This window comes from Nocardia sp. NPDC050408 (assembly GCF_044458905.1).
Classification (GTDB): domain Bacteria; phylum Actinomycetota; class Actinomycetes; order Mycobacteriales; family Mycobacteriaceae; genus Nocardia.
Map to the genome: position 1 here is coordinate 169,757 of NZ_JBITIL010000003.1, position 115,343 is coordinate 285,099.

104 protein-coding genes, 1 tRNA gene and 2 pseudogenes (1 of these 107 cut by a window edge) are annotated in these 115,343 nt (G+C 65.0%); 61 read left to right on the forward strand and 46 right to left on the reverse strand.

Annotated features, from left to right (window positions below; all coding sequences use genetic code 11):
- Positions 1–380: 380 nt before the first annotated feature.
- The gene (locus tag ACIBJI_RS10530) at positions 381–647 is read right to left on the reverse strand and encodes a hypothetical protein (RefSeq protein WP_364350214.1); all 267 of its coding nucleotides are present in this window, start codon (positions 645–647) and stop codon (positions 381–383) included.
- Positions 648–713: 66 nt separating this feature from the next.
- On the opposite strand from ACIBJI_RS10530, the gene ACIBJI_RS10535 reads away from it, so the two are divergent.
- The gene (locus ACIBJI_RS10535; RefSeq protein ID WP_397084232.1) at positions 714–839 is read left to right on the forward strand and encodes an Rv1535 domain-containing protein; all 126 of its coding nucleotides are present in this window, start codon (positions 714–716) and stop codon (positions 837–839) included.
- A gap of 23 nt (positions 840–862) precedes the next feature.
- Here the strand turns inward: ACIBJI_RS10535 and ACIBJI_RS10540 are convergent.
- From ACIBJI_RS10540 to ACIBJI_RS10550, 3 genes and pseudogenes are all read right to left on the reverse strand, one after another.
- Positions 863–5,140 (reverse strand): annotated as a pseudogene (locus tag ACIBJI_RS10540) (HAD-IC family P-type ATPase); the annotation flags it as partial.
- Positions 5,141–5,154: 14 nt separating this feature from the next.
- Positions 5,155–5,583: a hypothetical protein gene (locus tag ACIBJI_RS10545; protein ID WP_364350211.1), complete on the reverse strand. Its 429-nt coding sequence runs from the start codon at positions 5,581–5,583 to the stop codon at positions 5,155–5,157.
- Positions 5,584–5,918: 335 nt separating this feature from the next.
- Complete coding sequence (locus tag ACIBJI_RS10550; protein WP_364350666.1) at positions 5,919–6,782, reverse strand: DUF1206 domain-containing protein; 864 nt, start codon at positions 6,780–6,782, stop codon at positions 5,919–5,921.
- A gap of 172 nt (positions 6,783–6,954) precedes the next feature.
- On the opposite strand from ACIBJI_RS10550, the gene ACIBJI_RS10555 reads away from it, so the two are divergent.
- The 5 genes from ACIBJI_RS10555 (at position 6,955) to ACIBJI_RS10575 (ending at position 11,344) form a co-directional block, all read left to right on the forward strand.
- Positions 6,955–7,335: a hypothetical protein gene (locus tag ACIBJI_RS10555; protein ID WP_364350208.1), complete on the forward strand. Its 381-nt coding sequence runs from the start codon at positions 6,955–6,957 to the stop codon at positions 7,333–7,335.
- A 177-nt stretch (positions 7,336–7,512) separates the two neighbouring features.
- Positions 7,513–8,346, forward strand: coding sequence for an RNA polymerase sigma factor SigF (locus ACIBJI_RS10560; protein WP_397083839.1), 834 nt, complete (start codon positions 7,513–7,515; stop codon positions 8,344–8,346).
- Between the two features lie 287 nt (positions 8,347–8,633).
- Positions 8,634–8,837: a hypothetical protein gene (locus ACIBJI_RS10565; RefSeq protein WP_364350202.1), complete on the forward strand. Its 204-nt coding sequence runs from the start codon at positions 8,634–8,636 to the stop codon at positions 8,835–8,837.
- 16 nt (positions 8,838–8,853) lie between these two features.
- Entirely contained in the window at positions 8,854–10,062 is a 1,209-nt protein-coding gene (locus ACIBJI_RS10570; protein WP_364350199.1) for an AI-2E family transporter, read from the forward strand.
- A 145-nt stretch (positions 10,063–10,207) separates the two neighbouring features.
- Positions 10,208–11,344, forward strand: coding sequence for a Fic family protein (locus ACIBJI_RS10575; protein ID WP_397083842.1), 1,137 nt, complete (start codon positions 10,208–10,210; stop codon positions 11,342–11,344).
- Between the two features lie 278 nt (positions 11,345–11,622).
- Here ACIBJI_RS10575 and ACIBJI_RS10580 read toward each other — a convergent pair whose 3' ends face one another.
- Entirely contained in the window at positions 11,623–12,378 is a 756-nt protein-coding gene (locus ACIBJI_RS10580) for an alpha/beta hydrolase (RefSeq protein ID WP_364350192.1), read from the reverse strand.
- Positions 12,379–13,091: 713 nt separating this feature from the next.
- On the opposite strand from ACIBJI_RS10580, the gene ACIBJI_RS10585 reads away from it, so the two are divergent.
- The 6 genes from ACIBJI_RS10585 to ACIBJI_RS10610 all read left to right on the forward strand — a co-directional run bounded on the left by ACIBJI_RS10585 (position 13,092) and on the right by ACIBJI_RS10610 (position 18,360).
- Positions 13,092–14,018: an LppP/LprE family lipoprotein gene (locus tag ACIBJI_RS10585; protein WP_397083844.1), complete on the forward strand. Its 927-nt coding sequence runs from the start codon at positions 13,092–13,094 to the stop codon at positions 14,016–14,018.
- 731 nt (positions 14,019–14,749) lie between these two features.
- The gene (locus ACIBJI_RS10590; protein ID WP_364350186.1) at positions 14,750–14,905 is read left to right on the forward strand and encodes a hypothetical protein; all 156 of its coding nucleotides are present in this window, start codon (positions 14,750–14,752) and stop codon (positions 14,903–14,905) included.
- A gap of 234 nt (positions 14,906–15,139) precedes the next feature.
- On the forward strand, positions 15,140–15,454 hold the full coding sequence (locus ACIBJI_RS10595) for a hypothetical protein (RefSeq protein WP_364350183.1): 315 nt from the start codon (positions 15,140–15,142) through the stop codon (positions 15,452–15,454).
- The gene (locus tag ACIBJI_RS10600) at positions 15,451–16,719 is read left to right on the forward strand and encodes a hypothetical protein (RefSeq protein WP_397083847.1); all 1,269 of its coding nucleotides are present in this window, start codon (positions 15,451–15,453) and stop codon (positions 16,717–16,719) included. The genes ACIBJI_RS10595 and ACIBJI_RS10600 overlap by 4 nt, the downstream gene beginning before the upstream one ends.
- Entirely contained in the window at positions 16,712–17,353 is a 642-nt protein-coding gene (locus ACIBJI_RS10605; RefSeq protein ID WP_397083849.1) for a hypothetical protein, read from the forward strand. The genes ACIBJI_RS10600 and ACIBJI_RS10605 overlap by 8 nt, the downstream gene beginning before the upstream one ends.
- Positions 17,354–17,892: 539 nt before the next feature.
- A complete protein-coding gene (locus tag ACIBJI_RS10610) occupies positions 17,893–18,360 on the forward strand; it encodes an RDD family protein (protein ID WP_397083851.1) in 468 nt (155 codons plus the stop codon).
- Positions 18,361–18,551: 191 nt separating this feature from the next.
- Here ACIBJI_RS10610 and ACIBJI_RS10615 read toward each other — a convergent pair whose 3' ends face one another.
- The 3 genes from ACIBJI_RS10615 to ACIBJI_RS10625 form a co-directional block, all read right to left on the reverse strand.
- The gene (locus tag ACIBJI_RS10615) at positions 18,552–19,766 is read right to left on the reverse strand and encodes an FAD-dependent monooxygenase (RefSeq protein WP_364350171.1); all 1,215 of its coding nucleotides are present in this window, start codon (positions 19,764–19,766) and stop codon (positions 18,552–18,554) included.
- Between the two features lie 103 nt (positions 19,767–19,869).
- Entirely contained in the window at positions 19,870–20,196 is a 327-nt protein-coding gene (locus tag ACIBJI_RS10620) for a hypothetical protein (RefSeq protein WP_397083854.1), read from the reverse strand.
- 278 nt (positions 20,197–20,474) lie between these two features.
- Complete coding sequence (locus ACIBJI_RS10625) at positions 20,475–21,704, reverse strand: FAD-dependent oxidoreductase (protein WP_364350663.1); 1,230 nt, start codon at positions 21,702–21,704, stop codon at positions 20,475–20,477.
- Between the two features lie 358 nt (positions 21,705–22,062).
- Between ACIBJI_RS10625 and ACIBJI_RS10630 the strand changes: the two genes are divergently transcribed.
- The 3 genes from ACIBJI_RS10630 to ACIBJI_RS10640 all read left to right on the forward strand — a co-directional run bounded on the left by ACIBJI_RS10630 (position 22,063) and on the right by ACIBJI_RS10640 (position 25,396).
- The gene (locus tag ACIBJI_RS10630) at positions 22,063–23,403 is read left to right on the forward strand and encodes a lipase family protein (protein ID WP_364346553.1); all 1,341 of its coding nucleotides are present in this window, start codon (positions 22,063–22,065) and stop codon (positions 23,401–23,403) included.
- Positions 23,404–24,125: 722 nt separating this feature from the next.
- A complete protein-coding gene (locus ACIBJI_RS10635) occupies positions 24,126–24,767 on the forward strand; it encodes a transposase (protein ID WP_397083856.1) in 642 nt (213 codons plus the stop codon).
- Between the two features lie 257 nt (positions 24,768–25,024).
- Positions 25,025–25,396 carry a pyridoxamine 5'-phosphate oxidase family protein gene (locus ACIBJI_RS10640; RefSeq protein ID WP_364346557.1) on the forward strand — a complete coding sequence of 124 codons (372 nt, stop codon included), beginning with the start codon at positions 25,025–25,027 and terminating at the stop codon, positions 25,394–25,396.
- Here the strand turns inward: ACIBJI_RS10640 and ACIBJI_RS10645 are convergent.
- The 3 genes from ACIBJI_RS10645 to ACIBJI_RS10655 all read right to left on the reverse strand — a co-directional run bounded on the left by ACIBJI_RS10645 (position 25,388) and on the right by ACIBJI_RS10655 (position 27,640).
- On the reverse strand, positions 25,388–26,278 hold the full coding sequence (locus ACIBJI_RS10645; protein WP_397083858.1) for an alpha/beta fold hydrolase: 891 nt from the start codon (positions 26,276–26,278) through the stop codon (positions 25,388–25,390). The genes ACIBJI_RS10640 and ACIBJI_RS10645 overlap by 9 nt on opposite strands.
- Entirely contained in the window at positions 26,275–27,243 is a 969-nt protein-coding gene (locus ACIBJI_RS10650) for an alpha/beta fold hydrolase (protein ID WP_364346561.1), read from the reverse strand. Before ACIBJI_RS10650 ends, ACIBJI_RS10645 begins: the two co-directional genes overlap by 4 nt.
- Positions 27,244–27,400: 157 nt before the next feature.
- Entirely contained in the window at positions 27,401–27,640 is a 240-nt protein-coding gene (locus ACIBJI_RS10655; RefSeq protein ID WP_364346563.1) for a hypothetical protein, read from the reverse strand.
- Between the two features lie 475 nt (positions 27,641–28,115).
- Here ACIBJI_RS10655 and ACIBJI_RS10660 point away from each other — a divergent pair, with 475 nt between their 5' ends.
- From ACIBJI_RS10660 to ACIBJI_RS10680, 5 genes are all read left to right on the forward strand, one after another.
- A complete protein-coding gene (locus ACIBJI_RS10660) occupies positions 28,116–30,851 on the forward strand; it encodes a LuxR C-terminal-related transcriptional regulator (protein WP_397083860.1) in 2,736 nt (911 codons plus the stop codon).
- 216 nt (positions 30,852–31,067) lie between these two features.
- Positions 31,068–31,367: a hypothetical protein gene (locus ACIBJI_RS10665; protein WP_397083862.1), complete on the forward strand. Its 300-nt coding sequence runs from the start codon at positions 31,068–31,070 to the stop codon at positions 31,365–31,367.
- Positions 31,368–32,103: 736 nt separating this feature from the next.
- Positions 32,104–32,838 carry an SDR family oxidoreductase gene (locus ACIBJI_RS10670; protein ID WP_397083864.1) on the forward strand — a complete coding sequence of 245 codons (735 nt, stop codon included), beginning with the start codon at positions 32,104–32,106 and terminating at the stop codon, positions 32,836–32,838.
- A gap of 216 nt (positions 32,839–33,054) precedes the next feature.
- A complete protein-coding gene (locus ACIBJI_RS10675) occupies positions 33,055–33,771 on the forward strand; it encodes a class I SAM-dependent methyltransferase (protein ID WP_397083866.1) in 717 nt (238 codons plus the stop codon).
- A gap of 490 nt (positions 33,772–34,261) precedes the next feature.
- On the forward strand, positions 34,262–35,095 hold the full coding sequence (locus tag ACIBJI_RS10680) for an SDR family oxidoreductase (RefSeq protein ID WP_397083868.1): 834 nt from the start codon (positions 34,262–34,264) through the stop codon (positions 35,093–35,095).
- A 438-nt stretch (positions 35,096–35,533) separates the two neighbouring features.
- On the opposite strand, the gene ACIBJI_RS10685 is transcribed toward ACIBJI_RS10680, so the two are convergent.
- Positions 35,534–35,737 (reverse strand): hypothetical protein, encoded by a 204-nt coding sequence (locus ACIBJI_RS10685; protein ID WP_364346575.1) that lies wholly within the window; start codon positions 35,735–35,737, stop codon positions 35,534–35,536.
- Positions 35,738–35,943: 206 nt separating this feature from the next.
- On the opposite strand from ACIBJI_RS10685, the gene ACIBJI_RS10690 reads away from it, so the two are divergent.
- From ACIBJI_RS10690 to ACIBJI_RS10700, 3 genes are all read left to right on the forward strand, one after another.
- Positions 35,944–36,876: a haloalkane dehalogenase gene (locus ACIBJI_RS10690; protein WP_364346956.1), complete on the forward strand. Its 933-nt coding sequence runs from the start codon at positions 35,944–35,946 to the stop codon at positions 36,874–36,876.
- A 220-nt stretch (positions 36,877–37,096) separates the two neighbouring features.
- Positions 37,097–37,588 (forward strand): MarR family transcriptional regulator, encoded by a 492-nt coding sequence (locus tag ACIBJI_RS10695; protein ID WP_364346577.1) that lies wholly within the window; start codon positions 37,097–37,099, stop codon positions 37,586–37,588.
- 269 nt (positions 37,589–37,857) lie between these two features.
- Complete coding sequence (locus ACIBJI_RS10700; protein WP_364346579.1) at positions 37,858–38,139, forward strand: hypothetical protein; 282 nt, start codon at positions 37,858–37,860, stop codon at positions 38,137–38,139.
- 128 nt (positions 38,140–38,267) lie between these two features.
- Here ACIBJI_RS10700 and ACIBJI_RS10705 read toward each other — a convergent pair whose 3' ends face one another.
- Together ACIBJI_RS10705 and ACIBJI_RS10710 are read right to left on the reverse strand one after the other, a co-directional pair.
- Positions 38,268–39,794, reverse strand: coding sequence for an MFS transporter (locus ACIBJI_RS10705; RefSeq protein WP_364346581.1), 1,527 nt, complete (start codon positions 39,792–39,794; stop codon positions 38,268–38,270).
- Positions 39,791–40,672, reverse strand: coding sequence for an alpha/beta fold hydrolase (locus ACIBJI_RS10710; protein ID WP_364346583.1), 882 nt, complete (start codon positions 40,670–40,672; stop codon positions 39,791–39,793). Before ACIBJI_RS10710 ends, ACIBJI_RS10705 begins: the two co-directional genes overlap by 4 nt.
- A 68-nt stretch (positions 40,673–40,740) precedes the next feature.
- Here ACIBJI_RS10710 and ACIBJI_RS10715 point away from each other — a divergent pair, with 68 nt between their 5' ends.
- Positions 40,741–41,379 carry a helix-turn-helix domain-containing protein gene (locus ACIBJI_RS10715; protein WP_329408038.1) on the forward strand — a complete coding sequence of 213 codons (639 nt, stop codon included), beginning with the start codon at positions 40,741–40,743 and terminating at the stop codon, positions 41,377–41,379.
- A gap of 184 nt (positions 41,380–41,563) precedes the next feature.
- Here ACIBJI_RS10715 and ACIBJI_RS10720 read toward each other — a convergent pair whose 3' ends face one another.
- Genes ACIBJI_RS10720 through ACIBJI_RS10730 form a run of 3 tightly spaced genes read right to left on the reverse strand, consistent with a single transcriptional unit; the run spans position 41,564 to position 43,904 of the window.
- Positions 41,564–42,115 carry a TerD family protein gene (locus ACIBJI_RS10720; RefSeq protein WP_364346586.1) on the reverse strand — a complete coding sequence of 184 codons (552 nt, stop codon included), beginning with the start codon at positions 42,113–42,115 and terminating at the stop codon, positions 41,564–41,566.
- Positions 42,116–42,133: 18 nt separating this feature from the next.
- A complete protein-coding gene (locus ACIBJI_RS10725; RefSeq protein ID WP_397083873.1) occupies positions 42,134–43,423 on the reverse strand; it encodes an SLC13 family permease in 1,290 nt (429 codons plus the stop codon).
- A gap of 28 nt (positions 43,424–43,451) precedes the next feature.
- Positions 43,452–43,904, reverse strand: a complete 453-nt coding sequence (locus tag ACIBJI_RS10730) for a CBS domain-containing protein (protein WP_397083875.1) — start codon at positions 43,902–43,904, stop codon at positions 43,452–43,454.
- Between the two features lie 311 nt (positions 43,905–44,215).
- Between ACIBJI_RS10730 and ACIBJI_RS10735 the strand changes: the two genes are divergently transcribed.
- Together ACIBJI_RS10735 and ACIBJI_RS10740 are read left to right on the forward strand one after the other, a co-directional pair.
- Positions 44,216–45,430, forward strand: coding sequence for an FAD-dependent monooxygenase (locus tag ACIBJI_RS10735; RefSeq protein ID WP_397083877.1), 1,215 nt, complete (start codon positions 44,216–44,218; stop codon positions 45,428–45,430).
- A gap of 61 nt (positions 45,431–45,491) precedes the next feature.
- Positions 45,492–45,755, forward strand: a complete 264-nt coding sequence (locus ACIBJI_RS10740; protein WP_364346594.1) for a hypothetical protein — start codon at positions 45,492–45,494, stop codon at positions 45,753–45,755.
- Between the two features lie 139 nt (positions 45,756–45,894).
- On the opposite strand, the gene ACIBJI_RS10745 is transcribed toward ACIBJI_RS10740, so the two are convergent.
- A complete protein-coding gene (locus tag ACIBJI_RS10745) occupies positions 45,895–48,048 on the reverse strand; it encodes a hypothetical protein (protein ID WP_397084235.1) in 2,154 nt (717 codons plus the stop codon).
- Positions 48,049–48,301: 253 nt separating this feature from the next.
- Between ACIBJI_RS10745 and ACIBJI_RS10750 the strand changes: the two genes are divergently transcribed.
- Positions 48,302–48,418: a multicopper oxidase domain-containing protein gene (locus ACIBJI_RS10750; RefSeq protein ID WP_364346596.1), complete on the forward strand. Its 117-nt coding sequence runs from the start codon at positions 48,302–48,304 to the stop codon at positions 48,416–48,418.
- Here ACIBJI_RS10750 and ACIBJI_RS10755 read toward each other — a convergent pair whose 3' ends face one another.
- The 7 genes and pseudogenes from ACIBJI_RS10755 to ACIBJI_RS10785 all read right to left on the reverse strand — a co-directional run bounded on the left by ACIBJI_RS10755 (position 48,419) and on the right by ACIBJI_RS10785 (position 53,395).
- Entirely contained in the window at positions 48,419–48,895 is a 477-nt protein-coding gene (locus ACIBJI_RS10755; RefSeq protein ID WP_397083879.1) for a nitroreductase family deazaflavin-dependent oxidoreductase, read from the reverse strand.
- A 92-nt stretch (positions 48,896–48,987) separates the two neighbouring features.
- A complete protein-coding gene (locus ACIBJI_RS10760) occupies positions 48,988–49,644 on the reverse strand; it encodes an ABC transporter ATP-binding protein (protein ID WP_397083881.1) in 657 nt (218 codons plus the stop codon).
- Between the two features lie 44 nt (positions 49,645–49,688).
- Complete coding sequence (locus ACIBJI_RS10765) at positions 49,689–50,315, reverse strand: TetR/AcrR family transcriptional regulator (RefSeq protein ID WP_397083883.1); 627 nt, start codon at positions 50,313–50,315, stop codon at positions 49,689–49,691.
- Between the two features lie 108 nt (positions 50,316–50,423).
- Positions 50,424–50,870, reverse strand: coding sequence for a chloride channel protein (locus tag ACIBJI_RS10770; RefSeq protein WP_397083885.1), 447 nt, complete (start codon positions 50,868–50,870; stop codon positions 50,424–50,426).
- Between the two features lie 40 nt (positions 50,871–50,910).
- Positions 50,911–51,402 (reverse strand): annotated as a pseudogene (locus ACIBJI_RS10775) (chloride channel protein); the annotation flags it as partial.
- A 558-nt stretch (positions 51,403–51,960) separates the two neighbouring features.
- Positions 51,961–52,560 (reverse strand): nuclear transport factor 2 family protein, encoded by a 600-nt coding sequence (locus ACIBJI_RS10780; RefSeq protein ID WP_397083887.1) that lies wholly within the window; start codon positions 52,558–52,560, stop codon positions 51,961–51,963.
- A gap of 1 nt (position 52,561) precedes the next feature.
- Positions 52,562–53,395 (reverse strand): TauD/TfdA dioxygenase family protein, encoded by an 834-nt coding sequence (locus ACIBJI_RS10785; RefSeq protein WP_397083889.1) that lies wholly within the window; start codon positions 53,393–53,395, stop codon positions 52,562–52,564.
- A 94-nt stretch (positions 53,396–53,489) separates the two neighbouring features.
- Between ACIBJI_RS10785 and ACIBJI_RS10790 the strand changes: the two genes are divergently transcribed.
- Together ACIBJI_RS10790 and ACIBJI_RS10795 are read left to right on the forward strand one after the other, a co-directional pair.
- A complete protein-coding gene (locus ACIBJI_RS10790; RefSeq protein WP_397083891.1) occupies positions 53,490–55,025 on the forward strand; it encodes a zinc-binding dehydrogenase in 1,536 nt (511 codons plus the stop codon).
- Between the two features lie 170 nt (positions 55,026–55,195).
- Positions 55,196–55,531 (forward strand): pentapeptide repeat-containing protein, encoded by a 336-nt coding sequence (locus ACIBJI_RS10795; protein ID WP_397083893.1) that lies wholly within the window; start codon positions 55,196–55,198, stop codon positions 55,529–55,531.
- 305 nt (positions 55,532–55,836) lie between these two features.
- Here the strand turns inward: ACIBJI_RS10795 and ACIBJI_RS10800 are convergent, their stop codons facing one another.
- The gene (locus ACIBJI_RS10800; RefSeq protein ID WP_397083895.1) at positions 55,837–56,202 is read right to left on the reverse strand and encodes a hypothetical protein; all 366 of its coding nucleotides are present in this window, start codon (positions 56,200–56,202) and stop codon (positions 55,837–55,839) included.
- 886 nt (positions 56,203–57,088) lie between these two features.
- On the opposite strand from ACIBJI_RS10800, the gene ACIBJI_RS10805 reads away from it, so the two are divergent.
- Entirely contained in the window at positions 57,089–57,883 is a 795-nt protein-coding gene (locus tag ACIBJI_RS10805) for a hypothetical protein (protein WP_364346614.1), read from the forward strand.
- A gap of 17 nt (positions 57,884–57,900) precedes the next feature.
- Here ACIBJI_RS10805 and ACIBJI_RS10810 read toward each other — a convergent pair whose 3' ends face one another.
- Complete coding sequence (locus tag ACIBJI_RS10810) at positions 57,901–58,062, reverse strand: hypothetical protein (RefSeq protein WP_364346616.1); 162 nt, start codon at positions 58,060–58,062, stop codon at positions 57,901–57,903.
- Between the two features lie 475 nt (positions 58,063–58,537).
- Between ACIBJI_RS10810 and ACIBJI_RS10815 the strand changes: the two genes are divergently transcribed.
- The 4 genes from ACIBJI_RS10815 to ACIBJI_RS10830 all read left to right on the forward strand — a co-directional run bounded on the left by ACIBJI_RS10815 (position 58,538) and on the right by ACIBJI_RS10830 (position 61,082).
- Positions 58,538–58,717: a hypothetical protein gene (locus ACIBJI_RS10815; RefSeq protein ID WP_364346618.1), complete on the forward strand. Its 180-nt coding sequence runs from the start codon at positions 58,538–58,540 to the stop codon at positions 58,715–58,717.
- A gap of 254 nt (positions 58,718–58,971) precedes the next feature.
- Positions 58,972–59,400 (forward strand): DoxX family protein, encoded by a 429-nt coding sequence (locus ACIBJI_RS10820; protein WP_364346620.1) that lies wholly within the window; start codon positions 58,972–58,974, stop codon positions 59,398–59,400.
- 530 nt (positions 59,401–59,930) lie between these two features.
- Entirely contained in the window at positions 59,931–60,416 is a 486-nt protein-coding gene (locus ACIBJI_RS10825) for a hypothetical protein (RefSeq protein WP_364346622.1), read from the forward strand.
- A gap of 273 nt (positions 60,417–60,689) precedes the next feature.
- Complete coding sequence (locus tag ACIBJI_RS10830; RefSeq protein WP_364346624.1) at positions 60,690–61,082, forward strand: hypothetical protein; 393 nt, start codon at positions 60,690–60,692, stop codon at positions 61,080–61,082.
- Positions 61,083–61,220: 138 nt separating this feature from the next.
- Here the strand turns inward: ACIBJI_RS10830 and ACIBJI_RS10835 are convergent, their stop codons facing one another.
- Positions 61,221–61,427, reverse strand: coding sequence for a hypothetical protein (locus ACIBJI_RS10835; protein WP_364346626.1), 207 nt, complete (start codon positions 61,425–61,427; stop codon positions 61,221–61,223).
- Between the two features lie 542 nt (positions 61,428–61,969).
- Between ACIBJI_RS10835 and ACIBJI_RS10840 the strand changes: the two genes are divergently transcribed.
- The gene (locus tag ACIBJI_RS10840; RefSeq protein ID WP_397083900.1) at positions 61,970–63,214 is read left to right on the forward strand and encodes a pentapeptide repeat-containing protein; all 1,245 of its coding nucleotides are present in this window, start codon (positions 61,970–61,972) and stop codon (positions 63,212–63,214) included.
- Positions 63,215–63,469: 255 nt separating this feature from the next.
- On the opposite strand, the gene ACIBJI_RS10845 is transcribed toward ACIBJI_RS10840, so the two are convergent.
- The 3 genes from ACIBJI_RS10845 to ACIBJI_RS10855 all read right to left on the reverse strand — a co-directional run bounded on the left by ACIBJI_RS10845 (position 63,470) and on the right by ACIBJI_RS10855 (position 65,208).
- Complete coding sequence (locus ACIBJI_RS10845; RefSeq protein WP_397083902.1) at positions 63,470–64,525, reverse strand: tyrosine-type recombinase/integrase; 1,056 nt, start codon at positions 64,523–64,525, stop codon at positions 63,470–63,472.
- A 3-nt stretch (positions 64,526–64,528) separates the two neighbouring features.
- Positions 64,529–64,954 carry a hypothetical protein gene (locus tag ACIBJI_RS10850; RefSeq protein WP_397083904.1) on the reverse strand — a complete coding sequence of 142 codons (426 nt, stop codon included), beginning with the start codon at positions 64,952–64,954 and terminating at the stop codon, positions 64,529–64,531.
- A gap of 172 nt (positions 64,955–65,126) precedes the next feature.
- Positions 65,127–65,208 (reverse strand) — tRNA-Leu (locus tag ACIBJI_RS10855).
- A gap of 387 nt (positions 65,209–65,595) precedes the next feature.
- Between ACIBJI_RS10855 and ACIBJI_RS10860 the strand changes: the two genes are divergently transcribed.
- Positions 65,596–74,949, forward strand: a complete 9,354-nt coding sequence (locus ACIBJI_RS10860) for a fatty acid synthase subunit beta domain-containing protein (RefSeq protein ID WP_397083906.1) — start codon at positions 65,596–65,598, stop codon at positions 74,947–74,949.
- 93 nt (positions 74,950–75,042) lie between these two features.
- Complete coding sequence (locus tag ACIBJI_RS10865) at positions 75,043–75,477, forward strand: holo-ACP synthase (protein WP_040687506.1); 435 nt, start codon at positions 75,043–75,045, stop codon at positions 75,475–75,477.
- A gap of 60 nt (positions 75,478–75,537) precedes the next feature.
- Here the strand turns inward: ACIBJI_RS10865 and ACIBJI_RS10870 are convergent, their stop codons facing one another.
- The gene (locus tag ACIBJI_RS10870) at positions 75,538–76,158 is read right to left on the reverse strand and encodes a TetR/AcrR family transcriptional regulator (protein ID WP_245721387.1); all 621 of its coding nucleotides are present in this window, start codon (positions 76,156–76,158) and stop codon (positions 75,538–75,540) included.
- Positions 76,159–76,472: 314 nt separating this feature from the next.
- On the opposite strand from ACIBJI_RS10870, the gene ACIBJI_RS10875 reads away from it, so the two are divergent.
- Positions 76,473–77,732 (forward strand): hypothetical protein, encoded by a 1,260-nt coding sequence (locus ACIBJI_RS10875; protein WP_396955715.1) that lies wholly within the window; start codon positions 76,473–76,475, stop codon positions 77,730–77,732.
- A 163-nt stretch (positions 77,733–77,895) separates the two neighbouring features.
- Here ACIBJI_RS10875 and bcp read toward each other — a convergent pair whose 3' ends face one another.
- Positions 77,896–78,369 (reverse strand): thioredoxin-dependent thiol peroxidase, encoded by a 474-nt coding sequence (bcp, locus tag ACIBJI_RS10880; RefSeq protein ID WP_364338733.1) that lies wholly within the window; start codon positions 78,367–78,369, stop codon positions 77,896–77,898.
- Between the two features lie 190 nt (positions 78,370–78,559).
- On the opposite strand from bcp, the gene ACIBJI_RS10885 reads away from it, so the two are divergent.
- Entirely contained in the window at positions 78,560–78,781 is a 222-nt protein-coding gene (locus ACIBJI_RS10885) for a DUF3618 domain-containing protein (RefSeq protein WP_364338734.1), read from the forward strand.
- Between the two features lie 61 nt (positions 78,782–78,842).
- On the opposite strand, the gene ACIBJI_RS10890 is transcribed toward ACIBJI_RS10885, so the two are convergent.
- Together ACIBJI_RS10890 and ACIBJI_RS10895 are read right to left on the reverse strand one after the other, a co-directional pair.
- The gene (locus ACIBJI_RS10890) at positions 78,843–79,139 is read right to left on the reverse strand and encodes an excalibur calcium-binding domain-containing protein (protein WP_062993065.1); all 297 of its coding nucleotides are present in this window, start codon (positions 79,137–79,139) and stop codon (positions 78,843–78,845) included.
- Between the two features lie 136 nt (positions 79,140–79,275).
- Positions 79,276–80,253 carry a pirin family protein gene (locus tag ACIBJI_RS10895; RefSeq protein WP_396955716.1) on the reverse strand — a complete coding sequence of 326 codons (978 nt, stop codon included), beginning with the start codon at positions 80,251–80,253 and terminating at the stop codon, positions 79,276–79,278.
- A gap of 58 nt (positions 80,254–80,311) precedes the next feature.
- Between ACIBJI_RS10895 and ACIBJI_RS10900 the strand changes: the two genes are divergently transcribed.
- A complete protein-coding gene (locus tag ACIBJI_RS10900; RefSeq protein WP_364338739.1) occupies positions 80,312–80,776 on the forward strand; it encodes a MarR family transcriptional regulator in 465 nt (154 codons plus the stop codon).
- 1 nt (position 80,777) lies between these two features.
- Here the strand turns inward: ACIBJI_RS10900 and ACIBJI_RS10905 are convergent, their stop codons facing one another.
- From ACIBJI_RS10905 to ACIBJI_RS10915, 3 genes are all read right to left on the reverse strand, one after another.
- On the reverse strand, positions 80,778–81,089 hold the full coding sequence (locus tag ACIBJI_RS10905; RefSeq protein WP_396955717.1) for a hypothetical protein: 312 nt from the start codon (positions 81,087–81,089) through the stop codon (positions 80,778–80,780).
- Between the two features lie 94 nt (positions 81,090–81,183).
- On the reverse strand, positions 81,184–81,816 hold the full coding sequence (locus tag ACIBJI_RS10910) for a transglycosylase SLT domain-containing protein (protein ID WP_397083909.1): 633 nt from the start codon (positions 81,814–81,816) through the stop codon (positions 81,184–81,186).
- 537 nt (positions 81,817–82,353) lie between these two features.
- Positions 82,354–82,824 (reverse strand): MarR family winged helix-turn-helix transcriptional regulator, encoded by a 471-nt coding sequence (locus tag ACIBJI_RS10915; RefSeq protein ID WP_364338745.1) that lies wholly within the window; start codon positions 82,822–82,824, stop codon positions 82,354–82,356.
- A gap of 77 nt (positions 82,825–82,901) precedes the next feature.
- On the opposite strand from ACIBJI_RS10915, the gene ACIBJI_RS10920 reads away from it, so the two are divergent.
- Positions 82,902–83,276 (forward strand): cupin domain-containing protein, encoded by a 375-nt coding sequence (locus tag ACIBJI_RS10920; RefSeq protein WP_364338747.1) that lies wholly within the window; start codon positions 82,902–82,904, stop codon positions 83,274–83,276.
- A gap of 132 nt (positions 83,277–83,408) precedes the next feature.
- Here the strand turns inward: ACIBJI_RS10920 and ACIBJI_RS10925 are convergent, their stop codons facing one another.
- Positions 83,409–84,857, reverse strand: a complete 1,449-nt coding sequence (locus ACIBJI_RS10925; RefSeq protein ID WP_364339742.1) for an aldehyde dehydrogenase family protein — start codon at positions 84,855–84,857, stop codon at positions 83,409–83,411.
- A gap of 528 nt (positions 84,858–85,385) precedes the next feature.
- Here ACIBJI_RS10925 and ACIBJI_RS10930 point away from each other — a divergent pair.
- Positions 85,386–85,799 (forward strand): nuclear transport factor 2 family protein, encoded by a 414-nt coding sequence (locus ACIBJI_RS10930; RefSeq protein WP_364338749.1) that lies wholly within the window; start codon positions 85,386–85,388, stop codon positions 85,797–85,799.
- Positions 85,796–86,344 carry a nuclear transport factor 2 family protein gene (locus tag ACIBJI_RS10935; protein ID WP_397083911.1) on the forward strand — a complete coding sequence of 183 codons (549 nt, stop codon included), beginning with the start codon at positions 85,796–85,798 and terminating at the stop codon, positions 86,342–86,344. The genes ACIBJI_RS10930 and ACIBJI_RS10935 overlap by 4 nt, the downstream gene beginning before the upstream one ends.
- A 13-nt stretch (positions 86,345–86,357) precedes the next feature.
- Here the strand turns inward: ACIBJI_RS10935 and ACIBJI_RS10940 are convergent, their stop codons facing one another.
- Positions 86,358–87,224, reverse strand: a complete 867-nt coding sequence (locus tag ACIBJI_RS10940) for a helix-turn-helix domain-containing protein (RefSeq protein ID WP_397083913.1) — start codon at positions 87,222–87,224, stop codon at positions 86,358–86,360.
- 120 nt (positions 87,225–87,344) lie between these two features.
- Here ACIBJI_RS10940 and ACIBJI_RS10945 point away from each other — a divergent pair, with 120 nt between their 5' ends.
- The 17 genes from ACIBJI_RS10945 to ACIBJI_RS11025 all read left to right on the forward strand — a co-directional run bounded on the left by ACIBJI_RS10945 (position 87,345) and on the right by ACIBJI_RS11025 (position 107,510).
- Complete coding sequence (locus tag ACIBJI_RS10945) at positions 87,345–87,779, forward strand: nuclear transport factor 2 family protein (RefSeq protein WP_364338755.1); 435 nt, start codon at positions 87,345–87,347, stop codon at positions 87,777–87,779.
- Positions 87,780–87,787: 8 nt separating this feature from the next.
- Complete coding sequence (locus ACIBJI_RS10950; protein WP_396955721.1) at positions 87,788–88,663, forward strand: MlaE family ABC transporter permease; 876 nt, start codon at positions 87,788–87,790, stop codon at positions 88,661–88,663.
- Positions 88,663–89,517 (forward strand): ABC transporter permease, encoded by an 855-nt coding sequence (locus tag ACIBJI_RS10955; protein WP_364338757.1) that lies wholly within the window; start codon positions 88,663–88,665, stop codon positions 89,515–89,517. The genes ACIBJI_RS10950 and ACIBJI_RS10955 overlap by 1 nt, the downstream gene beginning before the upstream one ends.
- A 3-nt stretch (positions 89,518–89,520) precedes the next feature.
- Positions 89,521–90,831, forward strand: a complete 1,311-nt coding sequence (locus tag ACIBJI_RS10960) for an MlaD family protein (RefSeq protein WP_397083916.1) — start codon at positions 89,521–89,523, stop codon at positions 90,829–90,831.
- Complete coding sequence (locus ACIBJI_RS10965; RefSeq protein WP_364338762.1) at positions 90,828–91,865, forward strand: MCE family protein; 1,038 nt, start codon at positions 90,828–90,830, stop codon at positions 91,863–91,865. Before ACIBJI_RS10960 ends, ACIBJI_RS10965 begins: the two co-directional genes overlap by 4 nt.
- A gap of 7 nt (positions 91,866–91,872) precedes the next feature.
- Positions 91,873–92,925 (forward strand): MCE family protein, encoded by a 1,053-nt coding sequence (locus ACIBJI_RS10970; protein ID WP_364338764.1) that lies wholly within the window; start codon positions 91,873–91,875, stop codon positions 92,923–92,925.
- Positions 92,922–94,037, forward strand: coding sequence for an MCE family protein (locus tag ACIBJI_RS10975; RefSeq protein WP_364338766.1), 1,116 nt, complete (start codon positions 92,922–92,924; stop codon positions 94,035–94,037). Before ACIBJI_RS10970 ends, ACIBJI_RS10975 begins: the two co-directional genes overlap by 4 nt.
- A gap of 52 nt (positions 94,038–94,089) precedes the next feature.
- On the forward strand, positions 94,090–95,175 hold the full coding sequence (locus ACIBJI_RS10980) for an MlaD family protein (protein ID WP_396955722.1): 1,086 nt from the start codon (positions 94,090–94,092) through the stop codon (positions 95,173–95,175).
- Positions 95,172–96,434, forward strand: a complete 1,263-nt coding sequence (locus ACIBJI_RS10985; RefSeq protein WP_396955723.1) for an MlaD family protein — start codon at positions 95,172–95,174, stop codon at positions 96,432–96,434. Before ACIBJI_RS10980 ends, ACIBJI_RS10985 begins: the two co-directional genes overlap by 4 nt.
- Positions 96,435–96,472: 38 nt before the next feature.
- Entirely contained in the window at positions 96,473–97,213 is a 741-nt protein-coding gene (locus ACIBJI_RS10990; RefSeq protein WP_397083918.1) for a hypothetical protein, read from the forward strand.
- Between the two features lie 138 nt (positions 97,214–97,351).
- Positions 97,352–98,482 carry a cytochrome P450 gene (locus ACIBJI_RS10995; protein ID WP_396955984.1) on the forward strand — a complete coding sequence of 377 codons (1,131 nt, stop codon included), beginning with the start codon at positions 97,352–97,354 and terminating at the stop codon, positions 98,480–98,482.
- A gap of 32 nt (positions 98,483–98,514) precedes the next feature.
- Positions 98,515–99,351, forward strand: coding sequence for a mycofactocin-coupled SDR family oxidoreductase (locus ACIBJI_RS11000; RefSeq protein ID WP_327099472.1), 837 nt, complete (start codon positions 98,515–98,517; stop codon positions 99,349–99,351).
- A gap of 14 nt (positions 99,352–99,365) precedes the next feature.
- Positions 99,366–100,367 (forward strand): NAD-dependent epimerase/dehydratase family protein, encoded by a 1,002-nt coding sequence (locus ACIBJI_RS11005; RefSeq protein ID WP_364338775.1) that lies wholly within the window; start codon positions 99,366–99,368, stop codon positions 100,365–100,367.
- A 28-nt stretch (positions 100,368–100,395) separates the two neighbouring features.
- The gene (locus ACIBJI_RS11010; protein ID WP_396955725.1) at positions 100,396–101,400 is read left to right on the forward strand and encodes a LacI family DNA-binding transcriptional regulator; all 1,005 of its coding nucleotides are present in this window, start codon (positions 100,396–100,398) and stop codon (positions 101,398–101,400) included.
- A 428-nt stretch (positions 101,401–101,828) separates the two neighbouring features.
- Complete coding sequence (locus ACIBJI_RS11015) at positions 101,829–102,845, forward strand: dihydrodipicolinate reductase (RefSeq protein ID WP_396955726.1); 1,017 nt, start codon at positions 101,829–101,831, stop codon at positions 102,843–102,845.
- A gap of 134 nt (positions 102,846–102,979) precedes the next feature.
- Positions 102,980–106,288: a protein kinase gene (locus tag ACIBJI_RS11020; protein WP_397083920.1), complete on the forward strand. Its 3,309-nt coding sequence runs from the start codon at positions 102,980–102,982 to the stop codon at positions 106,286–106,288.
- A 652-nt stretch (positions 106,289–106,940) separates the two neighbouring features.
- Positions 106,941–107,510, forward strand: coding sequence for a nuclear transport factor 2 family protein (locus ACIBJI_RS11025; protein WP_396955728.1), 570 nt, complete (start codon positions 106,941–106,943; stop codon positions 107,508–107,510).
- A gap of 169 nt (positions 107,511–107,679) precedes the next feature.
- Here ACIBJI_RS11025 and ACIBJI_RS11030 read toward each other — a convergent pair whose 3' ends face one another.
- Positions 107,680–110,343 carry a discoidin domain-containing protein gene (locus ACIBJI_RS11030; protein ID WP_397083922.1) on the reverse strand — a complete coding sequence of 888 codons (2,664 nt, stop codon included), beginning with the start codon at positions 110,341–110,343 and terminating at the stop codon, positions 107,680–107,682.
- A 274-nt stretch (positions 110,344–110,617) separates the two neighbouring features.
- Here ACIBJI_RS11030 and ACIBJI_RS11035 point away from each other — a divergent pair, with 274 nt between their 5' ends.
- Positions 110,618–110,875, forward strand: a complete 258-nt coding sequence (locus ACIBJI_RS11035; RefSeq protein WP_397083924.1) for a hypothetical protein — start codon at positions 110,618–110,620, stop codon at positions 110,873–110,875.
- A gap of 617 nt (positions 110,876–111,492) precedes the next feature.
- On the opposite strand, the gene hemB is transcribed toward ACIBJI_RS11035, so the two are convergent.
- The 5 genes in view from hemB to ACIBJI_RS11060 are tightly spaced (at most 5 nt apart) and all read right to left on the reverse strand, a layout consistent with a single transcriptional unit that may run on beyond the window.
- Entirely contained in the window at positions 111,493–112,470 is a 978-nt protein-coding gene (gene hemB, locus ACIBJI_RS11040; RefSeq protein WP_397083926.1) for a porphobilinogen synthase, read from the reverse strand.
- On the reverse strand, positions 112,467–113,258 hold the full coding sequence (locus ACIBJI_RS11045; protein WP_364338791.1) for an aspartate/glutamate racemase family protein: 792 nt from the start codon (positions 113,256–113,258) through the stop codon (positions 112,467–112,469). The genes hemB and ACIBJI_RS11045 overlap by 4 nt, the downstream gene beginning before the upstream one ends.
- Position 113,259: 1 nt before the next feature.
- Positions 113,260–114,408: an FAD-dependent oxidoreductase gene (locus ACIBJI_RS11050; protein ID WP_397083928.1), complete on the reverse strand. Its 1,149-nt coding sequence runs from the start codon at positions 114,406–114,408 to the stop codon at positions 113,260–113,262.
- A complete protein-coding gene (locus ACIBJI_RS11055; protein ID WP_396955985.1) occupies positions 114,405–115,115 on the reverse strand; it encodes a hypothetical protein in 711 nt (236 codons plus the stop codon). The genes ACIBJI_RS11050 and ACIBJI_RS11055 overlap by 4 nt, the downstream gene beginning before the upstream one ends.
- 5 nt (positions 115,116–115,120) lie before the next feature.
- Positions 115,121–115,343, reverse strand: partial view of a hypothetical protein gene (locus tag ACIBJI_RS11060; protein WP_364338797.1) — the 3' portion only. 68 nt of this gene lie beyond the right edge of the window; the window shows 223 of its 291 coding nt (coding positions 69–291); its start codon lies beyond the right edge, outside the window; it ends in the stop codon at positions 115,121–115,123.

Sequence of the window (115,343 nt, forward strand, 5' to 3'; positions counted from 1 at the left end):
GCCTCGCCGCACCTTTTCGCGGCCACGGCCGGGCCTCGGGACTCGCACAGTCCCGGAGGCGGTCACGGCTACGGATCGGGGACACGCCCTAACAGCACTGACCACGGTCAGCTCAACAGCGGTTACGGTTCCGGAGTGCGCTCCAACAGCGGTGGCCACGATCAGTACCGGGGTCGCACCGAGAACCCCTGTCAGTACACGCCCACGGGGACGTGCGGAGCGCGCTGACAACGAAGTCGACGTACTCCTGGCGGGATCGAGCAATCCGCCGTTCGGTTCGACCGATCCCAGTTCGTCGCCGCGGTATTCGATGATTCGTGCACCGAGGTTGTCGTTGTCGCAGGCAGTGCGTGTGGGAGAGGTCTGACTGATGCGCTGGTCTACGCGTCTTCGAGCGCTTCGCCGATCTGGTGGGCGACGCGGTTGTGCTGATTCTGCACCAGCCAGTGCCCAGCCGCGAGGACAACTACGACGGGCCATTCGATGATCTCCGCGGCGGCCAGGGCGCCGAGAGCACCGTAGTACGCCAACTGCTCGGGTCGGGGGATGCGGACACGGCCAAGCATCGGCAGATCCACCGCGAAACCTTGTGCGGAAAGCACCCGGTCGACGGCGTCTCGGTGGCCGGTTGGTGATTTTTCGGCCATGTGTTGCCTCCCGGTCATGGTGTGTTCGAGTATTCGACTCCTGGTATCCGCATGGTGTCCAGTGTGATGAGTACTGGTGTGGGCGTTGGCTCAGATCCTTTGACAGGCGCGTTGACGCAGGTGCTGGCAGTGCCGGTGCGCGAGTTGTACGCGGTGCTGTGGCGTCTGGGGGTCATCGAGATCCTCGACTGATTATCCCCCCGGTGCCCGCCCGTGGTGAACAGTCGGGCAGCGATGGCCGCGATGACGGTGGCGACGGCGGCGGTGGACAGCGCCTGCCACCAGCCGATCGGCCCCAGGGGTGTGCTGCCGAGTAGTTGGCTGATTCCTGGGGTGCTGATCAGCGCGGCGAGGGCCAGCAGGGAGCCGGCTGCGGTGGCGACGACCAGCGGGCTGTGGGAGTCGATGAGCGTCTGTCCCAACTGTGTGGCGACCAACGCCACCAACGCGACCGTCGAGGCGCGCCGTCTTCGGCCGGTGAATTTCGCCCGCACCCAGGCGACCATGGCGGCGGAGGCGGTCGTCGCGCCCCGCACCGCTATCGTCCGCCACAATGCGGCTCGGTCGGGTCCGCGGCCGGTGTACCGCGATTCGGCGCTGGGCGGGCTGACCGCGAGTGCAGCGGCGGGCAGCGCGTCGGTGAGGATGTTGACCAGCAGCAATTGGCGGGTGTTCAGCGGTGCCCGGCCGGTGAGGGCAGTGCCGGCGATCGCGAAAGCCACCTCGCCGGCGTTGCCGCCGAGTAATACGGCCACCGCCGACTGCACGCGCCGCCACAGTTGTCGGCCTTCGTCGAGGGCGTCCAGCAGTGCACGGATTCGCCCGTCGAGCAGCATGACATCCGCCGCGGTGCGGGCGGGGTCACTGCCGCGTGCGGCCACGCCGATACCGACGGTTGCGGTGCGGATGGCGGCCGCGTCGTTGGAGCCGTCGCCGACCATGGCGCACACGTGACCCAGCCGCTGGATCGTCTCGACGATCTGCACCTTGTGCTCGGGTGACATCCGGGCGAACACTCGCCGACTCTGCACCGCCCGCTGTTGTTCGTGCCGGGACAGCGCCTCCCATTCGGGCCCACTGATCACCTGATCATCGTCGATGGGCATGCCCACTTCGGCCGCGATCGCGGTGGCCGTCACGGGGTGGTCGCCGGTGATCAGCCGCACCCCGATGCCGCGGTCGGCCAGCTCGGCCAGCACCTCGGTCGCGTCCGCGCGCGGTGTGTCCGATATGCCCAGTAACCCGGCGAACCGCAGTCCGTTGCCGCACAATTCGGCGAAGGCATCGGCGTCGTCACGAACCGAGCGGGCCTGCGTCGCCGAAAGCTCCCGGGTGGCGACGGCGATCACCCGCAGCCCCTCGGCGGCCATCTCGCGCACCTGCCGCTGTGCCGCCTCGTCGGTATCGACGCACGCGGCGAGCACCACCTCCGGCGCTCCCTTGATCGACAACTGCGTATCGTGCACGGACACCGAGAACGCGCGACCGGACCGGAACGGCAGATGCGCCGCCGGCTCGCCGTGGTTCAGGTGTCGCCCGGCGTCGGCGACCGCGCGGTCGGTGGCGTGTTCGTGCGGTTCACCGTTGGCGAGCGGGGTGGCCCGCAAGGCGTGGATGAGCACATCGTCGGCGGACAAACCGGAAGCGGCACACACCCTGGTCACCCGGAGTCGGTTCTCGCTGAGCGTCCCGGTCTTGTCGAAGCACACCATGTCGACACGGCCGAGGGCCTCGACCGATCGCGGACTTCGCACCAGCGCGCCCGCGTGGGTCAGTCGCCGCGCTGAGGCCTGCTGCGCCAGCGTCGCGACCAGCGGCAACCCCTCCGGGACCGCGGCCACGCCGACGGCGACACCGCTGCTGACCGCCTGGCGCAGACCCGTGCGCCGCAACAGCCCGAGCGCGGTGACCAATCCGCCGCCGACAAGGCTGAACGGCCACGCCTTGTTCGTCAGATCTTTCAATTGCGTCTGCAGGCCGACCGCGGGACTGTCTTCGTGTGCGGGGGCGGTGGCACGATGTGCTCGGGTCTGTTCGCCGACATCGGTGACGATCGCGACCGCGGTGCCCGCCACCACCGTCGTGGTGGCGTAGAGCATGCAGGCTCGTTCGGCGACGGGCGCGGCCGGTGTGGCGTCGATCTGCTTGGGCACCGGCAGCGATTCCCCGGTCAACGACGACTCGTCGACTTCTACGTCGAGCGCGTGGGTGAGCCGTGCGTCGGCAGGCACGACTTCACCGGGCCGTACCTCGATGACGTCACCGGGGCGCAAGTCGGTGGCGTCGACCATCGCGTAGCGGTCGGCGTCGACCAGCTTGCGAGCCGGTGGGGCTTGGGCGGCCAGCAGTCGCCGCAGCAACCGTTCGGCGCGAATCCGCTGAGTCGCGGCCAGGGCCGCGTTTCCGGCGAGCACCGACCCGACCAGGATCGCGTCGATGGGCGAACCCAGCACCGCGCTGGCCGCGGAACCCACCGCTAGCACCGGGACCAACGGGTCGGACAGCTCCGCGCGCATCGCGCTGGCGAAATCCCCGATCGCTCGGCGCACCGGCGCGATGACCGACTGCGCGGGATAGGTCGCAGCCGCCGACTCCGCCCGCTTGTCCGCTTCGGCTGCCTGCGGCGCCAGCACACGACGCACGTGTTCGACGGACATGGCGTGCCATTCGTGCACGCTCGCGGTAGGCGGCGGTGGGCTTTCGAGCGCTGCGCGGGCAAGCCGGTATCCCGTCCATGCGCCAGCGGCGGCGCCGGCGCTGACCGGGCCCGAGCCGCGGCCCCGGACCCCGGGAATCATCAGCAATGCACCCAGTAGGGAAGCGCCGGCGGCGATTTCGACGCCGCGCTCGCTGGCTTGACGGGCCACGGGCAGCGCGTGCAAGATCCGCCACACGTCCTGCAGGTTGTCGACGAGCACATCCGCGTGCCACGGCGGCGGCCCGCCCGCGGTGACACCGATCGCGACGTCGGCGTCGGCCAGTGCCTGGGCCGCGGCGCTCGACACCACTGCCACCGTGCGGCCCTCCCGCTGCAGCCGGTGCACTGCCTCGGCGAGCGCTTCATCGAGGGATCCGGGCACCGGATCGAGATCGTCGAACGACGACCGCAGGTCATCGAGCATATCGACGTCGACCGACACCGCCTCCGCACCGCTGCGGCGCGCTTCGCGCAGCACCGCCGAAGCCAGCGGATGATGCGCGAATCGCACGAGCACCGCGCCGCCTCCGCCATTGCCGGACAGCGGCCGCGGGACCGGGTGCCACCCGGGCTGCCATGTGCCACGGTCCAATCGATCCTGTGCCCACTGCCACGCCACCGCCCGCTCGTGTTCGGGCACATCGCGGATGCGGGCCACCCGCAGTTCCTCGCAGCACAACACGCGAGGATCGACCACCACCGCATCGACCCGGTCCAGGCGTCGGAACATCCGTGGCCGCAAGGACAGCACACCGTACCGGTCGGCCAGGCCGCGGGCGAGTGTCGCGGCGAACGACTCCCGGCTGGTGCGAGCCGCTTTCGGCGCGGCGACGGTGACGGCGCTGGCGGCGGCGTCGAGGTCGGCCGTGATAATGCCGATCGCTGGTGCGGCGGCCGCTTGCGCTGCCGCACTGCGGTCTGCGTGGCGCTCGACCGGTCCAGGCGGCAGCGGTGTCGGTCGGTCTCCGGAGCGGACACTGTCGACGCATCCCGCGTGCGCCGCGAGACGGGGCTCGCGGCGTTGCCAGAGCGTGGCCGCGGCGCGGGTCTCGGCGGCTCTCGCAATATGGATGAACACCTCGACGCCCAGTGACGCCGGTTGCTGGGTGACGGCGGCCGCGGCGGCCGCGGCGAGCGCGATCGCGCTATCAGCGGCGCTGGTGCCGAGGCGCTGTTCGACCGCGCGACGCAGCCGCGGCTGGTAATCGACGAGCGCGACAACGGCGTTGAGGCCTGCTGGCAACCGCCGCCAACCGCCCACTCGGCCGGCCAACGCTACACCCAGACTCACGGCGTTCACCGCCGCCGAAACCACGCTGTCGGCCAGCACGATACCGTCGGCGGGCAGGTCAACCGGCCGGAGACCCGAACCGGACTGATGCCGGCGTTCGGCAGCGGCCACCACTGCGCACAGCTCGTCGACGACAGTCGGGTCGTCCACCTCGGCGATGACCCGCGACAGCGGATAATTGAGCGCCACCGAGATCACGCCCCGATGCGAACGCACGGCGGCGAGCACCGCGGGACCCAGCTCGTCGCGCGGCTCGCGTCCGCCCAGGCCACGCACTTCGATCCAGCAGCGGCGCTTGCCGCACCAACGTCGCCGGGCCGGTCTACCACCGAGCAGTTCCGACGCAGCCTCGGTGACAGCCTCGACCAGCCGGCGATCGAGCATCGTGCGCACCGGCACGGTGACAAGCTCCACACTCGCGGCGGCGGCGCCCGCGGCCGCCCGCACACCCGAGCCGACGGCGCGCGGGGGCAGTGACGACGCGGTCCGTAACAGTAGGCCCAGGTCCACGTCGCGGACTAACGCTTGCTCGGCGAGCGTCGCGCCTGGGCCGCGTTCTTGGACGCGGGGGTCGCCTTCGTTGTAGTGGTGGGCTGTGTGTTCGCCTTCTGTGTGCGGCCCGAGGTCTGTTCGGCGCGATCGCCGTCGGCGGGCGCCTGCAGTCGACCCGATCGCTGCCCGAGATGATGGACCACCAGGGCAGCGCCGCCGACGCCCAGCAGCACCGGCCAGTCCACCAGCCCCGTGGCACCGATCGCCGCCAACGTCAACACTGCCGCTGGTGCCGAGTGGCTGCCGCTGCCCAACCCGTTCTTCACGCCGACCGCAGCACCTCGGATACCGCCGATCACGCCCTCGACAGCAGCGCCGCCCACGGCCCCGGCCGCCGCCGTCGTCGCATCGGCCGTCCGAGCGATCACGTCCACCACGCCGTCGGAAATGTTCATCATCACTCCGTCGTGTTCACGATATGGACACCAGCGAGCTAATGGGAGTTTATCCCAAGTGGAGGGGACAACATCAAGGTTAGGCCGATATGTCCACCGGCTACGCCTCCGTCAACAGCTTGCAAGTTACTAGACAGCAATCCGACGCGGTCGCGTCCACCGAACCTGCCGGAAGCGAACTTGACTGGGGCCGGAACTTGGCTGGGGCCGGAACTTGGCTGGGCCGGAACCTGGCTGGCGCCGGACTGCAACCGAGGTGAGACGGCGATGGGTAGAACTGATCGACAGCTGCCTCGAGATCGGACTGGCTGCGGTTGCTCGGGGGCTGTGCCCGACTACATCTTGGTTTGTCGGGCCATGACGAAGCTGTAGAGGCCGTAGGTGATGATGCCCAAGCCGGCCGCGATGAGCAGCGCTGCCCCGTAGGGTTGGGCCCCGAGAGTTTTGAGGGCGCCGTCGAGTCCGGTGGCTTTGTCGGGCTCGGATCGGTTGACGGCAAGTATCACCAGCAATCCGATGGCGGCGATGGCCAGCCCTTTCGCGATGTATCCGACGGTGCCCAGCCGGCGTACCAGGTCGCTGGTCGTGCCCTCGAGGTCTTCGAGGAAGTTCTGGCTCACTCCTTTGTAGATGTGGTAGCCGCCGATCGCGATGATGATCAGCGCGATCGCAATGAGGGCGATCGTGCCGGCGGTGGTTTGCATCAGGCGGGCGGTGAAGCCTGCACTCTGTGCGCTGCTGGACTTGCCGCTGCCGCGTGCGAATCCGAACGCGGACACCGCGAATGCGAAGTAGACGACTGCCAGGGAGAACGCCTTGACGCGATCGAACGTTTCGGATTTCTTGCTGTCGGGCTGGGGTTTGGACGCGCTGCCGAGTGCCGCTTCGGCGAGCCGCCACAGTGCCATCAGTGCAAACGCGACGACGCCCACCCACAGGGCGAGCAGGCCGCCTGGCTTGGCGGCCAGTTCCGCCATGGCCCCGGATTGGTCGGCGGAGCCAGCTGGGCCACCGAAAGCGATCCGGATGGCGATGTAGCCGATGATCAGGTGCACGATGCCACTCACGACGAAGCCGGTGCGGGCGAGGCGTTCGAAGATGCTGTTCTGGGCCAGCCGGCCTGTCCTGGAGGACACCTTGTCGTTCGACGCGGACGGCGGTGCGCTGGAAGACGTCGAGGACGGATTGTTGTCAGGCATGGCGCTCGCCCCCATATCCGTGGTGGTGAAAGGCGCTGCCAGCGTAACGCCGCCTTCCCTGCCGGCGGTAGGTCCGGGCCGGGTCGGCGGGGCGTCTGGTCGCTCATTTTCCCAGTTCGGGGGTGGTCGAGTGGCGTTAGGGTAGAGGGGGGAGGGTGCGAGGAGTCGAAAGATGAGCACCACCATTGTGATCGTGATCATCGTCGTCGCGGCTGTGGTCATTTTGCTTGTGGCTGTATGGGTGTTGATGCGCAAACGTCGCGAACACCATCGGGTCGAAGCCGCGGGCATCCGTGACCGGGCGGCGGAACAGGAATTCGAGGTCGGTCAACGGGAGGCGCTGGCGCAGGAGACTGCCGCCAAGGCCCGGGTGGTCAAGGCGGAGGGCGAGGCCAAGGCGGCGCAGGCCGAGCGGCTTGCCCAGCAGGCGCACGTGCATCGCAGCGCGGCGGAGGATTCGCGAACCGACCTGGATAAGGAGTGGGAGCGCGCGGACAAAATAGATCCGGACTCGAAGTCAGGTGGGACGCGTCAGGGGGCTGAGCCCGAATAACCCATCGCACAACCCTGATGTCGAGGTTTCGCCGACTGTTCGGGCTCGGGAAGATGAGCGCGAACAGGTGAGTGACTGCGTTGTGGGGCGGTTGACGCCCTTTGATCACGTTTCGATTACGACAAAGGTGGTACCCCACTGACATCGAACTTCATGTGAAGTGAGGGGAAATCTCGGATGAGTAGAACGACAGTTCGCAACGAAGGATCCCGACACGCCACCGGTGCCGGGGACAGCTACGACGACATCGAGCCATGGTTCGAGAAGCTGGCTGCCTTGGAGCCTGGCGACTCTCATCGGCAGGTCGTGCGTGAGGAGATCGTGCGTCGGTGTCTACCCTTGGCCGACCACATCGCTCGCAAGTTCGCCGGCCGCGGCACGGAATTCGACGATTTGCAGCAGATCGCTCGGCTAGGGCTGGTGCAGGCGGTGGACCGTTTCGAGATCACGCGAGGCTGTTCATTCCTGTCGTTCGCGGTGCCGACTGTCATGGGCGAGGTGCGGCGCCACTTCCGCGACCACACCTGGGCGCTGCGTGTTCCGCGCCGGGCAAAAGAACTGCAAGCGCTGATTCGGCCGACCGTGGAGAGCCTGGCGCAGCGGCTCAGTCGAATGCCGACCGCGCGGGAGATCGCCGCTGAACTCGACCTCGAACTCGGTGAGGTCACTCAGGCGCTGGTCGCGGCCAATGCCTACCAGACCAACTCGCTCGACATCGGGGTGGGCGATAACGACGAAGGCACTCGCCTCTCGGTCATCGACACCCTCGGCGCCGTAGAGCCGTGCTACCGATTGTTGGAAGACGCGATGTCGGTGCGTCCGTTGATCGCTGCGCTTCCCGACCTCCAACGTCGGGTGCTGATCATGCGTTTCTTCGAATCCAAGACCCAAAGCCAGATCGCCGCGCGTCTCGGCGTCTCCCAGATGCAGGTCTCCCGCATCCTCACCAAGACTCTGCACACGCTGCGGGAACAGGCAATCGGCGCGGATAGTCGCCGCGAAGTCGCCTGATCCAGGTCGCTGCCAGTCGTGCGAACGTGGTGATCGGTCGTAGCCGAGTAGCGTCGAGATCAAACCCGCCGAGATCCTTGCCGACTCGGTGCGGCCGACTTCGTATCGCCCGACCTGTTTCGACTGGTATCACCGGGGAAGTCACTGGTCGACCGCGCCGAAACGGCGTGGTCGTCAATCCGCGGAGGGCACTAGGTCGGGACGAACTCGATCCGCCAGAAGCGAATGCGAGACACCGTTCGGGTGAACCACGGTGGCTTGCGACCGGTGCCCGGAGGAGGTGGGTGATGGGTCGTTTAGTGCCATTGCTGGTACTCGTGTGGCTGATCATCGGGGTGGTCGCGGCGGGTCAACGTGGCTACTTCACCGATCGGGAGCAGAACTGTGCAAGCGTGGGAACGATCGCGGTCACGGTCATCGCCGGGCCCTTGAACTATGCGGGGGTCAACCCCAAGGTCACCAACTGCAACGTCCCTCAACCCAGCCCGTAAGTCGTCCGATCACACGATGAACGAGGACGACGAACAAGGCCGAACTGAGGAGCGCCGCACTCCCGGCGAGGCGGAGCAGGGCCACAGGGACCTGGTCGGGCAACCCCACACTGCGGACGAAGGCGGACCGATCGTCGCCGCGGAAGCGGCGGCGCAGCAGGCTCGGACGACGCGCAACCCGCTGGGCGAGCCCGGGCGACGATTCGATCCGCGGTCGCCGTTCATGGTCGGCATGACAGGCGCGGCGGGAGTGGCGGTGACCTACGGCGCGATTCAAGCGATGATCGCCGCGAGTCAGGTGCTGGTCTTGATCACCATCGCGCTGTTCCTGGCAATAGGCCTCGAACCTGTTGTGTCGTGGCTGGTTCGGCCCTGGTTTCCGCGATGGGCCGCAGTGACCGCGGTATTCGTGGTCGCGATCGGCTTGCTGGCAGGGTTTCTTGCGGCCGCCATACCTCCGCTGGTCACCCAAGGCAGCGCGCTGGTCCACAACGCTCCGGACTACGTCGACCATCTAGCTAACCGATATCCACTCATCGACACGCTCAACACTCGGTTCCATCTCCAGGACCGAGTCCAGCAAGGGCTCGGTTCCGATCCTTCGAAGCTGGCCGGGGGTGTCCTCGGCGCGGGCCGCCTCGTATTCAGCATCGTCAGCGGCACGGTGATCGTCGCGGTGCTGACCGGTTATTTCCTGGCCAATTTCGCGCAGGTTCGCGCTTCGATCTATCGACTGTTTCCACGCTCGCGCCGACCGCGGGCGATTCTGATCGGCGATGAGATCTTCGTGAAGGTCGGCGGCTACATCCTCGGGAATCTGGTCATTTCGGTGATAACCGCGGTATTGACCTTCATTTGGCTGCTGATCTTCGACGTGCCCTACCCGCTATTGCTGGCCGTCCTGGTCGCTGTCCTCGACTTGATCCCCGTAGTGGGCTCCACCATCGCCGGGATCATCGTGGCCCTCGTCGCGCTCACCGTATCCCTGCCCGTCACAGTGGCTACCATCAGCTTCTTCATCATCCTGCGGATGTTCGAGGACTACGTACTGGTCCCCAGAATCATCGGCAGAACGGTCCGGGTTCCCGCCATCGTTACGGTGGTGTCGGTTCTGCTCGGCGGCGCATTGCTCGGGATCGTGGGTGCGCTACTCGCCATCCCGGTCGCTGCCGCGGTGCTGCTGATCATCAGTGAAACGATGTTGCCGTCTTTGGACGAGCGCTAGCTATCAGCGTTCGTCTGAATGCGCGGAGAGGCGACTTGAACACGAACCTGTACTGACCATGGACGTTGCTGACCCGGTCGTCCAGTTCCATCCCACCTGCGCGCCGCACGTTGACGTAATGATTACGTCATTATATTGTAGCGTCGTGCTGTTCCCGACGCCCGCTCTGACCGCATCCGATGTTCGCGTCCTCGCCGACGTGGACCGGATGCGCGACGAACTGCGTCATGAAATCCAGGCCAAACCCGGAAAATGGGCGGGTGCCCTGCGTAAGTTCCTCACCGCGGATGCCGTCGCCGCATCGAATTCCATCGAAGGGTTCAAAGTCGCCACCGTCGACGTGGAGGATCTGATCGCAGGCGAGCGAGATGTTGAGGTCTCCGAGGAGAACAGGGCCGAGACGCTCGCCTACGAGCGGATGATGACCTACATACAGACGCTCCACGACGAAGGCGATTTCGCCTACAGCAAAGGCTTCCTGAACGCTCTGCACTGGATGCTGCAAGGGCATCGGCATACCGAACGCCGCCCGGCCGGGCGGTGGCGCCGCGGCCCCGTATACGTGACCGACGCCCGCGATCCCAGTATCGCCGCCTATACCGGCCCCGACGTCGAGCACCTGCCGACCTTGATGGAGGAACTCGTCGATTGGCTCAACGGCGACAACGGCACCCACCCGCTGGTGCGCGCGGCGATGGCGCACCTACATCTGGTCTCCATCCATCCGTGGGCCGACGGCAACGGACGCATGTCACGATCACTGCAAACACTGATGATCGCGCGGGAAGGTGTTCTCGCACCGGAATTTTCGTCCATCGAGGCATGGCTCGGCAGACCTGGTAACACATGGGAGTACTACCAGGTTCTCGGCCGACGAGGCAGCACCTATCAGCCGGATCAGGATGTGTCCGAATGGATTCGGTTCAATCTCACCGCCTACCACCAGCAGGCGCAAACGGTACACGCCCGCTGGGGCCGGTCCGGTACGGTATGGACGCTGCTCGAGGAGTACGTCGCGGGTATCCACCTGGACGAAAGAGTTGTCAGCGCATTGCATGATGTCGCGATGTCGGGCCGGGTTCGCCGGACCCGCTACGAACAAGCCGAAGGCCTGAGTCTGCAACAGGCGCAACGCGATCTGCGCGATCTCGTTGCACTCGGGGTGCTCGAGCCCGTCGGTCGCACCCGAGCACGCTTCTACACGGCCGGACCGGACTACCCGGGACACGTATCAGAAGTCGCCGGCACCCCGACCATCCTCGACAATCCTTACCGGCGCTAGCGCGGACCGCCGCCGTCGGGTCAGTTCCAGAGGTCGTGTGCCGCCAGCATGGTTACCGCGGCGACGGCAGTCGGGCCGCCCACGTTGTGTGCCAGGCCGATTCGCGCGCCGCCGACTTGGCGGTGTTCTCGCGCCGTCAGATGGCGCTGATGAGGCCGAGCGCAGGCACGTGGGTGGGTACCCGAACAGATAAGCGTGTGTATCGCCTCGAACGAAAGATGGGACGTGACAGCCGGTATCGGCGTCCAGCCCAAAGCCGGGCGCCGGTACCTGTCACATCAGACCGGCGTGCTGACCCGGTTTAGATGATTGGCGAAGAACCTGGCTCGGCTGTCCGCCTCGAATCCGCGCATGCGGTTGTGCGGACCTGGATAGATGTGCATCGCCTTTTCCCGGGAAGCGCAGGCATCGAACAACGCCAAGCCGGGTTCGCGGTCGATTCCCTCGTCGTCCCACGCGAGCACGAACTCGACAGGGATGGTGATCTTCCTGGCTGCCTCGGTCAGAGCCTCGTACACGAAGACCGGGCCGAATGACGCTGCGCTGATGCGGGGTTCGACCGCGGTGAGCATCAGTCCGATCGAGACGCCCAGTGTCATGCCGCCGTAGCCGATCGGTGCCGCGGTGCCGATCTCGGGCAGTGCCTGCAGAGCATCGATAGTTGCCTGCCATTCCGGCACGGCGCGTTTCGCCAGAGAAGTGTTGTAGTCGACAATGATCGGGCCCATCGGCTCTCCTGTTTCCCGAGCCCGCGCGAATGCGGCGCGGGCGGCGTCGTCCTCAGCGTCGCGCGGTCGGTCGCCGTGTCCGGGCGCATCGATGGCGGCGACGGTGAACCCGCACGTGGTCACGAGGTGGTGGGCGTTGGCCACGAGCCCTGGTGCTCGCTTGTGCAGGCCACCGGTGTGACCGCTCAGGATCAGGGGTGCGCCATCGGGGCCGGAGGCGGGCGAGAAGAGCACGCCGGTGACGCCATCCAGAGTGAAGTTGCGTTCGATGACACCGTTCGCCGATGTCTCCGAGGTGAAATGCATGGTGTGTTGTCCTTCGGGATTGCCATGTGGTTCAGGCGCTCCCGGCGACACCTATGTCAATCGCCCGACCGTGACGGCGAGTGGGAGCACCCACGTTGCTGCTGTGTTCATGGGTCTCACCTCCTCGCAGTGTGTCACGGTGTTCGGCACGCTATCAGTCCGCGCGTCGTTGCGCCCAACAATTTTCGGCGGACCCAACGCGCAAGGCCTGGAGCACCGCAGGGTGCCATGCTGGTCGCCGCCGGGCGCGTACGAAGGGTTTGCTCCACCTCCGACCTGAACCAAGATCGGCCGCACATCGGCATAGATGTTCGCGACCGCGTGCATCCTGGCATGGGAGGCGAAACTGGATCTCGGTTGCGGCCCAGGCCACGAACCTGCACCGGGTCTCATCGGTGCCACCCGAGAAAGCGAAGTCACCGCCACTATCACTGCGAGTCACACCATGGCCGGTTGGATCAGCGGTATCTCGGCATTGCAGGATGCACTGAGCTACAACGGATCTCGCGTCGCGATTCGCCCTCCGTGGCTGACTCGGTCGACGCGGTTTTGCTCGATCCGATCCTGTACGTCCTGGGTTCGGCGTCCTCGGTGATGCCGTCGGCCAGTTGACGAATGCGGGACGCAGGCAGGCGTGCCCATGAAAGCGGGGGCGCAACGATCTTCATTCGGGACACGAAATGCTCGGTAGTACAGAGGGGAAAGGACTCTCGATGAAAAGGATCATCGGCATTATCGTTGCGGCCGCGGCGGTGACCTTGGCGGCGGCCTGTCAGGACGGCGTGACGACGCAGACGTCCGGGGGGTCGTCGGTGTCGAATTCCGCTACCGTTGCCGTGCCGGGATCCGCTCAGCCTCCCGTCACTCAGCCCTCACCAGGTGCCACGCAGCCTGCTGGTGACAATGCTCCTGCCACTGCCGGAAAGGGCAGATGTGTCGATCTGGAGTCGGCGGTGGTCACAGCCGCGCTCGGCACACTCGGTACCGGGGTCGGTGGCGACGGGTTCTACGCAGACAGCGGCACTGATGCCTCCGTCGGCGCCTGTCCCGCCATACTTTGGGTGCTCGCTGGGACTCCGCGCGGCACCGCTAGCTCACCCTGGCACGTGATGCTGTTCAACCACGCGGGTTATCTGGGCACCGCGACCAAGAAGTCGACTGCTTATACACAGGTGGTCGGCTCGTCCGATCGCAGTGTCGGGGTCCAGTACCGTTGGCTGACGGGTAAGGACGCCAGTTGCTGTCCCTCGGGTGGGCCGGCCATCGTCACTCTCACCTTGGGCGCCGACGATCGCACCGTGACCCCGGACCGTGATTTCCCGACGGAGGTGATCGATCCTAGTTCAGCGAGTTCGCCGCCGGTGTGTCCGGTTACCAAGGCCGCTTTGCTCGAAGCGTTGCGAGGCACCGACATCGAGTCGCGGCTGGCGACGCCGATCGAACTCGAGGATCGAATCGACTGTGCGGGTGAGTGGGCGATGGCCCATACGGGAACCCACAACAATACTGTCAACCGAGCCCAAGTCTTGTTCCACTACATAGCGGCCGACGGAGGCTGGAAGCCTGTGGACCTCGGCAGTGCGCTGCACTGCACCGAAATCGGCGTGCCCGCCGATGTCGCAGACAAGATCTGCCGCTGAGCGTCGGTGAGCTGCTCCCCAAGACCGTTCAGCACATCGAGTAACCACGAAGACAGCGGATTCACCGTTAGTGGGAGTGGAACGCAGTTGTCTATCCGCACCACAAGGTGAGTGCAGGGGCGGTGATCGAGTCGAGTCCGAGTAGCGTGCGCTGCTCGGACTCGACGAAAAGGGATGTGCCCTAGGGGATCAAGGCAGCATCTGAGGGATGACGTCCGGGTTGATCGAGCCGACGATCCCGCCGATCACGGCGCCGATAAGGGTGGGCACGGGATCGATGAAGGAGCCGGTGGCGGAGCCGATCGCAGCGCCCGCAGCCGCGCGAACCTCGGGCCGGGTAACGCTTCGACATGATGGGGACGGTTCAGCATCCGCAAGTTCCGTTTCAACCGCCGAGCTTGACCGCGCGGTGTCACGTGGACCTGGCCGGTGGCTATCGGGTCCGCTGGCGGCTGGGGTCGGGTTGGATTACCGGGTCCGTTGGTGGGTGTCCGGTCCGCTGGCTCGTGCGGTCCGGAATCGAGACATGATGTGCTGCTGGTGGTCTCACGCACCGGAAGTATTGCCGCCGCCCGCTCCGGGTGTCCGTGCCGCTGGATGAATGAGGGGTTTTCGGTGGGGCGCTGTGGGGGTGATGTCGCGAACGGTCGGGTCCGGCTCTCTGATCGGGGTGCGCCCCTGGACGCTCGCGGATTGTCATGGCGGGCGGCCGAAGTGGAAGTCGGGCCAGGGTGTCCTGGCCGCCCGTCGTGGTCGCGGCGACCGCACACGTCAACAGACTCACCCCATCCGTTGACCACCGTCCACCCGAGCTGACCTCACATTTCACCACCTGGATCAACCACGTCGCCCAACGCATCCGCGAGGCGGAGGAAGACCACTCGTAGCCCGGCGTTACGGGGGCCGCGTACCAAACCCGGATTGAGCACTGGCACAAAATGTTCACTCGATGGAACCGTTTCGGAAGGCGGTGCGTCCAGTACTGATACAAGTGCCTAACCCGACTGGAACTCGGTTCCCCAACCGTGAACCGCCCGCAAGGACCGGCGAGCGAGATCTTTGGGCCGGCATGGAGATGACTTTGCGTGAAGGAGAGTGTTGACTTGGCCGGGTTTCTGCAGGTGGACATCGATGTGTTGAGCAAGACAGTTCAGTCTCTACGCGGCGCCGAGCAGGTTCTCAACGATGCGATGAACGCGATGAAGGACGGCAGCCACGGCGACATCGGGACCAAGACTCTCAACGATGCCGCCGACAGCTTCCAACGACGATGGAGATTCGGCATCGAGCGGATCGGCGAGTCCGCCAAGGCAACCGCGGACGGCGTCGCGCAGTGCCTCGATGCGTATCAACAGACCGATCAGGCATTCGCCAAGGTGGTCGAGCAAGCCACGAGCGCCGTTGACGGACAGCCGAGCCCCTCGGCCACAGCATGAGCCAGAACCCGTATCCCTACATCGGTTTCAACCCGGTTCCGGGCGCGCCTGACGACGTCGCAGGGCTGCACGGGCAGATCAGCACAGCCGCGGACGCGGTCAAGGAAACCAACCAGCTGTTGAACAGTCTGCGCAACAGCAACGAGAACGTCTGGCAGGGTGAGGGCGGCGACGCTTTCCGTGCCAACTTCGATGCCACGCTTGCCCAAGACCTCGGCTACGCACAGAACTCGCTCGAAAAGGCCGTCGGCCTGCTCGCCGAATGGCACACGGACCTGGTGGGCTTCCAGGACACCGCCAAGGCATTGGAAGCCGAAGCCGCCGAGGCCAAAGGGCAGTACAACAGTGCACTGCAAACGTTGCAACAAGCTCGGTCGAACACAGACCTGGGTCTGGGCAGCATGACCTTCACCGATCCGGTTGAGTTGCAGGCCGCCCAGACCCGCCTCAACGCCGCCACCGCGCAGGTCAATGCCGCCGTCGCAGCAGTTGACACCTGGGAAGGGAACGTCGATTCGATCATCCGCCGTGCGCGAGATCTCGAAAGCGCACACGACAGCACAGCCCGGCGGATCGCCGGTGAACTGGATGCGGCCGCAAAGGATTTCGCGCCCAGCCCACCGGACAAGAGCATCTGGGATCGCATCACCGATGCGATAAAAGGTGTCGGCCAGTGGATCAGCGATCACCGACAGCAGATCCACGATGTCTTGGCAGGAATAACTGCGGTTACCGGCCTGCTCGCGCTGGTGACACCACCGCCCGCCGACGCGATCTTCGCAGGCATCGCGCTCGTCGCCGGTCTAGGTGTCCTCGCAACGGATGCTCTCGACCCCGAAGTCCGTGACGCGTTCAAGGATGTCTTTTCTAGGGATTTCAATGGTGATGCACTGAAGAAGATAGGGATGACGGTGGGTCTTGACAGCCTAGGTGTGATACCTGGAGTTGGAGGCGCGGTAAAGGGTGTGAAAGCATTTACCGAACTCGGAGAACTCGCGCCTGCAGTACGGGCATTCACAGAGGGAGCGCAGGCGCCGGGAATAGCAACGAAAATTATCGATGGTGTTCCGAATGTTGTCGACAAGGTTCCGCTGATGCCGTCGGCGGTGACCCGATCCATGAGTGACTTCACTAGCTTCTTCGAGGACTTCGGCCAAGCCGGCAAGTTCGAGGCGGGAACCTCGGCGGCTGGCATCGAACTGTTCTCACGCGCAGGGAAGGCAGGGCTCGGCCTCTTCAATATTGGGAACAGTGGAAATGGCTGAGACAATGGTAGACATCTGGATTCCGCATGGCTTCATGGAAATGCCTCTGACCGATATCGAGAGTCGGATCGGCGTTGCTCGGGAGATCGTTGGAGAAATGCAGGCGTCGACCATGAAATCCATGGCTCAGGCTATCTTACCCACTGTGGCAACGCTCTTCGCCGAGCTGGCACACAGGGATGCGAGGTACTGCGGCATAGGTCGGCACCTGACATCAGACGGAAACCTGATCACGTCATGCATCACCGTCTGCGTTTATGAAACCGGCGGAGAGACGATCAACCCACGGTTGGCTTTGACGAATCTGGTCGAGTCCAGGGCCGAATCCGGGGAAACATATGATATCGAAATGGTAGATGTAGGGGGTCGGCCAATGATGTTCGCTGAACGAGTCACAGAGCTCCCAACGCCGGAACTTCCCGGGAGACCGTACGTGAGTAACACAACGGCCACCTACCAACTCGAAGCGGTAGTGCCGTCGAATGACGGGTCAGCACTTGCTGCTGTCGAATTATCGACCGCATCAGTCGACTATGGTCCGGAATTCCGAAAGATGATGGTCGATATGGCGCAGTCGATCGAATTCCGGGCGCATAGTCGGTCGACGCCCCGCCCCTCGTCGCTGGACTTGTGAGGTCTTTCATCGTGGAAACATCATCGTCGGCCGCATCTTGGCCAGCGACACGCGCCGAATTGCGAAAGGGCGCGCTGTTGCCGTGGATGGCTCTGGCCGCGGGGGTCGCCAGCATTCCAGCATCGGTAATCTTCATCAGTTTGGGCGATCCTGGCCACAGCCATTTGGCCCACCGCCTGTCCGCTCTCGGGAGCATATTGTCGATAATCCTGTTCTGCACAGGGGTTATCGGCGGATGCATGGTATGGATCAGGAGACGGACAAGGCAGATATTGCTGCGGCACCCTTGGCTGGAGTATCGAGTCGGCCACGTCACCAACGGCCGGTACGAGTGGGTCGAGTTGAAAGATGTCAACGACACTCGGATCTCACAATTGATCGTCAGCAGTTGGGTTCATCAAATAGGAGAGGTAGTCGATAACGGGTCTTCGATAGTGTGGTTCGCAGGCGATCCGCGCAAACGTGGAGTCCTCTCGACACCGGGGGGAGCAAATCTGCGATACGCTTATTATAGAGGTGATATATCGGAACCCAAGCGTATGGATGTCAGGGAAGCCGGCCTGGCACGATTCGGCGGTAAAGATGATCGCCGTTACCCATCACCTCGTACATTGCGTCGAGTCTGTGCATTCGCGTTCGACTGGTTATTGCATTTCGGAACTGCCGCTGCAGTCGTCATTTTCGGTAAAGGTGTGATACCGCTTGCCGGAGCCGTTGCGCTTGGCGCGTGGTTGACAACTTCCTTTGTTAATCGAGTCATACTGCAAGGAGCATTTCACACGACGGTCGGGAAAGCGCTGTTCGGTCTCTGCGTGATTCAGCCCGGCGATGGTTCGTTTCCGTCATATGGCAGACTGACAAAAGTCTGGTTTATGACTTTGTATTTTTCTGTGATGCTACCCCTGGCGTTATTTGGAGGGGATGGCCCGGGCCCCGACAATCTCAGCGACTACTTCCTGCCCGCAGTGCGTCGTCGCGACCTTCGCGTGCAGACGGAATTCCTATAGCTTATAAGCACGGATCCACGCCTCTGCCGCTATGCCGGGCAGTCGGCGCCGCCGGCGGCCAAGAGGCAGCGATCGCGCTGGTCCGAGCACCTGCGAAAAACGCGAGACATGGCGCCCTGGTCGCCGCCTGGAGGGCATGGTGGTGCTGCACCGGCACAGCCCGGCAGCCTGGTGAAGTTGGCCGAACACCTTTACCAGCGCACCGGCGGTGCCATCGCGAGTTCCCCCCGTCGGGCAGCCCGCCACCACCGATGTCCGGAGTCGATGGCACGCCGGATCTTGCGCACGGTGGGTACCTGTGTGAGCAGGTGTTGCTGATATCGCCACGGCATTTGTAGCCCGTGCCGAGCCGCCATCGCATAGGCGAACTGCACGGCGCTGCGGTCGAGATACCGGTCGGCGTGTTCGAACCAGATCATGCTGGTACGGGCGGCGGCCTGTATCGGGCGCAGCGCAGCGCGCCGCTGCGCATCGTAGTTCTCCAGCGCATCGGCGACCTCGGCATGCTCGTACAGGTTCTGTGCGAGCACGACGGCGTCGACGATTGCCAACCGGGTGCCCGAACCGATGGTGAAGTGCGTCGTGTGCGCTGCATCGCCGAGCAGCACCACGTTGTCGTGATACCAGGTCTTGTTGGTTACCTCGGGAAAGCGGCTCCACCTTGCGAACTCGCCCCGTGTCTTGCTGATCAACGAGTGACCGTCGAGATGGCGCGTGAATATGTTCTCCAGAACGCTCGAGTTCTCCAGGTTGTCCAGGGAATCGAATCCCAGTCCATGCCAAGTCCGCGGTTGGCACTCAACGATGCAGGTGCTGATTTTCTCGGCAACCGACGGGTAGGCATGGAACCAGATCCAACCGGCCGAGGTGTGTTCGAAGGCGAAGGTAAATCGGGTGAAGACCTTGTCCGTACCGAGCCAGATATATCGATTCTCACCGAATGTGACGGAGGTGCCGAAGCGATGATTACCCAGCTGCCGTACCTGGCTGTTCGCGCCGTCGGAGGCGACGATGAGATCGGTGCCGTCGAAGCCGGACAGATCGCGGACCTCTTGCCCGTGCTGGACATCGACGCCCAGTTCGCTCGCCCGTCGGGAAAGTACGTCGAGCAATGCCGCGCGCCCCATGCTGAACCCGTAGCCCCCGAAATGTGCGGTCTGGTCGTCGCGCACATGGATTGCCTGTTCACGCCATAGGACCGACCCGGCACGTACCGCCTGGGCGCTGTCGAGGTCATTTCGATACAGAATGTCGAGCAGGTCGTCCCAATACACAACGCCCCAGCCATAGGTGGACCCGGGCGGCTCGCGGTCGATCACCGTGATGTCATGGGCCGGGTCGCGCCGCTTCATCGAAATAGCGAAGTACAAACCGGCCGGCCCGCCACCGATACACACAATCTTCATCTCGTCACCAGTCCAGCCCGGTGGTCGATCCTGGCTTCACATGATCGGTACTCGATGCGACCGAGCCCGGCACGCTGTGCGTGTCCGGGCTCGGTTACCGGCGCTAGAAGCTACCCCAGCCACCCCAGCCGAATGGGTTCCACCAGCCGGGATTCCATCCCCAACCGCCGCCTCCCCAACCGCCGCCGTGACCCCAACCGCCCCCATTACCCCAACCGCCCCCGTGACCCCAACCGCCGCCGCCCCAACCGCCGCCGCCGTGACCCCAACCGGGGTTGTCGACGAGTTGGGTTGCAGACGTGGGCGTCGTTGCGCGTGCGGAAGGCGCTTGCGCCGCGGCTGCGACGACCGGAATCGCGGCAGCTGCGGCTATACCGGCGGCGGCCGCCAGCCGGGCGAACTTTGTGTGTGAATTCTTTCTCTCGGTCATGATAGGGCTCCAGATGCTGTCCCGACCTGCTCGAATTCTACGCGGTTTCGCCGAACTCTAGAAGTCGCCGCGTTGCCCCATCTATAATCCCGCCACATTCCCATCGGCTACCCCCGATATACCCTGGTCCTAATACCAGCCGGACTTCGTGATCATGGTGTGAGCCGGGATCGGTGCTGGTGGTGGCTGCGTCGGGCGCGAGATACGTGCTGCGCGTAAGGCATCCGTCATCACCGAGGTCGTCGCTTTCTGTCGGATTCCATCAGCGCGACCGGTATTCAATGGGTGGACTCGGGTCCGTGCTCGGGCGCGGCCTGCAGTTCGGGCGCCGCGGCGGCCAGCAGTGCGTCGCGGTCGCGGCTCAACGGAGGATAGATACGCCGGGTGTTGATGGCGCGCTTGGTGTCTTTAGCTACCTCGCCGCACGCGACCACGTGGCGGTCCCAGCCCTCGGTATACACCGCGCCTGCCGGTCCCAGATCGAGAACCGTTACATACCAAGGGATCCGCAACGGTTTCATGGGTTTGCCCAGAAGATCGCCGATGACGTTGTATCCCGCCCACCGGCCCATGGGGCGGCTGTGCTGGCAGGACATCACAGACATATGCTCGTCGTCCATTTTTGCGGCGGCGACGTCACCGGCGGCGAATACCCCGGCCACACCGCGGACCCGCAGATAATCGTCGACAGGGAGTCGACCCAGCCGGTCACGTTCGATCCCGAAGTCTGCGGTCAGCGGGTTGGCTCGCATGCCGGCACACCATACGACGGTGGCGGCGGCCACCACTTCACCCGAGGACAGCGTCACGCCGCGCTCGTCGATGGCGACGACCCCGACGCCCAACTTGGTCTCGATCCCGATGTAGGCCAGCGCCGCCTCGATGACCGGTCGCGCCGATGCGCCCATGTCCGAGCCGACGAACGGGTTGCGGTCGATCAGGATGACCCGCGGTGTGACCGCCCGCGTGGCAAAGGCGTCGGCGAGCATCGCGGGCAGCTCAGTCGCCTCTTCGATCCCCGTCAAACCTGCCCCGACGACGACTACTGTCGCAGCCGCCGGGTCAGCGGGGCCCTCGGCAAGCCGGCGCAGGTGGGCTTGCAGTCTGGTCGCTGCGTCATGCGTGTCGATATCGAAACCGAACTCACGCAAGCCGGGGATATCGGGCTTGACCACCTGGCTGCCCAACGCGAGCACCAGCCGGTCGTATCCGTGAGCGCCAGCGGTGGATTCCACGACGCGCGCCAGAGCATTGATCGCCGTCACTTCGCCGATGATGTGCTTGATTCCGACCGGATCGAGAAGAGCGCTCAGCGGGATGCGGGAGGTGCTCAGATCGGTCTCATAGTCGCGCACGCGGATGTCGTGGTACGGCGTGGAACTGATCATGGTGACATCGACGGTTCCGACCGCTACTCCGAGCTCGTCAAGCCGCCGGGCCGCCGCGAGCGCCGCCCACAGACCCGCAAACCCGGACCCGAGAACCACCACAGGCGAAGGATCGGTCACCGCAGCGCGCTGCACATCGTCATTTTAATACTCCAGCCGGACTCCGTGATCGTTGATGCTGCTGGTCAGGGCGCTGAAAGTCGGGCGGCCACGGCGTGATCATGTTGTGCCGTTGGCGGTCGAAACGCATCGACGCCGAGGAGTTCTACCGGCTGCTCGACGGCGTCGTCATCGACGATGTCATCGCGCGGACACACGAGTGAGAGTCGCTGACACTGATCCGGCGTGCTGTGGAGCGATCAGTAACTATGTTACTGTCCCGTAGCGCGCAGCTGTGGCGGGTCTCATTCCGTCGAGTGTTATGCGGCCTAGGGCACTCTGGCGACGGCGCCAGGGTGGGAGTTGAAGAGGGTTATTGATGCAGCAGCAGGGTTGGCGGCGTCCCGCGCCGGGATTGTCGACATACACCGGACGGCTGGCTCTGGTGGCGGCCGTGGCCTGCGGGACCGTGGTGGCCGGGGTCGGAACCAGCGCGCCGCAGGCGGCGGCCGCGCCGGTGAGCGCGTTCTACACCCCGCCCGAGCAGTTCTCGTCGCAGCCGGGCGCGGTGATCAAGACCGAGCCGATGACCGTGTTCGCGGCCCCGCCCAGTGTTACCGGGTGGCCGGTTCGAGCCGAGCGCATCATGTATACGACGCGATACCAGGACGGTTCCCCGGCCGCGGTGACCGGCACCTATGTGGAGCCGACCAACCCGTGGCGAGGCTCGGGTCCGCGCCCGACCGTGGTGATCGGTCCCGGGACCGCCGGTCAGGCCGACCACTGCGCGATGTCGGTGGCGTTCTCGACCGGCGTGACCATCACCGCCGACCCGTCGGTGTCGCTGTCGGCAAATCAGGAAGCGCCGTCGGCCGCGGTGTGGAGTGCTCTCGGCGCCCGTGTCCTGGTGACCGACTACATCGGACTCGGGACACCGGGTATGCACACTTTCGCCAACCGGATCGAAGGCGCCCACGCCATCCTCGACGGTGCTCGCGCGGCGCAGCACCTGGGCGGTGTCGGACCGGAAACCCCCGTGGTGTTTTGGGGTTACTCCCAGGGCGGGGGCGCGACAGCGGGGGCGGCGGAGATGCAACCGGACTATGCGCCGGAGTTGAACCTCAAAGGCACCTGGGCAGGTGGGCCGGTCGCCGACCTTGCCGCGATCCTGCAGCGCATCGACGGCGCACTTATCGGTGGCGCCATCGGTTTCGCGATCAACGGACTGCTCGCTCGCTATCCCGACCTGCACAAAGCGGTCGACCGAGTGACCAGCCCCGCTGGACGCGCCATGCTCGATACGCTGAGCACCGAATGCATCGGGGATGTCATCACCCGTCAGCCCTTCCTGAAAACGAGCACGCTGACAATCGATGGCCGTTCGCTGACAGAGCATCTCGACGCGATTCCGGAAGCGGCGCCCGCCTTGGCCGACATGCATGTCGGCAGTCTGACCCCGAGGACGCCGGTTCTGATCACCAGCGGCCTCAATGACGACACGGTGCCGTACGGGCAGGCTCGTCGGCTGGCCGAGGAATGGTGCGCGAAGGGGGCGGCGGTCACCTTCCGCACCAACGATCTGCCGCCGATCTTCTCCGGCGCAACAATCCCCAACCATTTCGGACCCGAGATCATCGACGGATTCGGACCCGATAACGCGATCACGTACCTACTCGATCGGCTCGCCGACAAACCGGTCGCCGGCTGCACTATCGACTGACCGGTGTGTGCGTGTGCTCCGACTCGCCGGAGTCGGCGGATCAGAGCACACGCCTTCCGGCACAGCGGACATGGCCGGATGCCTCGACACCAGCCCGACTTGGATGCGGCGCACCCCCAGCCAACCCCCGATCGCTCTCGTGACCTCTTGCGGAAAAGCGATCGGGGTGGGGTTTGGACCGCGTCCACGATCGAACCCTTCGCCGGGCGCTCATAATTCGGATGCCACGTAGGGGCCATTAGAAGGAGCGTCGACAAACCGAGGCAAAGCTTCGGCAACGCGACCGAGACTTGCAAGAGCACCTCGACCTCGCGGTCACCGCGATCCAACGCCTGAGGTTGGAAAACCACCGACTGCGGCAAGAACTCGAGGCAGCCCACGCAATCACGCCACTTCGCCCTGGGCACGGGCTCAGCTCTGACCGCCATCGGTGACTGCTGTCGCCGCAGTGGCCCCGCGAATGACCGTCGGCAATGGCGACTATCGTGCGTCGCCACGCGGGGTGGCTGGACAAGAATCGATCAAAGCAGTTTGTCGGACGCAACTGGGTCGCGCCAGATTTGTCGACACCGCCTAGGGGCGGCCTGGGGACATCGCAAGATCGCCGCCATGATGCGCGCGACGGATACGAGGTATCCACCTCGACGGTGGAGCGGGCACTGAGGCGTCGCGGTTTGCTGCTGCCACGCGAGTATCGCGCCGACCGGAAATCATGGGCAGTGTTGCGACGCAAGGTATTCCGCGATCCACCCACGCAACGCAATCGGGTATGGCAGACCGATTTCAGCGAGTTCGAGACAACCGGTGGCGGTATCTGGCGGATCTGCGCGGTGATCGACTACGCCACCAAGTACTGCCTAGCGGTCGCCGTGACACCGACCGCCCGCGGCGCCGACGCACTCGCCTGCCTGACGCTCGCGGTCACCGAGGCCGAGAGAGTTCTCGGGCTGGGTGACCTGCGGGCTGACCGAGGGCTGACCGAGGTAATCGGTCCGGCCGGCGAAGTGCTCGGCATGGTGCCCGCCCCGATCGCGGTGGTGTCGGATAACGGTCCCTGTTTTCGCGGGGAGGTGTTCAAGACCGCTTTCGCTGGGCCGGACCCGTTGCTCCGGCATGTTCGCACGCGGGTGCGTTCACCGCAGACAAACGGTGTGATCGAGCGGCTCTTCGGCACCTTGAAGTACGAGCACCTGTTCCGCGGAGTGATCACCGACGGTGACGCTCTGGACATGGAAGTCCACCGATTCCGGATTATCTACAACTGGATCAGACCGCACCAGGCGCTCGGCGATCGAACACCGATTACGGCCTTCTCAGCCACCGCCAGTGAGGAGGCAGCGGACGCGGGTCCCTGCTCTGGCTGAATGATTGCGTCGGGTAACCCTTCGGTCTGACGTCGTGCCTCGGCGTCAATGTCTTCCCGCAGTGGGGTCGGCGACGATCTACCGCATCACTTGGGTTACGCCGGAACGGCTTGCCGATACCTGCGCTAACCGATGAGTTTCCCGGCGCGTTCACGTCTTTTATCAGTAGCCACGCAAAACCTGTTGGAGAGCGTGGAGGTCGGCTTGCTGCCGCTGTTTCACTGGTGTCGCATGCCTCGGTGACCGAAGGAGGTGACATGTCAGACTGTGAACCGGATGTTGTGCTGGGGCCGTTCTCGTCTCCGGACGCGCAGGCGACGCCGTGGGCGTCGGCGTTGGCGGTCGTCGGTGCGGCGGAGGTGTTCTGGCTTTCCACAGTGCGCCCGGACGGGCGACCGCACGTGACGCCGTTGCTGGCGGCGTGGAGTCTGGGTGGGTTGTGCTTCACCACGGGCGACAGGGAACGCAAGGCGCTTCTCGTGCCGACAACGGTTGGCGATCAAGTAAGCAGATCGCCAGGTGTCACATCGATCCGTTGTGCCCCAACGAGATCGGGATACCCACGTCGGACGAGTGAATCCCCAAAACCTATCCACTTTGTCCCGACGTACATGGGCGAGTCACGCTGACCGGGATGTTCCGCGCGGCGGCTCGGTTGTACGTGATGGGCTAGCGAACTGCCGGATGACCCGGGCGAGTCTGGCTGGTTGGTCGAGTGGGATGAGAGTGTAACTATCTGCTATCTCGATCAACTGTGCGTGGGGGAGCAATTCGACCAGGCGTCTGCCGTGTTCGGGTGGCATCACCCGGTCGTCGGCCGCCCAAACCACGAGGACGGGGCGGTCGAAGCTCGGCAGATACTCGGCTGAGGCGAGCAAGAAGCTCGTATCTGCCGCCGCGGCTCGCAGCATTCGCACTGTGTCGCGACGGATCTCCGGCTGAGTCAGGGTCGGCTCCATCCAACCGGCGACCGTTGCGTCTCCGCGTTTGGTAAGCCACCCGAACGCGAGCGAGCTGTGCCGGAGCATCCGGAACCGCATTTGCTGCATGAACAGACCGAACAGTGCTGGCGAGAGCTTGCCGGTGAGCATGAGCAGCTTGCCGGTCAGCCCGGGAGGGAAGTTGTCGAACGCCTCGCACGAGACGAGTACGACCCGCCCCACGCGTTGTCGCGCGAGTACAGCGCCATCGCCCATGAGTAGTTGGACAAGCGCGCCGCCGGTGTCATTGCCGACGAGGGTCACGTCGTACAGGTCGAGGCGGTCGAGGAATTCCGCGACCAGCTGGGCTATCGCGGGCAAAGAAAGGTCAGCCTCGGCGTGCATCCCGTGCCGATGCGCGCCGAGCGGCAATGTCGGCGCCACGCATCGGTGGTCGAGGGATAGTTCGGCAATTGGTCCGTCCCACAGTGAAGCGTCCATCATCAATCCGTGCAGTAGCACAATCGGGGGGCCGTCACCGCCGGTGTCTTGGTAGTCGATAGTTCCCGCGGACAGCTCGATCTGCTTCATACCTTTTGCTTCCGCGAGGTATGGGGGATGCCGGAGTGATTCGCTGCCGGATGATCGAATAGGTGCCGGTGCAGGAAGGATAACTGCGCCTCGACGGCTTGCTCGTGCTTATCCAAGAACGGGGCGTAGTGGGGACCGGATATTTCGACGAGCTCCCCGCGTGGAGCGCGGCTCGCCGCCTTCACGGATGGCTTGACGAGCGACGTCTGATCGCGGTCACAGACCATGACAAGTAGCGGCGACTGCACCTGGGACGCGGCGCGGCCGGGCCGATAGAGAGTGAAGCGAAGCGCGGTACGGGCAGCGACCGTCTGCTGCCAGTCCGGGTACATGTGCGAACGCAGTGCGAGTCCGGTATCGAGTCCGTCCGGCGTCGTGAGCATCGCGACGGTCCCGGGCTCTCCGACGAGCGGCACCAATCGCGGTGGACGCCCCACGAGACTACCGAGGGCATCGACAACGCCCCGGCCGGTGAAACGTAGCATCGCCAGTGGCTTCTGGTGGCGCATGGCGTTGCGGCTGAGGGCCGGACCGTCGGGGTTCGGTGTCTGTGCGATCGCCGCGCCGAGCTGCGGGTTGCGTGCCGCGACCCGGAAGATGTGACCGCCGGAGGCGGAGAACCCCCAGACCGCGAGTTTGGTCGGATCGACTCCCGGCAGAGTCCGGGCGAAGTCGATCGCGGCCTGCCAATCGTTGAGCTGGTTTCTGGCCGAAAAGGCGAGGCGTGGCTGCCCGTCGCTCTCACCGACGCGGCGGTAGTCGAAGGCGAGGACCGCAAACCCCGCATCGTTGAATCGCTTCGCGAACTGGTCGGTGGCCGGCTCCTTGGGTACCGCGAACCCGCCTGCCATGATCACGCAGGCGCCGTTGGTTCCCCGATAATGCCAGGCGGCACATACGGTGTCGCCGCTGACGAATCGAACCTTCTCCCGATCGACGGACTCGGGTGTGTCTTGTTCGGTCATTTGGAGCTTTCCTCTTCTGATAGTTGGGCGCTGATCGGTATGGCTGCTAGCTCCGGTATCCGCGTCGCTGGTGGTGACGGGCTCCTTATCTCGGGTGCCCGCGGGATGTGGTGAAAGAATCGGGCCCCGGCGTCCGAGTGCCGGTTGCGTCTCATTGCTACGTTCCATCCCTGGCTTCGTCGGGGCTCAGTCGACGCACCGAGACCAGACATAGCCCGAGGTCGCGGACTTTGGTCAGAACACCGTGCAATGCGGGTTGATCAGCAATCAGGCCAAAGATGGCGGTCTGACTGGCCTCGCCGTTGACCTGCAGTCCGCCGAACCAGTCGGCCCACCGATCGTCGAGGAGGCCATCGACGCGGATCTCGTAATGCGCCGGCCATCCCGAGCCCTTCACACCCGCTCACGGTCCTGGCACAGAACCAATGCCCGGCCGCATTGGCGCTGCCGCTCGAGGAGCCAGAGGGCGGCGGCCATGGCATGGGGCAACGCGTTACGCGTAGGGAGCGCCTCCCCGGCGCCTGAGGGACAGGTCGTGTATTGGTCGAGACTGAGCGCATCCATTCCCGATTCCTCCCGCTGATGGCCATTTCCGTAACCGATACGCTACGAACGCCCCCAGACCGGCGCGTCACCCAAAGGTGGATATACAGGTGGAATCTCCGAAGACGCGTCCGGCCCAAAAGTGGTACTAGGGCAGGCCCAGGATTCTCTCGTTGCCGCCCATGCCGGGCGGTCCGCAGCGGGAGTGCCTGGTTGGCCGCCATTACAATCGGCCCAGCCAGCAACCGAGCTAACCATCGCTGGACGTGCTGAGCGGTGGGTTACCGACGGCTGAGCCCGCCCGCGGCTTACCCGTTACGAGGTGTGCCATGTCCGAGCAGGATGCGCTGCTAGCCACCAAATTGCGTGTGCCCGGGCTGCGCCTGGGCTTCGTGCCCCGCCCGCGGCTCGTGGGTCGGCTCGACGCAGATCTGAAGCCGGGGCTGGTCCTGGTCTGCGCTCCGGCAGGGTTCGGCAAGACGGGCTTGCTGGCCGAATGGGCTCGAAGTGGCCGACGGCCGGTTGCCTGGCTATCGCTTGATGCGGCGGACAATGACCCGGCGCGGTTTTGGCGGCACGTGGTTGCGGCGCTCGATCGGGTGCGCCCGGGAATCGGCGAGCAGGTCGGCCCGCTGCTGGGCCCGCCTGCCCCAACCTCGTTCGAAGGACTGGTGACGGCGCTGATCAACGAACTCGACGCCTGGTCTGGTGAGGATGAGGTACTGCTGGTCCTCGACGACTACCACCTGATTGATGCACAGGCGGTTCACGCCGCGCTGACGCTTCTGCTGGAGCACCCGCCGACAGGTCTGCGGCTTATGCTGGCCAGCCGGTCCGACCCGCCGCTGCCGCTAGCGCGGTTGCGGGCCCGGGGTCAGCTGGCTGAACTGCGCGCCGACGAGCTCCGCTTCGCACCGGACGAAGCGGCGGCGCTGCTGCGTGGAGCGACTGGCGGCGGCTTGCCCGACGCGGTAGTAACGATGCTTGCCGCCCGCACCGAGGGATGGGCAGCCGGCCTGCAGTTGGCCGGCCTCTCGCTGCGAAGCCAGGCGAATCCCGCCCAGTTCGCAGCAGCGTTCAGCGGCAGCCACCGCTACATCCTGGACTACCTGGCAGGGGAGGTTCTCGAGCAACTGAGCGAGCAGGTGCGCGGGTTCCTGCTGGAGACCTCAGTGCTCGAGCGCCTCAGCGGGGAGCTCTGCGACGCCGTCACCGGCCGGGCGGATGGTCAGGAGATGCTGGAAGGGATCGAGCTGGCCGGCCTGTTCCTCGTACCGCTGGATGAGGTACGCGGCTGGTGGCGCTATCACCATCTGTTTGCCGAGCTGCTCCGCGCCCAATTGCAGCACGAACAGCCCGGACGGGCCTCAGCACTGCACCGGAACGCGGCAGCCTGGTGCGAGGCGCATGGGCTCGCCGACGAGGCCGTACACCACGCATTACGTGCGGACGACACAGCGTGGGCTGCGCGGATGATCGAACGGTACTTTGACGGGATCTTCCGTCAGGGCGAGCAGGCGACGGTGCATCGTTGGCTTTCCGAACTGCCCGCCGAGCTCATCCAGTCACGGCCCCGCCTGTGCCTGGCACAGGCGTGGATGGCGCTCGTGGGTAGCAACATGGATGCGGCTGGGCCGCGGCTCGACGCTGCTCAGCGGACGTCTGCAGACGCTGGTGAAGAGCCGTTCGAGCCGTCGGTCGGCAGACCCGCGAGCTGGCTGGCGAACGTCCCCGCAGCGATCGCACTCGGTCGTGCCTGGCTCGCCTATTTGCACCGCGATGCCGAGGGAACGGCCGCGTTCGCCGCACGGGCACTGGCCGAACTCGGCGAGGACGAGTGGATGCTGGAGTCCGTAACGTGGTGGCAACTGGGCTTGGCCGAATGGCTGCGTGGCAGGCTCGAAGAAGCCGAGCAGGCTTTCACCTCGAGCATCGCCCAGTGGCAGGCGGCGGACGAGTGTTCCCTGGCTGTTCGAGGTTACTACCACCTCGGCCAGGTGCAGCGCGCCCAAGGCCGCCTGGACGCAGCACTCGGCGCATACCAGCAGGCACTCGAGATCACCGCACGACCCGGTGTGTCCACTCTGTCGACTGCTGGCATGGGGTACGTCGGCATGGCGGAGGTGGCCTACCAGCGAGGCGAGCTTGATGCGGCCCTCCGGGACGTAACAGAGGGCATCCCACACTGCCGGCAGCTAACCTACACTCAGCCGCTGGCCGCGGGGCTGGCAACGCTGGCCTGGATTCGGCAGGCCAAGGGTGATCCGGCCGGGGCCATGGAAGCGATCGGCGAGGCCGAGCAGCTCACGTTGGGCACAGCCATGGATGACCTGTTCAACCCCATTCCAGTGCAATGGGCGCGGTTGCACCTCGCACAGGGCGACGTTGTCGCGGCGGCCCATTGGACGAAGGAACGCGCCCTGAGCGCGGAGGGCGAGCCGGATTATTCCCGGGAGCCCGAGTATCTGGTGCTGGCCCGGTTGCTGCTCGCACAAGACTTGCCCGACCCGGCACTTGCACTGTTGGAAAAAATGCTCGCGGCGGCGGCCATCCAAGGCCGGGTGGGGAGCATCATCGAGATCCAGGCGCTACAGGCGCTGGCCCTCGCCGCTGGCGGTGCGGAGAAAAGCGCTGTCGACGCACTGGCCAATGCGCTCACACTCGCCTGCCCGCAAGGCTATGTTCGGGTTTTCGCCGACGAGGGTGCCCCGATGGGCGTCCTACTCCGCCGACTGATCGCGGCCCAGCAGGCGGACCACGCAGCCCGCGTGCCCCTCGGATATGTGGCCCGTGTGTTGCAAGCGCTCAGCCACAAGCACGTCGTCCAAGGTTCCGGGTCGAGTGCCGCGGCATTGGTGCCGGGCTTGGTCGAGCAACTGACCGCCCGTGAGCGCGACGTTCTGGGCCTGCTGGTCGCAGGCAGATCGAACAGGCGGATCGCCGATGAGTTGGTGGTCAGTGTCGACACCGTCAAGAAACACCTCACCCATATCTTCGGCAAGCTCGGCGCCGTCAACCGCACCGAGGCTGTCGCCCGGGCGCGGCAACTGGGTTTGATTCGCTAGAGCAGCGCTTCACCGAGGCAGCTCAACGGAGGTGCGGGCCTGCGATTTTCGCGTCCAACGCAACGTCTGGTTCACATCCTGCACGAGCCATCAATCGGCCCGAGCACGAAATCAGCTTCGACAACCAGCTGGGTCACCGAGAAGGCGCTGGCGTCCAGAGCATCTACACGAAATTTCCTCTCCTCCAACACTATTGACTAGCCGATCGTACGGAGCATGGGTGTCCCCTGGGCGTCACAGTCCGAGCCGGCCTCGGTGACGAGGGCGGCCGAGGTGTGTCCGGTGGAGTTGCGTGACGAGCAGCTGCGTGAGGCCTTGTTGGTGCGCTACCGGGCCGAGCGGATCGAACTGACGACGCCGGGGCGGATCGACCGTCTGATCAGTTCGGCGCGGGCGACTTTCGAGGATCAGTTCTGTGAGCGCACCGTGTCACGGCTGAGTGAGCTGTCGGGCGACCGGTTGAACAACCCTGGTCGCGGTCGGTGTGATCGGCTGCGCGAACGTGCTGACGGGTGAGCGGAAGTCGGTGCTGGCCAAGGGGTTCAGGATCAGTCGGGAGACCGTCTACAGCTACCTGCGTGTGGAGGTTGTCACAGGCTGAGCCGGGACCCGCAGCTGCCCGAGATCGTCTTCGCTGATGAGCTCGGGCTCGCTGTCGTCCTAGTCGTCGAAGCAGCGACGTAGCTGGATCTCGTCGAGATATTCGCGGATACCTATCCCGGATCACGAGATCAGCGGCACGTTCGGCGATTGCGAGCACGCTCGCGTTCGGGCTCGCGTCGGTGAGTTCGGGCATGACGGCTGATCAATCAGAGAATGCTCGAATTCGGCTATCGCGCGGAGGATTTGGAAGAACATGTGGATGCCGCCCCCTTCGCAGACCGAATCCTGACGGGTGTCGACGCCCGCGAGGTCGCCGTCTGCCCAGAAGCGCATCGTCAACCAAACCAGCAGACCACTGCTGGTAGAGGCGCTAATCGCCGCTAAAAGGTGGGCTTAGCGCGAGACTGGCTCAGACCGAGAAGGTCGGGCTCAGCATGGTTGCGACGACCGCGATATTTCGATAAGATGATATCGAAAGCATATAATATCAATTCGACAAGATATGATTCGGGTAGCGCCTCGAAGGATCATCGAGGCTCCGGCCGAACGCCAGGCGCCACGACCGCGACTCCAGGTGTGCGTTCCCTGCCGTGCCGACCGCTGATTACGCAGATTGCTGAGCTTCATCCACCTATCAATGGAGAATTTCATGTCGAATACCGATCGTGTCGCCGTTGTCACCGGCAGTGGGCGCAGCATCGGCCGGGCGATCGCGCTGCGTCTGGCTGCAGACGGGGCGAAGGTCGTCGTCAACTACAAGAGCAATGCCAAGGCTGCCGAGGAGGTCGCCTCTACGATCGAAGTAGCCGGTGGGCGGGCCACCGTCGTGCAGGCGGATGTGACCGATCCGGCTCAGCTGACGTCGCTGTTCGATGCTGCGGAACGCCGGTACGGCGGGCTGGATGTGTTCGTGCACAATGCCTACGGGTTCGCTGCCGGGCCGATCGCCCGGGCGTCCGACGAGGACTACGCGCGGTCGTTCGCCGCCAACTCCCGGGCCACGTTCGTCGCGTTCCGGGAGGCTGCCGAGCGAGTACGCGACGGCGGCCGGATCGTGTACATTTCGTCGTCGGCCACCCGGGCGAGCGACCCGTCCATGTCGTTGTATTCCGCGAGCAAGGCGGCGGGTGAACAGTTGGTCCGGGCCTTCGCCCGCGAGGTGGGGCCACGGGGAATCACCGTGAACAGCGTACTGCCGGGGCCGACGAATACCGATGCGATGCAGCCCATGAAGGAGATGTTGACGGAGCGGGCCGCCCGGACACCACTGGGCCGCTTCGGTGAGCCGGAGGACATCGCCGATGTCGTCGGTTTCCTGGCCTCTCATGATGCTCGATGGGTGACCGGTCAGAGCATCGCCGCCGACGGGGGCCTCACAGCGTGACAGGCCGGCCATGCACCGCGACATCTCACGGGCTTGGCCGTTGACAGCGCGGGATACAGGTCACCGTCGCCGGCGTCGCGACAGTAGCCGGCGTGCCCCCTGCGCCGCCCCGTTGGTTCAGGCAAAAAAGCGTGTCCAACCGGATCCGCCACCGGAACCCGCGCAGTCGCATAGTCGCCCGAACGTCGACCGTTTTGTTAGAAAGGACCAGGCCAGATGGCCGACAGCAGTGCAGTATCGAACAACGAATCAGGCGCAGTCGACTTCGACCTGGTGTACCGCGGCGAAACAGCCGCCCAGGGCTTGAGCTTCGAGCGGGTGCCCTGGGACATCGGTAGGCCGCAGCCGCTGCTCGTGGAGTTCGAGAAGGGGGGCAGTATCACCGGCGAGGTACTCGACGCCGGTTGCGGACCGGGCGATACCGCCATCTACCTGGCCGGTCTCGGGTACCAGGTAACCGGGCTAGACATCGCGGCCACGGCGATCGACCAGGCAAGCCGCCGGGCGGCGGAGCAAGGGGTGTCGATGGTGTTCGAGGTCGCCGACGCAACCGTCCTCGACGGATATGACGGCCGGTTCGACACGGTCGTCAGCAGTCAGCTCATTCACTGCCTGAATCCCGAGCAGCGCCGCGCGCATGTGGCCGCGCTGACCCGGGTGCTCAAACCTGGCGGCCGGTTGATCCAATTCAGCGCCAACTTCGCCGACGGTGTCGAAACCTTCGGGCTGTATTCCATCTCGGAGGACGAATTGCGTACCACGTTCACGGCGCCGGACTGGTCGATCGTCGGTCTGCGAGCCGGCCGTATGGAGGGCACCAGGCCGCCTGAGTCGTTGTTGAATCAGTTCGCACAGTACAACTTCCATCCTGAATTCACTGATGACGGACTGATGCTGATGCCCGTCTTGGCACTGGAAGCGCAGCGGCTCTGACGAACTCGCCAGCGCGGGTGGCTCGTACAGCACTGACCCAGCGCGGTGTCGGCTGAGCCCGATCGGACGTTTACGCTGCGCGGGCGCGGCGCATACGTCCCAGTGGTCGAGCTCAACCGAGCCGTCGCGATCGTCCGAGCCGGCGACCCCCGCTGCGGCGTTGCGCGCCGTCAACCGCCTCGACTTTGACGGCTACCTCTACTTTCACTCGACCCGCAGAGTTGTTGCGGCTTCTCGGCCGTGATGCCGAGGCCCGAGCGGCGTGCGGCCGGGCGCTCGAGCCACCTCGACCCGAGCGGAGGATTCCTGACCCGGCGGGTCGAACAGACCGTTCGATGAGACCGACAAGGCGACTCACCCCTTGTTCGACACCGACCATGCCGGAACCGCGGCGATTACGCCTCACATATTATATGAAATCAATATTTTATGAGATAAAATGGTTCATGTCGGCCGGATTGATCCGGGACCAACTCGAGAAGGAGCTGCTATGTATCTCGTCACCGGCGCAACAGGGGTGATCGGTCGACCGCTTATGGACACGCTCCTTGCGAGCGGAGCGCAGGTCAGGGCGGTGACCCGACAGTCCAACGTGAGCCTGCCCCAAGGGGCCCACGCAGTGACAACCGACGATCTCGACTCCGCCCTGCAGGGCGTCGACTCCCTTTTTGTTCATCCGCGAGCGACTAAGGACGACATCGCGAGCCTGCTCGCTCACGCCGCCGAACACCGTGTCGGACGTGTGGTGGTGATGTCGGCGATCAACGCCGACGACGACGTGTCGTTGCAGCCTTCGTGGTTCAACGGTGACCGCAATACCGAGGTCGAACGCGCGGTTGTGAACAGCGGATTGCCGTGGGTGAGCGTGCGGCCGAGTTCGTTTGCGATGAATACGCTTACGATGTGGTCCGGTCAGGTTGCCAACGGCGACATGGTGTTCGGTCCGTTCGCCGAATTCGCTGAGCCACTGATCCATGAGTGGGACGTCGCCGACGTGATCGCACGTGCCATGGTCGATGATGCGCTGCTCGGCCGAACGATCCCGATTACCGGCCCCGAGGCGCTGCGTATGGACCAGCTTGTCGCCATCATCGGAGAAACGCTCGACCGGCCATTGGGTTTTCAAGAGGTTCCCTCCGAGATGGCCGCCAAGGGCATGATCGCGCACGGGCTCGACAAGCAGTTCGTGGACGCCCTGATGGCTCGATACGCCCGCGAGATCAAACAGCCGCTCACGGTGACCAGCAATGTCGAGGACATCCTCGGCCGTCCAGCTCTCCCATTCGCCACCTGGGTAGCCGATCACAAGGATGACTGGTCATAACCCGCAGTATTCAGCTCCCGACGCACGGCGTAGGGGTGTGCGGCCGAGCACGACAGCGCGCTGTCGATACGGTCATGTGCTTTACGTGGCTTCTCGGTGGGTGAGAACGACTTCGTCGAGCCAGTTTCCGTAGGTCAACGGGTGTGGTCGGCGCGTGTGTTCCCCCAGGGCGCGGACGTTCTGCAGGCGGATGGTTGTGGAGCAGTTTCGGCCACGACCACCGTTTTCGTGGTTGTAGGCCCTGGCCGCCAGCACTCGATACATACCGCCAGCGCGGTCTCGTTCCGTCGTGAATGTGGCCGGACCCACCTCATTGGGAAGCCGGACCACTTGTGCCGCAGGAGATTCCAGGGGTTAGCCGGTGCCGCAATGTCGCCGCCGACCACTGCTGCTCTGAGGTAGCGGTGTAGGGAGGTCTTCGGGACACTGGAGGCATTGTCACGCGTCCCACCTGGAAGCCCTCGCCATCATCACCAGCAGTCGATGCAGGACCTTCGCGGGACCGGGGGCAGCCTCACCGTTCAACTCGACGGCGGCGAACGCCTCCGCCAGCGCTGGCGCCGGCGCGAACACGCCGTGACGGAAGCAGTTGTGGCTCAGGTCGCTACGCCACCGTTTGTAGTCGCTGACCACCCGCGCCAACGTGTCGCCTTTCGCGCCACTGACCCGGGGATATTCGTGATCAGCACACGTTGGCCCCGGTACGGGACCGCTGCAAGCCTCATTTGAGGCTATATGAAGTTCATATAATATGATAAAAATATTGTAGTTCGTAGGGTATCGGCCGTGCGAGAGTGAGGAGCCTGACGATGGCCAACGCAAGAGTTCGCGTGGGTGCTGCGCAGACGATGTCGGTGTTGCGCACGCCGGAAGAGCGGTTCGAAGGCTTGCCCGGCTATCCGTTTGCACCGCACTACACCGATATCGACGCTGGTGATGGCGCTGGCACGCAGCTGCGGGTGCACTATCTCGACGAACGTCCTGTCGACCCGGCGCGAGCGTCGGGGCAGACCATCCTGCTGCTACATGGAGAGCCGTCGTGGAGCTTCCTGTACCGGCACGTGATACCACCGTTGGTCAGCGCCGGGCATCGCTGTGTAGCGCCTGATCTCGTCGGGTTCGGCAAGTCGGACAAGCCCATCGACCGTTTCGTGTACACGTATCAGAGCCACGTCGACTGGCTGGCGCGAACGGTATTCGATCGCCTCGACCTTCACGACATCACGATGGTGTGTCAGGACTGGGGAGGTCTGCTGGGGCTGCGGTTGCTGGCGGAGCATCGAGAGCGGTTTCGTCGCGTGATCGCGACGAACACCTCGTTCCCGACCGGCGACCAGGACCTCGGAGGTTCCTTTGCGCTGTGGCTTCAGCTCAGTCAGCGTTCGAATCCCTTCGACATCGGCCAGGTCGTCGACCGTGGCACCGTGACCGATCTCGATCCGGCGGTCCTGGCGGCGTACAACGCACCGTTTCCCGATGAGTCGTATCTGGCGGGCGCTCGCCAATTTCCCCTACTGGTGCCCATCGCGCCGTTCGACGACGCTGCAGCGGCGAACCGCAAGGCGTGGGCCGCGCTCGGGATGATGCGGATCCCGTTCTTGTGCGCGTTCAGCGACAAGGATTACGGGGTCGGCGGTGGGGACCGGGTGTTTCGTGAGCACGTTCCAGGCGCCGCTGGGCAACCGCACGTCACGATCGCCAACGCTGGTCACTTTGTGCAGGAAGATCAGGGGGCCGCTCTGGCCGCCATCGTCGACGAATTCATCCGATCGACTCGCTGAACCGGTCGCGGGGTGTGCCGTCCCGGCCGTGGCGGAAACCGCCCGTCGAACGAGTTGTTTGGTGCCGACATGGCGGCGGGGGCGCATCGAATTGCGGTCTTCAACGTCATTCCGGTCTGATGATGCGCGTTCGCTCGTGGTTCGCGGCGCGCCATTTCTATGCTTGCGCGGTTCTGCGTATGATATGTAAGCCGTATAAACGTGGGCGAGGTGGCGCAGGATGAGTTCAGTAGCAGGCCGTGCTCCGACGCGAAGCCGGCGGAGGTTGACGGCTGACGTGCGGGAAGCATTGCGTGACTTGAATATTCAGTTGTCGCTGCTCAATCGGAGGTTTGGTGGCCGCGTTGAGGTCAAGGATGTCGATTGGACGTGCCTGGATCTGATCAACCGATATGGCCCGCTGTCACCTACGGCGCTGGCACGTCGTGCCGGGTTGCATCCTGCGACGATGACGGGGATTTTGGATCGGTTGCAGAAGGGGGGATGGATCGTGCGCGAGCGTGATCCAGAGTCCTCGGATCGTCGTGCGGTCATGTTGCGTGCTGTGCGCGAACGGAATTCCGAATTGTTCGAGTTGTTCTCCGGGATGAACAACCGCATGGATAAGTTATGTGCTCGATATTCGGTGGCCGAGCTCGAAGTGATCGCAGACTTCCTGCAGCGGACCGGCGAGGTGGGGCACGAGGCAGCGGAGGAGTTGGCGGAAGGCTGAGGGGTAGCAGCCCATTGGTGTTGCTGGGTTTTCTGGCCGTCGGTAGTACGCTCGTGCGCGGCTTCGTCCTCGGTGAATTAGCTCGCCCTTTGGCCGTCCCGGCGCTATCGGCAGTCATCTGCGATGAAAGCGTAAAGCTAGCGATGGGGCTTCCAAGCTTCTCGCGTAGGTGGCGTGTCGGCGCTATTTGCTGCCGATTCCGTGCCGCGCTGCGGTCCGGAGTGCCTTGGATCAGTGAGCAGCATGAGCGGATCGCGTACCACTGTGGAGTGAAGCCGTCTTCTCGGGCGCGTCCTGACGACGGCGACGCCATCCGGCTCGCGGGTCTGTCGGGGCTGCGAGTTGCGCGCCGCCAGGTGCGGTGGAGTCGTGTGGTCTCGCTCGACTTGCACCTTTCCAACATCACCAGTCGCTCGGCGTTCCTTGTCCTTGCCGAGGAGGACAAGCGTGCCTTTCTCTTCGAGGAGCGCAGGCGACTACGGGAGATGTTCCCCGGCGAGGCGGTGGAAGAGACCTACGTGGTTGATTTGCTGATGACCACTCGTCCGTGACGTGCTCCGGTGTCCGGGAATTCGCAAGGACGGTCAGCCGACTCCGGCGACAGGGGGATGCATCGAATCTCGGATGTCTTTCTCACTGCGCGTGCGGCAGCGTTCACGCCATTGGGCGGCGCCGGGGCTCAGGCCAGGGTCGTCGAGTTGGATTCGTTCACCTGGGCGGGAAGGACGTGCGGGAACCGTCGGCCTGGCAGCGCGACCAGACCTGCAACGGCCGCCGCGTAGCAGAGTGCGGCGACCACGGCGCAGCTTACGGAGAGGCCGGACAGGAACGAGTCCTGCGCGGCCGTGAGCAAACTCGGATTGCGTGCGGCGATCCCGAATGCGACCGGCACCGAGTCAGCGGCTTCAGCAGCCTGCCCGGTCGTAGCGAACGCGCTGTCGAGCAGGCGGGAACCGAAGATCGATGAGAACACAGAGCCGACCACGGCGACTCCGAGCGTCGAGCCCAACTCGCGAGTGGCATCGTTGACCGCCGAGCCGACACCCGCCCGAGACGCGGGTAGCACGAGCATGATCGACTCCGTCGCCGGGGTCGAGATCAGACCCATGCCGAGGCCCATGAACATCATCTGCGGGACGATCACGGTCCAGTAGGGCGTGCCGACGTCCGCGGTTCCGGCAATCCACGCCATGGCGGTGCCGAACGACAGGAGCCCGGTGACCACCACAGCGCGTGTACCCAAGCGCGGAGCGAGCAGCCCGCCGACTACCGAGGCAACCGCGATCGATAGCGCGACCGGGAGAATGCGGGCGCCGGTGGAAAGTGGGCCGAACTCGCGGACTACCTGGAAGTACTGGGTGATGAGGAAGATGAAGCCCGATAGCGCGAAGAAGGTGACCGCGACCGCTGCGCTGGCGGCGCTGAAGCGTCGATCCGTGAACAGTCGGACGTCGAGCATGGGGTGCTCGGCCGCGCGTTCGGCCACCACGAAGGCGACGGTCAGTCCGGCAGCGATCGCGAACCCGATCACCGTGGCGCTGCTACGCCAACCGCGCTCGGGGGCCTCGATCACCGTGTATACGAGCACTCCGAGCAAGGCGATCGAGCTGGTCAGGCCCCGGAAGTCCAGGGCAGGCACGGAACGGTCGCGGGATTCGGGCACCAGCAGGAATCCGAGAACGGCGGCCACGAGCGCGAGTGGCACCAGTGCCCAGAACACGCTGCCCCAGTAGAAGTGCTCGAGCAGCAATCCGCCGGTAACTGGGCCGGAGGCGACGCCGACCCCGACGATCGCACCCCACCCGCCGAGCGCGGCGGCGCGCTGTCGGCGGTCGGGGAAGGTGTTGGTGATGATCGAGAGCGTTGTGGGGAAGATCAGCGCGGCGAATGCTCCCATGCCGAAGCGTGCCGCGATCAGCGCGACCGTGCCGTCGACCATGGCTCCTACCGCGCTGGCGGCGGCGAATCCGAGGAGCCCAGCCAGGAGTGCTGGTCGTCGTCCGTGGCGATCCGAAAGGCTGCCCGCCGCCAGCACCAACGTGGTGAACGCCAGGTTGTAGCCGTCGACGACCCACTGCAGTCCACGGGTGCCCACATCGGACTCGGTCGCGATGCTGGGCAGCGCGACATTGACGATCGTGATGTCGAGGTTGATGGCGAGCACCGCGACGTAGACCGAAACAAGGATTCCGGCCTTGCGACTCACGAGGGTTCCTTCAACCACCAGTCGCGGATCGCGGCCGCGAACCGGTCGGGTGCGTCGGACTGCACGAAATGCCCTGCGCCTTCGACGATCACGGTGTGGTGGTTGGGGAAGAGCTGCTCCCATTGCCGTCGCTCCTTGTCCCCGAACACGACGTCGGCGTTGCCCCAGATGATGAGCGTCGGGAGTGACGCGAGGCCGGGAAGGCCGGCTTCGACATCGGCGAGAAGGGCATGACTGGCGGTAATAGACCGGGGCAGTACGGCTGACGCTTGGCGCCGATCGGAGGTGGCGAGCGCCTTGCGGTAGTGGCCTATCTCCTCGACGGTCGGCTTCCGCAGTCGGTGCCCGATGGGGATCGTCGCCTCGACGAACAGGTTGAACTGCCTGATCAGCAGACGCCCCAGGGGGCCGCCCATCACGTGAGAGGCGATGTGCGCCTTCGGATCACCATTCATCGGCCAGCCCCAGGTGTTGGTCAGCACCAGACGCTCGAAGGCGGCGGGCCGCTGCTCGACGGTGGCGAGACCGATGGGGCCACCCCAGTCGTGGGCCACGAGGGTGATCTCGCTCAAAGCCAGAGCGTCGACGAAGGAGGTGACGATGTGGATGTGTTCCTCGGGTAGATGCCGATAGTCCGGGCGGGCCGTTGACAGGCCGAAGCCGGGGTAGTCGAGTGCGATGCAGCGGAACTCGTCTCGCAGGGCACCGATCACCTCGCGATACACAAACGACCAGGTCGGGTTTCCGTGCAGGAACAGCAGTATGGGCCCCGAACCTTCATCGACGTAGTGGATCGTGTGCCCGTCGATGGCCACGAACCTGCTCTCGAACGGGAACAGTTCGTCGTCAACCCATGCAGGTCTTTCCATCTCGGTCATGACTCCACCTCACTTCGCGACTACACTTGATATAGTCACGTGAACTTTAGAATGTCAAGCAGGTGGAGATGAGTCGAAGTTACGGCCAGTACTGCGGTCTTGCCCGGTCGCTCGATGTCGTGGGCGACCGGTGGAATCTGCTCATCGTCCGCCAGCTCCTGGTGGCTCCCGCCCGCTACCGCGAACTGCTCGATGGGCTCCCCGGCGTGGCCACCAATCTGCTCTCCGACCGGCTCCGCGACCTCGAGGCCGCAGGCGTCGTCGAGCGCCGGCTTGCCGAACATGGCAACGCGGTAATGTACGCACTCACCGCGTGGGGTGCCGGGTTGCGCGAGCCCATCGAAGGGCTCATCCGGTGGTCCACACCGCTGATGGTGCGTGGCCCCGCCAACGACCGCTTCCGTCCCGAATGGCTGGCTGTGGCTCTCCCGGCCTTGCTCCGCGGCAAGGTGGATGCAGATCGATCATCGACGGTCGGGGTTGGGATCGACGGTCAGATGTTTCAGGTGCGGTCGACCCGCTCGGGCCTGGATGTCAGTCCGCACGATGGTCGAGCCCTTGATGCCGTCGTGCGCGCAGAGGCCGCGATCGTTCTCGGCCTGGCGGCAGGCATGCTCGACCTCGACGCAATCCGTACACTCGTCGACATCGAAGGTGACGAGACAGCCCTGCGAGCCATCTTCGGTGCGCGACAAGCCCCCCAATGACGCGGCTCCGTGCGTCGATGACCACCCCCAAGCTGGCTTGCCGATTCCTCTGGACACTCGCCGCTGGTACGTCTGCCAGCGAGGCACTGGTTCGCCGAGCAAGCTGAGAGAAGGCTCGCCGACAACCATCTTTCCGGTATCGGCGCCGACGCGGTCACGACATCAACGTTCTGTCCCACAACAGCTAGATCAAGAATGCCCGCAGTTGGGGGATCGCCTCGACCGGGTGTTGTGCGCGGATGGCTTCGCCGATCGCGTCGAACCGCCACACCCCGTTCATGCGGGACAGTTTGCCCATGACCAGGCCGGTGTGGGTTCCACCGCCGGTCAGGTCGTAGCGGGCGATTTCGGTACCGGACACGCCGTCGACCAGGCGGCAGAACGCGTTCTCGATCTGGTCGAAGGTTTGGCCGGAGTAGGAGGTGACGATGAAGACGACGGTGGTGACCTCAGGGGGTAGTCGGGTCAGGTCGACGGTGATTATTTCGTTGTCGCCCTTGCCTTCTCCGGTTGTGCTGTCGCCGAGGTGTCGTACCGAGCCGTCGCGGGAGCTGAGTTGTTCGTGGTAGACGACATCGACGATCTGGTCGGCGGCGAACAGCAGCGCCGCCGCGTTCAGGTCGATGTCGACCGACCGCGAGCGCAACCAGCGGCGGGCGCGGACCGGATCCCAACCCAGCGCCATGGTGACATGGTTGAGGGCCGCTCCGCTTTGGTCGCGCAGCGTTACGAACAATGGTTTCTCCCTTTGTTGTCAGGCGAATATGAAGTAGCGCAACCACAGATACGGTGCGGCGACCGCGATGGTGATGGCGGTGACGACCGCGCCCTTGCGAGTGAATTCCCAGAACGAGATGGGTGCTCCGGCGCGGGCGGCGATGCCGAGCATCACGACGTTCGCGCTGGCGCCGACCGCGGTCAGGTTGCCGCCGAAGTCCGAGCCCAGGGTCAGCGACCACCACAGGGCGTCGGTGTGCCCGGGGTTGTCGATTCCGGCCGCGAGGTCGGCGACCAATGGGCTCATCGTCGCGACGTATGGGATGTTGTCGATGATCCCGGACAGCAGCGCCGACACCACGAGAATCAACATGACGGCCACCAGCGCGTTACCGCCGGTGGCGTCGGTGGCCCAGCCTGCCATCGTCTCCACTACACCGGTCTTCACCAGTGCGCCGACCATCACGAATAGTCCGGCGAAGAACAGCAACGTTTCCCATTCGACTCCGGACAGGTAGTCGGTCGGTTCGGTGCCGGAGATCAGGACCAGGACCCCGGCCCCGAGCAGCGCGACCACCGACGGATCGACATGTAGTACCGAATGGCCCACGAATCCGGTGAACACCGCGAGTAACACGACACCGCATTCGATCAGAAGTCGCCGGTCGCGGATGGCTTCACGTTCGTCCAGTGCCATCACATCGGCGATCCGATCGGGCTCGGCGTCGAAGGAGCCACGGAACAGCCTCGGCAGGATCAGGGTGAACACCGCAAGTTCGAGTACCACGATTGGTGTCATGTGGACCAGGAAGTCGTTGAACGGCAATCCGCTTCGGCTGGCGATGATGATGTTGGGTGGGTCGCCGATCAGGGTCGCGGCGCCGCCGATGTTGGAGGCGAATACTTCGGCGATCAGGAATGGTGCGGCGCGGATGCCGAGTCGGTCGCACACGAGCAGGGTGACCGGTGCGATCAATAGCACGGTGGTGACGTTGTCCAGGAACGCCGAAGCGACGGCGGTGATCAGAGTGAGCAGGATCATCACCCGCACTGGGGATCCCTTGGCGCGCTTGGCCGCCCAGATCGCGGTGTATTCGAAGACGCCCGTTTGACGCAGTACCCCGACGATGATCATCATCCCGAACAGCAGCAGGATGACATCCCAGTCGACGCCGGTGTCGTGGGAGAAGAACGCCTCCCCGGAATCGAGCACTCCCAGTGCGAGGATCACCGCCGCGCCACCGAGCGCGGCTTTGGTTTTGTGGATGCGTTCGGTGGCGATGAGTAGATACGCCACTACGAATGCGGTGACCGCGACGGCGGTCACCGTGGTCCACCCATGCGCGGGCAGCCGTTTACATCGCGGCGAGTGCCACCTGCAGTAACCGTGATGCGGTGATCACGCCGATCATCCGGGTTCCGTCGACCACCGCGATCAACGGGCATCGGCAGCGGGCCATCAGGGCGGCGACTTCGATCACGGTGTCGTCGGCGCGGGCTACCGGCAGGACGGTTTTGGGTTTCGATTCCGGGAGTAGATCGCCGACGGTCTTGCCGCGCAATGCTTCCGCGACCCGATCGGCCACCGATTCCGACAACACCCCGGCCAGCGCCGGATCGTCCTGGACATATCCCGGCACCAGGAACCGCACCACCTGCGACGCCGGTAGCACCGCAAGGGGCACCCGGTCGGCGTCGGTCACCACGATGCCCGGCAGCCGATGCTCGGCCAGCAGCCTCGCCGCCGCCGACGCCTCGGAATCCTTGGTCACCGACGGATAGTCCTCGGCCATTTGACTTGCGTGCACACCAGCACGATACGACCGCCCGACCCCACACCGACACATATCGACCATCGACATCGTCACGATCAACCGTCGCCGTAGCGCCTGCCACCATGAGCCACCCCTTCGCCGGACCGCCCGACCCGCCGACCGGATCGGGTTGCCGACCAGACTTCCCGGCGCACCACCCGTAAAGATGCCGTAAAAACGCCAGTTGAGCAAACCGTGGGCGCGGAGGGTAGCGCTCGATTCGATCCGTGAAGAAGTCGGGAGGTGCAGGATCGAATATGGGTCCCCGCTGCGGGCCGATGAGTTCGATAACCCGAGGTGCACCGATGCGCATTCTGATTTCCGGGGCCAGCGTCGCCGGACCCGCGCTCGCCTACTGGCTCAGCCGGTACGGATTCGACGTCACCGTTGTCGAACGCGCACCAGCGCCGCGCAAGACGGGCGGCCACGCGGTGGATCTGTTCCGACCGGCCATGGCGATCGTGGAGCGGATGGGAGTAGCCGAGGAGATCCGAGCGAAGGCCACCGGGACCGATACGCTCGTGATACACCGGCCTGCCGCGCGTCCGGTAACACTCGATCTGCGCAAGATGTTCACAGCTGTCTCCGACAACCACGTCGAGATCATGCGCGACGATCTCAGCGAAATCCTCTACAACACAACATGTTCCGACGTCGACTACATCTACGCCGACTCTATCTCCGCGATCAGCGACGACGGTCATGTCACCTTCGAACGCAGCCCGGCACAGCGCTTCGACGTGATCATCGGAGCCGACGGGCTGCACTCGAATGTGCGGGCACTGGTCTTCGGCCCGGAGTCCCGATTTTCCACCTGGCTCGGCGCCTATCTGGCGATTTTCTCCGTCCCCAACTACTCGAATCTGGACGGGGTGATGGAGATGATTGTGGACGTCGGTCGGGTCGCTGGCGTCTACGGTGCCGCCCACATCGATGATGGGCGCGCGGGGTTCTTTCTGCGCCCGCCGCAACCGTTGGACTACCACTATCGTGACATCGAGCGGCAGAAACAGTTGCTGCGTGAGCACTTCGGCGATATGGGATGGCAGGTGCCTCGGCTGCTGGCCGAGCTGGAGAACACCCCGTCGTTCTACTTCGACTCCATCACGCAACTGCGGTTGGACACTTGGTCGCGTGGCCGGGTCAGCTTGGTCGGTGATGCCGCGTACTGCCCAGGCCCGGCGGTCGGTGGCAGCACCAGCATGGCTGTGGTCGGTGCCTATGTTCTCGCGGGTGAACTCGCTGCCCACTCCGGCGACTACGCCGCCGCGTTCGCCGCATATGAACACGAGATCGGCGACTATGTCCGCCGCAGCCGTCGTTTCGCCGTTGCCGCCGCGAAGACTATCGTTCCCGCCCAACGCTACCAGCTGTGGGCAATGGTCCAGGCGGTGCGCCTGATCGACATCTTGCCCGCACCGCTCGCCCGTGCCGCCGCCGAACTCAACGCCAAGGGGGTGCGCCTGCACGACTCGATCACCGTCAAGGACTACGCGGGATTCGACAAAACTCGCGGGTAGTTCGCAACCGATTCTCGACGTCGCGCACGGTGATGCGACGGTCTCGCGGCAGGTGTCCCAGGTGTCGCGCACCATAGCGGCTAGCGCGGACCCCGATCTGAAAAAGCAGATCGGCACGATTCTCGCGGGTAAAGGCAGCATCCGCGATCTCACGTGCGTCGAATCATTCAATCGGACGATACCCATTGTAGTGCAGCGCTATTCACAGATGACCGACGCCCAGCGCAACCAGTTGGCAGAGCAAGCGCAGGCCGGAACTGGCAAGGCTGCGCAGCCAACCACCGGCACCCGCTCCTGGGCTCGAGCCTCAGACGCCAGATCCTGAACCGGCTCCCGCATCTGCATGACCAATCCAGGAGCACCAGCCGTGACAGCTGTCCGAGGACATCATCGAGGGCCGACGACGAGTATTTCCGCGAACGATGGCATGATCAGCGTCGGAGTTCGGGAAGTAGCCCCAGCTGCTATGAGACGCTCGCCAATACCCGCTCTGGCTCGTCCGGTACGTGGTCCTGCGGCGATGGCAGGTCTTCGTCACGCCGTCGCGGTCGGAGGTGTCCCCACTGCAATGCGCAGATGCCCGCGATCGCGGCCAGCGCGGTCGCGATGCCGATTTTCCAGCCTGGTGGTCGCCAGGTGAGGATCAGTTCGCTGTTGTTCGTGCCAGCTGGAATATCGAGGGCGACAAAAGTTTTCGCCACCATATGGTATGGGATGTCGCGGCCGTCGAGGGTGGCTCGGTAGCCGGGCCAGGCTAGCCGTGCGAAGACGACCCGGCCGCCGTTGGCCGAGGTCACCCGGATCCTGCTGGTGAGGCTGGTGCGCTCGGCCGAGGTGGCGGTGACGCCGGTGGTGTCGGCGATGAGGCCGTTCTTGGTCGAGATCGGGCCGCCGTCTCGTTCGAGGACCCAGATGTAGCGCTCGTGACCTGGATAGTCGACCCATTTCCAGCCGGGCGGCGCGGGATGGTTGCCCGCCTCCGGATACTGCGCCCGTTGCAGCACAACCCTGTCGACCTTCATCAGGTCGACAATCGTTCGGCCCGTGGATGATTCGGTATCGAAGGCGCGTCGGTAGGCGTCCGGGCAGGTGCTGCCGTCCCAGCCCATGCACAGAATGGCGCTGAACGCCGCATAGCCGATCGGGGTGTAGGCGTTGACGTAGTCCAGTCCCATGTTCTTCGCGTAGTTGCCGAAGGACAGGGATCCGTAGGCACCGGCCAGGCTCATGTCGTCACCCCGCAACAGCGCGCGATCGGCGAGTTGCAGTGTGACACCGTCGAAATGGGGGAACGTGGCCGTCATTTCCGAACGCCGCTCCGGGAAGCCGTAGGACATCGGCGTCGGTGGCGCACTGTGCACCTGCCAGTAGGCGATCGGGAACATGGACACGATGGTCAGCACGCATCCGATGGCGACGCCTCGGGTGCGGACGAGCCAGACCGCGGCGGCCCCGAGCGCCGCGACCGCCGCGGCGGCGGCGAGATGCCGCAGCACATCGTGCGGGTCCGCGGAAAACGAACGCACGAATAGCAATCCGATCAGCACGCCAGCGGCGATCCCGCGTTGGCGCCAGTGCGCGAAGCTGCCGTAGCGGCTGAGCAATACGCACACCAGCACCAGTAGTGCGAGAGCGACCATCGGCAGCACGCGTGCCGGCCACCGTAGTGGCCCGATGCGGCCCGGCCCGGCGCACCACATCAGTACCGCTGTCGCGAAGAGAGTGACCCCGCTGAGCTCGCGTGCCGAGGCTCGAGTTGCCCGCCAGTCGATGAACGCCAGCGCCGGAATAACGAACCAGGCGATATAGACCATCGGCAGCGGCTGGACATATCCCCACCAGCCGGTGAACGCGGGCACGGTACTGGGCAGGCTCGCGTTCAGCGATTCCGACCACGGCACGGTCAGAAAGGGGTCGTTGAGAATTCGTTCGTTTCCCCGCCAGGTCACCGGCGAGGACAGCATTCCGGGCAGGTAGGTTTCCAGGCCCGCCAAGCCCGCGCATCCGGCGGCGAGCAGCAGCCGCAGCGATGGTGCCCACCGCCGCTGGTAGATCGCCTCACCCACCGCGACCGCGACGATCATCAACGCGGATTCGACTGCGGGAAACACATATTGGACCGAGATCGCCAGATACAGGAAGACAAAGACCGGAATCGGTCCACTACGACCCCGCGCGTAGCGGACCGCCGACGCCCAGGCGTGCACCATCCACGCGGTACCGGTGAGCGAGGTTGCCCAACTGGCCTCGTCGAAGAACAGGAACCATCCGCTCAACGGGAAGGCCACACCCGCGACCGCGGCCCATTGCGGGCGGGCGCTGTAGACCAGGCAGATCCGGTAGGCCCCGAGCGCGGCGATGATCGAGAAGATCAGCTTCACCACGGTGACGTAGAGGGCGAGATTGTCGACCGAGGGCGCGATCAGATCGACCAGCAGTTGCGGCGGGTTGTAGAGGCCCGCCTCTTCCATCGAGTAGTTGCCCGACATCCATTCCCATGGCACGAGCGCGGGGAAGTGGCCCCCGCGCAGCTGCCTGCCGAGCATCACCCACATCGGGCCGTACTGGGATTCGGTGTCGTCGGTGTAGAAGTGGCGGGCGTTGGCGAGTAGCACCATCGCATAGCCCGTGACCACACCCAGTGCGGTAATCGCCGCCCATCTACCCACGTCTTTCCGCGATTCGATTGCCGCGCCAGCCACCACGAGCTCCAGACCCTACCGGAAAGAGGCACTCTGCAACAGTTGCCATATGCATATTTCTCGGGCGGTCGGCGGCGCAGCGAGACCGACCGCGCACCCTGCACCGGCATGGCAGCACCGTCGTGATCCCGGGCCATCGCACCGACGTCGCCGTGCTACTGCCGCCGGCATGATTACCGCGGACATGCGCCCCGATAACCCGGTATCCGGGAAATTCCGCTGCCATGTCGACGACCACATGATGGAAGGTATGACCACTCGCCGCGAGGTCCGTGCTCGATCGTGATCAGGACGCGGCCCTCGATACGTTCAGCCGTACCATCGGCAGCGTGTCGACCGGTCTGCCGGTTGCGTGTTCGATGGTCTCGCGCAGCTTGTCCCAGGCGCCGGGGTGGTGGTGGATGTAATGTTCGAGCGCGGTGGACGATTCGTCGTTGGTCATCGGAGTCGCGGTCGCGGCGAGGTTGCGTCGGATGCCGGTGGAGATCCGGACGTGTGGATGTGCCTGGATATTGCGGTACCACTGGGCTTTCGTGCCGAATCCGGAGACGATGACGAACTCGTCGGGCGCGGGCCGGTCGACGACCTCGAGTACGACGAATCGGCGTTCGCCGGATGTGCGCCCGATGTGTTGCAGCATGAGCATCCGTGTGCCGAACAGGAATCCGAGCCCGGCTCGGTAGAGCCAGATGGGCGCTCGCACCAGCCATCGGGTCTGCAGGGCTCGGGCACCGAGCTGGGTGGCGAGGTTCGGTGAGGCCATTTCCGTTCTCCTCCAGTAGGTTTCAGCAGCGGGGCTTACTGGGCTCAGCATCTTCTTGGGCAGCACGCGATTCGATGCCAGGAGCACACCGATCACCACCTGATGGTCGCGGCGTCGACGGGGGCGGCGTTGGTGTCGGCAGAGACGATGCGGCCGTCGCGCATACGGACCACGCGGTCGGCGATCTCGGCGGCAACCTCGTTGTGGGTAACCATCACCACACCGCGGCCCGCGCGGCTGGTGCGCTGCAGCAACTCGAGTACACCGCGTCCGGTGGCGACATCCAGCGCACCGGTGGGTTCATCGGCCAGTACCAGGTCCGGGTCGGTCGCCAGCGCACGCGCGATCGACACCCGCTGCTGCTGACCGCCCGACATCTGGGCCGGGAAGTGATCCGCGCGGTCGCTCAGCCCGACCGCCGCCAGCAGATCCGGAACCTGGCAGCACTCGCCGCAGCCGGTCAGCTCGACGATGACCTCGACGTTCTCCCGCGCGGTGAGACTCGCGATCAGATTGAAGAACTGGAACACGAAGCCGACGTGATCGCGCCGGAACGCCCCGAGAGCCGCCGGGTGTTTTCCCGAAATATCTTGGCCCGCAACGATTACCGATCCACTGTCGGCTGATTCGATGCCGCCGATGATATTGAGCAGCGTGGTCTTGCCCGAGCCGCTGGCACCCAGTATCGCCCGGTGCGACGTCGAGGTCGATATCGGTGAGGGCGTGCACGGCGGCCTCGCCCTTGCCATAGGTCTTGCACACTGCGTGCAGGTGGAATCCACCGCGCGGTCGGTCAGTCGTCGGTGCGCTCGTATTCATCTGTTCGGTCACCGGAAATTCCTTCGCTATCTGGGATTTCGGTCAATCCCGCCGCCCGGAGCAGCGGGCCGGTCACGTTCACCGCGCGCAAGGTGGGGTCTATGATGCGGTGCAGGATCAGGCCGTCGACAAGTGCTAATACCACCGCTGCGGTGGCTTCCGGGTCCACGGTCGATCCCTGCTCACGCAGCCATGCGGTCATCGCAGCGCGCGCTTCGGCGACGAAGCGCCCCAACTCGATTCGCAGCCGCTCATGGCGGGTGGCGGCCAGCATCATCTCGCTCATCGCCACCGTTGCCGTGTCCGTCCCGGTGTAGGAACCGATCGCGATGAGCATCTGCGTCATCGCGGCAGGTCCGGATGCCGCGAGCACCCCGGCCATCACGGCGTCGTATTCCGTGCGTGCCAACTGCAACGACGCATCGACCAGCAGGTCGGTCACCGATGGGAAGTGGTAGTGCACCAATCCTGGGCGCACACCCGCGCGTTCGGCGACCATCCGAGTGGTCACCGCACCCCATCCCTGCTCCGCGATCAGCTCAACAGCCGCCGCCATCAGCTTGGCGCGCGTTTCCTGTCCCTGCTCAGCCGCCGTAACCACGGATTTCCTCCCGTCGGACCCCGTATTGGGCAATCGCCTTGGGCGGTTACCCAATCAACAGTAGCACTATGCAACAATTGCTATAGGCAATTTCGGGTGATCGGCCTTTCAATGCGCGCGTTCGACATCGGTGTCGTCTCGCGACACAGTCCGCGTGCAGATCGTGTCCTTCGACAACAGTCGTGCCGTGAGAGTGGCCATCGTGACCGCGGCCAGCAGTGGCAGGATCCTCGGGTATTCGCCGGTGAGCTCGAACACGATGGTCACCGCTGTGATCGGGGCGCGGGTGGCGGCGCCGAGCGCGGCGCCCATGCCGATCAAGCCGTAAGAGCCTGCGGATGCGGTGGCATCGGGCAATAGATGATGGGCGATATCCCCGAACGCGACTCCGGCCATTGCGCCGATGAACAGCGTCGGTGCGAATACGCCACCGGAACCGCCGATGCCGAGGGTCAGGCTGGTCGCGAGCATCTTTGCCACCAGCAACACCAGCACCAGCCCGATCGCGTAGCGGCCTCGGATCGCGGCCTCGAGCGCTGGATAGCCCAACCCCATACAGCTGTGGCAGTGCCAGCAGCATTGCCCCCAACGCCAGCCCGCCCACGGCGGGACGTGCCCACTCCGGTCCTCGCCACACCCGATCGCACAGGCGTCGCACCAGAAACAGCACTTTCGAAAAGCACACGCCGACGACTCCGGCGGTAATGCCGAGCATCGGATACAGGACGTATTCGACCGGATCGTGAACAGCGAACTGTGGCAGCGACAGCAACGGCTCATCGCTGCGCATCACCTGCCCGATGACGCTGGCCGCCGCACTCGACAACGCGACCGCGACAACCGATTCAACGGTGTAACTGCGCAGAATCAACTCCAACGCCAGGAACGCCCCGGCCAAGGGAGCGTTGACCGCGGCCGCGACACCCCCAGCGGCCCCACAGGGAACCAACAGCCGCATCCGCGACGCGTCGAGCCGAAAGGTCTGCGCCACAGCCGATCCGGTCGCCGATCCGATCTGTACGACCGGCCCGATCAGACCCGCCGACCCACCGCCGCCGATGCACACCGCCGACGCCAGCGCTCGCACTCAGCGGGGTGTGCGAGGGATCGCTCGTGCACATGTCCGTCTCAGTTGTGCGGTTGCCGTGTGTAAGAGGGCGAGCGAACCTGTACTCGCGCACGCGAAGGCGTCACCGGTGACGGAACTGTGTGCTGCGAGCGGCTTCGCTGTCGCGGGCCACGTCTGACTGCCCGAGAGCCGGCGGGGAAGGTGCATGAGGAGGTGATCGAGCACGTATTTGCGTCAGATTTGACGCAAATACGTGCTCGAGTAATGCGCGAGAGGGGACTTGAACCCCTCAGTGCGGCAGATTTGCCTGAACCATGTGTTCGATGACATCTAATATAGGTAATTGCTGTGGTGGTTTCAATGTTGGCGGTGGCGTGTTCTGCCGTAATCGGCTGCGGCTGAGCGTCTTTCATACCGGCCGCGGTCCCGGCCAGTGGGCGCTCCATCGGGGGCGGGTTGGTGAAGTGCGGTCAGGAAGGCGGCCAAGATAGTGGCCGCCTCGGTAGCGTGCGTGACGGGGGGCGGCGGCAGGCGTACCCGGCACCCCAGGTGTGCTCCTTGTTGTCGAAGCGGGGGTCAGCGGCCTTCGGGCCGGGCAGATTCGGCGGCCGGACTCCAGCGTGCCGGGGCCGGTGTCTGCAGGAGCAGCGGACGCCGGTACGACAGGTCGTCGGTGTTCCTGGTGCCCTTCTGATAGCCCTGGTCGGTGAAGAAATTCGAGTTCAGAACCGAGGCGTCGGCGGTGAACATGACCTCGACCGTGGAGCGGCGCAGGGCGATTCGCCAGTGGCCGTCGCGGCGTTCGAGGCGGTCGAGGTAGCGGCCGCTGATGAATTGCGCTGTGCGACGGTCGGTTCCGAGTAGCACCACGATCGAATAGCTCTCGCAGTGCGCGGTGTCGCCGTCGATGTCGCACGTGTGGGTGGTGATGTTGTGGGTGTGCACCCGGGAGGACGCAGCGTGGGCGGTGTTGGCCCACTGCGCGTAGTCGGCTCCGGTGTTGGTGGCGTTGCCGTGCTCGTCGACCGCGTCGGGGTGGTAGGCGCTGGTGATCAACTCGTTGTCGTGGCGGTCGCAGCCGCGGGCGTGGCGCGCGATGCAGTCCAGGATTTCCGCGCGGTCCTCGAGGTAGCGCACGCGCCGCCCCAGCGCGGCCAGGTCGGATTCGCTCGACATCTCAGGCGACCGCCTCGACACCGACCACAGTTGTGCGGTGCATGAGCCGCCGCGAGGTCGGCTCGAAGGCGACGGCACGGTGCAACATTCCGGTGTTGTCCCAGACGACCAGGTCACCGCGACGCCACCGATGCCGGTAGGTGAACTCCGGCCGAGTCGCCCACTCCAGCAGCCGGTTCAGCATCGCACGCCCGTCTTCGATCGGGCGGCCGACGATATGGTCGGCGGTCGCGCCAATCAACAGCGACTTGCGACCGCTACGCCGGGTCCACACCAACGGGTGAATCCGGGTGGGGACCCGCACCCACGCAGCCCGCTCGGCATCGGTGGGATCGGGATTCGCGAGCAGTTGCGCGGCGGTGAAGCTGTGCTGCACCCGTAGACCGTCCAGCTCCGCCTTCTCCTCGGCGGACAGCGCCTGGTAGGCGAGGAAGGTATCGGCGAAGTCGGTGTCGCCGCCGGTGTCGTCGACCTCCCGCGCGGCGAGCAGAGTAGCCCGCTGCCGGACCTCGAGGGTGGCGCCGTCGATGTGCCAGTGAAAATTGCCCTTGCGATAGGAGGCCAGCACGGCACCGGTTTTCGCCGGGTCGAGAGTGATCGTCTCGATCTCGGCGAGTCGATGCTCGCCGGTGCGCGAGGCCACCGGCTCGCCCAGGAGACGGGTGAACGCGACCAGATCGTCGTCGGCGATGTGCAGTTCGCGGTAGATCACCACCCCGTATTCGTCCAGGGCCGCCCGGCAGTCGTCGGCGGCCGCGCGGCCGACCAGATCACGACCCGCGACGCCGTGGAATTCCACGCCGAACGGGTCCAGGGTATTGACGGTGACCGTCATCGCGATCCCTCCTTACTGGTGGTCCGTACAAAATGACTGTAAGCCATATTCGAGAATGCTATTCTCGTTTCGGGCAAACATATGGTGTCCGTGGATGGCCGGCAATCCGAGTGCCGGTGGTATCGGAGGACAGGCGATGGGGTTGCAGCGGGGCGTCGGCTCGCGGGGGTCGCAGGCCCGCAAGCAGATCGTGCGGGCGGCAGGCACACTCATGCGTGAGCAGGGGTACGCGGCGGTCACCTTCCGCAGTACAGCGACCGAGTCCGGCGTGACGCCGGGGTTGGTCCAGTACTACTTTCCATCACTCGACGAGTTGTTCATCGCGGTGCTGACGAGGTGGACCGACCGGGCCGTGACGCGTCTGGCCCGGGCCGCCGAGACCGACCGGCCGTTGCGCGCGGTGTGGGCATACGCCAATGACCCGACCGGAACGAAGCTGCTCCTGGAGTTCATGGCGCTGGCCAACCACCGCAAGGCCATCGGACCGGTGATCGGCGAGGGCGGCGAGCGGGTGCGGCAAACCCTGCGCGCGACGCTCGATCACGCTGTGCGCCGATATCACGTTGCGGGCCACGATATTCCGCCCGCCGCGGCCGCCTTCCTGATGTCGGCCATACCCCGGATGCTGCATCTCGAGGAAATGTTCGGCACCCATACCGGCCACGCCGAAACGGTCGAGCTGATCGAGAACCTGCTCGAAGAGCTCGAACCGCGCGCCACGACCATGAAAGCCATCCGCCAGAACAGTTTCGGTGGTCCCGAGGTGCTGGAGACCGTCGATCTGCCGCGGCCGGTGCCACGCACCGGCGAGCTGCTGCTGCACATGGCGGCGACCGCGATCAACCCCGTGGACTGGAAACTGCGGACCGGCGCCGTGACACACCTCGGGCCGCCGCCGTTCACCCTCGGGTTCGATATCAGCGGCACCGTGATCGAAGCAGGTCCGGAAGTCATCGAATTCGAGCCGGGTGATGAGGTTTTCGGCATGATCTTCGGCCGCACAGGAACCTATAGCGAGTATGTGGTCGCCCGGGCCGATTCCCTCGCGACCAAGCCACCCCGCCTGGATCACCCGCATGCGGCAGCTTTGCCGACCGCCGGACTGACCGCGTGGCAGGCGCTGGAACTGGCGCAACTGCGCGGTGGGGAACGGATTCTGGTCCACGCCGCGGCCGGTGGGGTCGGTCACCTCGCCGTGCAGCTCGCGGCGCTGCGCGGCGCGCAGGTGCTCGGCACCGCCCGTGCCGTCAACCATGATTTCCTGTACTCACTCGGCGCATACACGCTGATCGACTACACGACAACCGATTTCACTACGGCCATCGATCCGGTCGACGTCGTGCTCGACCTGGTCGGTGGCGGCTATGGCACCCGCTCGCTGAGCGTGCTGCGCCACGGCGGCCGCTACATCACCGCCCAGGACTCCGACGCGGCCGACGACCCGCGCTGCCGCCGCGTGACCGGACGGCCGTCCGCCACCGACCTGGCGATGATCGCCGAGCTGGCCGATGACGGCCGACTGCGCGTGCACATCGACCGGATCATGTCGCTCACCGATGTCCGCGCCGCCCACCACCTCGCCGAATCCGGCCGCACCCGAGGCAAACTGGTCCTTACGCCCTGGTCCTGACGCCGCAGATGGACTGGTGAAGTAGCGGTGTTGCATCCGTGCAGTGTTCGCCTGTCCGGGGGCGTTATTGTCCGCTTTGGCGTATTCCGAAGGGCGATGACTACTCGTCGAATTTCATGGGTTCGTGTGAGGTGCGGTCGCGGCCGAAGTAGGTTTCGTGTTCGTCATCGGTGAGCCTGTTCTCGTTCGGCATCGTCCATTTCGACGGTGCCACTTTCAGCAGCGACGCCTGGTTCGGCGGAGCAACCTTCAGCGGCACCGCCCGGTTCCAGGGCGCGACCTTTTCCGGCAGCGCCGGGTTCGTCCAGGCGACTTTCAGCCGCGCCGCTTCGTTCGGCAGGGCGACCTTCAGTGCCGGCGCCATGTTCAGCGGAGCAGCCTTCAGCGCCAACGCGGCGTTCAGCGGAGCGGCTTTGCTCAGGGGTGTGCCTCTACGGCACGAGCCCGGAACGTTTCGCGCGATCGGTGAACGCCCAGGAGGTGAACGCCGTGATCGGAGTGGATGATGGTGGCGCCCGGTCGGGTGCCCCGGTTGGCGATCGCCATGCCCAAAGCGTTGGTCACCCGCGCCGCGGTCTGGCTGGAATCAATCGACCAACCCACCACCCGCCGGGAGAAGCGTCGAGCACGACCGCGCAATACACCTTGCCTTCGCCGTCACCTGCTCGGGGGTCGAGGAACATGTTTGAGAAATCCGGCGCTTAGCGCTTACCGCATATAGCCGCACACTATGTGCGGTTGCTCTTATGCCGACCTGGGGAAACGACCCTTCCCGGGGTGTGACGACTCCGGAAACTATGTGCGGTAGGGCTTACCGCCAGATCTGACGGACTTGGACCCCACAGGCCTCCTCGCGCTGTACGGCGGCGACCTGCTGTACGGCCGCGAAAGTAGCTACCGGTCCCGACCGAACAGAAGCAGCTGGGCCTCGCGGTAGGTGCCGCCCAGGATCCGCCGGCACCGCGCGCAGCTGACCTCCGCGCGAGTCGCGACGAGCGCGCCCGGATCCCACCCCCGCCACACCGGTCCGGCACACCAACTCGGGCACCTCCTCCCCACCGACCCACTGCCCGAGCCGCACCGCGTGCACGGTGCGGCCGGATCGGACGAAGGCGTGGATCCCGGGGGCACCGAATTTCGCCCGCGCGGCGTTGGCGAGCGGGCTGATGTCGGTCATGGCCGAGAAGATACCGAGCCACCCCGACATACCGGACCGTCACGTGTGCCACACACAGAGACATCCCCTTCCGCGCGCTCTGCCAGTCCTGTCCATTCCGCTTCAACCTTGCGGACAGCGCCGCGCTGATCTGCAGGCCGCAAGGTACATTCGAACAGTTCGGCGGGCGGTTGTTCGGACCTACCTTGCGGATTCGACGGATCGTGAACGCTCGGAGCGAGTTACATGTGAGTCCGGGTATCCGTAGCCGGGTCCCGGTACGTAAGAGCGGACGCCGTCAAACCCCGCGATAGCCAGCCCGGCCGACGGGCAGCGATCAGCTCAGCAGCCCGGTCGAGGTCGAGATTGCTGAGGTCGACGCGGCGTTCCACAAGGGCATTCGTAACCTCCATCGACACCCTGGCCGGATACCGCAGCAGCCACTGGCCGGTCCAGCCACGAGCAAAGCCCTGATCCACTGAGGCCATTTTCACCGTTCACGAATGCGCCCGATCATCCCGGACCGACGTCGGAAATCACCGCACCACAAGCGCGCGGACCATCCAGAAACCAAATCGGTGGAATCAGGCTGAAATCAGAACCCGAACTTACTGACTCCAAGTAGAGTAAGCCGACCGAATTAGAGATAGTCCCGGCCAGCATGATCACACTTGGCTAGGCTGCATTGCAGCAGGACCTCTCCATCTGCCGTGGCTACGGCGCACTCGACCTCAACAACTGTTTCCCAACGCCAGCACGATGCTCGCGTAGGGTCCCCAGGGCGCGAATGCCCGGGTCGGCAGCACGGACAGCTACATCGTTTCGCCACCTTGCCTGGAACAGCTGAGTCCTTCAAACGTCGTCTCATCTCGCTGTGTAGCACCTCACCCGCAGACAAGGAGCAGTCATGACCGAGATCAGTCAATCCCAGCTGCGCCGAGAGGCCGTGGAGATCACGCTGTGGCAGATGCCTTCCCACAAGCCGGACGCCGCCACGATGTCCGAGCTTTCGCAGTTCGACTCTGAGAGCGCCGAACTGGCGGTGGGCAACATAGCGGTGGAAGACGGCAGCTCGCTGCCCGATCTGGGGCCTTTGAGTAAATTCAGCACGTGGGAGTCGGTCGCCGCCACCCTCATGCGCAAGGCCGCGAGCCTCAGCGGCTTCAACCCGGAGAGCACGGCCTTCGACCCGGTCGCTTGGAACAACTACATCTATAAGTTTTCCGCGATGCCGGCTTTCTCAGGCTACCGAAATGACACCCGCTCTACGTTCATCTCCCCGCTGTCCCTGGGGAAGGTCGTCGACGCGGTGGAGGACTTGGCCCAGAGCTTCATGACTCCGGAGAACTTCAACGCCGTCATGGAGACCATCAAGAAAATAGGCCAGCTGGCGCTCGAGAACCAAGGGGAGGCAGAGAAACAAAGCTTCCAGCAGGTCGGGCTCCTGTCGCGCAATCGCGGCAATCTCTACCTCGGCGTCGTCCGGACCGAGGTGACGATGATGTACAAGGCAGGCAAAGGGTACGAGCAACTGCAGCAGGACCTCTCCATCTGCTGTCGCTATGGCGTGCTCGACTTCGACAATTGCATTCGCAACGCCAGCACGCTGCTCCAGTGGGATCCCGTGGACATGACTGAGTGGGAGGGCGGGACGGCCAGCGCCTCGTACTCCCCCAACCAATGCCCCGCCTGGAACCAGTAGTCGGTTCAAGACCCTTTCTACAATCCACCGGACTCCCAGGACGAGCAGATGGTGTACGCCACCACCCGGGTAGCGTCGTCCGGATGCCGTTGCACGCTGTCGACGGTGCCGGTGTACGTCCCGTGCCTCGGGATCGACGGGGCGGCCGTCGATGTCGCTGCACCACTCGATGCGGTCACCCACCGCGATCTCCTCGCCCATGGCCGTGGCTATCGCCCGCGTCGCGGATCTTTCCGGCCCGTGGGGTCCAAGTCCGTCAGATCTGGCGGTAAGCCCTACCGCACATAGTTTCCGGAGTCGTCATACCCCGGGAAGGGTCGTTTCCCCAGGTCGGCATAAGAGCAACCGCACATAGTCGGAACCTATGCGCGGTAACCGCTTAGCGCCGGTTTTCGCAGAAATGGGCTGGCCACCGGGAAACCTGCTGTTCAGGACGTTGCTGATCACGCTAGCGCCGAATCCGGCGGACTTGGACCCCACGGGCCTGCTCGCCGCCGGGTTCAGGTTTGGCGACCAAGATTGAGCCGCTCATCACCAACCCAGCTAGCGACGAACTAACGACTCAGGACACTAGCGATCAGCTGGCGTGGTTCGTCCTCGGCTTCGCCGCAGTAGCAGCCGTCGCACGTCGCGCATGAGCCGCAACCATCGCAAGTGCGGGAGCAGTCGGGTGCCACAGTTCGCGTGCACGTCGTCGTGGTGCGCCCGCGCGATGCGCCAGCAACGGGGGTAGGCCCGCAAGGCGTGCAGATCCCTGCGGCCGGGATCGTGCGCACCGCTACCGACACTTACCGCTTGTCCACACTGTGGCTGATCGCCCTATCTGTCACCTGATCAGTCAATCTGTCACCGAGCGTTTGCTGGAGTATCACTGTGGCTCGGAGTTGCCCCGCTCGGCGGCATTTCAGTGCGCGATCGGGATCAGTTCGAATCCGAGGACCAGCTCCGGCCAGAAACACAGCCCACATTCAGTCCCGACGGCGCGGTGAAGATTCTTTCGACCGCGGCGATGAATTTTCCGAACCACCCCCGTCCTTACCGGTGAACGCGCCACCAACCCGGCGCTACCGACCCAGAAGGATGACCAAATGACCGCCGTCACCGCCACCCAGACCACCGCCTCCGTCCGCCCCGGCAAGATCCGCAACCGTGTCCTGTGGACTCTGCAGATCGTGCTCGGTCTGTTCTTCATCATTGCCTCCGGCGGCCCGAAGCTCCTCATCCCGCAGACCCTGATGGAAAACAACGCCACCGCTTTCTCGATCCCGTTGGCGCTGCTGGTCTTCATCGGTCTCGCCGAGGTCGCGGGCGGCATCGGACTCGTGGTGCCCCGACTGACCGCGGCCGCCGCGATCGGCCTGGCGATTGTCACCTTCCTTGCCGCCGGCTTCAACGCCTTCGTGGCCGGAACCCCGGAATTGGCGCCGTTCCCGCTGGCGCTCACCGCGATCTTCGCCTGGATCGCCTACGAACGCCGGGCCTCGATCACCGCTCTGCGCGCGCTGATCCAGCGATGACCCGCGCATAACGCCCGGCTACCGGCGGCACCCCAGCCGCCGGTAGCCGCGTTGTGCGTGACAGGGGACGGTCCGGTCGGGTTGGTCGGGCTGTCCCATCGCAGTCGCGCGGCGGGCGTCACCGGGTCGGGCCGCCCACCCCGCGACCCTCCGGGTCATGTGATGACAGTTTTGTTTCGCTGCGGGCGGTTTGGTGCCCCAGTCCGACGCGCGAGCCTGTGCCGTACGCGGGCGAGTCCTCTTATCGCTGGTCCACGCGCGTCACCGGAGCCGATGCAGGATGTTCAACGCGGCAATCGATCTCGCGCACTGCTCGACCGATATGCGGCATGAGTGGACGCTACTGCCAGCCAAAGCTTGTGCCGGCAAGGGCTGGCAGGTACCGAAATAAACCGTGATCGGCGCGGCGGCAGAGCTGGGCAATCGGAATCGGTCACCGAACCGGCAACCTTCTGACAGACATGGGATTTTGTGACGGCCTCGATTAGCATCGCCCGGCATTCGCACTCAACGACAGGGGGTACCACCTCGTGACCAAACCCGCCTACCTCGCCCTCGGCCTACTCGCGGTCGCGCTCACCGGCTGCTCGACGCATCCCAGCACCTCACCGATAGCAGCCCCGATATCCACGACGACGACCGCGGCCAAGTTTGGCGCACCAACCACCACCGCGACCACCCCAGCCGACGACAGCCACGCCGGACCCTCCCACATCCCCACGTACGTATGCGATGAGGCCATCGTCGTGCCACCGCTGGGGTACAAGGATGGAGACACCGTCGTGATCACCGGCCGAGGCGACTGCCAACCCACTGAAGGCACTGTCGGACAAGACAACACGATGAGAGGTCCCTGGCAGATCACCCAACGCAGCCCGACACCGATCACCTACAACTGCGGAAAACAACCTCCAGCGCCCATCGGCCTCGACGGCAAACCCATCGAGTTCGTCACCATCTCCGGCAACATCGCGAATGCTCCGGCCTACGTCAACGGCTACGACTGCATCCCGTAGCGATCACACGCCGACCGGTTCGGTCAGCGCGATCAGCGGCATTACCGTGCGTTGGCGCCGCGGGCCAGTCGGTTGAATCGAACCGGTAGACACCTGATGCACCCGACCGGAATCCGAGCCGCCCATACAGCCGGTCAACCGCCGACTTCAACGCACCGCCTGACAGGTCTTGACTGCCGCAGGATTGCCCACCGCGGGATTGATCGCCGGGGCGGCAGTATTCGTGATCGGTTAGCATCCCCGGGATCCAGACGAACTCGATCGGGGGACACTGTGGCCGCTCGTGCCGCCGTCATCGCTATCGCCGTGCTCGCGCCTGTCGTCCTGACAGCATGCGGTTCGTCGAGCACCACTCCGGCCGCACCGAGCGCGCCGGCCTCAGCACCAGCGAGCGAGTCGTCGGTTCCGGACGCTACGGTGCCGGGCCCGGCTACTTTCATTCCCGGCGGCGCAGGCTTGCGACGGGAGACCTGTCTGGGTTGGCTCGACTTCTTCACCGAGGCCAAAAGGCTCGCCGACGCGGAACCCGGATGGACTGCCGAAGAGGCCGCTGAGGGAGTCATCGAGGATGCCTCGAAGTCGCCGAGGTGGAGCGACACGTCCGAGGACGACCGCGCCGCGATGAAGGCCGGAATCCGCGATGCCGCCGACGGGGCCTGCGTATAAGCCCAATCCGTCACACCACATCAGCCCCCAGAGCGCCGTGCAATCGGCAGATCAGTGCGTTCGGCTGGCCGCGGCTTGGCCGGTTCTCTCAGCGCGCAACGCGGCATTACCGCGCGTTTCGTATCGCTGAACTCTTAGCTAAGCGGTGTCGGCGGGCTGGCGAGACTCGTCGACGGGCACGAGTCGCCTGATATCGGTCGGCCACTGATAGACGCCAGGCTTCGGTTCGTCGACGGCTTCGACGATCGCGCGGTTCAGGTCACCGTCGACGCCGATCTCGATCACGCGGAACACGCTGACGCCGCCTTCGCCTAAGCGGACCTTGGAGCCTTCTTCGATAGCCACAGGGGCAGGCTAACGGCGCAGACCGACAGGTTCGGTTTGCTGGGCTCACGTCCCTGGACGTCCGCACACGCCGGATACCGCGCATCGCAGTCCGGTCGGAGCATTGTCCAACCACTCTCCTGGTGAACGACCTTGGTACGTAGGCGACGAGGAGGTGAGCTACGTCAGAACATGAGATCAAGTTTCCGCCAACCACAGAGGGTGACAAAGCGGCCGCCGCTGAGTTTGATCGACTTTCCGCCGTTCCCGGCGTATACGACCTGGCCAAGAAGTCCGGGAAAGCCGGTGCGGTGATCAGCTATAAGACTCGTGACTAGCGTGCATGGTTCAACCAGCCGTCACGACCCACAGGTCTTGTCTGCCGGATTGTCCTGACGCTGAAACCACCTGCGCTGTACCGTCTTCCCATGTCCGAGGGGGAGAAGGCTGTCACCGGAGCCGCTGCCGGGAATCTGATCCGCAGGTGGAGCGCGACGCACCGCCGATCGATCTGGACCGGGCTCGCACTAGCCGGTGCTGGCGGAGCGGGCTTCGGTGCCGCTGTGTTGTCCGGGGTCTCGCCCGCCTTCGGCCAACCGCTCGCGACGCTGCTCGCCGGAGCCGGAGCGCTTTCCGCTGGCATCCTGGCGTACCTCCACGGTGAACGCACCCGCGATCTCACCAAGCGGCAACATGAAGCTGATACGACGCGCGAGCGAGAGCGCCACCGGACCGAGATGGACCGTGAGCGCGAACGGCACGCGGAAGACTCTAGCCGAGCACAGGTATCGACCCTGCGTGATCGCTACACCGCCATCGCGGCCCAGATCGCCCATGAGTCGGCTGCGATCAGGCAAGCGGGTGTCTATGCGCTGACCGCGCTCGCCGATGATTGGCATGCCTTCGGTGAAGACGACGAACGCCAGGTCTGCATCAATTTGCTCCAGTGGTACCTGCGTGTCCCATTTCCCGAGAGCGACGACCCCAAGAAACCGGATCTGTCCGAACGCGAGATCCGTCAGACCATCATCACGATCCTGGCCGAGCGTCGCCACCGTCCCGCCGAGCACCCGAAATCCTGGACTGCCACCGATATCAGCCTGCATCAGGTATCGCTCCCGGGTTGCATCCTGCGCAGGAACAATCTCTCTGATCTCTTTCTGGTCAGCGCAGACCTGGAGAACGCGGACCTCGTCGACGCAAACTTGAACGGCGCGAACCTGTTCTTCGCGAATCTGACTGGTGCGATGCTGATCAACGCGGAACTAACCAGCGCGAAGTTGGCCAACGCCGCCTTGAACGGCGCGAAACTGAACGGCGCGAACTTCAACGGCGCGGGCCTGAACGGCGCGGACCTGGTCGATGCAAACCTGGAATACGCGAACCTGACCAACGCGAAACTTACTGGCGCGAAACTGACCAGCGCGAACATGACGGGCGCGAAATTGATCGGCGCTGACCTACACAAAGCGGACCTGGCTGAGGCCGAACTGAATCGTGTGGATCTGACCAACGCGAACCTGACCGAAGCGCACATGTACAACGCGGGCCTAGACAACGCGGACCTGACCAACGCGAAACTTACTGGCGCGGATCTTTCTGGCTCGGACCTCACCAACGCGAACCTCACCGGCGCGGACCTAGCCGGCGCGGACCTGACCCACGCGGGCCTGACCGGCGCGAATCTGACCTTGGCGAACCTAACCGGCGTAGACCTGACCGGCGCGATGCTGGACGACGCGACCTTTATATTCAACGCGACATACGACGAGACCACACAGTGGCCGGAGGGGTTTACTCCACCATAATCCGACCCTGACCACCGATAACGATCGTTTGCTCGCGGCCAGTGCACGCTCATCGGCATGAGCGAATGTTTGCTAAGCATGCGCTAGTCCGGTCAGCTCGTGGGGAACGAGCAAGATCGGTGATACATGCGATGGAAAAACGGTGACAGATACCGTGATCAGAACCTCGGCTCGTCCCAGCTCACCAACGCCGCTGGTGACAGATGTGGTGGTCAGTCACACACACCCCGCCCGGCACCTACGGCTCACCGAATGTCAGTGAACTGTTGTCGTGCTCGTCGGTCGGGTGGCGGTGTGAGTTGCCAGTGGGTGTGGTTCGGCTGTCAGGATAGACAGTGCTGCGGCGACCTCATGGAGGTTGGCTTTGACGTAGGTGGCGGTGGTGCCGCCGGTTTTGCCTGAATGCCCTGCGTATTCGCGGGCGACGGCGTAACTAAAGGTGCGTTCGACCCAGGTCAGTGTGGTGTGGCGTAGCCAGTGTGTGGTGATGCCCTGAGTGGCGACCCAGGGGAGTTCTTGGCCGATGCGGTGCCAGAGGTGGTCGTGGCGTCGGTGGGTGATGGGCTTGCCGTTGCTGTATCGCAGGAGTTGTCCGGATTGGGGGCTGTGGCGTTCGTGGGCGTGGGTGGTGAGGTGGCTCATCAGGGTGGGGGAGACCGGTTGCCAGCGGTCGGTTCCGTCTTTCTCGCGGAGGTAGAGCAGGCATTGTGTGGTGTCGAGGTCGTGGGGGCGTAGTGCGAGGGCTCCGCTTCGGCGGCAGGCTGTTTCGAGGTGCAGGCGCAGGAGCAGGGAGTCTAGGTCGGGGTCGTTGCCGGTGGTAGCGGCGACCTGGCAGATTTCGGCGAGTTGGTCGGATGGGATGGCGTAGCGGTGCGATTTGCGGCGTGTCGGGAATGTGAGCTGGCGGGCGGGGTTGTCGCTGGGGCGGATCCACCCTCTGTCTTCTGCGTATCGGTAGATGCAGCGGACGGTGGAGATGAAGTGTTCGACGGCGCTGATGCCTCCGCGGGAGGCTCGGTTGGTGCGTGCGGTCGAGCGGATGGTGTGTGCCATGGCATCGAGCTCGGGTTTGGTGACGTGGTCCAATCTGCGGTCGCCCCATTGCTTTTCGAGGCGGTTGAGATGGGTGCCGTAGGTGCCTCGCGTACCGGCTTCGAGGGTCGCTCGGACCGCCGGGATGATCTCAGCGAATGTCGGCACGGCTGCGGTGGGGGCTACGAGGTCTGCGGGTGACAGGCCCATCTGCGTGAGTAGCAGGCGTGCCGCGGCGATGGTGTCACTCGTAGCGACTGCCGGATTCGGAACGACCACAGGTCACCGGTCCAGCAATGTCAGGCGGGCGGCCAGGAGCCTGCCCAGCGCGGAGGGCGGATGGACCAGGAGCTGTTCGCGGCTGCGGCGGCCGGTCAGCAGGACGCGCTGGCCGATGAGGAGGCTGACTCGGCGTCGTTGCCGGAACGGGATGCGGAAATAGCCGTCGCCGCTGACGCGTACCTGACCGTCGGGAGACGGGCCGACAAGTAGAACGTCGTCGACAGGCTGTATCTGCAGCTTCGTTCCCGGCGACCAATCGAGCGCTGCCATGACATACCGGTCGAGGACTCTGCCGGCCTCGCCGAGCGTTGATATGCCGCACAGGATGTCGTCGTCGGGGATGGACGCCGGTTCCGGCGGGCCCGGCAGCGGACCGCGGATCAGCTGTTCCAGTGGTGCCTGCGGGAGAACGAGCGGGGGAATCATCGGCGGCCCCGATCGTTTCCCGTGTCCGGCCCGGCAGGGTCATCGATGGTCGATCCTGGCGGATCTGTCAGAAGTTGTCGCAGGTGGGTGCGCATTTTCCCTGGTCACCTCCGTGTGTTCGAGTGCGCTCGAACACACGGCACGCAAATCCGGCAAATCTGCCGGGAATCTGTGCGCGAGAGGGGACTTGAACCCCTACGTCCGTGGACACCAGAACCTAAATCTGGCGCGTCTGCCAATTTCGCCACTCGCGCTTGATGGTACGACCGTCCAAACTCTACCGGGCTTGACCGACATCGCGAAGCGCAGCCCCGGCATGTCGTACTCGCCAGTAACCCCACCTGGTATTATAACGATTCGATAACGCTCAACATGAGGAGTGCTCATGTTTCGTACGCGTTAGTAACCGGGTGGACCAGCGGGTTTGAACATGAGGGAGAGTCATGTTTCTGGGCATTCTGGTACGTCGGTACGGAAATACTCGACGGTAAGACACGCGTCGCGACACAAACGTGAGGATTTCCTCATGATTTTCTGGAATCCTTGCAGTCATCAGGGCTCATTGGTGAGGAACACCTGCGCACCGGAGGGAGCGGCGTGTCTTGAACGGCATGTCGCCAGGAGAAGGAAGTCGAAGCGTCTTGACGATCAATGAGAGCACTGCGGCCGGAACCGGACAGAGCCCGAAAGTGGTTGGGGCGCCACAGCAGGGGGGTTCGCGGTCCCCGCTGCTGGATCGACTGCTGGGCGGAACGCCCTACGCGCTGGCCTTCGGTGGGCAAGGTGCGCGTTGGCTCGGTGAGTTGGAGGAGATCGGGCGCGACGCCGCACTGGAGCCCGAACTGACCGCATTGGTCAACGAAGCGGCGACACTGCTGGAACCTGTTGCGGCACAACTACTTGTCGTACGACCGGTCGGTTTCGACCCGATCGGCTGGATGCTCGAGAACGAGCTCGCCGAGGGTGATGAGGCCGAGGTTTCCGGTGCGCCTTCGGAGCAGGTGCTCCGGTCGGCCGTGGTTTCGATGCCGGGCGTATTCCTGACGCAGGTGGCCGCCGTGCGCGCGCTGCGGCTGCAGGGGCTGGATGCCAACGAGCACGCGCCGGTCGCGGTTGTCGGGCACTCGCAGGGGCGCCTCGCCGCAACCTCGGTACAGGCCGGTGGACAGCGCGACGCCGAACTGCTCGCCATCGCCCAAATGATCGGTGCCGCAGCGGGTTTGGTTGCGCGGCGGCGCGGTCTGATGCCGGTGGGCGAGCGTTCGTCGATGGTCGCGGTGTCGAATGTCGATCCCGAACATCTGCGCACGGTGGTGGCCGAGGTGTCCGCGGGCGTGGATCCCGCCGCGGCCGCGGTGGTTTCGATTCGCAACGGTCGTCGTCGCGTGGTCCTTTCCGGCACGCCGACCCAGCTGGAGCGGGTGCGTCAGCGTTGCTCCCAGATCCATGACGAGCAGACCCGCGAGCGCGATGCGAAGACGCGCGGTGGCGCGGTCTTCGCGCCGGTCTTCGAGGATCTGGCCGTCGATGTCGCCTTCCATCACCCCGCGCTCGCCGACACGGTCGACATCGTGAGCGGCTGGGCTTCCCAGTGTGGTCTGGATGCGGAACTCGCGGGTTCGCTGGCCAAGGAGATCCTCGTCGACCCGATCGACTGGGTCGAGGAGGTAGACGGCGTCGTCGCCGCCGGTGCGCAGTGGATTCTCGATCTGGGCCCCGGAGACCTGCTGAGTCGACTCACCAGCGGTTCGCTGAAGGGTACCGGCGTCGGCATCGTCGCGGCCGCGACCCGCGCGGGCCAGCGCAGCCTGCTGACTCCTGGCGCCGCACCCGAGGTGGCTCAGCCGTGGTCGGCCTTCGCTCCGCGCCCGGTGCGCCTGCCAAGCGGACGCATCGTGGTCGAGACCTCGTTCACCAAGCTGACCGGTCGCTCGCCGATCCTGTTGGCGGGCATGACCCCGACCACGGTGGACGCGAAAATCGTTGCGGCGGCCGCGAATGCGGGCCACTGGGCGGAGCTGGCCGGTGGCGGTCAGGTCACCGAGCAGATCTTCGCCGACCGGGTTGCCGAGCTGAAGACGCTGCTGCATCCGGGCCGCGCGGTGCAATTCAACTCGCTGTTCCTCGACCCGTACCTGTGGAAACTGCAGCTCGGCGGCAAGCGCCTGGTGCAGAAGGCCCGTGCGGCGGGTGCGCCGTTCGACGGTGTCGTCGTCACGGCGGGCATTCCGGAGCTGGAAGAAGCCGTCGCGCTCATCGCCGAACTGACCGAGGTCGGCATTACACATGTGGCGTTCAAGCCGGGCACCGTCGCTCAGATCCGCGCGGTGTTGCGCATCGCCGACGAGGTGCCGGACTACCCGGTGATCATGCACATCGAGGGCGGCCGGGCCGGTGGACACCACTCCTGGGAGGACCTGGACGACCTGCTGCTGGAGACCTACGCCGAGCTGCGCAACCGCGAGAATGTGGTGGTCTGCGTCGGCGGCGGCATCGGTACCCCTGAGCGCGCCACCGAATACCTGACCGGCGAATGGGCTGTGCCGTACGGCTATCCGGTGATGCCGCTCGATGGCGTGCTGGTCGGCACCGCCGCCATGGCGACGCTCGAGGCCACCACCGCACCTGAGGTCAAGCAGCTGCTCGTCGATACCCCCGGCACCCCGGACTGGGTCGGCGCGGGCACCGCGACCGGCGGAATGGCTTCCGGCCGTAGCCAATTGGGTGCCGATATCCACGAGATCGACAATGCGGCCTCGCGCACCGGCCGCCTGCTCGACGAGGTCGCCGGTGACGCCGATGCGGTCGCCGAGCGCCGCGACGAGATCATCGCCGCGCTGAATGCCACCGCCAAGCCGTATTTCGGCGATGTCACGACCATGACCTACCTCGGGTGGCTGGAACGCTACGTCGAGCTGGCCGTCGGCCTGGACCGCCGCAAGGACTTCGACTGCGGCAGCGACCTCGGCGACGCCATCCTGGACGCCACCCGTTCGGTCTGGCTCGATATCACCTGGCGGGACCGGTTCGCGGAGATGATGCGCCGCACCGAATCCCGGCTGCACCCGGCCGACCGCGGTGAGATCCCGACGTTGTTCGAATCCGACGAGGTCTTCGAGAACCCGGTCGACGCGCTGTGCACGCTGAAGCAGCAGTACCCGGCCGCCGAGCAGACCCTGCTGCACCCGGCGGATGTGCCGTTCTTCGTCAGTCTGTGCAAGACCCCGGGTAAGCCGGTGAACTTCGTGCCGGTGGTCGACGGCGATGTGCGCCGCTGGTGGCGTTCGGATTCGCTGTGGCAGGCTCATGATCCGCGTTACTCGGCCGATCAGGTCTGCGTCATTCCGGGCACGGTCGCGGTCGCCGGTATTACCCGCGTCGACGAGCCGGTCGGCGAATTGCTCGATCGTTTCGAGCAGGACACGGCGTATGCGCTGGTTCGTGCCGGTGTGTCGCCGGTCGTGGTGCACGCGCGCCGCTCCGCTGGTGTCACCGAGGGACCGATCGACGCGGTGTTGGCCGCGCCGGATGTCGAATGGTCCGGCCGCACCACGGTCAACCCGATCCACCGCCTCGGCGACGTCGCCGAATGGACCGTCGATGACAAAGGGGCGGTACATCCGCCGACCGGTGCGACGGTCACCGAAACCACCGGCCCGGATGCCGATCACGCCTATGTCGAGCTCACGGTGCCGCTGTTCGGTGGTGACGCCGTGCGCATCCGCCTGCGCATCACCGTGCCGACCTCCCTCTACAACGGCGGCGCGCCGGTGATCACCGAAACCGATGCCGACACCGCCATGTCCGCACTGCTCGCGGTCGCCGCCGGCCAGGCACTGCCGGAGGTGAAGGGCAAGGTCGCACACCTCAATGTGGCCTGGACCCCGGACCTCATCGCCGACCACGCGGGTGTCACCGGTTCGGGCCTGCCCGGCGCACTGAGCACGCTCGGGCGCAGCGCGCCCGATGTGCTCGTCGGTGCGTGCTGGCCCGCCGTCTTCGCAGTGCTCGGCGCCGCACGCAGCGCCGACGGCGACAGTGTCATCGAGGGCATGCTGGATCTGGTCCACCTCGATCACCAGATCGCACTCGAGCGCGACCTGCCGCACGACACCAGCATCCTCGTTGTCCGCGCCGAATCGGGTGACGTTGTCGACACCGATCTGGGACGCGTCGTCGAGGTGCGGGTGTCCGTCGGTGAGATGCGGGATCAGGGCCTCGATGTGGTGCCGCTGGCGACGCTGACCGAACGCTTCGCCATCCGCGGCCGCAATGGCGCGGGCGAGTTGACCGATCCGCCGCGCGCGGCCGGTGTGGTCTCCGATGCGGCCACCGACACCCCGCGTCGCCGCCGCCGTGACGTCACCATCCTGGCGCCGCGCACCATGCGTGCCTTCGCCGCGGTCTCCGGTGACTACAACCCCATCCACACCAGCGATTCCGCCGCCAAACTGGCCGGACTCGGCAGCCCGATCGTGCACGGCATGTGGCTTTCGGCCGCCGCGCAGCACGTGGTGTCCGCGGTGGATCCCGAAAGCTCCACTCCGGCACGGACTTTGACCGCCTGGACCACTCGCTTCCTCGGTATGGTCCGCCCGGGCGCGGAGATCGACGTGCGCGTCGAGCGAATCGCGGTCGACAGGGGCAGCGAGATCGTCGAGGTCTCCTGCCGCGCCGACGGCGATCTGGTGATGACCGCGACCGGTCGCACCGCCGCCCCGAAGACCGTCTACGCCTTTCCGGGCCAGGGCATTCAGCGCAAGGGCATGGGCCTGGACGCCCGCGCCCGCTCCAAGGCCGCCAAGGAGATCTGGGAGCGCGCCGATAAGCACACCCGTGCGGCACTGGGCTTTTCGATCCTGGCCGTGGTGCGGGACAACCCGACCTACCTCAAGGCGCGTGGTGTCGAACACCGGCACCCGGACGGCGTGCTGCACCTGACCCAGTTCACCCAGGTCGCGATGGCGGTGCTCGGTGTGGCTCAGGTCGCCGAGCTGCGTGAGGCCGGTGCCTACGTCGAGGGCGCCATGCTGGCCGGACATTCGGTCGGTGAATACAACGCGCTCGCGGCCGTTGCCGGTGTGCTGCCGCTGGAGGCGGTGCTGGAGGTCGTCTTCCAGCGCGGCTCCGCCATGCACGAGCTGGTGCCCCGGGATGCGCAGGGCCGCAGCGACTATCGGATGGCCGCCATCCGGCCGTCGCAGATCGGGCTGCCCGATGATGAGGTCATCGACTTCGTCAAGGGTGTGGGCGAGAGCGTCGGGGAGTTCCTCGAGGTCGTCAACCTGAACCTGCGCGGTTCGCAGTACGCGATCGCGGGCACGGTCAAGGGCCTCGAGGCGTTGGAGACCGAAATCGACCGCCGCCGTGCCGAATTCGGCGGTAAGCGGGCGTTCATCCTGGTTCCCGGCATCGATGTGCCGTTCCACTCCACCGTGCTGCGCGAGGGTGTGCCGGAGTTCCGGCAGAAGCTCGAGCAGCTGCTGCCCGCGGATCTGCATCCGGAAATCCTGCTCGGCCGCTATATTCCGAACCTGGTGCCCAAGCCGTTCTCGCTGGAGCGCGCATTCATCCAGGAGATCGCCGATCTGGTGCCCTCGGAGCCGCTGGCCGCCGTGCTCGCCGACTTCGACAACTGGGCCGCACGCCCGACCGAACTGTGCCGCGTGGTGCTTATCGAGCTGCTGGCCTGGCAGTTCGCCAGCCCGGTGCGCTGGATCGAGACCCAGGATCTGCTGTTCACCGATGCCGACCACGGCGGTCTCGGGGTGCAGCGTTTCGTCGAAATCGGTTTGGGCGCAACGCCGACCGTGGCGAACCTGGCCAGCCAGACGCTGAAGCTGCCCGCCTTCGGCACGGTCACCGTCGAGGTGCTGAATATCGAGCGCGAGGCCGCGATCGTGTACTCGACCGATACCGATCCCGCGCCGGTCGACGAGCCCGCTGACGACCCGGTCGAGACCGCTTCGGCCGCAGCGCCGGCCGCGGCGGCCCCGGTGGCCGCACCCGTCGCGAGCTCGGGTGGTCCGCGTCCGGATGACATCGCGTTCACCGCCGCCGACGCCACCCGCGTACTCATCGCGCTGTGGACCAAGCTGCGGCTGGATCAGATCGGCCCGGTCGACACCATCGAGGGTCTCTGCGACGGTGTTTCGTCGCGGCGCAATCAGCTGCTCGTCGACCTCGGCTCCGAGCTGTCGCTCGGTGCGATCGACGGTGCCGCCGATGCCGATATGGGTGCGCTCTCGGCCACGGTCGAGCGACTTGCGCGCACTTACAAGCCTTTTGGTTCGGTGCTGTCGGATGCCATCGGCGATCACCTGCGCAAGGTGTTCGGTCCGTCCGGTAAGCGGCCCGCCGCGATCGCCGAGCGCGTCAAGAAGGTCTGGGAGCTGGGCGACGGCTGGGCCCACCATGTCACCGCCGAGGTTTCGCTCGGTACCCGCGAGGGTGTCAGCGTGCGTGGTGGCGATCTCGGCGGACTGGTCGCGAGTGTCAGCGACGCCGCGTCGGTCGATGCCGCCATCGACGCGGCCGTGCAGGCCGTCGCGGCCCGTCGCGGTGTCGCGGTATCGCTGCCGAGCGCGGGCGGCGGTGGCGGCGCCACTGTGGACGCCGCGGCGCTGGGTGAGTTCACCGAGCAGATCACCGGTCGTGACGGCGTGCTCGCCACGGCCGCGCGCGTGGTGCTCGAACAGCTCGGCCTGGCCGAGCAGGTCTCCGCGCCGGAGGCCAGCGACGACACCCTGGTGGATCTGGTCTCGGCCGAATTGGGTTCGGACTGGCCGCGTTTGGTCGCGCCCGCCTTCGATGCCCGCAAGGCCGTGCTGATCGACGACCGCTGGGCGACCGCGCGCGAGGATCTGGCCAAGCTCTGGCTGCTCGATGACATCGGTTCCGGTGCGGAGTCGGTAGAGGGTTTCTCCGGTGCCGGTGAAGCCGTTGCGGCACAGGCGAACTGGTGGCGTGAGAAGGCCAAGCACGAGGCCCGCTCGGTGCTGGCCGGACTGTACGAGCGCATCGCCGAGGCGGCGCTGAGCACCGAAGAGTCCGGCCTGTGGTCCTCGGATATCGCCGTGATCACCGGTGCCAGTAAGGGTTCCATCGCGGCGGCGGCCGCCGGTCGACTGCTCGGCGGCGGCGCCACGGTCGTGGTCACCACCTCGAGCCTCAACGACGCGCGGCTGGCCTTCTACCGCAAGCTCTACCGGGAGAACGCGCGCCACGGCGCCGCGCTCTGGGTCGTGCCCGCGAATATGGCTTCCTACCAGGACGTCGACGCGTTGATCGACTGGGTCGGCAGCGAGCAGGTCGACAATGCTGGTGGTGCGAAGGTCAAGATCAAGGACGCGATGACACCGACCCTGCTGCTGCCGTTCGCGGCGCCGCGGGTCGCCGGTGATCTCGCCGACGCCGGTGCCCGTGCCGAAATGGAGATGCGGGTGCTGCTCTGGTCGGTCGAGCGGCTGATCGGTGGGCTGTCCAAGATCGGCGCCGATCACGATGTCGACGCGAAACTGCATGTGGTGCTTCCGGGTTCGCCCAACCGCGGCATGTTCGGCGGCGACGGCGCCTACGGTGAGTCGAAGGCCGCACTCGACGCGGTGGTCGCCAAGTGGCGCGCGGAGAAGTCGTGGTCGAGCCGGGTCACCCTGGTACACGCCCTGATCGGCTGGGTGCGCGGCACCGGGCTGATGGGCCACAACGATCCGATGGTGACCGCGGTCGAAAAGGCCGGTGTGCACACCTGGTCCACCACCGAGATGGCCGATGAGCTGCTCAAGTGGTGCACCTCGCGGGCCCGTCAGGTGACCGCAACCGGACCGCAGCAGATCGACCTCACCGGAGGACTTGCCAGGGTCAAGCTCGATCTGCCCGCGCTGGCCAAGCAGGCCCAGGAGGACGCACCGGCCGAGAACGAGGAAACCGTTGCGGCGGCGACGATTTCGGCGCTGCCCGCACCGCCGACCATGAGCTCGGCGCTGCCGGTGCCCGAATGGGGTTCGGTGACCGCCGATCTCGCCGATATGGTCGTCATCGTCGGCGCCGGCGAGCTCGGCCCGTACGGTTCGGCGCGCACCCGGTTCGAGATGGAGGTCTCCGACGAGCTCTCCGCCGCCGGCGTGCTCGAACTCGCCTGGACCACCGGTCTGGTCGCTTGGGAGAACGATCCCAAGCCCGGCTGGTACGACACCGAATCCGGTGACTACGTCCCTGAACACGAGGTCGCCGAGAAGTACCACGATGCGGTCGTCGCGCGCTGCGGTGTGCGCCGCTACGCCGACGACGGCGCCATGATCGACAATGCCGCACCGCTGATGACCTCGGTCTTCCTGGACCAGGATCTGACCTTCACGGTCGGCGGCGAGGCCGAGGCGCGCGCCTTCTACGCCGCGGATCCGGAGCACACGGTGATCACCCCGGTCGCCGACTCCGGTGACTGGCAGGTGATCCGCAAGGCGGGCACCGAGATCCGGGTGCCGCGCAAGGCCAAGCTGTCGCGCACTGTCGGCGGTCAGATCCCGACCGGCTGGGATCCCACCATCTGGGGCATCTCCGCCGATATGGCGGCCTCGGTGGACCGGGTGGCGCTGTGGAATATCGTCTGCACCGTCGATGCGTTCATCAGCTCCGGGTTCAGCCCGGCCGAGCTGATGAGCTGGGTGCACCCGAGCCTGGTCGCCAACACCCAGGGCACCGGTATGGGCGGCATGTCCTCGATGCGCTCGCTCTACATCGACAACCTGCTCGGTGAGTCGCGCCCGAACGACATCCTGCAGGAGGCACTGCCCAACGTCGCGCTCGCGCATGTGGTGCAGTCCTACGTCGGCAGCTACGGTGCGATGGTGCATCCGGTGGCGGCCTGCGCGACGGCCGCGGTGTCGGTCGAGGAGGGCGTCGACAAGATCCGTTTGGGCAAGGCCGAATTGGTGGTCGCCGGTGGCTTCGACGATCTCGGTATCGAGGGCATCGTCGGCTTCGGTGATATGTCGGCGACCGCGGACTCGGCGGCCATGAGCGCCAAGGGCATCAGCGACCGGTACTTCTCCCGGGCCAACGACCGCCGTCGCGGCGGCTTCGTGGAATCGCAGGGTGGTGGCACCGTCCTGCTGGCGCGCGGTGACGTGGCGGTGGAAATGGGCCTGCCGGTGCTCGGTGTGGTCGCCTTCGCACAGTCCTTCGCCGATGGTGTGCACACCTCTATCCCGGCGCCCGGCCTGGGCGCACTCGGTGCCGGGCGTGGCGGTCGCGAATCCAAGTTCGCCGCCGAACTGCGCAAACTCGGTGTGGCGCCGGACGATATCGCGGTCATCTCCAAGCACGACACCTCGACCGCGGCCAACGATCCGAACGAGTCCGAACTGCACGAGCGGTTGGCCACGGCCATCGGACGTTCCGAAGGCGCACCGCTGTTCGTGGTTTCGCAGAAGAGCCTGACCGGACACGCCAAGGGCGGCGCGGCCGCCTTCCAGCTCATCGGCCTGTGCCAGGTGCTGGAAAACGCTGTGGTGCCGCCGAATCGGAGCCTGGACTGCGTCGACGACAAGATGCAGGCCTACCCGCATCTGGTCTGGGCACGCGAACCGCTGCGCTTCGGTGAGCGCTTCCCGCTCAAGGCCGGTCTGCTGACCTCGCTCGGCTTCGGCCACGTATCGGGTCTGCTCGCGGTGGTGCATCCGGAGGCGTTCATCCAGGCGATCGAGCCGGGACGGCGCGAGGAGTACCAGCGCCGGGCGCAGGAGCGTCAGCTCGCCGGACGGCAGCGGTTCACCGAGGCCATGTGCGGCGGCGCACCGCTCTACGAGCGGCCCGCGGATCGGCGTCTCGGTGCCGATGGCACGCCGTCGGAGCAGAAGCGGCAGCTGGAGGCCGACGTGCTGCTCTCGCCGGAGGCACGACTGTCCGGTAACGGCACCTACCGGGCCGACGGCGCGGGTTGCGGCACCGGCGCAGTGATTCTCGGTCAGCTCGATGCCGGTGGCTCTATGGCATAGCGGCTTCGGCCATTACCGTGCAGAGTGCGGTCGCTACGGCGGCCGCACTCTGAGTTTTTCATTTGGGCTCGAAGGCTGAGGAGCGGCGACGCATTGACCATCCTGGGTATCGGCTTGGACTTGGTGACCATCTCCGAGTTCGCCGAACAGTTGCAAAGGTCCGGAACCACCATGCTCCGGGAGAGTTTCACCGCCGGTGAGCGGCGCTACTGCCAGAGCAAGGGCACCGACCCGGCACGCAGTTACGCGGCGCGCTGGGCGGCCAAAGAGGCGGTGTTGAAGGCATGGGCGTCTTCGCGTTTCGCGCGCCGCCCGCAGATCGGCGATAATCCGTACCCCCTCATCGAGGTGGTCAACGACGCCTGGGGCCGCCCGAGCATCAAACTGCACGGCCTTGCCGCCGAATTCCTACCCCGCGCAAGGGTTCACCTGTCGCTGACGCACGACGGCGACACCGCAGCCGCCATGGTCGTCCTGGAGGATCCGGGTGAACTCGCCGACCTGATCGAAGGTCGCGAAGCGCAGTAGCCGACCGATGTTCGAGCCGAGCACCCCGGGGTGCTCGGCTCGAACGCGGATTGCCAAAGATCAGCGCTGGCCGCCGGTTCGGGATTCCTTTTCGGCGACCATGAGGTATGCCACCATCAGCCGTTTGAGTTCGGAGACTGCTTCGGTGTTGCTCTGGTCGTCTTGGACGGAGAAGTTCAGCATCGAGTAGACGACATGCACCAGGACTTCGGCCATCATGGTGCGGCGTGCGCGGGGGGTGCGCGGGGTCAACGGGCGCAGCATTTGCGAGACGACCTCGGCGAATTCCTTTTCGTGGATCGCGCCGGTGGCTCGGGTGGACGGGGTCGACTGCATGGCCAGCCATACTTCGCGCCGGGACGGGTCGGTCATCCACAGATTCGCCAGATGGTCGACGAACTGGTTCATATGCCGCAACCAGTCCAATGACGGGATTTCACCGTGGAAGTCGGCGAGTTCCTGCGAAACCGCAACCAGGTCTTGGCGATTCAGCTCGCAGACGATTACGTATTTATTGGCGAAGAACTGATACAGCGTGCCGATCGGCACTTCGGCCCGCGCGGCCACCTCTTCACAGGTGAACGATTCGAACCCGACCTCGACGAGCAATTCCCGGGATGCCTGCAAGAGGGCATCGAACTTGCGTTTACTGCGCTCCTGAGTCGGCCTGCGCCGCGGCATGAGCTCCTGCGGGTCGTCCTGCAGGTCCAACGCAGGATCCAGACGTCGCTGCTTCGACCTGGCCTCCGTGCGTACATCCACGTATCAAGGCTAGCGGTATAGACACGCGTGCGACACGCGCACCGTATCTGCGTGTTAAGGACTGTCACATTTCATCACCCATCCAAGCCTGAGATGGCGCCGAACACATAACCGAGCGTGCGTGCATCTCAACGCACGTTTCGTGCCGGGGAATCCAAGGGGCTCAGGGGTTTCGGCAAGCTCGTGAGCTCTGCAATTGCACTGGGAAGGCGTGATCAGTGGGAGCTCGATCCGTGGTAACACTAGGCGTTTCCACCGAACGCGGCGCCGTTCACGCGGTAGCCCTCGCCGACGGCGGCGAGAAGCTATCCGAGCGGGTGCTGCTTCAGCGGGTGGTAAAAACTCGTGGCGATTCGAAGGCGGACCTGGCGGTCGCGGTCCAGACGGCGCTGGACACCCTAGCTGCAGAGTTGGAGTCGGAGCGGGAGATCGTGGGCGCGGCAGTCGCCTACCGCGATGCCGTCGAGCGGCGCGCCATCGTCACCAAATTGGCGTCCGGCCCGTGGCATACTGCCTCGCTGGTATCGGCCAAGTCGGCACATCTGAGTGTGGCCGGGGTCATGACCTGGCTCGATGAATTCGACGATCTACTCATCTGCGAGGTCGTCCCGGGGCATCAGGCGTTCACACTGATCGACCGCAAGCGCAGCCGGGTGCTGGCCGCGACGAGCCAGTCCGGCAGTGCGACCGCCGAAACGCTCGACGTCGCGGTATCGGATGCCTGGGATCAGTTCGAGGCGGCGATGGTCCGGCCGGATGCGGTGGTGCCGATCGGTTCGGCCGCGGATGGACCGTTGGTTGCCGCGGCGATGGACGGCTTCGGTGCGCCGGTGCTGCCGTGCAAGATCGCGACCTCCGCCTCGGCGGTCGGTGCCGCGCTGTTCGCGATGGGCGATGCTGTGGGTGTGAGCGAGCCGGTCGAGCCGGTGCGCAGTACGCGCGCTTACCCTGCGCTGTTCGCCGCGGCCAGTGTGCTGGTGGGCGGGCTGGTCGCGGGCGGCTTGTACGTGACAACGCGTACGGGCACAGTCGTCGCTGACGCTCGGGTCACCGCGGATGCCCGCGTGGTCGACGGTGATACCGGATCGCCGAGCGGCTCTACCGCGGGCTCCTCGGTGCAGCCGAATATCAACCCGTTCGATCGTCCGGAGGCCCGCCAACCCGCGGCCGCCGGAAACACCGCCGACTCGACGGTGGCTGCCTTCGATCTGGACAACCTTCCGCAGTACAACGAACACTGGGGCGTTCAGCCACCCGTATTGGTCTCTCCGGACGCACACGAACACGGAAACGAGGCGGCCGGATCGCCTCAGCAGCTTCCAGGCACCGGAACCCCGGGGCCGACTGTCAAAGTCGGTGCTCCGAACGACGCCATGCTCTTCCCGGGTGAGGCTCCGCCGCCGGCGGCCTTCACCCCCGAGTTCTACCGCTGGTGGGACAACCACGTCCGCATGCTCATGCAATGGGCGGCCCAGCAGTTGCAGCCCATCTAGGTGAAAGCTCTCGAGAGGTCCGGTGCCCCAGTGGCTCCGGACCTTTCGCTCAATGCACCTTCGACATGGACGAAACCCGTTGGGCGCAAGCCGATCTGCGGTTCGGTCCTGATCAGTTGCTCGACAGCTACAAACGGTTCCTGCGCTCGTTCGACAAGTAGGTCTACACCGACAGGTCGCGACGGAGTTTGGCTACATGGCCGGTGGCACGGACGTTGTACTGCGCCACTTCGATTTCGCCTTTTTCGTCGACCAGGAATGTGGAGCGGATAACGCCGGTGACGGTCTTGCCGTACATGGTCTTCTCCCCGAACGCACCCCATGCGGTAAGGACGGATTTGTCCGGATCCGAGAGCAATGGGAAGGTGAGCTTTTCGTTGTCGCGAAACTTGGCCAATTTGGTGGGCTTATCGGGCGAGATTCCGATGACATCGATGCCCGCACCCCCGAGGTCGGCGAGGTTGTCGCGGAAATCGCAGGCCTGTTTGGTGCAGCCGGGGGTGCTCGCGGCGGGGTAGAAGTAGACGATCACCTTGCGGCCGCGGTAGTCGGACAGCGAAACGTCCTTGCCATCGGCGTCGGGCAGGGTGAAATCGGGGGCGGGATCGCCGGGGGAGAGGCGTTGGTTGTCGGTCACCTCTTGCACGGTAATCGAACGTCCCGACAACGCGGCCGCACCCACGCAGCCTGGCTGGCTAGACTCGTCGGCGAGCGCGGTTCGCGGCACATTTGAACACGCGGTGTGAGCGACGGGCTCGCCAGGCGGCAGCCTGCGTAACCACGGAGAGACCCCGCGAGCACCGCAAATTGAACACAGGAGGATATACGTGGCTAGGGATACCGAGCGGATCGAGCGGGAGATCGAGACCGCACGGACACGGCTCGCGAGCACGCTCGACGAAATCGCCGTACGGGCCGATCCACAGCGCATTGCCGATGACACCAAGCATATGGTGCTGGCGAAGCTGAACCAGCCGAAGGTGAAGTACAGCCTGATCGGCACGGCCGTGGTGGTTGTCGGGTTGGTGCTTGTCAAGATTTTCCGCTGAGCCGAAAACGCAGAACACCCGGTGTGGCTGAGCACACCGGGTGTTCTGCGTTTCAGGGCTATCAGACCGTCGGGCAGGCGAAGCCGTCGCCGTCTGGATCCAAATGCGGGCCGTAGCCCGGTTCCCCGCGGAAAAGCGGTGCCCGACCGGCCGCGCGGGCCTCGTCGCAGTTGGCGAATGCGCCACCGGCCGAGCCGGTCTGGGACATGCCTGCCGAACCGGTCGCGGCCGATCCGGTATCGATGGCGGATGAGCCCGTTCCTGCGGAACCGGTGGGGACGTCGGCCAGGGCTGCGGGCGCCGCTAGAAAGGCGAGTGCTGCCGCGGCAACGCTGACGGTGAGCCGGCGAACGTTCATATATTCCTCTGTTTGTGTGCTGCGGTGGAGTAGCGTCCAGGGGGAGACGCCGCATCCACTGTTGTGACGGGCCGCGTACTTGTCAACTGCGCAGCAAAACAATTAGGGGCATTAGGGGACAACGCCCCTACTTCCGTTATTCGCCCAAACGCCTGCCTACCAGATGTTCGGCCGGGATATTGCCCATGCGTCCGGCCTGGTAATCCTCCATTGCCTGGATGATTTCGGCGCGGGTGTTCATGACGAACGGACCGTATTGCACCACAGGCTCTTTGATCGGCAGGCCGCCGAGCAGCAGTACCTCCAGGTTGCCGGTTCGGTTGTGTTGCAGGGCATCCGCAGCGACGGTGATCGAGTCGCCGGGACCGAATACCGCGAGTTGACCTTCGCTGATCGGCCGGCGCTCGGCGCCCACTGTTCCGCTGCCGGAAAGTACGTACGCCATCGCGGTAAACCGTTGCGGCCATGGGGTTTCCAGCTGGCCGCCCGGGGTGATGGAGGCGTGGGCGTAGGCGATCGGGGTATAGGTCGAACCCGGCCCCGCGAAGCCGCCCATCTCGCCCGCGATAATGCGCACCAGTGCCCCACCGTCGTGCGAACTGACCAGCGTCAATTCACTGCCGCGCAGATCCTGGTAGCGCGGTGTGGCCATCTTCTGCGCGCGCGGCAGATTGACCCACAGTTGGATGCCGTGGAACCAGCCGCCCGCGATGACCAATTCCTCGGCGGGCAGTTCATCGTGCAGGATGCCGGAACCGGCCGTCATCCACTGGGTATCGCCCTCGCTGATGACGCCACCGCCGCCATTGGAATCGTGATGCACCATGGTGCCGTCCATGACGTAGGTGACGGTCTCGAAGCCGCGATGCGGATGCCACGGCGCGCCCTTGGCTTCGTAGGGCTCATAGGCGACCGGACCCATCTGGTCGAGCAGGATGAACGGATCTGCCGAGCGCAGATCCATGCTCGGGAACGGCCTGCGCACCTCGAAGCCGGCGCCTTCGCGCTGCTGATGTGCGGTGCTGATGCTGCTCACCTGCCGTTCCCGCGTCGAATCCGTGGGTCGGGGCAGGCGCGGCAGCACCACGATGTCGGGGACGGTGATGGCTGGCATGGGCACCTCCTGAATAGTTGGTGTCCATGTCAACCAAACATTGGCTAGGATCATTCCCGTGGTGCGTTGGTTGAACGATGACGAGCAGCAGACCTGGCAGGCCTTCATCCGGCTGCGCCAGCGCCTGGATGCGACGCTATCGGCCGGGCTGGCCCGGGACGGACTGTCTACCGCCGACTACGAACTCCTGGTGCCGCTGTCGGCCGCGCCCGGCGGCTGTCTGCGCGCCAAGGAATTGGCCGCCGAGGTCTGCTGGGAGAAGAGCAGGCTCTCGAAACACTTGGCGCGCATGGCCGCTCGCGGACTCGTCGACCGTCGCCCAGCTGAGGACGACGCCAGGGGGATTCTGGTCGAACTCACACCCGAGGGACGCAAGGTGCTCGAGAAGGCGGCCCCGAACCATGTCGAATTGGTGCGTCGGATGTTCGTCGATCCGATGACACCCGCCGAGGCGCGTGCGCTGCGATCGCTGGCCGACAAGGTGGTCGTCGAGGCCGAGAGCGAGTCCGAACTCGGTTACTGAATCACCACGGTGCGATCGGCGGCTTCACCCACAGCAGCTTCTCGTCGCTACTATTGCGCTGTGCCGCAGGATGATTCGGATTCCGGGCGGCCCAGGTGTCCTTCTCCTCGAGCAGCTTCGCCACGGTCGTCCAGGTCTCGTCGGTGCTCGGCGGATTCGTCTCGGCCGCACGCGCCAGCTTCCGGCGGACCGCCGCCGGCATATCCAGCAGTTCCGTTCCGGTGATGCCGCGATCCCAGATATAGGTGGCGAGGCGGCGCGCCTTCTCGGCGCGGCTCTTCGACGCGTGGTCGGAGTGGGCGTAATCGGTCATGGCGGAATCCGCATCGGTGGTGGTCGGTCCTGGTCGACCCTACGACAATGCCTCCCCGCCGTCGGGCGGGGAGGCATTGTTCAGCAGTTGCGGATCAGTACGCCGAGTTGACGTTATCCATCGAGCCGTAACGGTGGGCCGCGTAGTTGCAGGCGGCAGTGATGTTGGCGACCGGGTCCCAGATGTCCCAGGCGGTACCCTCGACGTGGTAGGCGTTGAAGGTCGGGTCGATCACCTGGAGCAGGCCCTTGGACGGAATGCCCTTGGCGGCGTTGGAGTCCCAGAGGTTGATGGCCTGCGGGTTGCCGCCCGATTCGCGCATGACGTTGCGGTAGATGCCGTTGTAGCTACCCGGGATGCCCTGTCCTGCCATGATGTCGAGGGCGTGGTGGATCCAGCCGTCGAGGTTGTCCTCGTAGACCGGGGCCGGGGGCGGCGGCAGGGGCAGCCCCGGAATCTGCGGCAGCTCGGGCAGCGCGGGCAGACCCGGGAGGATCGGGGCGTCGACCGGCGTGACCGCGGGAGCCGGAGCGGCCGCGTCGACCGGCGCGGCCACGGGGCCCGGCTGCTGCTCGGAGACCATGGCAATGCGCGACGGAACGCTGTCGTCGGCCAGCGCGACTACGGAGGAGGTGCCGACGGCGATGACACCGGCCGCGGCCACTGCCAGGGTGACACCGTCACGCAGTGAAAGGCGGCGGAAAGAAGGGAGGCGTTTGTCGAGCATTTCGAAATCAGTTCCTTGTCGTGTCCAGAGAGGCGATCCGGCCCGGTTGAGGCAGTGCGGATCTCCGACGGGGCACCCGGTGGGAAGGCCCGCCTGAATCGGTTCGTATGCTGTTTTCGGGTTTTGTTGTGAAGGCCAGGCGAGCCCTGGCGCACGACGCGGTGCGAGTCACCCGTGGTCGGTTCCCGGCGGGTGCCGCTGTCGAGCGAGGAGAATGCGGTCACGGGCTGTTGTGCCGCTGGTATCTCCAGCAACCGCGGCGGATGAAACCCATCTGCCGTTGCGGTCGTTTTCCGACTGTGTGTGGATTGCTCCACAGTGTTACCAAACTGCAGGTCTGTTTCTGACCTGGTCTCAGCTTGGTCACGGCCGGTTAACGCAACATGAACGAATAGTGAATGGCGGGGGTTGCCGATCTTGGAAAGCCCTGGTCGGGCTCCTTGAAACCCCCTCTATGCGGGGAGTTTGCTGCTAAACCTGATGTGACGCAGGTCACGGAAATTTCAGGGTAACGCAGGCCACTTTGTCTCGATTTGGTCACCAAGAGGCCGGGCGGACCCGTCCGGGGGCTACCACGCGGGTCAAAATGTTACGCAATTCGGCCACCTTGGAATCGCCCAAAACGGATGCCCACCGGTCGGCGAATTCAGCCGCGGCAGCATCGGCCGCGCGCGTGCAGGCCCACCCCTTCGCGGTGAGTGTGATCAACCGTGCGCGCGCATCGTCGGGATGTGCGTTGCGCTCGACGTAACCCTTGCGCACGAGTTCGTCCACCAGCTGACTGGCCGCCTGCTTGGTCACTTCGAGATGTTCGGCCAACTCGCCAACCGTCGCCCCGTTCGGCGCCAGTCGCACGAAGGCGAACCCGTGCGTCGGCCGCACATCGGTGAACCCGGCCGCGACCACTCCTGCATGAATGGCATCCGTGGCGGCGGCTCCTGCGGCCAGCAACAGCAGGGCGAGGTCCTGGCCGGGCCGCAGGGTCGAAGCGGGTTTCGGATTCGACATGGCTGACATCTTGACACAGATAGGCAAGTTGGTTGACTATATAGTCAACCAACTTGACCAAATGAAGGAGTTCAGACATGCCAGTGACCCGTGCCGCCGACGCCGAGGTCCACGAAATGCACGGCACTCGATTCACCTCTTACATCCGTCCTGGCACCGGCAGCGCCGAACTCTGCGTCTGGCAGATCCAGGTGTCGGCCCACACCGAAGGCGTGCCGCACAAGGTGCTGCGCGAAGAGGCGTTCGTGGTCATCCAGGGTGCGGTGACGATCACAATCGACGGGCAGGCGGAGGCCCTGGTGGCCGGTGACGCCGCAGTGGCGCCCGCGAATTCGATGATCGCCCTGACGAATTCGGCCGCCGAGCCGGCCGTAATCGTCGTGACGGTCCCGGTCGGATTCCGCGGTCAGCTGCCCGACGGAACCGTCATCAACCCGCCCTGGGTCGCCTGATGGTGTAGGTGGAAAGCCGAGGGTTCCCACCACACGCAATCGCCGCAACCCACCCGGACTCCTCGAATCACAATCCGAGATCCTCGACCGAAAGGGTGTTGGGTGTCCGGATTCTCCCGGGGGCGACCGCTCTCAGTGGCCGATGTAGACCGACTTGATGTTGTAGTAGGACTCGATGCCCTTCTTGCCACGCTCGCCGCCCCAACCCGACTGCTTATGGCCGCAGATCGGCATCGAGGGATCCGCCGCGAGTGCGGAGTTCACCCAGATCTGGCCGGCGCGTAGCTCGTTCACGACGCGATGTGCGCGGCCGAGGTTTTCGGTCCAGATGGAGCCGGCGAGCCCGTACTCCGTGTCGTTCGCGGCGGCAATGACCTCGTCCTCGTCGTCGAACGGGATCACCGAGCCGACCGGCCCGAAAATCTCCTCGCGGATGAGACGCATGTCGGGCGTGGTGCCGGTGACAATCGTCGCCTCATAGAAGTAGCCGCGGCGGTCCATCACCTGGCCGCCGGTCACCACCTGCGCGCCGGCGGCCACGCCGTCGTTCACGATGCCTTCCACGCGCTGGCGCTGCTTCTCGCTGATCAGCGGCCCGAGGACCGAGTTGGGATCATCGCTTCCGCCCATCGGCAGCATCTTGGCGAAGGCGGCGAGACCGTCCACGACCTGTTCGTAGATGCCGCGCTGAACGTAGATGCGCGAGGTGCAGGAGCAGTTCTGGCCCGAGCCGGCGAGCAGGCCCATGCCGGCCCCCATGATCGCCTTGTCCAGATTGGCGTCGTCGAACATGATCAGCGGTGACTTGCCACCGAGCTCGAGCGTCAGGCGCTTGAGGTTGCCGGCGGCCGCCTTGACGATCAACCGTCCGACCTCCGTCGACCCGGTGAACGCGATCTTGTCGACGTCCGGGTGCGCAGTGAGCGCCGCACCTGTGGTCTCGCCGTAGCCGGTGATGACATTCAGGACGCCGTCGGGCAGACCGGCCTCGCGAAAGATCTCCTCCAGCTTCAGCGCGGTGAGCGGCGTCTCCTCGGCGGGCTTGAGGACAGCGCTGCAGCCCGCCGCGAGGGCGGGCGCGACCTTGAGCATCGCGACGAAGAACGGCCCGTTCCAGGGGATGATGAGGCCGACGACGCCGACCGGCTCGAGCTGAGTGAAAGTGTGGTAGTTCTCGAAGTGGCCGAGTAGTCCGTCGGACACGAGATTGCTCGACTCGCCGTGGATCTTGCCGACCCAGCCTGCGTAGTACACCAGCATCTCGAGCGACACCTTGATGATCTGACGCGCGGCCATCGCGTTCATGCCGTTGTCACGGGCCTCGATCGCAGCGAGCTCGTCGGTGCGGGCCCTGATGATGTCCGCAGCGCGGAAGAGCACCTCCGCGCGGTGCGCGGCGGGCAGCTTGCGCCAGACGCCCGACTCGAATGTTTCGCGTGCCCGGGCCACCGCAGCGTCGACGGTCGCCTGGTCGGAATCGACGACCTCCGCGATCAGCTCCTCGGTGGACGGGTCGAATACCGGGATGATCCCCGAGCTAGGGCTTTCGACCGCAGGATCGACGTCGATCGTGCTACTCAATGTTCCGCATCCTTTCGCCGAGCCGCTCCTACACGGAGAAGCGCCGGTGCCTCCAGTTGTTGAGAACCCTTTGCTGTGCAAGCACAGGAAGAATCTGGCCGCGTGCCGCCGCCGGCAGGACTTGGGCCGGCGCCGACCGTTAGTTCGAGATGGGCCCTGCGTCTCGAGGTCAGGGTCTCGTGGTCGTCGTACGCGACGTAGGTTACGCGCTTAACTAGAAGGCGTCCAGCACCGTAGGTGCTGACCGGCGCCAGCGTGGGCGCAGCCCACCGCACGGTGCTCGTCGAGCACGAGCCGTCGGCAGGGGAGTCGTGGCGTGGGCTTCCGTGACTTATCGGCGCCCTGTTTCGGGATCGGGCGAGCATGCAGTTCGGCTTGACGCGTTTTCGCCGCGAGCATATGGTTCTGCCAACTATTCGATGAATATTATCGAGTATTAGATAAAATTGCCGCATGCTCTGCCGCTGGAATTCTTCACGACGGTGCTGCGGTCGCGATCGTCGACAACGAGGAAGATGTGGGGCAGCGGTGGATCCGGATACATTGCAGGCGATCAATACGATCGAGTCGCTCAAGGCGCGCTATTTCCGCGGTTTCGACACCAAGGATTGGTCGACACTCGGGTCCGTCCTCGCCAATGACATCGACGTGGACACCACGGCGCTCGGCGGTACCAGTGTCACGGGTGCGTCGAATTATGTGGCTGCGCTGCAACGTGATTACGGCACAACGGTGACCGTTCATCACGGACACATGCCCGAAATCACGATCACCGCCGCAGGTGCGGCGACCGGAACATGGGCGGTGCAGGTACTGCTGGTCCGCCCGGACGGCAAACGCCTGCTGGCATTCGGCCACGATCACGATACCTACGGCATTCGTGACGGCCGATGGGTGATCACGAGCATCAAATCGACTGGCCTGCAAGAAGATCAGTCATGACGTACACGCGGCGAGCTTTCCTCATCGGAACCGGGGCCGCCGCCCTCGGTCTCGCGGGAGCGAGGGCGACACGCGTGTCCGCGGACCCGGTTGCCGCGGCGGCACCGGACGCCGCGACCGTGGTAGCGGCTGTCTCCGCGATCAAACAGGTCAAGGCGCGCTATTTCCGGGCCGTGGATACCAAGGACTGGGAGTTGCTCAAACAGCAGGTAACCCCCGATGTCGTGATCGACACGACTGGCTCGGCCGGCATCATCACCACCGGCGCGGACACCTTCATCGCTTATCTCCAGGCCACCATCGGTCCCGCCCGGACCGTCCATCACGGGCACATGCCCGAAATCGAGGTGCAGTCGCCGACCACCGCGACCGGGGTGTGGGCGCTGCAGGATCTACTGATCTTTCCCGGCAATATCCGAGTCGTCGGATTCGGGCACTACCACGAAACCTACGCATTCGACGGTGAGCGCTGGCGCATCAAAAGCTCCAAACTCACCCGCCTCTACCTCGACCCACTCACCGAGGGGAAACTGTTCGGCATGTGAGGACACCACCCGGTCAAGCGTGCGACCGGGCGCCGTCGGTGATCGCGGTCGTCATCCGGATCAGGTGGTGGCCGATGGTTTCGGTCTGCTCCGGCGGGAGTTCGCCGAGGGGGTGGACCGAGAGCAGCAGCGCCGCGTGTCCTTGCGAGTCGAGGACCGGCGCGGTGATGGCGGAAACCGGGTGGGGCCGACCGGAGTTGACCTCCGGAAATCCGAGCGTGGTGAATTCCACGCGCAGTTGATCGAGAGTCCCTTGGATATTCGATGGGAGCGCGATCGTGCCGGTGTCGAGCGTGCCGATGAGGCTCGCGGCTCGCCCGATGGCGGGCGAGGTGTAGTCCACATCGAATCCGCGGTCGCGGATCCGGACCAGCGTCTCGTTCAGCCGTTCGGCGATCGCCGTATTCGTGGATGCGGCCCGCTGGATCCAGGCGCGGCGCTCCTCGGCGGTGTCCCAAGCGGCGAACACGGCGCCGAACGGTGGCGCGTAGGGAATGCGATCACCTGGCCACGCTCGCTCACCGCCTTCGAACGCGGTGATCACCAACGAGTCGACGATCTTCTCGGTGACCGATGCGGCATAACCGAATTCGGCCGTAAGCGCGACCGCGGCGGCTCGCGCGGCCTCGACGAACGGGCGCGTATTCACTGCCGCCGCGACGACGGCGAGCCCGGGACCGAGTGCGTAGGCCTTCCCCGCCGGGTCGCGGGTAACCCATCCGCGATCGCACAGGGTCTTCAAGATCGCATGCGTGGTGGCCAGTGTCAGGTCCAATTCGCGTGCGATGTCGCTGTAGCGGAGCCGCTCATTGCCGCGACGTGCCAGCAACTCCACAACGTCGATGACACGCGCGGTCGGTGCCGATATCGCACCACGCATCTTGACTCCCTTCCCGCTCTGCCTTACGGTCGAACCCATCGAGAATTTGATAGAAGTTATCGAATATTCGATAACAGTACCTGAGGGTGACTCGCGACGCAAACCGAGAGAAAAGCATCAATGCCCACACCGGACATTCTCATCACCGTCCACCAACTGACGCAGGCAAAAGCGCATTATTGCCTGGCTGTCGACACCCAGGACTGGGCGGCTCTCACCGACCTGATGACCCCGGACATCGAACTGGACGTCAGCCACAGCAAGACCGGCGTCCCCGTCATCACCGGGCGCGACAACGCTGTCGCGATGATTCGCACCGCGCTGACCGGCGCTCGCACTGCCCACCAGGTGCACACGCCGCTGATCGATGCGGACGGCGACGAGGCCCGCGTCATCTGGGCCATGCAGGACCGCATCGTATGGAACAACGGGACGGCACTGACCGGATACGGGCACTACCACGAACGCTGGGTACGACGCCACGATGACTGGAAACTCGCCTCGCTCACCTTGACCCGGCTGATCACCGAAGAGTCCGGCACCACAGAGAGATAGAGGCATTCATGATGGCACGGGCAAAGACGCCGGTGACTTCGGGCGAGATCGCCGAGCGGTCGGCGGTCCGTGAGATCGAGCTGTGGGCACGCGGATATCTGCGCCGTCATCCCGGTGCGTCCCTGGAGACCGTCGGCGGGCAGGTTGTCCTGGCCGTGCGGGCGATCCAGTACCTGGTCGTCGACATCGTCACGGGCAAGTTCCCGTTCCGTGAATTCGTGCTCCAGGCGGTGTTCATGGCCAAGACCTCCTACGTGCCGACCATCGCCGTCGCGATCCCGATCAGCGCGACGATGTCGATCCTGTTCGGGCTGTTGGCTGGTCAGGTCGGGGCGACCTCGCTGGCTGGTGCCGCGGGGGGCCTCGCGGTGATCCGGCAGGCGGCGCCCATGGTTACGGCCATTCTGTTGGCCTCGGCGGTCGGATCCGCCATCTGCGCGGACCTCGGAGCGCGAACTATCCGCGAAGAGATCGACGCGATGGAGGTCATGGGCGTCTCGCCACTGCGGATGCTGGTGGTGCCCCGCTTGGCCGCAGGCATCGTGGTTGCGCTCGGGTTGACGATTCTGAGCTCCTTCGTCGGATTTCTGGCCGGATACCTATTCAACGTGTATGTCCAGGGCGGCACCTCGGGAAGCTATCTGGCTACGTTCTCCTCTTTCGCCAGGATCGGCGACCTCTACCTGGCGATGGTGAAGGCCGTGGTGTTCGCCGTCATCGTCACTGTTGTCGCGTGTGAAAAAGGCCTGAGCACCAAGGGTGGTCCAGGAGGCGTCGCGAACTCCGTCAACGCCGCCGTCGTCGCCTCCATCATCATGCTCATGCTGGTGAATGCGGGATTCACCGAGTTGTACACCATCCTCTTTCCGAGGACGACGCTCTGATGGCGTCGCGCTACTATCCGCCAGGAATCCGGCCGCTCGTAGTAGCCGGGAACACGATGGCGGTTCCGGTCATGCGGCTGGGGTACATGGTCACCTTCTTCGGCCGTGTGCTGGGCGGTATTCCGGTGGTGCTGCGGCACTATCGCACGGAGTTCCTGCGCATTCTGTCGAATGTGACGTGGGGAAACGGCTCCATCGTCGTGGGCGGCGGAACCGGGCAGGTCGTTCTCGTGCTCGGTGCCGCGGCGGGGGCGATCGTCGCCATCGAGGGCTTCAGCGCACTGAAACTGCTCGGCATGGCACCGGCTACCGGGATGATCGCCTCGACGGCGGTGACCCGCGAACTGGCGCCGATCATGTCCTCGATCGCCTTCGCCGCGCAGGCGGGCTGCCGCTTCACCGCGCAGCTGGGATCCATGCGCATCGCGGAGGAGGTCGACGCTCTCGATTCGATAGCGATCCGCCCGATACCGTATCTGGTCACGACGAGAATGCTGGCCTCGATCGTGGCGATGATTCCGCTGTACCTGGCCTGCCTCGCGTCCAGCTACCTGGCCGTCGAAATCGTTGTCGGTCTGTCCGGCGGCCAGTCGCCGGGTACCTACGAACACTATTTCCGCCTGGTGCTCAGCGGCACCGACATTATCTATTCGCTGTCGAAGGCTGTCGTCTTCGTCATCATTACCACGACGATTCAGTGCTATTTCGGTTTCTACGCCTCGGGCGGCCCGCAAGGGGTCGGCGTGGCGGCCGGGCGAGCGATGCGCGCGAGCATCACCGCGATGATCTTCGTGAATCTGCTGATGACGATGACGCTGTGGGGCTTTGACGCCGGCGCGAGAATCAGTGGGTAACAGATGTCGATTGCGTTCGAATCCGATGGCAAGGTCCTGCCCGACTGGCAGCTGCTTCTGCGCGGGACTGCCTTTCTCCTGGTCCTCGCGGCGGCCGCTGCCCTGATGGTCGCCAGATCGCAAGGCGCATTCCGGGAGACCGTGCTGGTTACGGCGGTTCTCGTTAATGTGGGTGACGGCCTGCCGCCGAAATCGGATGTGAAGTATCAGGGCGTTCTGGTCGGTCAGGTCGACAGTGTGACCCCGTCGAGCGGCGGCGGCCCGAATTACGTGCGGATCGATCTGAAACCCGAATATGTGCAGGGGATTCCGGCGACGGTGACCGCACGTGTGGTGCCGAGCAACGTGTTCGCGGTGCCGTCGGTCCAGCTGGTCTACCAGGGCGGCGGTGCACCGCTCGCCGCGGGCGCGCACATTCCCGAGGACCAGAGCCTGGATACGGTCCGGCTGCAGACATCCTTGACTGCGCTGAGCCGAATCGTCGCCGCCGCAGGGCGTTCGGAATCGGATCCGGCGCTCGGGGTCTTGGCCGTCGTCGAACGCGCCACCAGCGGTCGCGGCGCCGAGGCCATTCGGGCCGGTGCTGAACTGACCAGGATCTCGGAGGCGTTCAATGCGGCGATGGCTCCCGACGGGACCGCGTCGACACTCGGCGCGCTGTCGGATGCCCTTGCCGGACTTCGGAACTCGGCGCCCGACCTGATGAGCGCGGTGCACAACGCGGTGGGTCCGATGCGTGCGGCGGCAGAGCGCAAAGACCAGCTCGCGACCTTGCTGACGGGCGGCCTGAATACCTCCGCGACGATCGGCACGGCATTGGAGAACAACACGGGGACGATCACCGACATGACCGCGAAGCTGTCCCCGGTGGTCGGCACTATCGCGGTGGGGAGTCGCAATTTCGTCCAGATGACCACTTCGCAGACCCGGCTGGCCCGGACGTTCCTGGGGCTGTGGGACACCGCGGATCAGAACGTCACTGCCAAGGTCATCGTCGAGCTGACGCCGCATCGGCAGTACACACGCGCCGATTGCCCGCGCTACGGCGATCTCGAGGGGCCGAGTTGTCGCACGGCCCCGGTCGGCGGGCCCGCCATCATCGGCCCGAATGCGGCTGCAGCACCGGCGAATTATTCGTCTCCTATCGGGGGAAATGTGGGTCCGATCGGTAGCAGTCAGGAGCAGCAGCAGATCGCATCGATTCTCGGCGGCGGGCCCAATACTGCGGCCGACATCCTGTTCGGCCCCTTACTAAGGGGCAACGACGTGAAGCTCACCCCGGCACCGGATGCCCCGACAGGAGAGCCGCGATGAGCTACCGCAAACCGTTGCTCGGCCTGATCTTGTTCCTGGTGGTCTCGGTCGGGCTGACCTGGATGATGTACGTGACGCTGTCACGTGACGTCAGCGGGCAGACCGAAACGTACTCCGCGATCTTCACCGACGTATCGGGACTGCATGCGCGCGACGACGTGCGCATGGCCGGGGTACGGGTCGGCCGAGTAAAAGCCGTCGAACTCGAGGGCACCCGTGCGAAGGTGACCTTCGAGGTCCAGCGCGGCCAGGTGTTGTACGGCAACACGGCAGCGTCGGTCACCTATCAGAATCTCATCGGGCAGCGCTATATCGGACTGTCGCTGCGGGAATTCGGTGATCCGAAGGTGTTACCGCCAGGTGGGCAGATCCCGGTCGAGCACACCGAGCCGTCGTTCGATATTTCGAAGCTGCTCAACGGATTCGAGCCACTGTTCAGCGTGCTCGATCCGCAACAGGTCGACAACATCAGTGCGGCGGTGGTGCGGGCACTGCAGGGTGACGATGGTGCGATCACCACCTTGATCGCCGAAACCGCCTCGCTCGCACAGGCATTCGCGGGGCCGGACCAGGTGCTGGGTCAGGTGATCGACAATCTTGGTGCGGTACTGGGCGATATGTCCAAGCAGAGCGGCAACCTGAAGACGGTGCTGCAGCAGACGCGCAGGATCTTCGATGCGCTGGACCAGCAGCGTGATGTGCTGTTCGAGCAGGTCGATTCGATCTCCGGTGTGCTGAGCCGCGCCGCGGAAGTAGTGCGCGGTGCCAGTCCCTCGATCAATGCGTTCGTCGATCGGCAACCGGGATTCGCCCAGCACTTCATGGACAACAAGCAGAAGTTCGCCGAGCTGGGTTTCAATTTGCCGTTCCTGCTGAAGGGAATGGCCCGCGTTACCGACAACGGCGCCTATGTGGACGCCTACCCCTGCGATGTGCAGGTGAGCATGCTGCCCGGATTCGATCCGCTGCTCGGGGCGATTCTCGGGGCGAGCAACCCCGGCGGCAAAGTCGAGAACTCGGCGATCTGCAGGTGAGGCAGCGATGATACGACGACTGAAAACTGTGTGGCAGCGGATGCGCGGCTGCCCGCTCGAGGACCGCAGCAAACTGGGAATCGGCTTGGTCGCGGTCACCGTGGTCGCGGTGGTGGTCGGGGTGACGGTATTCGTGAATTCACTGCACCTCGGTGAGCAGACCTACCGGGCCGACTTCGCGCAGGCCGCAGGTGTCGGCTCCGGCGATGCGGTGACCCTCGCCGGTATCCAGGTCGGCACCGTGACCGGGACACGGCTGGCCGGGGACCACGTGGTGGTGACCATGAAGCTGCGCCGCGGCCTACCACTGGGATCCGATACCGGGGCCGCCATCAAACTGACGACGCTGCTCGGGTCGCGCTATGTAGAACTCCGCCCCGCCGGGTCGGGGCATCTGCGCGGCAATTCGATCGCGCTGTCTCGCACCGAGGTGCCCTACGACCTGCAAACCGCGCTGCAGAATGCCACCACGACCTTTAGCAGCATCGATGCCGATCGGGTCGCGCAGACGATGAATACCTTGTCCGAGCAACTGCGCGGTACACCTGCGTTGATGCCCGAAATCCTCGGCAACATCAGGTCGCTGTCCTCGGTGATCGCCGATCGCCGCACCCAGATCGGTTCGCTGCTCAACGGCACCGCTCAGGTGCTCGACGTGCTGCACGAGCAGCAGGCGGACCTGGCGGCCATGGTCGGTCAGGGCCGAAATGTATTGGAGCAGATTATTTCTCGGCGGCAGGCCATCGAAGCACTGCTGAACGCCGCTACCACTCTGGTCCAACAGCTGAAGCCCATCGCGGTGGACGACGGGCCGGAAATCCAGCAACTGATCACCGATCTGACGCAGATGACGGCAATGATCGCCGGGCACGACGACCTGTTGCGCAACATCCTGCAGATCCTGCCGGTGCCGTGGCGGTTGTTCGCGAACGCATCGGGGTCCGGCCAGGAACTGGCGGCCAATGCGCCCGACGGCGCCTTCATCGATTCCTTCATGTGCGCACTGAGCGGATACGCGAAACAAGTGAACCAGCAACCGTACTTCCAGGACTGCAAATGAATAGCGTGATCCGAGGAGTGAAGCTGGCGACCGTCGCCCTCATCGGCGCCGTGGTCGCGGGATGTTCCAGCGGCCCGCTCGGCGGGCTGACCGATACCTCCATGACGATTACCGCGCAGTTCGCGAATGCGAATGGCTTGTACACCGGCAACGCCGTCTCAGTACTCGGTATGCGGGTCGGCAAAGTCGTCGACATCCAGGCGCGGGCGACGCGCGTCGACGTCACCATGGATATCGACAAATGGGTCAAGATTCCGGCCGATGCCCAGGCGGTTGTCGTGTCGGACTCCGTGCTGACCGACCGGCACATAGAACTCACTCCGGTATATCGCGACGGTCCGACGCTGGCCGACCACACTGTCCTGACCACCGATCGAACCAGGACCCCGGTGGAATTCGACAGCCTGCTTGCGATGGCCGACAAACTGTCCACCTCGCTGGGTGGGGACGGCAAAGGCCAGGGACCGGTCGGTGGTCTGCTCGACGTCGGCTCGCAGATCGTGGCCGACAACGGGAACAATCTGCGCGACGCGATGAGCGAACTGTCGCGCGCAATGCAGCTCGGACCGGACAACGGGGCCGCGACCCGTGCCGCGGTTACCTCGGTCGTGCAGAATCTCGATGCCTTGACCGCGGCCGCGGCCCGCAATGATCAGGCATTGCGCGAATTCGGTTCCGGTGTGCGGACGCTCAGCGATATTCTCGCCGACCAGCACCTGGGAACCGGGGACACCGGGGCGAAACTGAATCAGATCATCATCGCGATGACCGATCTGCTGCAGCGTAATCAAGGCAATCTGCGGGCGCTGGCTTCGAATTCGAACACGATCACCAAATCCATGGCCGACTACAACGACAATCTGGCGGAATTTCTCGACGTCTTTCCGCTGGTGACCGACAACGCATACAACGCTATCGACCAGAATATCGGCGCACTGCGCGCCACGGTCGATTTGAACAGGTTCTTCCTCGACGGCCAGATGCTGAAGACGGTTTGCAACCTGTTGGGGCTGAAGGAGCTCGGCTGTGCGACCGGAACCGCGCGTGATATGGGTCCCGACTTCGGTATCGGCCAGATGCTCGCGGTCATGGCCGGCGCACCGCCGAAATAGCAGGGATGACTCGATTATGACGAAATTCGGTTCGCGACAACGCCTTCTCCGCATGACCGCGGTGGTGGCGGTATCGGCCGCTGCCTGCTCGGCCACTGCGTGTTCGGTGACCCTGGACAAGCTCCCATTACCGGCGCCGGGCGTCGGCGGCGACAGCTACTCCTTGACGGCTACCTTCGCCAACGCGCTCAACCTGCCGGCCAAAGCGAAGGTCCGGCTCAACGGCGCCGATATCGGTGAGGTCCAGTCGATGCAGGCCGAAAACTACACGGCCGTGGTCGTGATGCGGATCAAATCCGGTGTGCGGTTGCCCGCGGAGACCACCGCCGAATTGCGTTCGGCTACACCGATGGGTGACGTGTTCGTCGCACTTACCCCGCCCGCCGAGCCGGATCCTGCGGCTCCGGATCTGGGCGACGGCGCGCGAATTCCGCTGAAGTCGACGTCGGCTGCGGCGACCATCGAGGAAGTGCTCACCAGAGCGGCCTTGTTCGTCAACGGTGGTGCCATCGAGAACTTCACCAGCCTGGCCAACAGCCTCGGCGCAGCCGTCGGCGGTCGTGGTGACCGCCTGGCCGAGATGATCGAGCAGACCAGGGAATTGGTGAAGAACCTCTCGGCCCGGTCCGACCGGATCCGCGAAATCCTGGCGGCGACCGGTGATCTGAGCGCGACGATCGCGACGCAGCGCGCCGACGTCAGCGACGTTCTCGCCGCGGCCGGACCGGCTCTGCAGGTCATCGGCGATAACACCCGCGGCATCATCGATCTGGTCGGGCAGGTGAACCGGATCACCCAGCAGATTGCCCGGTACCCCTCGGTGAACGGCACGAACGACCGCAGCTTGATGGAATCGGTCAATCTGCTGGCCGACGGCATGAACACCGCAGCAAACAATCCCGACGCAAACCTCGACGCACTCATCGGGCTTATCCCGCTGATCATGAAAGTGACGAGTGCGTCGTCGGCGCACGTGAACGTCGATGTCGCCCGGCTCGCCATCGGCGCGCTGCCGGATCCGAATACTCCGGCCGATGCCGGCGCCAGAATGCCGGACGCGACCGATTGGGTGAATTTCATCGGATCGCTGGAATACACCCTCAACCGCTTGCGAGAAAAAGTCGAGCCAGGCCGATGAACACAGCCGTAATTCTGGAACCACCCGCGCGGGCACTGGTTTACACGGCGCGGCAAATTTCGCGCCACCGCCTGCTGACCTCGTGCCTTGGCCTGCTGCTCGTACTTGTCCTCGGGCTCGGGTACCTGCTTTTGGGCTCCCTGCAACTCGATCCGTTCCGGTCGCAATACCAGGTGCGGATCGAACTGGCCCAATCCGGTGGCCTGCTGTCCGGTCAGGACGTCACGCTGCGCGGCGTCCGGGTTGGCCGCGTGCGGTCGGTGGGCGTTGACGGCGAGAAGGTCGTCGCCGTTGCCGACATCCGCTCCGGTGTGCGGATCCCGCGTACCGGCGAGGTTCGGGTTGCCTCGTTGTCGGCGGCTGGCGAACAATATCTGGACTTCCTGCCCGCATCCGAGAGCGGGCCGTATCTAGCCGACGGCGACGTCGTCGCCAAAGAGCGGACGTCCACACCGGTCACGTTGGCCACCATGCTCGCCAGTATGAGCGGCACGCTGGCGCAGCTGGATCCGGCCCGGATCGAGGCGATAGTGCGCGAACTCGGTGCGAGTTCGGCAGCACCCGAGAAACTGGCTGCCATCGTCGACGGCGGCATGTTCCTGCTTTCGACCCTGGATTCGGTTCTGCCGCAGACAGTTTCGCTACTGCACAACAGCAAGGCAGTGCTCATCACGCTGGGTGATGTCGCTCCGGGGCTGCAGGCGACCGCCGCCAACCTGTCACAGACGATGGCCGGCGTCGGATCGATGACCGGCGGTTATCAGACCCTGGTCGACAACACACCGGGTGCGCTTACCGCGGTGGACAAGATCATCGCCGACAACTCGCCGACCATGGTGCAGCTGCTCGGCAACCTGGCCACCACGTCACAGATGGCCTACGTACATGTGCCGGCGCTGCAAGAATTCTTCTTCCCACAGCAGCGCACTGGCTCGACGCTCGATGCCATCATCTCGGCCCTGCACGACGGCGGGGTGTGGGCCATTGCGAGTGTCTACCCGAAGTATGCGTGCGACTACGACCTGCCGCGCCTCCCAGGCACCATTCCGGATTCCCCGGAACCCTATCTGCACGCCCGGTGTACGAATACCGACCCGTCGCTGATGCCACGTGGCGCGGCGAACGCGCCCCGGCCGCCCGGCGACAACACGGCGACCATCCCACCCGGCGTGGATCCACAGCAGCGCGCGGACCCGACACCGACCGGGCCGTACACCGTGCCACAGACCTACGGCGGTCCATTCGTGCAAGGGGGATAGCGCATCGGGGGAACGACGATTGTGAACAGGAGACAAGGATGAACAAGAGCTCAGTGATGGCATTGGACAAGGTCGACGACTCGGTCTCGTCCGACGGCGCGAGTGCGGTGTCCGACCAGGTGTCAGCCACGAAACCCGATGAGAGTCACGATGATTCGGAACCGTTGACTGTCGGCGCGGAAGCGTCCGACGCCGGTGCGGACGCAACTGAAAACGCCGACGCCGTCGCCGCTGAGGACGGCGTGGTAGCGGTCGCGGACGCCGCCGAGGGCACCGGGAAATCCGGCCGCTCGTGGCGCCGATTGCAGCCACGCCCGCTGACCGGGATCCTGATGCTGCTGGTCGTGGTATCGGTCATACTCGCAGCGGTGTTCGGCTGGAAACTCGAGACCCGCAACGATCGCCAAGCCGCGGGCACGGCGGCTTTGGCGGCCGCTCAGGACTATGCGGTAGCCCTGACCAGCATCGACTCCTCGCATATCGACAGCGATTTCGCGACCGTCCTGAACGGGGCGACCGGGGAATTCAAGAGCATGTACAGCAAGTCGGCCGATCAGCTCAAACCGATGCTGTTGCAGGCCAAGTCGGTCAGCAAGGGACACGTCGTCGCCGCGAGCGTGCAGTCCGCTGCCGAGGACCACGCCGTGATCATGCTGTTCGTCGACGCCGAAATCACCAACATGACCAACCCGACGCCACGCATCGATCGCAACCGCATCTTGATGACCATGGACCGCGTCGACGGTCGCTGGCTGACGAGCAAGGTCGAACTGCCCTAAGCGGTCCGCCCCGCCATCCAACTAAAAAGTGCCATATCGAAATTCGAGCAGGAGGGGTGAATCTCCGTGACCACCAGTGCAATCAACGACATCTACTACGACCCTTACGATATCCAACTCAATGCTGATCCCTACCCGATGTTCAAGCGGCTCCGCGAAGAGCTGCCTGTCTATTACAACGAGCAGCACGACTTCTACGCGATCAGCCGGTGGTCCGATGTGAATGCGGCACTGCTCGATACGGGTACCTATAGTTCCGCCCGCGGAGCCATCCTCGAACTGATCAAGGCCGGAATCGAGATGCCGCCGGGAATTCTGATCTTCGAGGATCCGCCGGTCCACGACATTCACCGAAAGCTCTTGTCGCGCATGTTCACTCCGCGCAAGATCCGGGAACTCGAGGACAAGATTCGCCAGTTCTGCGTCCGCAGCCTCGATCCATTGGTCGGCACCGGTCGGCTGGATTTCATCGCCGATATCGGCGCGCAGATGCCGATGCGCACGATCGGCATGCTGCTCGGCATTCCCGAGGAGGATCAGGAAGCGATCCGAGACTTCGCGAACGATCAGATGCGGACCGAGGAAGGCCAGCCGATGAAGGCTGCCTCGGAGGGGCTTGCCACCGGCGAAATCTTCTCCGCGTATATCGATTGGCGTGCCGAGCACCCGTCCGACGACATCATGACCGAGCTGCTCAACGTGGAGTTCGAGGACGAGAACGGAGTCGTGCGGCGACTGACCCGCGATGAATTGCTGATCTACGTGAACGTGGTTGCCGGTGCCGGTAATGAGACCACGACGAGGCTGATCGGTTGGGCGGGCAAGGTTCTCGCCGAACATCCTGACCAACGGCGTGAACTGGTCGAGAACCCGCGGCTCATTCCGAACGCGGTCGAGGAACTGCTCCGGTTCGAGCCCCCCGCGCCACACGTCGCGCGTTATGTGACTCGGGATGTCGAACTGCACGGCCGGACGGTTCCGGAGGGCAGCGTCATGATGATGCTCATCGGGGCGGCGAACCGCGACCACCGGCAATTCCCAGCGGACGGCGATGTTTTCGACATCCATCGGGACACCCGCCAACACCTGACCTTCAGCGTGGGCACGCACTACTGCATGGGGTCGGCGCTGGCTCGGTTGGAGGGGCGGATCGCGCTGGAGGAGATCTTGGCGCGGTTCCCCGAGTGGGAGGTCGACATGGCCAGCGCCAAGTTGTCGCCCACCTCGACCGTCCGCGGTTGGGAAACGTTGCCCGCCTTCACATCTTGACCGCCGAATCAACACAACGAATAGAGGTAATCATGACCGGACGGGTCGAAGGAAAGGTCGCATTCATCACCGGCGCGGCGCGCGGCCAGGGTCGCAGCCACGCCGTGCGGCTGGCGCAGGAGGGCGCCGACATCATTGCCATCGACGTCTGCAAACAGCTGGATAGGGTGCCCTTTCCGATGCCGACGCCGGAAGACTTGGCGACCACGGCCGATCTCGTCAAGGCCGAAGGCCGGCGCGTCGTCACCGCCGAGGTCGACGTGCGTGACTACGCGGCGCTGAAGGCGGCGGTGGATAGTGGCGTCGAGCAGCTGGGCCGACTCGACATCATCATCGCGAACGCGGGCCTCGCCAACCAAGGTGGTCAGCTGGTCGATCTCGAGGAAGACCTCTGGGAGGACATGATCGGAGTGAACCTCGGTGGGGTATGGAAGAGCGTGAAAGCTGCTGTGCCGCATATGATCGCGGCTGGCCGTGGCGGCTCGATCATCCTCACCAGCTCGGTCGGCGGTCTCAAGGCGTACCCGCAGGTCGGGCACTACGTCGCGGCCAAGCACGGTGTGGTCGGCCTCATGCGAACCTTCGCCGTCGAATTGGGCCAGCATATGATCCGCGTCAATTCGGTGCATCCCACGCACGTCAACACAGACATGCTCTTGAACGAGGGAACTTTCAAGCTGTTCCGCCCCGACCTGGAGAATCCGGGCCCGAAGGATCTCGAGCCGATCTGCCAGATGTTCCACACCCTGCCGGTGCCGTGGGTGGAGCCGAGCGACATCAGCAATGCGGTGCTCTACCTGGCCTCCGATGAATCCCGCTACGTGACCGGCGTACCTTTGCCGATCGACGCGGGCAGCATGCTGAAGTAGGCATGTCGGCGGCTATGACACAGTCGAAGAAGCTGGTCATCGGGGCCAGTGGTTTCCTGGGCAGCCACGTCACCCGTCGGTTGGCGGCAGATGGCGCGGACGTACGGGTGATGCTGCGCCCCTCCAGTTCGACGTTGGGGATCGATGACCTCGATGTCGAACGCGTTTACGGTGACGTCTTCGACGACGTCGCACTGCGCTCGGCGATGAAGGGGTGTGACGTCGTCTACTACTGTGTCGTGGACGCGCGGATGTGGTTACGCGATCCGGCGCCCCTGTTCCGCACCAATGTCGAAGGCTTACGGCATGTGCTGGACGCCGCGGTCGCGGCCGGTCCGGACAAATTCGTCTTCACAAGTACCGCCGGAACGCTGGCCATCAGCAACCAGCGCCCGGTCACCGAGGACGACCCGCACAATTGGAACGATGGCGGTCCGTACATCGCGGCCAGAGTCGCGGCTGAGGATCTCGTGATGCGCTACGTCGGGGAGAAGTCCCTTCCGGCAGTGGCCATGTGCATCTCCACGACCTATGGCCCCGGCGACTGGGGGCCGACACCGCACGGTTCGGTGATCGCCCGGGTCGCCGCCGGGCGGTTCCCGTTCTATCTCGACTTCTCCTCGGAGGTGGTCGGCATCGAGGACGCTGCGCGTGCGATGGTCCTCGCGGGCTCCCATGGCCGTCCCGGTGAGCGGTACATCATTTCCGACCGCTACATGAGCAGCCGCGAGGTCCACGAGATCGCCGCTGCTGCTGTGGGAGCCCGCGCACCGCGCATCGGCTTGCCACTGGGTCTGCTCTACTTCGCTGCCCGCGGCAACGACCTCGCCGCCCGAGTGTTGAACCGCGATCTCCCATTCGCCACAGTCGGTTTGCGCATGGCCGAGTTGATGTCGCCGCTCGACCACGGCAAGGCCGAGCGCGAACTCGGCTGGAAGCCGGAGCCGGTGGAGAATTCGATCCGCCGCGCCGCGGAGTTCTTCGAGCACCGCCGACGGGGATGGCGAACGGGATGAGCGGTGCACGGCGTGCCATCATGAGGCCATGGCCGCTCGTGAGGGTGACGCGTCGAGCGTCGAGGACAGGATTGTGCGGCCTACGAATGCCGATGTGGCGCGGCTGGCGAAGGTATCGACCGCGACGGTCAGCTATGTCCTGAACAATGCCGAGGGCAAGCGGATTTCGGCGCGAACCCGGGAGGCGGTCTACGCAGCCGCCGAGGAGTTGGGGTATCGGCCGAATGTCACTGCGCGGAATCTGGCGCGTGGTAAGGGTGGCGTGGTGCTGTACGTGGTGCCGCGCGTGGCAGTCGGTGACATGCCGATCGAGGCCGGTAACCGGATGACCACCGAACTCGCCCGCCACGGGCTGCTGCAGGTGCAGATCTTCCAGACCGAGGACGATCAGCAGGTCGTCGATGCCATAGGCAATCTCGATCCGATCGCGGTCGTCAGCATGTTTCCGCTGAGCAGCCGCGTACGGACCGCGGTGCGAGCGGCGAAGGTGCCGCATATCGAGATCGGGCTGCTGCCCGCGCTCGGGGATCCGCTGCTGTCGGTCGGCACGTTGCGGGTCGGGCATCTGGTCTCGCGTGGGCACCACAAGATCGGATTCGCCTATACCGGAATCGCGAAATGGCGTGCCCTGGGCGACTATTGGTTCGAGGGCGTCGCCCGGGCGGCACGCCTGCGCGATCTGCCGTCCATCAGCGTCGGTGAGGTCACTCCAAACAATGTCTCGGATGTAGTGGCCGGGTGGGTGCGCGACGGTGTGACCGCCGTGTGCGCGCAGAGCGACGAGATCGCGGGCCTGGTGCTGTTCGGCATCCGCGAAGCCGGACTCCGCTGCCCCGACGACCTCGCCGTGATCGGTGTGGACGCCAATCCCATGGGAGCGTTCAGTTCGCCGCCCTTGACCACGGTGGAGTTCGATCCTGCCGCGGTCGCCACTGCGGCAATCGCGGCAGTTCTCACCGAACTGGGGTATCCGGTGCCGTCGGCTCCCGAGCCGACCGATATCGCCCGGCTCGTCGTGCGCGCCTCGACCTAGACCGCGCGCGGCGCATCGAGAACTACTGCACCACAACAAAATTCGCCTACCTGCGGCACGCTCTTACGGTCTGTGCGGCGAAACCGGTGGCGGCGGCGCGGAGTTCACGTCGACAGCAGACGCAAGCCAGCTTGACGCCTTTTCGCCGCCAGAGCTAAGATTCTATCAATTATTAGATAAAATTTATCGAATACTAGATAATTAGAGCTGGCTCGCGGTTGCGATTCGGATTTCCCTTCATGCCGGTGCCGCAGGTCGCGATAGCCCGACAACCAGGAAGACGATGATGGCCGCGAAATCGACTCGCTTGCAATCGGATCGGGTCGGTATGTGAAGGCCGGGTCGATCACGCCCCTTATCCAGCCCACCGAGACGGGACGAATCCCTTGCCGCACAACATAATCGAGCCAACGGCGCGACAATATCGGGTGGTTCAGTGGGCCACCGGGAATGTCGGCCGACCCGCTCTACGCGCCCTCATAGAACACCCGAACCTCACACTTGTCGGGGTCCATACCCACAGCCGGGAAAAGGTCGGCACCGATGCCAGCCGCCTGTGTCAACTGCCGACAGACACCGGGATCAACGCCACCGGTGATATCGACGAAATCATCGAACTGGGTGCCGATTGCGTGGTCTATACACCGCGCGTCTTCGACATCGACACCGTCTGCCGACTACTGACCACCGGCACGAATATCGTGACCACCCACGGCATATTCCATCATCCGGCCAGCATGGATGAAGCTCTGTACGCACGCGTGGAGGCGGCATGCTGGTCCGGCGGAGCCTCGATCCACAGCACCGGCCACAGTCCCGGCTTCATCACCGAAACCATGTCCATCGCACTCGGCTCGATCCAACGACGCCTGGACCGCTTGATGATCGACGAATACACCGACCTCACCCACTCCGAAACCCCATGGACGCTGCTCGGCATGGGCTTCGGCATAAGCCAAGCGGCCTTCGAGCCCCACCGCCTGATCCAGGCCCGCCGCGCGATCAGCCCGTCACTGTGCATGGCCGCCGACGCTTTCGGTCCGCCACTCGACGCGATCGATATCCGCGGCGAACTCGCCACCGCGAATCGGGACGTCCAGGTCGGCGGCGCCGTCTTCCGTAAGGGAACCGTTGTCGCGCAACGGATCACCGTCTCCGGCACACGCCGCGGCCAGCCGCTGCTGCAGTTCCGCTCGACCCGCTACTGCAGCACCGACATCGACTCCGACTGGGCACTGCGCCCTACCGGATGGCATATCTCGGTCGAGGGCGATACGCCCCTCGAGGTCGACCTTCGGCCGGGGGAAGCGTCTGATCAGGCGAATGCCGCCGCGCCAACCTACGCGGCCAACCGCGCCGTCAACACCATTCCCTACCTATGTGCCGCACCACCGGGGATCCGCACCGCCCAGGATCTGCCACCCATTGCCGCGGCACTGTGGTGAGCACGTCCCGAGGAACGTAAATACTCGCGGACGTCCGGACCGTTTACCTTTGCTGGCGATACGCTGGCATTGTCGAAAGGTGAGCGCATGGCGCCCGGTATTCGCGTACCTGCCGAGTGGATTACACGCCGCTGATGACAGACGGTGATCCGCTTCGGACCCGCCGCGACGCGGTCACACCCGTCACGGCCGATTTGAGCGCGTCCGGGTTCGAAGACGCCGAAGAGGTCGGGCGTGGCGGTTTCGGTGAGGTCTATCGCTGCAAGCAAGTGGCGCTGGACCGCACGGTGGCGGTGAAGGTACTGACAGCTGAACTCGACGAGGACAATCAGGCGCGGTTCTTTCGCGAGCAGAAGGCAATGGGTCGGCTGACCGGACATCCGAATATCGTCACTGTGCTGCAGGTAGGTGTCACCGCAGGCGGGCGCCCCTATCTGGTGATGCCGTATCACCCTTTGGATTCGCTGGATGCGTGGATTCGCCGGCAGGGTCCGTTGCCGGTGCAGACCGCGTTGTGGATCGGGGTGAAGATCGCCGGTGCGCTCGAGAGCGCGCATCGGCTCGGCATCGTGCATCGCGATGTGAAGCCGGGAAACATTCTGCTCACCGATTACGGCGAGCCGGCGTTGACCGATTTCGGTATCGCGCACTTCGCGGGCGGGTTCGAGACGGCGACGGGGATCTTGACCGCATCCCCGGCGTTCACCGCGCCCGAGGTGCTCGGTGGCGACGACCCGACGTCGGCTGCGGATATCTACGGTCTCGGTGCGACCCTGTTCTGCGCGCTCACCGGGCACGCCGCCTTCGAACGACGCAGCGGTGAGCAAGTGGTGGCCCAGTTCGTCAGGATCACCAGTCAACCGGTGCCGAACCTGCGGGAAAGCGGCATTCCCGACGACTTGTCGGCCGTGGTGGAATCGGCGATGAGCCGGGACCCGAGGCAGCGGATGTCGGCGGGTGAGATGGGTAAGGCCATCCGGCAGGTACAGCGCCACCACGGATACCCGGTCGGTGAGATGGCGCTGCACGCGAACCCAGCCCCCGAGCCGCTGGACTACACGTCCGCGATGCAGGAATGGGGCCCGCCAGTGACGGCTGCGGGTCGCGGCAGCGTCGGCCAGCTGCCGCTGGAGCTGACCAGTTTCGTCGACCGCCGCTCCGAGGCGGCCGAGGTGAAGAATCTGTTGTCCACCTACCGACTGGTGACGTTGGCCGGGATCGGTGGCGTCGGCAAGACCCGGCTGGCGCTGCGCGCGGCGGCGAACGCTCGACGCGATTTCACCGATGGCGTCCGGATTGTCGAACTGGCCGATGTGGGCGACCCGTCGCTGCTGATCGACATAGTGGCGGCGTCGCTCGGCCTGCGCGACGATTCGGCCCGATCGACGCAGGAAGTGCTGGTCCAGTTCCTGCAGTCCCAGGAAACCCTGCTCGTTCTGGACAACTGCGAGCAAGTGTTGGCGGCTGCGGCGCAGCTGGTCGAGACGTTGTTGATGGCTTGTCCGAATCAGCGGATTCTCGTCACCAGCCGCGAGCCGCTCGACATCGCCGGCGAAGCGGTACTGCGGGTGTTGCCGCTGACCGTTCCGGACCCCGACGATGAACCGGCGCTGCGCGGACTGTCCAAATACGACGCCGTGACATTGTTCGCCGACCGCGCCGCTGCGGTAGTTCCCGGATTCGAACTCTCCGACGACAATAAGGCGGCTGTAGCGGGTATCTGTTCCTGGCTGGACGGATTGCCGCTGGCGATCGAACTCGCCGCGGCACGGATGCGCGCAATGTCGCCGCATCAGATCCTGCAGCGGCTCACCGATCGATACGCGCTGCTCACCCGCAGTAGCCGCACAGCGCCCACCCGGCAACAGACGCTACGAGAGTGCATCGACTGGAGCTACCAGCTGTGCACCCCGGTCGAGCAGCGGCTGTGGGCTCGGCTGACGATATTCGCCGGGGGTTTCGAACTCGACGCCGCCGAATACGTATGTGGTGCCGAGTTGGCACCGGAAAGTCTGCTCGACGCATTGTCGTCCCTGGTGGACAAGTCGATCGTGAACCGGGAGGAACCCGAAGGCGTTGTGCGCTTCCGAATGCTCGAGACGATGCGCGACTACGGTCGGGAGAAGTTGCAGGAGGCCTGCGAAAGCCAGGATCTGCGCCGACGACACCGCGACTGGTACCAGCGGTTGGCGTTGGACGCTGAGGCCGGGTGGATCAGCGATCAGCAACTCGACTGGCTCGCTCGCCTCGACCGCGAACAATCGAATCTGCGAGAAGCGCTCGAGTTCTGTGTGTCCGACGCTACCGCGGAGTCAGCGGAGGCCGGGTTGCGCACCGCCGCAGCGTTATTCGTGTTCTGGAGCTTCCGAGGGCGGTTCGGTGAAGGCCGACGGTGGCTCGACCGCCTCTTGGCCCACCCGGCCGCGCACTCGATACCCGATCGCGTCAAAGCGCTGCATACGAGCACGCACATGGCTGCGGTACAGGGAAACTTGGAATACGCGGCCACTCTCGTCGAGCAGGCACGCACACTCGCCGAACAAGATCCCGCGCCCACCACCAAAGCGCTGGCCGCATCCGCCGAGGGAGTTCTGGCACTGTTTCGGGGTGAGCTCGATCGGGCGGTATCCGTACTCGAACCCGCCCTCGCGGTATTCGAATCCAATATTCGAGGACATCTCTATATCTCCACATTGTCCGACCTCGGTTGGGCACACGCACTCCAGGGAGATACCGGACGGGCGATGCAGTATCACGAGCAGATACTGTCCATCACCCAAGCGTGCGGCGAATCGCTGTTCCGATCGACCACACTGTGGGGCATCGCCATCGCCGTATGGCAGCAAAACGACCGTTCCCATGCGCAAGAGTTACTGCTGGAATCGTTACGGGCCAACCGGCGCGTGCGCAGCCCCGTCGTCGCGGCTATGGCCATCGAGGGACTGGCCTGGACCGACGCCGACGACCATGGTGAACGCGCGGCCATCCTGATGGGTGCCGCCCAAAACCTGCTGCGACCCGCCCCTGGTGTCACCACATTTTTCACGGAGCTAGCCCGCTATCACGACGAATGCGAGCGCACGGTGCGTCGCGCACTCGGCGACCGAGGATTCGACGTCGCCTTCCGGCGCGGACAAGCCATGGTGATGAACGCCGCAGTGGCGTACGCCCTGGGAGAACCACTCACCACCACTCCACCCGACTCCGGACTCACACTGACCAAGCGTGAACGTGAGGTCGCCAACCTTGTCGCCCAGGGGCTCACCAACAAACAGATCGCCGCGAAACTCGTACTCTCCCAACGCACCGCACAGCACCACGTCGAACACATCCTGAGCAAACTCGGCTTCACCTCCCGCGCACAGATCGTGGCCTGGGTAATCGACGATGCCCAGCAAGAGCGGGACCGTGGATCCATCGGCGGTTTCGGCTCGGTGCGCTGAACGAGGTTCCGATACTTCGTATCTCGGTAAACGGAAATTTCCGGTTACCGCACGGCTTAAACCGGACTAGTATGCTATATATTTATTGACCGGCCCATTGATAGCCTTTCGATCATCCGATCAACATAGGGCCAATTCAACAGCATTGCTGGTTTACGGTTGCGACCCCGTACTTGCCCTGTCGAACCCCGCTCCCGGTGAGTGGGATGAAAGCGCGCTGAACCGCTCTCGCGGATGGGATCGAGATTGACAAATTCCGCACAACTTTTATTTCTTCCCGTTTTCAGTGCTCGGTGCTAAAAATATCACCAACGTACGGCACCAGTTATGCACACCTCCTATTGTTCGAGGTAAATCGATTCGAGCTCCTTCGGCTCAGAAACACCGCAATGCACGAAATGAACCACCGGGTGCCGCACGCCGAGTGGAGGAAATGCTTCCGTATTCAGAAAAGACATCGCCTTTTAGGTTCTGCATGGACCAAAGCACTCGAGCTGCTCGGTCCTGTCGAGCATCCGCAACTGACCAAATTATTCGAGATATCCTCTCGAAGAGGAGAAGAGATATGTCTGTAGAAATCCATCGTCGGTTCCTTCCCGGACCGAGCGAGCGAGGTGTACTGCGCACCGCTGTCGCGTTGAGCACGGCGACAATGCTCGGCGCTGTCGGCATCTCGATCGCCAACGCCGAGCCGTCGCCGTCCCCCGCTACCCCGGGCGCCTTCTCGGCGACCGACGCGGTCGCCGATATCGAAGCGATCAAGCAGCTCAAGACCAGCTATTTCGCGGATATCGATGCGAAAAACTGGGACGCGCTGCGCGAACTCCTCGCTCCGGACGTCATCGTGGACACCACGGGCAGCGGTGGCCCCATCCTTGTCGGGAGGGACAATTTCATCGCCTTCCTGAAGCTCACGATCGGTCCCGCTAAAACGCACCACCAGGGCTTCGATCCTGCGATCCGGCTGACGTCCGCGACGACTGCCGAGGGCGACTGGAGGCTGGAGGACATACTCATCTGGGGTGGCACACTCGGAGTGCACGGTTATGGCAACTACCACGATCGCTATGTGAACAGCAACGGCAAGTGGGTGATCAAATATTCCAAACTCACCCGCACACGCCTCGATCTCATCAACCCTGACGACGGCACGATAATCCAGGCAGACGTTCCAATCGAGGAGATCGTCCAGAAAGTCAAGGATATCATCGGGCCCTGGTAATCACAGCAAAGGCGGGAGACCACGCACGTGGTCTCCCGCCTTTCTATTCGAGGAGAACCGACAATGGATCGAACCCCACCCATTTTGTATCCCGAACCGCTGATGTGGGTCCGCTCACCTGCCGGATCAGCGCGGAATAACGCCGGAAACTCCTTAGCGATAGTCCACGTCAGCGTGGTGGGCCGGAAATCTCCAGTTCTTGGACAGTGGGATGGATTGTGGGATTGGGATTGATGACCTGGAGGCGTAGGTAGCGGGCGGTGAGTGAGTTTTGTACTGTGCCGGTTGCGGGATCGGTGGTGACTGGTGTCCAGGTTTGGTTGTCGGTGGATGCGGTGATTGTGTACGTCGGGGCGTGCTCGGCCCAGCGCGGGAGGATTCTGCTGATGGGGTGATCGGTGCCGAGATCGACGGTGAGGTTTGCTTGGGTGCCCTCGGGCGCCCAACCGGTGGCGAGGCTGCCGTCGACCGCGGCGGCGGCGTATCGGCCCGGTTCCTCGGAGGAGGCGGCAACCGGTGTACATCGGGCGAGGTTTTCGCTGTGCTCCAGATCCGGTCGTCGAGTCATGACGGTCAAGGGCTGGCTGGCACTTAGCAGGTCTATGCCGGTCGGGGTTTCGACGTGCATCGGCACACCATCGGTGAGGGTGATGATTGTGCTCTCGGGCCCGAGCTCGGCGTCGAACGTTCTTCCCTGCCAGTGCATTCCGTGAATAGACACTCCGGATTTCAGTTCCGGCGATAGCAGGGGGTCGATACGGATCCCGCCCTCGCGCAGGCGCAGCCCCAGCAGTCCGTTCGTGAAAGACTGCAGGAATCCCCCAGCCGCGGTAACGAACGTGAACGCTGGAGCGCTCAAGGTCTCCGTGATACCACCGACACCCCGCGACTCCGAGAATTGCCCGAACGGCGCGCGCATGAATGAACGCACCGCACGTTCGAGATAGGTTTGGGTCACGCATCCAGGGCGCCCGACCGCCGCAGCGGCGATGGCGTGGATGGAGTCGGTCATCGCCGGACCGCCGGAATCGGTGCGTTCGACGTAGTAGTCCAGCGTATGCTCGGAAACCTCTTGGGACATAGGCCATTCCAGTGGATAGATCAGCAGCGCGGCATCAGCTTGTTTGATCGGTGTGCCTGGATAGCCGTCGTACTGGAGGAAGATCTGCCGCGCCGGATCGAACGGAATGTGGAGCCGGTCGGCGATCGTGGTCCATTCGGGTGGGATCGGTTCGCCGAGGAGATCGGCGGCGTGTGCGGCGTCGCGCAGGGCAAGGGCGGCCACAGCGTTGGTATAGACCCCATCCGGTACGCCGTTGCTGTATTCGTCGGGGCCTGCGACATTGTTGATGGAGTAGCTGCCGTCCGGATTCGACGTGACACGCGAGACCCAGAATTCGGCCACGTTCTGCATGATCGGCCAAATGCGGGTGCGTAGATAGTCCTCGTCACCGGTAGCGAGGTAATACTGCCAGGCGGCCAGCGAGATATCGCCCTGCAGATGGATCTGGTTCAGGCAGTGCGGCGGTAGCCAGCTGTGACAATCGGCCAGATCGCCGCGGCTGGCGCTGGTCCACGGATAGAACGCGCCGCGCAAGCCTAGGAGCCGCGCATTGGCCTGCGCGGCCGGTAGCGTCTTGTATCGGTAGTCCACAACCGATTTCGCCAGCTCGGGCGCGAACTGCAACAGCATCGGCAACATCCAGGTATCGGCATCCCAGAACACCGCGCCCGCATAGTTGTCGCTGCTGAGCCCAACCGGTGAAATGCTGTTGTCCTGCTGGGAATTCGTACTCGAATACAGCGAATACAGCGAGCCACGCACCCAAGACTGGACCTCGGGATCATCCGGTATGACAATGTCGCCGCGCCACAGCGTCCGCCACGCCGCCGCTGTGTCGGCGAGCAGCCGCGACCAGCCCTTGTCCGCGGCCCCGCGCGCGGCGTCGAAAGCAGCAGCCGCGGAATCCGAGGCGGTGAGCGTTGTGTCCACACCGACGAACTTCGTCACCTCGTAGGTTTCGTCTGCCCGCACCTCCCACCGCACCTCGCGGCCGATACTCAGTTCGAGCGCTGGCGAAACCTGCTGTGCCGTCGATGCTTTCGTGCGTAACACCGAAGCGACCTCGCCGGTGACCGCAGTGCCATCAGTTCGGAAGCCGACGCCGATACCGTCCTCGCCGCGCGCACCACCGCCGCTCTGCGTCATTCGTCGCGCCCCGGCGCCGTCGATCACATCGCTGACAGTGACCTGACCGGACCAGTGCGGAACCATCGTCAGCCGCACCGCACCGACATGCTGATCGACGCGATCGGTGAGCACCTCGTACACCAGATCGGTGGCCTTGCCGTCCCGTGTGGTCCAGGTGAGAGTGGTGCGTACCAGCCCGCACCGCTGGTGCACCGTCTGTGCGAAATTCGTGATCTGCGCCGCCGGTGTCGCGCCGGAGTACTTCTCGTCGCCGACACCAACGGTGAGGCCCGACCAGTTCGGAATGGCCGCCGCCACCTCGCGGTCCGCGGCGACAGTCGGTGTATGACCGTAGAGTCCGGCAACGAACGCGCCGTCGTAGCGGGGTGTGTACAACGGCCAACCACTGCGCTCGTTCGTCACGGCGTAGCCCATACCGCGCGGGGGCACCCGCAGCCCGAGATAGCCATTGCCCACGAAGGGATGTCGATCGTAGGCGGCATCGACCTCGCTGCTCGACGGTGCCCACTCCGGCGCAGCGGCGACTTCGTCATCCGGGCAAATGGCCCCGATCGTCGTCTCGGAGGTGTGGTGTACGGCGACCGCAGGAACCCGAGTTGCCAGCGCGAGGACCACAAACATCGCAACAGCGATCCAAGCCCTGGCCCACACGCCGATGCGCCCGAAGCACCTGCCTATCAAGGACAACTGCGTACCTCTCCATGTGGCGTACGCCCGTGTACGCCAGCGCCACCGAAAGCTGGATCCGGAGTTATCAATTATTCGATAAAAGTTGACGAATAATTGAGAGAACCATAATGGCGTGTCGGTCGAGGGTCAAGACCGTATTCCTGCTGCGACCGAGCAGATTTCGTGCTTCTCGGCGGGTCGGCACCCGAGCGGGTGAGCCCGAAAGGTGGACCGCTACGTGGTCGCTGGGGCCCGCAAGAGCCAGCGGCCGCTGAAGCGGATCGCGAAGGATTTCGAGATCTCCGTGGACTGCTTGCGCATGACCTCGGCGCCGGTCTCGGCATTGCGTGACGCGATTGCGTTGCAGCTACCGAAACGCACCTTCGTGCACTCAGTTTCGAGCCAAACCGTTCGTATCCGTCTGGCGCGCAATGGACTACGTCGATCCATTGGCAGCCTCGGCGCATGTGTGGCCTTGACCTGACCGGTAGCACTGTTCGCGGACCGGGGGCCGACAGTGACAGCCGGCCCGCGCGCTCGGCAATGACAGCGGTGGCCGGATCGAGCGGGTGGTGGCCCTGGCCGACCGGACCGGTGCCCCGCTGGCGCGCAGCGCGGCTCGACGCGGCCTAGTGCTGGGAGGGGTATCTTCGCGACCGCCGAAACCACCTATCGGCGAGTCGAATTGCTGGCCTCGGTCCCGATGACACCGGCTGGGGGCATTTGGAGCGGGTCAACGCCTTGGCCGAAGCGGCCGAAATCGGCATCGGGGGCCACCGCCCTGTTCGGCCATGACCCAGCGCGCCCGCTCGCCACAGCCGCGGCATTCGATTCGGCCGAGGAGGTCGAGGAGGGCGAGGCCGACGAACCGTCCGCCGCGGACAAGGCCTCCCGCGACTTCGTCTGCCCACTGCCGCTATCAGCGAGCCCGAACACTGAGTCTGGCCGGTGGCGCCTCGACCGTTATCGGCGCCGACGCGTACACCGACTTCGGAACACCGCCTCGGTGAGGTCACGACGACGCCTGAGGCGCCGAGGATCGCTCACCGATCGCCTCTCTCGCGACGTCGACAGCGGCCGAGTTGGGTTGTGGGTCGTCGACTAAGCACGCAGTCGCTGAGCGAACTCGGTGGCCCAGTAGGTGAGGACGATCCGTGCCCCGGCCCGGCGGATCGCGATGAGGCTCTCCTCGATGGCCCTCTCGCGCTGCACCATCCCGTGCTGCGCTGCCGTCTCGATGGCGGCGTACTCGCCCGACACCTGGTAGGCGGCAACCGGCACGTTCACGGCGTCGGCCACTCGGCGCACCACGTCGAGATAGAGGCCTGCGGGTTTGACCATGACCAGGTCGGCGCCCTCCTCGATGTCGAGCAGTACCTCGCGGATCGCCTCCCGGAGGTTGGCGGGGTCCTGTTGATGAGTGGATCTGGCTCCGGTGAACGAGGATTCGACAGCCGTGCGGAACGGACCGTAGAAGGCGGAGTCGTATTTAGCGGCATACGAGAGGATGGCGACGCGCTCGTGTCCGGCGGCGTCGAGTCCGGCACGGATGGCGGCGACCTGACCGTCCATCATTCCACTCGGCGCCACCAGGTGGGCTCCGGCGCAGGCCTGCGCCAACGCGACTCGGGCGTAGGCGTCGAGCGTGGCGTCGTTATCCACGTCACCGTCATTGTCGAGGAGCCCGACCTGGCCGTGATCGGTGTACTCGTCGAGATTGACATCACTGATCACCACGGTCGTGTCGCCCACCTCGGCCGCGACGTCGCGGATCGCGAGCTGCGCGATGCCGCGCTCATCCCACGCGCCACGTCCGTCCGGGTGCCTGTGCTCGGGCACACCGAAGATCATGATGCCGCCGACGCCTGCCTGCGCGGCCGCCGCAGCCGCCTTGCGCAGACTTTCGCGCGTGTGCTGGACCTGGCCGGGCATGGCTGGGATCGGCCTCGGCTCGTCGATGCCCTCGCGCACGAACATGGGCTGAACGAGGTCCGACGGGTGCAGCCGATGCTCGGCTACCAACGCTCGTAGCGCGGCGGTGCGGCGCAGTCGCCGCGGTCGGTCGGTGGGGAAGCTCATGCCTTGAACTCCAAGATCTGCTCGATGTGCGCCAGCAGGTCCGGGGATGGCCGCCGATGCCAGTATCCGGTCGTGGCTTTGGCCGTGATGCCGAGAGCGCGGAGTCCTACCAGGTGCTCGGCGGTCTTGATCGCCAATCCGCCGGGGTCGATGACCGGCAGTCCGCACAGCTCCTGGATCTCCAGGTGGACGAGGAGCTCGTTGGGTATGCCTTCTGCGGGCACCAACCAGTGAGCGCCTGCCGCCGCCGCCCGCTCGGCGGCGACGGTGTAGGCCCGTACAAACGGTTCGAAGTCGCCGGCCAGCGCACGAGAGATGACCGCCGCGCCGTCATCGATCAACTGATAAGAGGCCAATGCGGCGCCCGCGGCGGCGATGTTGTCGGTAATCGGCTCGACCAGATGTGGAATGAAGCCGATCAGGCCGAGCCGATGACGCTCCTGCCTGGCGGTCTGCCAAGTGGCATCGCCGTACCCGACGACGGGAATGGTGGCGCGCACCCGTGCCGCGACCAGCCCCGGGTCCTGGCCAGCGCCGCTGATCCAAGCGGCACAGCCGTCGCGTTCGGCGGCGACGGCGGTGCGCGCGAAATAGTCGGCGAAAAGCAGCCCGATCGTCCCGAACCCGACCAAGTCCTCGGGTAGCTCGGTCGAGTAGAGCAGCGGCGGCAGGGTATGGATCTCGACCTCGGTGGTGGGATCGGAGACCTTTGCCAGATGGTCGGCGTAGAGCTTGTCGAGCAGCTGCGAACGCCCCTCGACGGCATGTTTCTGGAACCGAATTCGCATGTCAGATCTTCCTTACCGGTAATGGGGCGGTGTCGAGCATGGCGGCGTTCACGAGGTAGTTCCTGGTGGCCTCGCGTTCGGCGGCGATGGCTGTGAGCGCGGCGACAGCGGCGCGCAGCCGCGCGCTGTCGCCGTCCTGAACGCCGGCGACCCTGGCCTCACTGGCCGGGACGACATGATCGACCAGGACCGCGCGGCGTCGCCGCGACCACTCCGCCAGCGCGTCCGGTGCGGCCTGTCCGGCCAGCACGCCGGCGAGTGTCCGGCCGAGATCGACCGCATCGTGGATACCGGCGTTCATATTGAGACCGCCTGCGGTGGAGGTGACGTGGGCGGCGTCGCCCGCGAACAACACCCGGCCGTGGCGGAAAGCGTCGAGTACGCCACTCGCCAAGCTGTAGCGGTGCACATCGAAGATGTCCAAGGTGCTCAGTTCCAGCCCGGCCACGCTCCGCGGCACGGGCTCGTCGGGGGCGAGCCGGAGAATGAGCCGCCAGTGGTCAGGCAACCGCAACAAGCTGCACGACTGAATCGGGTCACGCACATAGGTCACCGACGCCAAGCCCGGAAGCAGTTCGTCCAGCGGTGCGCGGGTGAAGATCCGCAACGCATGCGTCGGATAGACCGACAGCGGCAATGCCGCAGCGAGTGAGGCCCGGACAGTGCTGTGCGCGCCGTCCGCAGCGATGAGGTACCTGGCCCGACACCAGCCGCCCGCGGCGCGGACACACACGGATACGCCTGTGTCGGTGACCGTTTGCACCGCGGTGCCGAATCGGACATCGACCTCTGAATACGCTTCGAGGGCGGCGAGCAGCAGCGCGACGAGCTCCGACTGCTCCACGTGCAGCCGAAAGGGATACCGGGTCAGCTCGCTCAAGGTGGCCATGCTCATCTCGGCAAGTACCGCCCCGGACAGGTCGCGCCACTGCAGGCGGTTCACGACGACGCCGCGCGCCACCAGGGCCGCGGCCACTCCATGCTCGTCTAGCAGTTCGAGCGTGGCCGGGTGAAAGGTGGCGGCGCGTGAACGCGTCGCGGGCCGTGGCTCTCGTTCCAGCACCAGCACCGACACCCCGGCCCTGGCCAGGGTGAGAGCCGCAACCAAACCGACCGGTCCAGCGCCCGCGACAATCACCTCGGGGCTCATGTCGCGACCGACTGGGCCGGCGTCTGGGGCGCGGTGCGTCCCCAGGAGGCGGGCAGGCCTGCGCTGGTCAGCGCCCACCAGACGCTGCACAGGTTGGCGGTCAGAACGAGCCGCTCAGCACGCGAAGTCAGCAGGTCGATCGCGCGCAGCGTGCGCATGCCAGTGCCGGTCAGCAGCAGCGCCGTGTCCCGTGGCGGCGCGGCCTGCTCGAGCTGCGCAACAAGCTGGTCCGTAGTCACCTCGTAGGGAGCGAAACGCGTTCCGGCCCGCACCGCGACCACTTGGGCGATTCGGACGCCCGCCGCCGCCCAGAACCGCTCGGCGCATGCGGTCAGCCACGGCTGGTAGGGCGAGACCAAGGCGACTTCATCGACGCCGAGGTGTGCCAGCGCGCATCTGATGGCTTCGGTGGCGGAGGCGACCGGCAGGCCGAACTCTGCGCTCAGCTCGGCGCACTGGCGACGATCGTCGGCCGGGCCGAGCAGATAACGGGAGCCGCTGCACGCCATGACCAGAGCGTCGAGCGACAGATCGCCGAACGAACGGATCATGTCGGGCAACGCGTCGTTGTAGGCGTCCAAACGCTCCGCCAGCGGGCGGCCTGGCCGTACCGGAAAGCGGGTGACATGCAGATCTGCCCGCGCGTCGAGGAGGCGTGCGAACTCCGGCTCCACCGCCGGATTGGACGGTGGCACAACCACACCCACTCTGGTCAAGGTTTGCCTCCTGGGCGGTCGAATACGAAGAAGGTCCGAAGCGCGTCGACGAGTCCGGCATCGCGGGCCACCCGCGATCCGAGGTCGCCGAGGAGGCCATCGACCACCCGCTGGATGGCGCGGGCCACTTCGGCGCGCGCGTCGGCGTCGAGCCTGGGTGCACGGGAGTCCAGGCGACGCAGCTCCGCCTCACACACGGCCCCCACCCAGTTCCGCAGC

Excerpts from the sequence above, each read along its gene's own strand:
- ACIBJI_RS10530 (WP_364350214.1), bottom strand. The coding sequence starts at position 647 with ATGGCCGAAAAATCACCAACCGGCCACCGAGACGCCGTCGACCGGGTG.
- ACIBJI_RS10535 (WP_397084232.1), top strand. The coding sequence starts at position 714 with ATGAGTACTGGTGTGGGCGTTGGCTCAGATCCTTTGACAGGCGCGTTG.
- ACIBJI_RS10545 (WP_364350211.1), bottom strand. The coding sequence starts at position 5,583 with ATGAACATTTCCGACGGCGTGGTGGACGTGATCGCTCGGACGGCCGAT.
- ACIBJI_RS10550 (WP_364350666.1), bottom strand. The coding sequence starts at position 6,782 with ATGCCTGACAACAATCCGTCCTCGACGTCTTCCAGCGCACCGCCGTCC.
- ACIBJI_RS10555 (WP_364350208.1), top strand. The coding sequence starts at position 6,955 with ATGAGCACCACCATTGTGATCGTGATCATCGTCGTCGCGGCTGTGGTC.
- ACIBJI_RS10560 (WP_397083839.1), top strand. The coding sequence starts at position 7,513 with ATGAGTAGAACGACAGTTCGCAACGAAGGATCCCGACACGCCACCGGT.
- ACIBJI_RS10565 (WP_364350202.1), top strand. The coding sequence starts at position 8,634 with ATGGGTCGTTTAGTGCCATTGCTGGTACTCGTGTGGCTGATCATCGGG.
- ACIBJI_RS10570 (WP_364350199.1), top strand. The coding sequence starts at position 8,854 with ATGAACGAGGACGACGAACAAGGCCGAACTGAGGAGCGCCGCACTCCC.
- ACIBJI_RS10580 (WP_364350192.1), bottom strand. The coding sequence starts at position 12,378 with ATGCATTTCACCTCGGAGACATCGGCGAACGGTGTCATCGAACGCAAC.
- ACIBJI_RS10585 (WP_397083844.1), top strand. The coding sequence starts at position 13,092 with ATGAAAAGGATCATCGGCATTATCGTTGCGGCCGCGGCGGTGACCTTG.
- ACIBJI_RS10600 (WP_397083847.1), top strand. The coding sequence starts at position 15,451 with ATGAGCCAGAACCCGTATCCCTACATCGGTTTCAACCCGGTTCCGGGC.
- ACIBJI_RS10605 (WP_397083849.1), top strand. The coding sequence starts at position 16,712 with ATGGCTGAGACAATGGTAGACATCTGGATTCCGCATGGCTTCATGGAA.
- ACIBJI_RS10610 (WP_397083851.1), top strand. The coding sequence starts at position 17,893 with ATGGATGTCAGGGAAGCCGGCCTGGCACGATTCGGCGGTAAAGATGAT.
- ACIBJI_RS10615 (WP_364350171.1), bottom strand. The coding sequence starts at position 19,766 with ATGAAGATTGTGTGTATCGGTGGCGGGCCGGCCGGTTTGTACTTCGCT.
- ACIBJI_RS10620 (WP_397083854.1), bottom strand. The coding sequence starts at position 20,196 with ATGACCGAGAGAAAGAATTCACACACAAAGTTCGCCCGGCTGGCGGCC.
- ACIBJI_RS10630 (WP_364346553.1), top strand. The coding sequence starts at position 22,063 with ATGCAGCAGCAGGGTTGGCGGCGTCCCGCGCCGGGATTGTCGACATAC.
- ACIBJI_RS10640 (WP_364346557.1), top strand. The coding sequence starts at position 25,025 with ATGTCAGACTGTGAACCGGATGTTGTGCTGGGGCCGTTCTCGTCTCCG.
- ACIBJI_RS10645 (WP_397083858.1), bottom strand. The coding sequence starts at position 26,278 with ATGAAGCAGATCGAGCTGTCCGCGGGAACTATCGACTACCAAGACACC.
- ACIBJI_RS10650 (WP_364346561.1), bottom strand. The coding sequence starts at position 27,243 with ATGACCGAACAAGACACACCCGAGTCCGTCGATCGGGAGAAGGTTCGA.
- ACIBJI_RS10660 (WP_397083860.1), top strand. The coding sequence starts at position 28,116 with ATGTCCGAGCAGGATGCGCTGCTAGCCACCAAATTGCGTGTGCCCGGG.
- ACIBJI_RS10665 (WP_397083862.1), top strand. The coding sequence starts at position 31,068 with ATGGGTGTCCCCTGGGCGTCACAGTCCGAGCCGGCCTCGGTGACGAGG.
- ACIBJI_RS10670 (WP_397083864.1), top strand. The coding sequence starts at position 32,104 with ATGTCGAATACCGATCGTGTCGCCGTTGTCACCGGCAGTGGGCGCAGC.
- ACIBJI_RS10675 (WP_397083866.1), top strand. The coding sequence starts at position 33,055 with ATGGCCGACAGCAGTGCAGTATCGAACAACGAATCAGGCGCAGTCGAC.
- ACIBJI_RS10680 (WP_397083868.1), top strand. The coding sequence starts at position 34,262 with ATGTATCTCGTCACCGGCGCAACAGGGGTGATCGGTCGACCGCTTATG.
- ACIBJI_RS10690 (WP_364346956.1), top strand. The coding sequence starts at position 35,944 with ATGTCGGTGTTGCGCACGCCGGAAGAGCGGTTCGAAGGCTTGCCCGGC.
- ACIBJI_RS10695 (WP_364346577.1), top strand. The coding sequence starts at position 37,097 with ATGAGTTCAGTAGCAGGCCGTGCTCCGACGCGAAGCCGGCGGAGGTTG.
- ACIBJI_RS10710 (WP_364346583.1), bottom strand. The coding sequence starts at position 40,672 with ATGACCGAGATGGAAAGACCTGCATGGGTTGACGACGAACTGTTCCCG.
- ACIBJI_RS10715 (WP_329408038.1), top strand. The coding sequence starts at position 40,741 with ATGAGTCGAAGTTACGGCCAGTACTGCGGTCTTGCCCGGTCGCTCGAT.
- ACIBJI_RS10735 (WP_397083877.1), top strand. The coding sequence starts at position 44,216 with ATGCGCATTCTGATTTCCGGGGCCAGCGTCGCCGGACCCGCGCTCGCC.
- ACIBJI_RS10745 (WP_397084235.1), bottom strand. The coding sequence starts at position 48,048 with ATGGTGCTACTCGCCAACGCCCGCCACTTCTACACCGACGACACCGAA.
- ACIBJI_RS10750 (WP_364346596.1), top strand. The coding sequence starts at position 48,302 with ATGATTACCGCGGACATGCGCCCCGATAACCCGGTATCCGGGAAATTC.
- ACIBJI_RS10755 (WP_397083879.1), bottom strand. The coding sequence starts at position 48,895 with ATGGCCTCACCGAACCTCGCCACCCAGCTCGGTGCCCGAGCCCTGCAG.
- ACIBJI_RS10760 (WP_397083881.1), bottom strand. The coding sequence starts at position 49,644 with ATGGCAAGGGCGAGGCCGCCGTGCACGCCCTCACCGATATCGACCTCG.
- ACIBJI_RS10770 (WP_397083885.1), bottom strand. The coding sequence starts at position 50,870 with ATGGGGTTGGGCTATCCAGCGCTCGAGGCCGCGATCCGAGGCCGCTAC.
- ACIBJI_RS10780 (WP_397083887.1), bottom strand. The coding sequence starts at position 52,560 with ATGTCGAGCGAATCCGACCTGGCCGCGCTGGGGCGGCGCGTGCGCTAC.
- ACIBJI_RS10785 (WP_397083889.1), bottom strand. The coding sequence starts at position 53,395 with ATGACGGTCACCGTCAATACCCTGGACCCGTTCGGCGTGGAATTCCAC.
- ACIBJI_RS10790 (WP_397083891.1), top strand. The coding sequence starts at position 53,490 with ATGGCCGGCAATCCGAGTGCCGGTGGTATCGGAGGACAGGCGATGGGG.
- ACIBJI_RS10800 (WP_397083895.1), bottom strand. The coding sequence starts at position 56,202 with ATGACCGACATCAGCCCGCTCGCCAACGCCGCGCGGGCGAAATTCGGT.
- ACIBJI_RS10805 (WP_364346614.1), top strand. The coding sequence starts at position 57,089 with ATGACCGAGATCAGTCAATCCCAGCTGCGCCGAGAGGCCGTGGAGATC.
- ACIBJI_RS10820 (WP_364346620.1), top strand. The coding sequence starts at position 58,972 with ATGACCGCCGTCACCGCCACCCAGACCACCGCCTCCGTCCGCCCCGGC.
- ACIBJI_RS10850 (WP_397083904.1), bottom strand. The coding sequence starts at position 64,954 with ATGATTCCCCCGCTCGTTCTCCCGCAGGCACCACTGGAACAGCTGATC.
- ACIBJI_RS10870 (WP_245721387.1), bottom strand. The coding sequence starts at position 76,158 with ATGCCGCGGCGCAGGCCGACTCAGGAGCGCAGTAAACGCAAGTTCGAT.
- ACIBJI_RS10890 (WP_062993065.1), bottom strand. The coding sequence starts at position 79,139 with ATGAACGTTCGCCGGCTCACCGTCAGCGTTGCCGCGGCAGCACTCGCC.
- ACIBJI_RS10895 (WP_396955716.1), bottom strand. The coding sequence starts at position 80,253 with ATGCCAGCCATCACCGTCCCCGACATCGTGGTGCTGCCGCGCCTGCCC.
- ACIBJI_RS10905 (WP_396955717.1), bottom strand. The coding sequence starts at position 81,089 with ATGACCGATTACGCCCACTCCGACCACGCGTCGAAGAGCCGCGCCGAG.
- ACIBJI_RS10910 (WP_397083909.1), bottom strand. The coding sequence starts at position 81,816 with ATGCTCGACAAACGCCTCCCTTCTTTCCGCCGCCTTTCACTGCGTGAC.
- ACIBJI_RS10915 (WP_364338745.1), bottom strand. The coding sequence starts at position 82,824 with ATGTCGAATCCGAAACCCGCTTCGACCCTGCGGCCCGGCCAGGACCTC.
- ACIBJI_RS10920 (WP_364338747.1), top strand. The coding sequence starts at position 82,902 with ATGCCAGTGACCCGTGCCGCCGACGCCGAGGTCCACGAAATGCACGGC.
- ACIBJI_RS10935 (WP_397083911.1), top strand. The coding sequence starts at position 85,796 with ATGACGTACACGCGGCGAGCTTTCCTCATCGGAACCGGGGCCGCCGCC.
- ACIBJI_RS10940 (WP_397083913.1), bottom strand. The coding sequence starts at position 87,224 with ATGCGTGGTGCGATATCGGCACCGACCGCGCGTGTCATCGACGTTGTG.
- ACIBJI_RS10945 (WP_364338755.1), top strand. The coding sequence starts at position 87,345 with ATGCCCACACCGGACATTCTCATCACCGTCCACCAACTGACGCAGGCA.
- ACIBJI_RS10950 (WP_396955721.1), top strand. The coding sequence starts at position 87,788 with ATGATGGCACGGGCAAAGACGCCGGTGACTTCGGGCGAGATCGCCGAG.
- ACIBJI_RS10955 (WP_364338757.1), top strand. The coding sequence starts at position 88,663 with ATGGCGTCGCGCTACTATCCGCCAGGAATCCGGCCGCTCGTAGTAGCC.
- ACIBJI_RS10960 (WP_397083916.1), top strand. The coding sequence starts at position 89,521 with ATGTCGATTGCGTTCGAATCCGATGGCAAGGTCCTGCCCGACTGGCAG.
- ACIBJI_RS10965 (WP_364338762.1), top strand. The coding sequence starts at position 90,828 with ATGAGCTACCGCAAACCGTTGCTCGGCCTGATCTTGTTCCTGGTGGTC.
- ACIBJI_RS10970 (WP_364338764.1), top strand. The coding sequence starts at position 91,873 with ATGATACGACGACTGAAAACTGTGTGGCAGCGGATGCGCGGCTGCCCG.
- ACIBJI_RS10975 (WP_364338766.1), top strand. The coding sequence starts at position 92,922 with ATGAATAGCGTGATCCGAGGAGTGAAGCTGGCGACCGTCGCCCTCATC.
- ACIBJI_RS10980 (WP_396955722.1), top strand. The coding sequence starts at position 94,090 with ATGACCGCGGTGGTGGCGGTATCGGCCGCTGCCTGCTCGGCCACTGCG.
- ACIBJI_RS10985 (WP_396955723.1), top strand. The coding sequence starts at position 95,172 with ATGAACACAGCCGTAATTCTGGAACCACCCGCGCGGGCACTGGTTTAC.
- ACIBJI_RS10990 (WP_397083918.1), top strand. The coding sequence starts at position 96,473 with ATGAACAAGAGCTCAGTGATGGCATTGGACAAGGTCGACGACTCGGTC.
- ACIBJI_RS10995 (WP_396955984.1), top strand. The coding sequence starts at position 97,352 with ATGTTCAAGCGGCTCCGCGAAGAGCTGCCTGTCTATTACAACGAGCAG.
- ACIBJI_RS11000 (WP_327099472.1), top strand. The coding sequence starts at position 98,515 with ATGACCGGACGGGTCGAAGGAAAGGTCGCATTCATCACCGGCGCGGCG.
- ACIBJI_RS11005 (WP_364338775.1), top strand. The coding sequence starts at position 99,366 with ATGACACAGTCGAAGAAGCTGGTCATCGGGGCCAGTGGTTTCCTGGGC.
- ACIBJI_RS11010 (WP_396955725.1), top strand. The coding sequence starts at position 100,396 with ATGGCCGCTCGTGAGGGTGACGCGTCGAGCGTCGAGGACAGGATTGTG.
- ACIBJI_RS11020 (WP_397083920.1), top strand. The coding sequence starts at position 102,980 with ATGACAGACGGTGATCCGCTTCGGACCCGCCGCGACGCGGTCACACCC.
- ACIBJI_RS11025 (WP_396955728.1), top strand. The coding sequence starts at position 106,941 with ATGCTCGGCGCTGTCGGCATCTCGATCGCCAACGCCGAGCCGTCGCCG.
- ACIBJI_RS11030 (WP_397083922.1), bottom strand. The coding sequence starts at position 110,343 with ATGTTTGTGGTCCTCGCGCTGGCAACTCGGGTTCCTGCGGTCGCCGTA.
- hemB (WP_397083926.1), bottom strand. The coding sequence starts at position 112,470 with ATGAGCTTCCCCACCGACCGACCGCGGCGACTGCGCCGCACCGCCGCG.
- ACIBJI_RS11045 (WP_364338791.1), bottom strand. The coding sequence starts at position 113,258 with ATGCGAATTCGGTTCCAGAAACATGCCGTCGAGGGGCGTTCGCAGCTG.
- ACIBJI_RS11050 (WP_397083928.1), bottom strand. The coding sequence starts at position 114,408 with ATGAGCCCCGAGGTGATTGTCGCGGGCGCTGGACCGGTCGGTTTGGTT.